108 protein-coding genes (1 of these 108 running past the window's edge) are annotated in these 115343 nt (G+C 40.0%); 56 read left to right on the top strand and 52 right to left on the bottom strand.

All coding sequences use genetic code 11. The features are described 5' to 3' along the window. From rlmN to B9T30_RS03470, 9 genes are all read left to right on the top strand, one after another. On the top strand, positions 1-45 hold the 3' portion of the coding sequence (gene rlmN / locus B9T30_RS03510) for a 23S rRNA (adenine(2503)-C(2))-methyltransferase RlmN (protein ID WP_086183795.1). 1191 nt of this gene lie to the left of the window's left edge; 45 of the gene's 1236 nt are visible here — the last part of the coding sequence; the start codon falls outside the window, past its left edge; it ends in the stop codon at positions 43-45. A 46-nt stretch (positions 46-91) separates the two neighbouring features. Next, positions 92-871 (top strand): type IV pilus biogenesis/stability protein PilW, encoded by a 780-nt coding sequence (pilW, locus tag B9T30_RS03505; RefSeq protein ID WP_086183794.1) that lies wholly within the window; start codon positions 92-94, stop codon positions 869-871. Then, on the top strand, positions 862-1650 hold the full coding sequence (locus tag B9T30_RS03500) for a helix-turn-helix domain-containing protein (protein WP_086183793.1): 789 nt from the start codon (positions 862-864) through the stop codon (positions 1648-1650). Before pilW ends, B9T30_RS03500 begins: the two co-directional genes overlap by 10 nt. 24 nt (positions 1651-1674) lie before the next feature. After that, positions 1675-2790, top strand: coding sequence for a flavodoxin-dependent (E)-4-hydroxy-3-methylbut-2-enyl-diphosphate synthase (ispG, locus tag B9T30_RS03495; RefSeq protein WP_086183792.1), 1116 nt, complete (start codon positions 1675-1677; stop codon positions 2788-2790). Between the two features lie 7 nt (positions 2791-2797). Further along, positions 2798-4093: a histidine--tRNA ligase gene (gene hisS, locus B9T30_RS03490; RefSeq protein WP_086183791.1), complete on the top strand. Its 1296-nt coding sequence runs from the start codon at positions 2798-2800 to the stop codon at positions 4091-4093. Positions 4094-4123: 30 nt separating this feature from the next. Then, positions 4124-4825, top strand: a complete 702-nt coding sequence (locus B9T30_RS03485) for a YfgM family protein (RefSeq protein WP_086183790.1) — start codon at positions 4124-4126, stop codon at positions 4823-4825. After that, on the top strand, positions 4825-5973 hold the full coding sequence (bamB, locus tag B9T30_RS03480) for an outer membrane protein assembly factor BamB (RefSeq protein WP_086183789.1): 1149 nt from the start codon (positions 4825-4827) through the stop codon (positions 5971-5973). The genes B9T30_RS03485 and bamB overlap by 1 nt, the downstream gene beginning before the upstream one ends. Before the next feature lie 169 nt (positions 5974-6142). Continuing rightward, positions 6143-7552 (top strand): ribosome biogenesis GTPase Der, encoded by a 1410-nt coding sequence (gene der / locus B9T30_RS03475; RefSeq protein WP_086165008.1) that lies wholly within the window; start codon positions 6143-6145, stop codon positions 7550-7552. An 89-nt stretch (positions 7553-7641) separates the two neighbouring features. Further along, complete coding sequence (locus B9T30_RS03470; protein WP_086183788.1) at positions 7642-8289, top strand: 4'-phosphopantetheinyl transferase family protein; 648 nt, start codon at positions 7642-7644, stop codon at positions 8287-8289. A 661-nt stretch (positions 8290-8950) separates the two neighbouring features. Here the strand turns inward: B9T30_RS03470 and B9T30_RS03465 are convergent. Continuing rightward, on the bottom strand, positions 8951-9724 hold the full coding sequence (locus tag B9T30_RS03465; RefSeq protein WP_086183787.1) for an SDR family oxidoreductase: 774 nt from the start codon (positions 9722-9724) through the stop codon (positions 8951-8953). 122 nt (positions 9725-9846) lie between these two features. Here B9T30_RS03465 and mazG point away from each other — a divergent pair, with 122 nt between their 5' ends. The 9 genes from mazG (at position 9847) to yjgA (ending at position 16497) form a co-directional block, all read left to right on the top strand. After that, positions 9847-10608, top strand: a complete 762-nt coding sequence (gene mazG, locus B9T30_RS03460; RefSeq protein WP_086183786.1) for a nucleoside triphosphate pyrophosphohydrolase — start codon at positions 9847-9849, stop codon at positions 10606-10608. 10 nt (positions 10609-10618) lie between these two features. After that, positions 10619-11026 carry a ComEA family DNA-binding protein gene (locus B9T30_RS03455; protein WP_086183785.1) on the top strand — a complete coding sequence of 136 codons (408 nt, stop codon included), beginning with the start codon at positions 10619-10621 and terminating at the stop codon, positions 11024-11026. A gap of 136 nt (positions 11027-11162) precedes the next feature. Further along, the gene (pcnB, locus tag B9T30_RS03450; RefSeq protein ID WP_086183784.1) at positions 11163-12620 is read left to right on the top strand and encodes a polynucleotide adenylyltransferase PcnB; all 1458 of its coding nucleotides are present in this window, start codon (positions 11163-11165) and stop codon (positions 12618-12620) included. After that, positions 12617-13105 (top strand): 2-amino-4-hydroxy-6-hydroxymethyldihydropteridine diphosphokinase, encoded by a 489-nt coding sequence (gene folK / locus B9T30_RS03445; RefSeq protein ID WP_086165004.1) that lies wholly within the window; start codon positions 12617-12619, stop codon positions 13103-13105. Before pcnB ends, folK begins: the two co-directional genes overlap by 4 nt. 39 nt (positions 13106-13144) lie before the next feature. Further along, positions 13145-13954, top strand: coding sequence for a 3-methyl-2-oxobutanoate hydroxymethyltransferase (gene panB / locus B9T30_RS03440; RefSeq protein WP_086165003.1), 810 nt, complete (start codon positions 13145-13147; stop codon positions 13952-13954). 2 nt (positions 13955-13956) lie between these two features. After that, a complete protein-coding gene (panC, locus tag B9T30_RS03435) occupies positions 13957-14802 on the top strand; it encodes a pantoate--beta-alanine ligase (protein ID WP_086183783.1) in 846 nt (281 codons plus the stop codon). Positions 14803-14840: 38 nt separating this feature from the next. Beyond that, positions 14841-15692: an RNase adapter RapZ gene (gene rapZ, locus B9T30_RS03430; RefSeq protein WP_004649821.1), complete on the top strand. Its 852-nt coding sequence runs from the start codon at positions 14841-14843 to the stop codon at positions 15690-15692. Beyond that, positions 15689-15958: an HPr family phosphocarrier protein gene (locus B9T30_RS03425; protein WP_034696949.1), complete on the top strand. Its 270-nt coding sequence runs from the start codon at positions 15689-15691 to the stop codon at positions 15956-15958. Before rapZ ends, B9T30_RS03425 begins: the two co-directional genes overlap by 4 nt. A gap of 2 nt (positions 15959-15960) precedes the next feature. Further along, positions 15961-16497 carry a ribosome biogenesis factor YjgA gene (yjgA, locus tag B9T30_RS03420; protein ID WP_086183782.1) on the top strand — a complete coding sequence of 179 codons (537 nt, stop codon included), beginning with the start codon at positions 15961-15963 and terminating at the stop codon, positions 16495-16497. A 91-nt stretch (positions 16498-16588) separates the two neighbouring features. On the opposite strand, the gene B9T30_RS03415 is transcribed toward yjgA, so the two are convergent. Then, a complete protein-coding gene (locus B9T30_RS03415) occupies positions 16589-18232 on the bottom strand; it encodes an acyl-CoA synthetase (RefSeq protein ID WP_086183781.1) in 1644 nt (547 codons plus the stop codon). A gap of 649 nt (positions 18233-18881) precedes the next feature. On the opposite strand from B9T30_RS03415, the gene thrS reads away from it, so the two are divergent. Continuing rightward, positions 18882-20804 carry a threonine--tRNA ligase gene (gene thrS / locus B9T30_RS03410; protein WP_086183780.1) on the top strand — a complete coding sequence of 641 codons (1923 nt, stop codon included), beginning with the start codon at positions 18882-18884 and terminating at the stop codon, positions 20802-20804. A gap of 5 nt (positions 20805-20809) precedes the next feature. Next, positions 20810-21361: a translation initiation factor IF-3 gene (gene infC / locus B9T30_RS03405; RefSeq protein ID WP_081399747.1), complete on the top strand. Its 552-nt coding sequence runs from the start codon at positions 20810-20812 to the stop codon at positions 21359-21361. A gap of 114 nt (positions 21362-21475) precedes the next feature. Here infC and B9T30_RS03400 read toward each other — a convergent pair whose 3' ends face one another. Continuing rightward, positions 21476-21934: an Hsp20 family protein gene (locus B9T30_RS03400; RefSeq protein WP_086183779.1), complete on the bottom strand. Its 459-nt coding sequence runs from the start codon at positions 21932-21934 to the stop codon at positions 21476-21478. A gap of 309 nt (positions 21935-22243) precedes the next feature. Here B9T30_RS03400 and B9T30_RS03395 point away from each other — a divergent pair, with 309 nt between their 5' ends. From B9T30_RS03395 to B9T30_RS03385, 3 genes are all read left to right on the top strand, one after another. Continuing rightward, positions 22244-22867 carry a glutathione S-transferase N-terminal domain-containing protein gene (locus B9T30_RS03395; RefSeq protein WP_086183778.1) on the top strand — a complete coding sequence of 208 codons (624 nt, stop codon included), beginning with the start codon at positions 22244-22246 and terminating at the stop codon, positions 22865-22867. 105 nt (positions 22868-22972) lie between these two features. Further along, a complete protein-coding gene (locus tag B9T30_RS03390; RefSeq protein WP_319830008.1) occupies positions 22973-23260 on the top strand; it encodes a hypothetical protein in 288 nt (95 codons plus the stop codon). A gap of 15 nt (positions 23261-23275) precedes the next feature. After that, positions 23276-23701, top strand: a complete 426-nt coding sequence (locus B9T30_RS03385) for a YqaA family protein (RefSeq protein WP_086183777.1) — start codon at positions 23276-23278, stop codon at positions 23699-23701. Between the two features lie 35 nt (positions 23702-23736). On the opposite strand, the gene B9T30_RS03380 is transcribed toward B9T30_RS03385, so the two are convergent. Then, a complete protein-coding gene (locus B9T30_RS03380; protein WP_086183994.1) occupies positions 23737-24483 on the bottom strand; it encodes an energy transducer TonB in 747 nt (248 codons plus the stop codon). Positions 24484-24586: 103 nt separating this feature from the next. Then, positions 24587-25846 (bottom strand): MFS transporter, encoded by a 1260-nt coding sequence (locus B9T30_RS03375; protein ID WP_086183776.1) that lies wholly within the window; start codon positions 25844-25846, stop codon positions 24587-24589. Positions 25847-26081: 235 nt separating this feature from the next. On the opposite strand from B9T30_RS03375, the gene rpmI reads away from it, so the two are divergent. The 3 genes from rpmI to B9T30_RS03360 all read left to right on the top strand — a co-directional run bounded on the left by rpmI (position 26082) and on the right by B9T30_RS03360 (position 27300). Beyond that, the gene (rpmI, locus tag B9T30_RS03370) at positions 26082-26276 is read left to right on the top strand and encodes a 50S ribosomal protein L35 (protein ID WP_067721945.1); all 195 of its coding nucleotides are present in this window, start codon (positions 26082-26084) and stop codon (positions 26274-26276) included. Between the two features lie 12 nt (positions 26277-26288). Continuing rightward, a complete protein-coding gene (gene rplT / locus B9T30_RS03365; RefSeq protein WP_004649808.1) occupies positions 26289-26648 on the top strand; it encodes a 50S ribosomal protein L20 in 360 nt (119 codons plus the stop codon). Between the two features lie 88 nt (positions 26649-26736). Then, positions 26737-27300 (top strand): NADAR family protein, encoded by a 564-nt coding sequence (locus tag B9T30_RS03360; RefSeq protein WP_086183775.1) that lies wholly within the window; start codon positions 26737-26739, stop codon positions 27298-27300. A gap of 95 nt (positions 27301-27395) precedes the next feature. Here the strand turns inward: B9T30_RS03360 and B9T30_RS03355 are convergent, their stop codons facing one another. The 3 genes from B9T30_RS03355 to lgt form a co-directional block, all read right to left on the bottom strand. Beyond that, positions 27396-27767 carry a hypothetical protein gene (locus B9T30_RS03355; RefSeq protein WP_086183774.1) on the bottom strand — a complete coding sequence of 124 codons (372 nt, stop codon included), beginning with the start codon at positions 27765-27767 and terminating at the stop codon, positions 27396-27398. Beyond that, entirely contained in the window at positions 27767-28153 is a 387-nt protein-coding gene (locus B9T30_RS03350; RefSeq protein ID WP_086183773.1) for a hypothetical protein, read from the bottom strand. Before B9T30_RS03350 ends, B9T30_RS03355 begins: the two co-directional genes overlap by 1 nt. A gap of 197 nt (positions 28154-28350) precedes the next feature. Beyond that, on the bottom strand, positions 28351-29163 hold the full coding sequence (gene lgt, locus B9T30_RS03345; protein WP_086183772.1) for a prolipoprotein diacylglyceryl transferase: 813 nt from the start codon (positions 29161-29163) through the stop codon (positions 28351-28353). Positions 29164-29256: 93 nt separating this feature from the next. Here lgt and B9T30_RS03340 point away from each other — a divergent pair, with 93 nt between their 5' ends. Next, the gene (locus B9T30_RS03340; RefSeq protein WP_086183771.1) at positions 29257-30039 is read left to right on the top strand and encodes an NRDE family protein; all 783 of its coding nucleotides are present in this window, start codon (positions 29257-29259) and stop codon (positions 30037-30039) included. 42 nt (positions 30040-30081) lie between these two features. On the opposite strand, the gene B9T30_RS03335 is transcribed toward B9T30_RS03340, so the two are convergent. The 4 genes from B9T30_RS03335 to B9T30_RS03320 all read right to left on the bottom strand — a co-directional run bounded on the left by B9T30_RS03335 (position 30082) and on the right by B9T30_RS03320 (position 33753). Then, positions 30082-32100, bottom strand: coding sequence for a PhoX family protein (locus tag B9T30_RS03335; protein ID WP_086183770.1), 2019 nt, complete (start codon positions 32098-32100; stop codon positions 30082-30084). Between the two features lie 214 nt (positions 32101-32314). Further along, complete coding sequence (gene tatC / locus B9T30_RS03330) at positions 32315-33085, bottom strand: twin-arginine translocase subunit TatC (protein ID WP_086183769.1); 771 nt, start codon at positions 33083-33085, stop codon at positions 32315-32317. Then, positions 33082-33522, bottom strand: a complete 441-nt coding sequence (gene tatB / locus B9T30_RS03325; protein ID WP_086183768.1) for a Sec-independent protein translocase protein TatB — start codon at positions 33520-33522, stop codon at positions 33082-33084. The genes tatC and tatB overlap by 4 nt, the downstream gene beginning before the upstream one ends. Before the next feature lie 12 nt (positions 33523-33534). After that, positions 33535-33753 (bottom strand): Sec-independent protein translocase subunit TatA, encoded by a 219-nt coding sequence (locus B9T30_RS03320; RefSeq protein WP_086183767.1) that lies wholly within the window; start codon positions 33751-33753, stop codon positions 33535-33537. A gap of 154 nt (positions 33754-33907) precedes the next feature. Here B9T30_RS03320 and B9T30_RS03315 point away from each other — a divergent pair, with 154 nt between their 5' ends. Further along, positions 33908-34783: an AEC family transporter gene (locus B9T30_RS03315; RefSeq protein ID WP_086183766.1), complete on the top strand. Its 876-nt coding sequence runs from the start codon at positions 33908-33910 to the stop codon at positions 34781-34783. Positions 34784-34973: 190 nt separating this feature from the next. On the opposite strand, the gene rdgB is transcribed toward B9T30_RS03315, so the two are convergent. Then, positions 34974-35603, bottom strand: coding sequence for an RdgB/HAM1 family non-canonical purine NTP pyrophosphatase (rdgB, locus tag B9T30_RS03310; protein ID WP_086183765.1), 630 nt, complete (start codon positions 35601-35603; stop codon positions 34974-34976). Between the two features lie 110 nt (positions 35604-35713). Between rdgB and B9T30_RS03305 the strand changes: the two genes are divergently transcribed. Further along, positions 35714-36307, top strand: a complete 594-nt coding sequence (locus B9T30_RS03305; protein WP_086183764.1) for a hypothetical protein — start codon at positions 35714-35716, stop codon at positions 36305-36307. A gap of 13 nt (positions 36308-36320) precedes the next feature. Here the strand turns inward: B9T30_RS03305 and B9T30_RS03300 are convergent, their stop codons facing one another. The 10 genes from B9T30_RS03300 to B9T30_RS03255 all read right to left on the bottom strand — a co-directional run bounded on the left by B9T30_RS03300 (position 36321) and on the right by B9T30_RS03255 (position 50837). Beyond that, on the bottom strand, positions 36321-36908 hold the full coding sequence (locus tag B9T30_RS03300; protein WP_086164985.1) for a tetratricopeptide repeat protein: 588 nt from the start codon (positions 36906-36908) through the stop codon (positions 36321-36323). Next, entirely contained in the window at positions 36905-37498 is a 594-nt protein-coding gene (gene metW / locus B9T30_RS03295; protein ID WP_004649793.1) for a methionine biosynthesis protein MetW, read from the bottom strand. The genes B9T30_RS03300 and metW overlap by 4 nt, the downstream gene beginning before the upstream one ends. Beyond that, positions 37498-38658, bottom strand: coding sequence for a homoserine O-succinyltransferase MetX (metX, locus tag B9T30_RS03290; protein ID WP_086183763.1), 1161 nt, complete (start codon positions 38656-38658; stop codon positions 37498-37500). The genes metW and metX overlap by 1 nt, the downstream gene beginning before the upstream one ends. 102 nt (positions 38659-38760) lie before the next feature. Then, the gene (gene leuA / locus B9T30_RS03285) at positions 38761-40458 is read right to left on the bottom strand and encodes a 2-isopropylmalate synthase (RefSeq protein ID WP_086183762.1); all 1698 of its coding nucleotides are present in this window, start codon (positions 40456-40458) and stop codon (positions 38761-38763) included. A gap of 285 nt (positions 40459-40743) precedes the next feature. After that, positions 40744-41847, bottom strand: a complete 1104-nt coding sequence (locus B9T30_RS03280; RefSeq protein WP_086183761.1) for an alpha-hydroxy acid oxidase — start codon at positions 41845-41847, stop codon at positions 40744-40746. Beyond that, positions 41844-42527, bottom strand: a complete 684-nt coding sequence (locus B9T30_RS03275) for a Fe2+-dependent dioxygenase (RefSeq protein WP_086183760.1) — start codon at positions 42525-42527, stop codon at positions 41844-41846. Before B9T30_RS03275 ends, B9T30_RS03280 begins: the two co-directional genes overlap by 4 nt. A 114-nt stretch (positions 42528-42641) precedes the next feature. Continuing rightward, complete coding sequence (locus tag B9T30_RS03270; protein WP_086183759.1) at positions 42642-44966, bottom strand: catecholate siderophore receptor Fiu; 2325 nt, start codon at positions 44964-44966, stop codon at positions 42642-42644. 379 nt (positions 44967-45345) lie between these two features. Beyond that, positions 45346-46029 carry a Fe2+-dependent dioxygenase gene (locus B9T30_RS03265; RefSeq protein WP_205666506.1) on the bottom strand — a complete coding sequence of 228 codons (684 nt, stop codon included), beginning with the start codon at positions 46027-46029 and terminating at the stop codon, positions 45346-45348. A gap of 103 nt (positions 46030-46132) precedes the next feature. After that, positions 46133-48433, bottom strand: coding sequence for a TonB-dependent receptor (locus B9T30_RS03260; RefSeq protein WP_086183757.1), 2301 nt, complete (start codon positions 48431-48433; stop codon positions 46133-46135). 214 nt (positions 48434-48647) lie between these two features. Beyond that, positions 48648-50837, bottom strand: coding sequence for a TonB-dependent receptor domain-containing protein (locus B9T30_RS03255; protein WP_086183756.1), 2190 nt, complete (start codon positions 50835-50837; stop codon positions 48648-48650). A 281-nt stretch (positions 50838-51118) separates the two neighbouring features. On the opposite strand from B9T30_RS03255, the gene tig reads away from it, so the two are divergent. The 4 genes from tig to B9T30_RS03235 all read left to right on the top strand — a co-directional run bounded on the left by tig (position 51119) and on the right by B9T30_RS03235 (position 55480). Then, on the top strand, positions 51119-52453 hold the full coding sequence (tig, locus tag B9T30_RS03250) for a trigger factor (protein ID WP_086183755.1): 1335 nt from the start codon (positions 51119-51121) through the stop codon (positions 52451-52453). Between the two features lie 192 nt (positions 52454-52645). Then, positions 52646-53251, top strand: a complete 606-nt coding sequence (clpP, locus tag B9T30_RS03245) for an ATP-dependent Clp endopeptidase proteolytic subunit ClpP (RefSeq protein WP_004649780.1) — start codon at positions 52646-52648, stop codon at positions 53249-53251. Between the two features lie 27 nt (positions 53252-53278). Beyond that, complete coding sequence (gene clpX, locus B9T30_RS03240) at positions 53279-54589, top strand: ATP-dependent protease ATP-binding subunit ClpX (protein WP_004649779.1); 1311 nt, start codon at positions 53279-53281, stop codon at positions 54587-54589. A 177-nt stretch (positions 54590-54766) separates the two neighbouring features. Further along, on the top strand, positions 54767-55480 hold the full coding sequence (locus B9T30_RS03235; RefSeq protein WP_086183754.1) for a DUF2846 domain-containing protein: 714 nt from the start codon (positions 54767-54769) through the stop codon (positions 55478-55480). Between the two features lie 23 nt (positions 55481-55503). Here the strand turns inward: B9T30_RS03235 and B9T30_RS03230 are convergent, their stop codons facing one another. Then, positions 55504-56034 carry a DUF2059 domain-containing protein gene (locus B9T30_RS03230; protein ID WP_086183753.1) on the bottom strand — a complete coding sequence of 177 codons (531 nt, stop codon included), beginning with the start codon at positions 56032-56034 and terminating at the stop codon, positions 55504-55506. Between the two features lie 107 nt (positions 56035-56141). Then, on the bottom strand, positions 56142-57668 hold the full coding sequence (locus B9T30_RS03225) for a fumarate hydratase (protein ID WP_086164972.1): 1527 nt from the start codon (positions 57666-57668) through the stop codon (positions 56142-56144). Between the two features lie 556 nt (positions 57669-58224). Here B9T30_RS03225 and B9T30_RS03220 point away from each other — a divergent pair. Next, positions 58225-58839, top strand: coding sequence for a class I SAM-dependent methyltransferase (locus tag B9T30_RS03220; protein WP_086183752.1), 615 nt, complete (start codon positions 58225-58227; stop codon positions 58837-58839). A gap of 154 nt (positions 58840-58993) precedes the next feature. Here B9T30_RS03220 and B9T30_RS03215 read toward each other — a convergent pair whose 3' ends face one another. The 8 genes from B9T30_RS03215 to B9T30_RS03180 form a co-directional block, all read right to left on the bottom strand. Next, complete coding sequence (locus tag B9T30_RS03215; RefSeq protein ID WP_086183751.1) at positions 58994-59296, bottom strand: hypothetical protein; 303 nt, start codon at positions 59294-59296, stop codon at positions 58994-58996. A gap of 27 nt (positions 59297-59323) precedes the next feature. Further along, a complete protein-coding gene (locus B9T30_RS16455; RefSeq protein WP_171264116.1) occupies positions 59324-59461 on the bottom strand; it encodes a hypothetical protein in 138 nt (45 codons plus the stop codon). A gap of 283 nt (positions 59462-59744) precedes the next feature. Then, the gene (locus tag B9T30_RS03205) at positions 59745-60179 is read right to left on the bottom strand and encodes a hypothetical protein (protein WP_227518938.1); all 435 of its coding nucleotides are present in this window, start codon (positions 60177-60179) and stop codon (positions 59745-59747) included. 12 nt (positions 60180-60191) lie between these two features. Next, the gene (locus B9T30_RS03200) at positions 60192-61121 is read right to left on the bottom strand and encodes a hypothetical protein (protein WP_086183749.1); all 930 of its coding nucleotides are present in this window, start codon (positions 61119-61121) and stop codon (positions 60192-60194) included. A 224-nt stretch (positions 61122-61345) separates the two neighbouring features. Beyond that, positions 61346-63505, bottom strand: a complete 2160-nt coding sequence (gene pta, locus B9T30_RS03195; RefSeq protein WP_086183748.1) for a phosphate acetyltransferase — start codon at positions 63503-63505, stop codon at positions 61346-61348. Positions 63506-63562: 57 nt separating this feature from the next. After that, positions 63563-64780 carry an acetate/propionate family kinase gene (locus B9T30_RS03190; protein ID WP_086183747.1) on the bottom strand — a complete coding sequence of 406 codons (1218 nt, stop codon included), beginning with the start codon at positions 64778-64780 and terminating at the stop codon, positions 63563-63565. A 279-nt stretch (positions 64781-65059) separates the two neighbouring features. Then, positions 65060-65473 carry a hypothetical protein gene (locus tag B9T30_RS03185; RefSeq protein ID WP_086183746.1) on the bottom strand — a complete coding sequence of 138 codons (414 nt, stop codon included), beginning with the start codon at positions 65471-65473 and terminating at the stop codon, positions 65060-65062. A 122-nt stretch (positions 65474-65595) separates the two neighbouring features. Next, complete coding sequence (locus B9T30_RS03180; protein ID WP_086183745.1) at positions 65596-66861, bottom strand: glutamate-5-semialdehyde dehydrogenase; 1266 nt, start codon at positions 66859-66861, stop codon at positions 65596-65598. A gap of 304 nt (positions 66862-67165) precedes the next feature. On the opposite strand from B9T30_RS03180, the gene B9T30_RS03175 reads away from it, so the two are divergent. Further along, positions 67166-68497, top strand: a complete 1332-nt coding sequence (locus tag B9T30_RS03175) for an alpha/beta fold hydrolase (protein WP_086183744.1) — start codon at positions 67166-67168, stop codon at positions 68495-68497. 29 nt (positions 68498-68526) lie between these two features. On the opposite strand, the gene B9T30_RS03170 is transcribed toward B9T30_RS03175, so the two are convergent. Both B9T30_RS03170 and nagZ read right to left on the bottom strand, forming a co-directional pair. Further along, on the bottom strand, positions 68527-69387 hold the full coding sequence (locus B9T30_RS03170) for a class I SAM-dependent methyltransferase (RefSeq protein ID WP_086183743.1): 861 nt from the start codon (positions 69385-69387) through the stop codon (positions 68527-68529). A gap of 185 nt (positions 69388-69572) precedes the next feature. Beyond that, positions 69573-70595 carry a beta-N-acetylhexosaminidase gene (gene nagZ, locus B9T30_RS03165; RefSeq protein WP_086183742.1) on the bottom strand — a complete coding sequence of 341 codons (1023 nt, stop codon included), beginning with the start codon at positions 70593-70595 and terminating at the stop codon, positions 69573-69575. Positions 70596-70795: 200 nt separating this feature from the next. Between nagZ and B9T30_RS03160 the strand changes: the two genes are divergently transcribed. The 8 genes from B9T30_RS03160 to B9T30_RS03125 all read left to right on the top strand — a co-directional run bounded on the left by B9T30_RS03160 (position 70796) and on the right by B9T30_RS03125 (position 82121). Continuing rightward, entirely contained in the window at positions 70796-72994 is a 2199-nt protein-coding gene (locus tag B9T30_RS03160) for a carboxy terminal-processing peptidase (protein ID WP_086183741.1), read from the top strand. A gap of 460 nt (positions 72995-73454) precedes the next feature. Beyond that, positions 73455-75524: a putative bifunctional diguanylate cyclase/phosphodiesterase gene (locus tag B9T30_RS03155; protein WP_086183740.1), complete on the top strand. Its 2070-nt coding sequence runs from the start codon at positions 73455-73457 to the stop codon at positions 75522-75524. 124 nt (positions 75525-75648) lie between these two features. Next, entirely contained in the window at positions 75649-77241 is a 1593-nt protein-coding gene (locus B9T30_RS03150; protein WP_086183739.1) for a peptide chain release factor 3, read from the top strand. A gap of 260 nt (positions 77242-77501) precedes the next feature. Continuing rightward, positions 77502-78329, top strand: a complete 828-nt coding sequence (locus tag B9T30_RS03145) for a hypothetical protein (protein WP_086183738.1) — start codon at positions 77502-77504, stop codon at positions 78327-78329. A gap of 67 nt (positions 78330-78396) precedes the next feature. Further along, positions 78397-79389: an RsiV family protein gene (locus B9T30_RS03140; protein ID WP_086183737.1), complete on the top strand. Its 993-nt coding sequence runs from the start codon at positions 78397-78399 to the stop codon at positions 79387-79389. After that, positions 79389-80210: a TatD family hydrolase gene (locus tag B9T30_RS03135; protein ID WP_086183736.1), complete on the top strand. Its 822-nt coding sequence runs from the start codon at positions 79389-79391 to the stop codon at positions 80208-80210. The genes B9T30_RS03140 and B9T30_RS03135 overlap by 1 nt, the downstream gene beginning before the upstream one ends. A gap of 205 nt (positions 80211-80415) precedes the next feature. Further along, entirely contained in the window at positions 80416-81150 is a 735-nt protein-coding gene (locus B9T30_RS03130; RefSeq protein WP_086183735.1) for a Bax inhibitor-1/YccA family membrane protein, read from the top strand. A gap of 164 nt (positions 81151-81314) precedes the next feature. Next, positions 81315-82121: an enoyl-ACP reductase gene (locus B9T30_RS03125; RefSeq protein ID WP_086183734.1), complete on the top strand. Its 807-nt coding sequence runs from the start codon at positions 81315-81317 to the stop codon at positions 82119-82121. 147 nt (positions 82122-82268) lie between these two features. On the opposite strand, the gene secB is transcribed toward B9T30_RS03125, so the two are convergent. The 4 genes from secB to rsgA form a co-directional block, all read right to left on the bottom strand. Continuing rightward, positions 82269-82724, bottom strand: a complete 456-nt coding sequence (gene secB, locus B9T30_RS03120; protein ID WP_004649756.1) for a protein-export chaperone SecB — start codon at positions 82722-82724, stop codon at positions 82269-82271. A gap of 42 nt (positions 82725-82766) precedes the next feature. Next, positions 82767-83021 carry a glutaredoxin 3 gene (gene grxC, locus B9T30_RS03115; RefSeq protein ID WP_086164953.1) on the bottom strand — a complete coding sequence of 85 codons (255 nt, stop codon included), beginning with the start codon at positions 83019-83021 and terminating at the stop codon, positions 82767-82769. 20 nt (positions 83022-83041) lie between these two features. Then, complete coding sequence (locus tag B9T30_RS03110) at positions 83042-83449, bottom strand: rhodanese-like domain-containing protein (protein ID WP_004649754.1); 408 nt, start codon at positions 83447-83449, stop codon at positions 83042-83044. A 93-nt stretch (positions 83450-83542) separates the two neighbouring features. Beyond that, the gene (gene rsgA / locus B9T30_RS03105) at positions 83543-84610 is read right to left on the bottom strand and encodes a small ribosomal subunit biogenesis GTPase RsgA (RefSeq protein WP_086183733.1); all 1068 of its coding nucleotides are present in this window, start codon (positions 84608-84610) and stop codon (positions 83543-83545) included. Positions 84611-84735: 125 nt separating this feature from the next. Between rsgA and orn the strand changes: the two genes are divergently transcribed. Further along, on the top strand, positions 84736-85287 hold the full coding sequence (gene orn, locus B9T30_RS03100) for an oligoribonuclease (RefSeq protein ID WP_004649751.1): 552 nt from the start codon (positions 84736-84738) through the stop codon (positions 85285-85287). Between the two features lie 161 nt (positions 85288-85448). Then, positions 85449-86234: a ThiF family adenylyltransferase gene (locus tag B9T30_RS03095; protein ID WP_086183732.1), complete on the top strand. Its 786-nt coding sequence runs from the start codon at positions 85449-85451 to the stop codon at positions 86232-86234. A 517-nt stretch (positions 86235-86751) separates the two neighbouring features. Here the strand turns inward: B9T30_RS03095 and B9T30_RS03090 are convergent. After that, entirely contained in the window at positions 86752-87795 is a 1044-nt protein-coding gene (locus tag B9T30_RS03090; RefSeq protein ID WP_086183731.1) for a hypothetical protein, read from the bottom strand. A 156-nt stretch (positions 87796-87951) separates the two neighbouring features. On the opposite strand from B9T30_RS03090, the gene pheS reads away from it, so the two are divergent. The 3 genes from pheS to B9T30_RS03075 all read left to right on the top strand — a co-directional run bounded on the left by pheS (position 87952) and on the right by B9T30_RS03075 (position 91739). Beyond that, positions 87952-88932 (top strand): phenylalanine--tRNA ligase subunit alpha, encoded by a 981-nt coding sequence (pheS, locus tag B9T30_RS03085; RefSeq protein WP_004649748.1) that lies wholly within the window; start codon positions 87952-87954, stop codon positions 88930-88932. 132 nt (positions 88933-89064) lie between these two features. Next, on the top strand, positions 89065-91446 hold the full coding sequence (gene pheT, locus B9T30_RS03080; RefSeq protein WP_086183730.1) for a phenylalanine--tRNA ligase subunit beta: 2382 nt from the start codon (positions 89065-89067) through the stop codon (positions 91444-91446). After that, the gene (locus tag B9T30_RS03075) at positions 91443-91739 is read left to right on the top strand and encodes an integration host factor subunit alpha (protein WP_004649746.1); all 297 of its coding nucleotides are present in this window, start codon (positions 91443-91445) and stop codon (positions 91737-91739) included. The genes pheT and B9T30_RS03075 overlap by 4 nt, the downstream gene beginning before the upstream one ends. Positions 91740-91984: 245 nt before the next feature. On the opposite strand, the gene B9T30_RS03070 is transcribed toward B9T30_RS03075, so the two are convergent. The 3 genes from B9T30_RS03070 to trxA all read right to left on the bottom strand — a co-directional run bounded on the left by B9T30_RS03070 (position 91985) and on the right by trxA (position 94592). Then, a complete protein-coding gene (locus tag B9T30_RS03070; protein WP_086183729.1) occupies positions 91985-92254 on the bottom strand; it encodes a hypothetical protein in 270 nt (89 codons plus the stop codon). Between the two features lie 413 nt (positions 92255-92667). Continuing rightward, positions 92668-93936 (bottom strand): transcription termination factor Rho, encoded by a 1269-nt coding sequence (gene rho, locus B9T30_RS03065; protein ID WP_086164946.1) that lies wholly within the window; start codon positions 93934-93936, stop codon positions 92668-92670. 329 nt (positions 93937-94265) lie between these two features. Beyond that, positions 94266-94592 (bottom strand): thioredoxin, encoded by a 327-nt coding sequence (gene trxA, locus B9T30_RS03060; RefSeq protein WP_004649742.1) that lies wholly within the window; start codon positions 94590-94592, stop codon positions 94266-94268. A 262-nt stretch (positions 94593-94854) separates the two neighbouring features. Between trxA and ppx the strand changes: the two genes are divergently transcribed. The 6 genes from ppx to B9T30_RS03030 all read left to right on the top strand — a co-directional run bounded on the left by ppx (position 94855) and on the right by B9T30_RS03030 (position 100518). Continuing rightward, a complete protein-coding gene (gene ppx, locus B9T30_RS03055; RefSeq protein WP_086164945.1) occupies positions 94855-96375 on the top strand; it encodes an exopolyphosphatase in 1521 nt (506 codons plus the stop codon). A gap of 50 nt (positions 96376-96425) precedes the next feature. Next, entirely contained in the window at positions 96426-97250 is an 825-nt protein-coding gene (locus B9T30_RS03050) for an acetyl-CoA carboxylase carboxyltransferase subunit alpha (protein WP_086183728.1), read from the top strand. Continuing rightward, positions 97187-98536 (top strand): tRNA lysidine(34) synthetase TilS, encoded by a 1350-nt coding sequence (tilS, locus tag B9T30_RS03045; protein WP_086183727.1) that lies wholly within the window; start codon positions 97187-97189, stop codon positions 98534-98536. The genes B9T30_RS03050 and tilS overlap by 64 nt, the downstream gene beginning before the upstream one ends. 28 nt (positions 98537-98564) lie before the next feature. Further along, positions 98565-99395 (top strand): pyrroline-5-carboxylate reductase, encoded by an 831-nt coding sequence (gene proC, locus B9T30_RS03040; protein WP_086164942.1) that lies wholly within the window; start codon positions 98565-98567, stop codon positions 99393-99395. Positions 99396-99422: 27 nt separating this feature from the next. Beyond that, entirely contained in the window at positions 99423-99992 is a 570-nt protein-coding gene (locus B9T30_RS03035; RefSeq protein ID WP_074943448.1) for a YggT family protein, read from the top strand. 79 nt (positions 99993-100071) lie between these two features. Next, on the top strand, positions 100072-100518 hold the full coding sequence (locus tag B9T30_RS03030) for a DUF2314 domain-containing protein (RefSeq protein ID WP_086183726.1): 447 nt from the start codon (positions 100072-100074) through the stop codon (positions 100516-100518). Positions 100519-100656: 138 nt separating this feature from the next. On the opposite strand, the gene polA is transcribed toward B9T30_RS03030, so the two are convergent. Then, complete coding sequence (polA, locus tag B9T30_RS03025) at positions 100657-103422, bottom strand: DNA polymerase I (RefSeq protein ID WP_086183725.1); 2766 nt, start codon at positions 103420-103422, stop codon at positions 100657-100659. A gap of 162 nt (positions 103423-103584) precedes the next feature. On the opposite strand from polA, the gene B9T30_RS03020 reads away from it, so the two are divergent. After that, positions 103585-106281: a DUF2339 domain-containing protein gene (locus B9T30_RS03020; RefSeq protein ID WP_086183724.1), complete on the top strand. Its 2697-nt coding sequence runs from the start codon at positions 103585-103587 to the stop codon at positions 106279-106281. A 250-nt stretch (positions 106282-106531) separates the two neighbouring features. On the opposite strand, the gene B9T30_RS03015 is transcribed toward B9T30_RS03020, so the two are convergent. Together B9T30_RS03015 and B9T30_RS03010 are read right to left on the bottom strand one after the other, a co-directional pair. Continuing rightward, on the bottom strand, positions 106532-107458 hold the full coding sequence (locus B9T30_RS03015; protein ID WP_086183723.1) for a mechanosensitive ion channel family protein: 927 nt from the start codon (positions 107456-107458) through the stop codon (positions 106532-106534). 8 nt (positions 107459-107466) lie between these two features. Beyond that, positions 107467-108288 (bottom strand): hypothetical protein, encoded by an 822-nt coding sequence (locus B9T30_RS03010; protein ID WP_413772551.1) that lies wholly within the window; start codon positions 108286-108288, stop codon positions 107467-107469. A 100-nt stretch (positions 108289-108388) separates the two neighbouring features. Between B9T30_RS03010 and gspE the strand changes: the two genes are divergently transcribed. Beyond that, the gene (gene gspE, locus B9T30_RS03005) at positions 108389-109876 is read left to right on the top strand and encodes a type II secretion system ATPase GspE (RefSeq protein ID WP_086183721.1); all 1488 of its coding nucleotides are present in this window, start codon (positions 108389-108391) and stop codon (positions 109874-109876) included. A 92-nt stretch (positions 109877-109968) separates the two neighbouring features. Here gspE and B9T30_RS03000 read toward each other — a convergent pair whose 3' ends face one another. The 6 genes from B9T30_RS03000 to B9T30_RS02975 all read right to left on the bottom strand — a co-directional run bounded on the left by B9T30_RS03000 (position 109969) and on the right by B9T30_RS02975 (position 114886). Continuing rightward, the gene (locus B9T30_RS03000; protein WP_086183720.1) at positions 109969-110721 is read right to left on the bottom strand and encodes a hypothetical protein; all 753 of its coding nucleotides are present in this window, start codon (positions 110719-110721) and stop codon (positions 109969-109971) included. 143 nt (positions 110722-110864) lie between these two features. Beyond that, a complete protein-coding gene (locus tag B9T30_RS02995) occupies positions 110865-111290 on the bottom strand; it encodes an organic hydroperoxide resistance protein (RefSeq protein ID WP_086183719.1) in 426 nt (141 codons plus the stop codon). 113 nt (positions 111291-111403) lie between these two features. Beyond that, positions 111404-112228, bottom strand: coding sequence for a carbon-nitrogen hydrolase family protein (locus B9T30_RS02990; RefSeq protein WP_086183718.1), 825 nt, complete (start codon positions 112226-112228; stop codon positions 111404-111406). A 24-nt stretch (positions 112229-112252) separates the two neighbouring features. Next, entirely contained in the window at positions 112253-112771 is a 519-nt protein-coding gene (gene gigB / locus B9T30_RS02985; protein ID WP_086183717.1) for an anti-anti-sigma factor GigB, read from the bottom strand. A 113-nt stretch (positions 112772-112884) separates the two neighbouring features. After that, a complete protein-coding gene (gene gigA, locus B9T30_RS02980) occupies positions 112885-113853 on the bottom strand; it encodes an RsbU family protein phosphatase GigA (protein ID WP_004649725.1) in 969 nt (322 codons plus the stop codon). A 112-nt stretch (positions 113854-113965) separates the two neighbouring features. Further along, positions 113966-114886 (bottom strand): VacJ family lipoprotein, encoded by a 921-nt coding sequence (locus tag B9T30_RS02975; protein ID WP_086183716.1) that lies wholly within the window; start codon positions 114884-114886, stop codon positions 113966-113968. Positions 114887-115343 lie beyond the last annotated feature (457 nt).

Here is a 115343-nt window from a genome sequence, read left to right as displayed (position 1 = left end):
AAGAAAGTAGCGCAGCAGAATGAGATTATGCGCTCGCAAGGATAATAAAGGGGGATGCCAATTGAGAAAGCCCACATATAAATTAGCATTTATGACAGCAATAGGTTTGTCTGCTATTTTTATGACTGCTTGTCAAACACCGACAACAACAATGGGTAAGAAAGACCCTGAAAAGGCTGTTAAAGTTCGGACTCAATTGGCAGCCGAATATATTAAATCTGGAGAGCTAGATTCGGCAAAACGTGCTTTAGATCAGGCACTGGATATCGACTCTCGTGATTCAGCAGCCAATATGATGATGGGGATTTTACTGCAACAAGAGGGCAGTAAAACCAGTATGGATAAAGCAGAAGCCTATTTTAAGCGTGCAATTTCTGCTGATCCTAAAAATGCACAAGCCCGTAACAACTATGGTACTTATTTGTATCAAGTTGAGCGTTATAATGATGCCATTGAACAGCTTAATGTGGCAGGAACGACACTGGGCTATGATCAACGTTATAAAGCTTTGGAAAATGTAGGACGAATTTATTTAAAACTAGGCGATGTTGCGAATGCTGAAAAATCATTCAAACAAGCCCTGCAAGTGAATCGTGATTCCTCTATTTCAATGTTAGAGTTGTCAGAAATTTTTTATTTGAAACAACAGACCGCTGCTGCGACACAATTGTATGAACAATTTGTGCGTGGGGTTGGTCAGAAAAATCAAGGTGCACGTGCGCTTTGGATTGGTATCCGGATTGCACGAGCAAATAGTGACACGATGGGAATGCAGGAGCTTGTGAATCAATTACGAGCTCTGTTCCCAGAAAGTCCAGAATACCAACGTTATCTGCAATTAAAGTACAGTACTGAGGCCGTATGGAAGTAAATCCTAATTCACAGCAATCGAATGGTTCAAGCGTAGTACCCAATGCATTAGGAAATATTCAGCGTCCAGGTGAGTACTTACGTCAAATTCGAATTGCACAAAAGCGTGAATTAAATGACGCTGCCAAAGATTTGAATATCCCTTTGAAAACTTTGACAGCTTTAGAGCAAGATGACTATAAGGCTTTACCTGAAGCAACCTTTATTAAAGGTTACTATCGTACCTATGCAAAATACTTAAAGGCAGATGCAAGCAGTATTATTCAGCGTTTTGATGAAATTTATCAAAATGATACAGGCTTGTTGCCCAACCATGCTTTAAACAATTCACCGATTAAAATTATGGGTAAACTCTCAGGTTCTAATAGTGATCGTAATAAAAAGTGGTTAAAGCGCATGGTTATTGCTGGCGTGATCCTAGTGATTTTGGCTATTGCAGCTATGGCGATACAAAATTGGTCAGCAAGCAAAAGTGATAGTCGTGATGTTGCTCCAGCGGAATCAGATGTAGAAGTATTGAATTTAGATAATTCAACAGCTGTATCTGGTGATCAATTGGAGCTAGAGTTTAGTCAGCCGACTTCTGTTCATATTGTCGATTCGACTGGGAAGGTGCTCGCAACAGGTCGTCAAGCCGCGACAGTGAAATTGAATGGTGAAACACCGTTCCAAATTCGCCTTGATGATGCATCTGTTGTAACCTTAACCTTGAATAATGAAAAAATTGCTTTGTCACCTTATACAGTGAATGGCAAAGCAGACTTCCGTTTGTCACGTTAATGGGTCAAGAGAAGAGCGATATTCATGATTGTAAATCCAATTAAGCGTCGTCCCACTCGTAAAATTCGTGTTGGTTCAGTCTACGTGGGTGGCGATGCACCAATTAGCATCCAGAGTATGACCAATACTGAAACCTGTGATGTCGCTGCAACGGTTGCGCAAATTCAACGTTGTGCCGAAGTGGGTGCGGACATCATGCGTGTTTCTGTGCCTTCAATGGAAGCCGCAGCCGCTTTTGGTGAAATTCGTAAGCAAGTCAGTGTGCCTTTGGTTGCTGATATTCATTTTGACTATAAAATTGCTTTAGCCGTAGCGGATGCAGGTGCAGATTGTTTACGTATCAATCCGGGTAATATTGGTTCTGAAGCAAAAATTCGTGAAGTGGTTGCTGCCGCAAAGTATCATGATATTTCGATGCGTATCGGGGTGAATGCTGGTTCGTTAGAAAAAGATATTCAGAAAAAATATGGTGAGCCAACGGGTCAGGCATTGCTTGAGTCAGCCATGCGCCACATTGATATTTTAGACCGTTTAAATTACCAAGAATTTAAAATTTCAGTTAAAGCATCCAATGTGTTTTTAACCATGGATGCCTACCGTCTGTTGTCTCAACAGATTGATAATCCGTTGCATTTGGGTGTGACCGAAGCAGGGATTTATCGTACTGGTTCAGTGAAATCTGCGATTGCGTTAGGTGGTCTATTGATGGAAGGTATCGGTGACACGATGCGTATTTCATTGGCGGCTGAACCTGAAGAAGAAGTGAAAATTGGTTTTGATATTTTAAAATCACTGAGCTTACGTTCCAATGGAATTAACTTTATTGCTTGTCCAAGTTGTTCACGTCAAGAATTTAACGTGATTGCTGTGATGCAAGCTTTAGAAGAACGTTTGGAAGATATTCGTACGCCAATGGATGTATCTGTCATTGGATGTAAGGTGAATGGCCCAGGCGAAGCCAAAGAAGCCGATATTGGTGTTGTGGGTGCTGCACCGCGTTCACTGGTATATCGTAATGGTGAAAAAAGCCATTTAATTGATACTAATCAGTTGGTTGATGAAATCGAAACAATGGTTCGTCAACGTGTAGTCGAGCTTGAAGAAGCTAAATCTAAAGAAATTATTCGCACAAGTTTTTGAGTAGGTCATGAGTTCAATTGTCGCAATCAAAGGTTTTAATGACGTTCTGCCAACGCAAACTGCTGCGTGGAGACGTCTTGAGCAACATTTAGCATCACTTATGGATGCGTATGGTTATCAGCAGATTCGTTTGCCTATCGTTGAACAAACCAATTTGTTCAAACGCTCAATTGGTGACGCGACGGATATTGTCGAAAAAGAAATGTATACGTTTCTGGACAAAGGTAATCCACCAGAGTCTTTGACTTTACGTCCAGAAGGAACAGCCGGTTGTGTTCGTGCCATGCTTGAGCATAATTTGCTTCGTGGTGCGACCCCTCGTGTGTGGTATATCGGTCCAATGTTCCGTTATGAAAAACCACAAAAAGGTCGCTACCGTCAGTTTCATCAATTTGGTGTGGAAACATTTGGTGTTGCTACACCTGACCAAGATGCTGAATTGATTCTAATGACCGCACGTTTGTGGAAACGCATGGGTGTTGCCGATAAAGTTCAGCTTGAACTGAATACTTTGGGTGAGTCGGACGAACGTGCAGAATACCGTGCGGCATTGGTTGAATTTTTGAACCAGCATAAAGCTGAATTAGATGAAGATTCGCAGCGCCGTTTAACCACCAATCCATTGCGTATTTTGGATTCTAAAGATGCGCGTACACAACAAATCCTTGAAAATGCACCAAAATTGCATGATTTCATGGGTGAAGACAGCATGAATCACTTTGCGACCTTGCAACAGTATTTAACTGATGCAGGCGTAGAATTTGTGATTAACCAAAAATTGGTACGTGGTCTCGACTACTACAACAAAACTGTCTTTGAATGGACAACGACACATTTGGGTTCACAAGGCACCATCTGTGCAGGTGGTCGTTACGACGGTCTGGTGGGTCAATTGAAAGGCAAGGCCGATCAATCTGTACCTGCTGTTGGTTTTGCCATGGGGATGGAGCGTTTACTGCTTCTACTTGAGCAAGTTGAAGACCAGACACCAGTACGTGATTGCGAAGTGTTCTTATTATCAGATGCTGCATTGCAAGGTAAAGCATTGCTTCTGGCAGAACAAATTCGTAACCAACTGGAAGCAGAAAATAGTAATATTCGTCTGAAAGTCGGTTCACAAGGTTCGATGAAGAGCCAAATGAAAAAAGCAGATCAGTCCGGTGCTATTTTTGCTGTGATTGTCGGTGAGCGTGAGTGGGAAGCGCAGCAATTAACGGTAAAAGAATTGGCGACTGCCGAGCAAACTGAAGTTGCTGTGGCAAATGTTGTACCATTCTTCATTCAAAAATTTTCTTCAAAATAAGCTTAAAAAACATAAGGAAAAGGTAATCACATGAACGCATTGAGTGATGATGAACAACTTGATAGCTTAAAATCTTTCACTAAAAAATATGGTTCTGCCATGATTAGTGGGATTCTAATTGCGTTGATTGCCTTTTTCGGTTGGGAATATTGGCAGAAGAAAAATTTGGCTGAATCACAAATGGAAACAGCCAAAGTTCAACAGTTGATGGATGATGCGAAGAATGCACAAGGCAATCCCAATGCATTTAATGCTTTATCTGCAATTGCGGACAAAATTGTCAAAGACGCGCCCGATTCTGCACAAGCCATTCAAACGCAATTGCTCATGGCAAAATTGGCTTATGACAAAGCAGATTATGCACATGCAGAACGTGCATTGAAAAAAGTTGAAAATTCTAAGCTAGATGATACTGGCTTGGTTCAAGTGGTTAAACTGCGTTTGGCTTATGCTCAGCTTGCTCAAAACAAATATGATGAAGCAATTAAAACCTTATCTTTGGTGACTGATCCTGCTTTTAAAGCGACAGCTGATGAAGCACGCGGTGATGTGTATGTTGCTAAAAATGATATCGAAAATGCGAAAAAATCCTATCAAAGTGCATGGGATGCACTGGTTGAACGCCAACAAGAACGTCAAATTTTACAAATTAAACTCGAAAGTGTCGGCGTTTTAGTTGATGATCCTGAAGTTGAACGCCCAATTTTAGAAACACAAGTGGATGAGTCATGATGGATAGAAAATACAAAATACCTTTTGCGCTAACAATTTTAACCTTTGCACTTGTTGGCTGTTCAACAAATAAAATTAAAGTGGAGAAGGTTAAACCCAATCCATTGCCGAAACTCGTCCAAGCAAAAAGTCTTGTTCCTGTATTTTCTCATAGTGTTTCTTCAACCAGTGAAGAAGATCCATTACGTCTGCGTTTAGATGTGGACAATGGGGTGGTTTTCGCCCTTGATCCTAAAGGTGAAGTAAGTGCTTACCAAGGAAAGCAACGTCTATGGGAAAAACAAGTTTCTAAACAGGGCTTAAGCTCTGGTGTAGAAGCCAGTGAAGGGACTGTTGTTGTTGGGAATAAAAAGGGTCAACTGTTTGCCCTTGATCAAGCCACAGGTGAACAAAAGTGGACAGCACAGTTATCAGGTGCGCTATTGTCGGCTTCATTGATTCAATCTGGTCGCGTGATTAGCGTCAGCAACGACGGTACTGTTTATGCCCATGATCTGGCGACAGGTCAGCAAGTTTGGACATACAATTTGCCGAATGTACAATTTAGCTTACGTGGCATGGCATCCCCTGTTGCACTTGATTCGCGTACAGTTTTAATTGCTTCATCCAATGCTTATGTCTATGCGCTTGATGTGTTAAGTGGTATACCGCGTATGCAGCGCCGTGTTGCAGTCAGTGAAGGTCGTTCAGATATTCAACGTCTAAATGATATTGATGGTGATCCTGTCGTTGCAGGACAATTTTTGGTGACGACCAGTTTTCAAGGACAGGTCACTGTGACTGATTTAGCTTCACAACAAGTGGTGTGGAGTGAAGATGCAAGCAGTATTTTACGTCCAGAAGTATTTAATAACACCGTTTATGTTGCTCAAGCCGATGGTAAAATCACGGCTTATGCACTGACAACAGGTGAACAACTGTGGCAAAACGACAGTTTGCTGAATCGTCAATTAAGCAATCCTGTTGTTCTTGGTCAAGACCTTGTAGTGGGTGATCTCGATGGTGTATTACACTTAATTGATCCAACTTCTGGGCAACTGATTGGTCGTTCAAAAACCAGTGGTGAAGTACGTTCATTACGTGTAATTGATAATCAGCTGTATGTTTCCACTCGAAAGGGTGCGTTAAGCGTTTGGCAGAATCGTTAATTTTGTTCTAGCTTATGTTAAACTAGGCGAAATCCGTATTTTTTGAACACGGGGTATTTGAAAATTTTCAATGCCCCGTGTTTTATTTAGTTATTTATATTTTATTTTCTTCCATTGTTTCTGATGTTCAGACCAGTCTCACTGGCTGATTTTGAATAAAGGTTAATCTATGAAACCCGTAATTGCGCTCATTGGTCGTCCGAACGTCGGAAAATCAACATTATTTAATCAGATTACCAAGAGCCGTGATGCACTCGTTGCTGACTTTGCTGGTCTTACGCGTGACCGTAAATATGGCGATGCTGTTTTCCAAAATAAATCATTTATTGTGGTCGATACTGGCGGTATTGGCGAAAGTGAAGGTGGTATTGATGCCTATATGGCAGAACAGTCTAAAACCGCCATCAATGAAGCAGATATTATTGTTTTTGTAGTCGATGCACGCGCAGGACTACTTGCATCTGATGAACAGATTGCCCGTGAAATTCGTACTTTGGGTAAAAAAGTTTACCTCGTGGCGAATAAAGTCGATGGCGTTCATGCTGAAGCTGCTGTGGTTGAGTTTTATCAACTGGGCTTTGGTGAGCCATTACACGTTGCGGCCAGTCATGGTCGTGGTGTGGCACAAATGCTTGAGGAAGTGCTTGAAGACGTTCCTGAAGATGAAGATGGTGCTGCACACGATAAAGCAACAGGTCTGCGTTTAGCGATTATTGGTCGTCCAAACGTCGGTAAGTCGACCTTGGTTAACCGTTTGTTGGGTGAAGAGCGTGTAGTCGCATTTGACGAACCAGGTACAACACGTGATTCGATTTATATTCCTTTTGAGCGTGATGGTCGTCAATACACCTTAATTGATACCGCAGGTGTGCGCCGTAAAGGTAAAGTAGATGAAATGATTGAGAAATTCTCAATTGTTAAAACTTTACAAGCGATCAAAGATGCCCATGTCATTGTGGTTGTTCTAGATGCCCGTGAGGGTGTAGTAGAGCAAGACCTCCATTTAATTGGCTATGCTTTAGAAGCAGGTCGTGCCATGGTGATTGCCATCAATAAATGGGACAACATGACGGACTATGACCGCAAGCAATGTAAGCTTGATGTTGACCGTCGTTTTGACTTTATTCCATGGGCAAAAGTGCATCTCATTTCTGCATTACATGGTACAGGGGTAGGTGAGTTATATCCTTCAATCCATCGTGCTTATGATTCTTCGCATTTAAAAGTTTCACCTGCGAAAATTACGCAAATTTTGAATGATGCGACTGAAGCGCATCAACCACCGATGATTAGCGGTCGTCGTATTAAAATGCGTTATGCGCATATGGGTGGACAAAATCCACCAACGATTGTGGTTCATGGTAATAAGGTGGATAAAACCCCAGCAGATTATCGCCGTTATCTTGAGAATGTATTCCGTAAAGTTTATAAGCTTGAAGGTACACCTGTTCGAATTGAGTTTAAAACGTCTGAAAATCCATTTGAAGGTCGTAAGTCTCAAGTGAATGAGCGTGTGTTAGCACGTAAACGTCGTTATGTGCAGAAATTTAAAAAGGCTGCTAAGAAATATAAAAGCTAATTGATTTGGTTTAGATAGCAGAAAGCCCGAAGTTTACTTTGGGCTTTTTTCTTTTAAGATGTGATTATATTTTTGATTAGGTGATTCATATGACCAGACTGATACGTGTAGATGTGGATACACTGGAGCATATTGTACCATTATCTCCAACATTGGATCGTAAGGCTAAAATTCAGCTGCAAAAGCAGGCGGTCTATGGTTATCGCAATCAATTGTTGTCCGAGCAATTACAGATTGAGTTACAACAACAGGATTTTGCTCAGACCGAGTACGGCAAACCCTATTTAATCAATTTTCCTAAATTCTATTTCAATCATAGCCATAGCCACAAACATTATGCCTTAGCAAGTAGTCGACAGATGCACGATTTGGGTGTGGATGTTGAAGACTTAGACCGCAAGGTACGCTTTGAGGCATTAGCAGCACATGCATTTCATGCCAATGAATTACAGCATTGGCATGCCTTAGCACAAGATCGGCATTATTGGTTTAAAGTTTGGACCACCAAAGAAGCAGTTTTGAAAGCCGCAGGATTGGGGGTGCGTTTGAACTTAAATGAATTAGAAACGCGGGTGCATCCAATTCATGATGGTGGATTATGTCATCACCCCTTAATTGGGACATTTGCCTATCAAAATTTTCATTTGGCGCAGGTGATGCTTACGGTTGCATGGCGTTCCGAAGCTTCTTGTAATGGTTTTGCTTTTCCCAAAATTCAAATTATTTCTGCGTTATAGTTTGTTAAGAAATTTTTAAATGGGATGGTGGTTAAAAATGTCTGATCGAAAAGAGATAGAAACGGTGCAGAAGGAAATGATCACAATATTAAATGTGATGTTGGTTGCGTGTGGCTAAATATGAAGTTTATTGTATAGGATATTTGGTTGAGTAAAGCTTTATGTAATATATAGCAAATTACTTAATTTGGTAGCACACCAAAAACCTTATAAAATGGTATTTTACGAAAATATTTCTGTGATACGTTCTTTAGAATTTAGCTATAAAAGCCTATTGAAAGACATAATGCCAGTCAGTTAAGAAATTGACTGGCATTTTATTTTTTAAATTCATAATGTTATTCGATACACAGAAACGTCATCCGCAACTGTTCGAGGCAAAACTATTTTAAAAAAGTAAGGTTTCTGCGATTTATTAATCAATAAAAGGTATTTGGCGAGTTTTGCGGTGAGGCGCACTGCGCCACAAGATGCCTTTCTTGCGAACTCAAAATATATTTTGAGGCTTCTCATTTGGGCTTATCCAAAGTAATAGATGAGCTCCAAGTATTTGATTTAAAAATATAAGACTCCGTCATGAATGACTGAAAATTAAGGACTTTATTTCTAAAACCCTTAACTGACTGGCATTAATCGAAAGACAGGCTTTTTTTGATGGAACTTATTTTCTTTTGGCCAGTATGCGATTGCCGATTCGATTGACAAACTGTGGACTCATGCCCGACAGGGTAAAGAGCAGTTTGCTTTTCAAGCCCACAGGCTGGTGTGTTGGTGTAAAGATCGTATCTTGGCGTTGCACCAATTGATAAATCTGTTCTGCGACATCGTCGGCAGTTAAATGTACCCCCATGTTTTGAATGCTGCCAGCATCCATATCTTTAACCATAGTGGTTTGTACAAACAGTGGCATCACATCTAAAACCCGTATGCCATATTTTTGCCATTCAATGTCTAATCCTTCGGTAATGCCGCGCACGGCAAACTTACTAGCAGAATAAGACACCAAATCAGCCTGTCCATAAATAGCTGAAGCCGAAGATAAGTTAATGATTCGAGCAAACGAGGCTTGTTTTAAAAAGGGCAAAGCTGCATGGCAACCATTTAAAACCCCTTTGACATTAATGTCGATGGTACGATGATGTGCGGCAATATCGGTCTGTTCAAAAGCACCTGAATATAAAATCCCTGCATTGTTGACCAACACATTAATTTCACCTGCCCAAGCCTGAAATTCGCTTAGCGCCTGTTGCCATTGACTATAGTTGGACACATCTAGTAAGCCTGCTTTGGCTTGTGGGCCCAATTGTTGCGCCAGTTTTTGCGCTTGAACAGCGTTAATATCATAAATGCCCACTTTGTAGCCATGTTGATAAAACAGTGTTGCAATTGCAGCGCCAATACCTTGTGCTGCCCCACTAATAAATATACTGTGCATGTCATTTTCCCTGTTTATTTTGTTTTTGTCGCGCTTCGGTTTTGCATTTATTTGGCTTGAGCATAACAAATATTAACAGTGAAAATCTAAGTTTATATAACGTGATTGGAGTGATAAAAAACGTGGATGAGTTATTGGCAGTGATGCGTGAGTTACGTGAAAAATGTCCATGGGATCAACAACAAACACCAGAAAGTTTAACCCAATATGCCATAGAAGAGGCTTATGAAGTGGAAGCCGCGATTCGAGACGGTAACACCGATGAGATTCGAGATGAACTGGGTGATCTGCTGCTGCAAGTGGTTTTTCAAGCGCAAATGTTTAGCGAGCAGGGAGCTTTTAATTTTGACGATGTCGTGCAGGCGATCACTGAAAAATTAATTCGTCGTCATCCACATGTATTTCAGGCAGAACAATTTTCACCATTAAGTTCTGCGGATGTTGCGGTGCTGTGGAAGCAAATTAAGCAGCAAGAAAAACAGGGCAAAGCTCAATCTCGTTTAGATGAGATTAAGCATGGACCTGCCCTTCAACAGGCAGATGCAATCCAAAAAAATGCAGCACAAATCGGTTTTGATTTTGCTGATGTTGCAGGTGCTTCTGGAAAATTAAATGAAGAATTAGCTGAATTGCAGCAAGCGATAGATAATCAAAATTCCGACGAAATATTCGACGAATTTGGGGATTGCTTATTTTCACTGATCAATGTTGGACGTAAACTTGGCGTGTCGAGTGAAATGGCACTTTTAAGCACCATTCATAAATTTAGAACACGCTTTGCTTTCATTGAAGATCAGGCTAGGCAACAACAGCAAAAAATTGAAGCGCTTTCTTTAGCAGAAATGGATCAATTGTGGGAGAAAGCGAAACAACAATTAAAATAATAGGTGTGCAATGAAAAAAATAACACAGTTACTTCAGCGTATTTTTTATTTAGGAGTATTTATCTCCTTGTTGAGCGGGTCGACTCTTTATGCGCAACAATTTGACCAACAATATTTAAAGTGGAAGGCGGAACAAGACGCCCAAGATGCACGTTTAAAAATTCCACGTGTCTCCACAACTCAAAATCATTATTTGGCAAAGCCGGCTTTACAAGCATCCAGTACTGCTAAAATAAGTTTGAATCAAGCCAATTTAGCGCAATTACAAGAATTGTCGGGTATTGGGTTAAAAAAAGCAGAAGCGATTATTGCCTATCGTCAAAAAAATGGAAAATTTAAAAACATTGAGGAATTGCAGCAGGTGAAGGGCATTGGGCCTGCTTTATTTGCCAAGAATAAAGACCGATTAGCACTGTAATTTATAGTTTAAGCGAGTAAGACGGGCTGAACAATATATCGAGCATTGAGATAATCAAATTGCCCTTTGATTGTGTTAGATATATGATTAGCGTCATCTTAGATATTTTACGTTCAGACGTAGGAGACAGCGTCTTTTGCAAACTTTGCACGCGTCAAAATGTGGTTTATCAACCGCTCAATTACCTTCTTACATCTTAGATGTTATCGATGCCTTAACCAAGGCAGGCTTTGAAGCGTATATCGTTGGTGGTGGTGTTCGTGACTTAATGTTGGGTCTAAATCCTAAAGATTTTGATGCCGTCACCAACGCTACACCTGCTCAAGTGAAAGAAGTTTTCGGACGACGTTGTCGTATTATTGGACGACGTTTTGAGCTTGCTCATGTTTATTCCGGTCGAGAACTGGTCGAAGTTGCGACTTTCCGTGCGCCACCGAAAAAAGCGGTCACTTCTGCTTCGGGCATGATTTTACGAGATAATAATTGGGGCACGATTGAGCAAGATTTTGCTCGCCGTGATTTTTCGATTAATGCGATGTATTATCAACCACGTAAAGGCATCGTACTCGATTTTTGTCATGCCATTGATGACATAAAAAATAAAACTTTACGCTTACTGGGCGATCCAACTTTACGTTTTGAAGAAGATCCTGTCCGTATGCTGCGTACTTTACGCTTTGCAGCAAAATTGAATTTTAGTATTGCACCTGACATTTTAGAGGTTTTTACCCCTGAAATGACCCAGTTGCTGCGTGATATTTCTCCACATCGTTTATATGATGAATCGCAGAAATTATTCACTATGGGGCATTTGAATCGTGTGCTCCCGATGCTGATCGATTTTGATATTTGGCGTCAGCTCTTTGCAGACATCGATCCAGAGATCTCAACCTTTATTGAACGTGCTGCCATCAATACTGATCAACGTATTCAAATAGGTAAAACTATCAATCCTGCATTTTTCTATGCGGTTTTGTTATGGAAACCTTTTTTAGAGCGTTGTGAGTTTTATGCAAATAAAGGCATGGTTGCTGCTGAAGCGCGAGCACAAGCGGGTTTAGATGTTTTAAAACGTCAAGCCACGCGAACCATTATTCCACGTTTTGCAGAAACCTTTATTCGTGAAGTTTGGGAAATGCAAACTCGTTTGCTTAGCCCTAAACCACAGCAAATTCAAGCCTTATCTACCCATGCACGCTTCCGTGCAGGATTTGACTTTTTGTTACTTCGAGAGAAGTCAGGTGATCAAAGCACACAAGGCATGGGAACGTGGTGGGATTCGTATCAGTTGATGAGCACCGATGAAAAAGAACGTGCCATTAGTCAATACAACCGCCAACGTGCAAAAAGCCGTCGTAAAGCTCAAACTGGGGATGTGGTTGAGCCTAAATCGGTATCTGTTGAGATTGAGCCTTTGGTTCAAGAGACTGCACCACGCAGTCGTCGTGAGCGTAGCAGGGATAGAAGCAAACCTGAAAGACCTGTTCAAATGGTGACTTCAGGGGGTTCGGAAATTCGAGCAGATCACCCGATTTTAAAACGTAAACGGGTCAAACGCGATTTAAACCAAGTGGTCTTTGGGCCGACACAATGACCACTGTAACTTATATTGGTTTAGGCAGTAACTTGGGTGACTCACGGCAAATTCTGATCGAAGCTGTGCAAAAGCTGGCAACGCTTGGAACAGTGAAAACATCGAAGTTATATCAAAGTCCGCCCATGGGACCACAAGACCAACCGAATTATTTAAATGCGGTGGTACAGTTGCAAACCGATTTAGCCCCTTTGGCTTTATTAGACCAATTACAATGTTTTGAGCAAGAGTCTGGTCGAGTACGTTTACGCCATTGGGGTGAACGGACTTTAGATTTAGACTTATTGGTCTATGGTCAGCAACACATACACAATGCCCGTTTAACGGTGCCACATGTTGGGCTGTTTGAGCGAGATTTTGTGGTGATCCCTTTGTTAGACTTAGATGCAAATATAGAAATCAAAGCACAACGATTAAAAGATTTACCCGTGGTACAACATCCGACAGTTGCTGTTTTGGATGATGACTCTTGGTCAAATATTTAATTTAGACATGTTCTTGGAACGTGTTAGAGGAACATCTTGATGATTAGTCTCAGTGACTTAAGACAATTTAAAACCAATGGCCGCAAATTTTCTTGTTTGACTTGTTACGACGCCAGTATGGCGAAAGCAATGGAACTTGCACAAGTCGACAGTATTTTAATTGGCGATTCTTTGGGGATGGCGATTCAGGGACGTGATTCAACGTTGCCCGTTACTGTAGAAGATATGGCTTACCATACAGCAGCAGTACGCCGTGGTAATCAGCATGCCTTTATTATGACCGATTTACCGTTTATGAGTTACGCCACTTTAAATGATGCTTTAAGCAGTTCAAAAACTGTGATGCAAGCGGGTGCGCAAATGGTCAAAATGGAAGGCGGTGCATGGTTAAATGAAACGGTCACTGTTTTGACCCGAAATGGTATTCCAGTCTGTGTACATTTAGGTTTAACCCCACAATCGGTGCATGTCTTTGGTGGCTATAAACTACAAGCACGTACACGTGAAGCTGCGGATCGCTTAATTGCTGATTGTAAAGCAGTGGTTGAAGCGGGTGCATCTTTATTATTATTAGAATGTGTGCCTGCACAATTAGGCAAAGAAATTAGTGAATTGTTTCCTGATGTGCCTGTGATTGGTATTGGGGCGGGTGTCGATACTGACGGTCAAGTACTGGTTGTTCAAGATATGCTGGGCTTGACCTTTGGTCGCGTGGCTAAATTTGTGCGTAACTTTATGAAAGAACAAGCGGGAGAAACTGCAATTTTGGATGCTTTTAAAGCCTACCATGCTGCGGTACTAGAGGGCTCTTTCCCTGCTAAAGAACACACTTTTCAAGTCGAGCTGTAAACATGAAAACAGAAACCACGATTCAAGGATTATCAGCGTCACTCAGTCCAGCTCGATCAGCGCGAAAAATTATTGGTTTTGTTCCGACCATGGGGAATTTACACGAAGGTCATTTAAACTTGGTGCGTGAAGCACGTAAATTATGTGATGTCGTGGTGGTCAGTATTTTTGTCAATCCCATTCAATTTGGTCCAAATGAAGATTTTGAAAATTATCCGCGTACTTTGGAGCAGGATAGTCGTTTGTTAGCCGATGTGGGTTGTGACATTGTTTTTGCGCCTACCGTTGAACAAATGTATGGTAACAAACCACGCTTCACCAATATTAGCGTGTCTGATATCACCAATGATTTATGTGGTTTACAGCGTCCAGGTCACTTTGATGGCGTGGCGGTGGTTGTCACAAAATTGTTTAACATTGTACAGCCGAATTTTGCTTTCTTTGGACAAAAAGATTATCAGCAACTGGCGGTGATTCGTCAGTTTGTACGTGATTTGAATATTCCGTTAGAAGTCATAGGTGTACCAATTACGCGTGCAGAAGATGGTTTGGCACTGAGTTCGCGTAATGGCTATTTAACTGAAGAACAGCGTAAAATAGCACCGACCATTTTCCAAAGTTTAAAAGCGGCTGAACAAGAGCTACACAATGGTGTTAGTCTTGTAGAAGTGTTAGAAAATATTAAGCATACGTTGACACAAGTTGGTTTTATTGTGGATTATGTGGAAGCACGTACACCTGAATTGCAAAAAATTGAAGAATTTAATCAGAATGTTATTCTATTTATTGCCGCTAAATTAGGAACTACTCGACTGATTGATAACTTACAAGTTAAACAAACGGTATAGTTTTAAGCAAACAGCATAAGCTAAAGGATAGCCTTGCCATGAAGCGTATTTTAATCGTTACAGGACAATCTGGATCAGGAAAATCATCTGCCTTGCAGGTGCTTGAGGATTTAGGTTACTACTGTATTGATAATTTACCTTTGGCCTTGCTGCCTGAAATCGTGGCGAAGCTGGATCGTGAAAATAATCTAGAGCAATTGGCTTTAGGGGTGGATGTCCGCAGTACTCGCGCAGATTTGCAAGAATTTGACCATGTTTTTGAACAATTACAGAAACATGGTTCGGTTGATATTATTTATTTGACCACGCAAGACCAAGAATTGATTTCTCGTTTTAGTGCATCACGTCGCCCACATCCTTTAGCCAGTCGTTTTAAAAGTTTGACTGAATGTATTCAGGAAGAAAAAACATTATTACTTCCGATACAATTACGCTCAACAGTACATATTGATACCACCGATAAAAGTGTGCATGATTTAAAGCACACTTTATTGTCCAAACTTGGGCAATCGGATAACTTAATTTTAATTTTACAATCTTTTGGTTATAAACACGGTATTCCACTTGATGCCGATTATGTGTTTGACGTACGTCATTTGCCTAATCCACATTGGGATTTGGAATTGCGAAAATATTCAGGTTTAGATTTGCCTGTGCAACAATTTTTGCTACAAAGTGAACAAACCAATGAGATGTTCCAAGATATTTACCATTTTTTAGATAAGTGGTTGCCTGCCTTTGCCGAAGGTCACCGTCACTATATGACAGTGTCGATTGGGTGTACGGGAGGGCAGCACCGTTCAGTATATATCGTGGATAGACTTAAAAAAGCCCTTGAGGAAAAATGGTCTATTCAGGTCTTACACAGGGAAATGAAGCACTGGTCATGATTGACACAACTGTTGACGTAATTAATAAACTAGGTTTACATGCGCGTGCGTCTGGAAAGCTAATCGAAGTCACCACCAAATTTCGTTCATCGATTCAAATTGGTAAAGGTGATAAATTGGTGGATGCAAAAAATATTATGTCCTTGCTCATGCTTGGTGCAGGCAAGGGCACAACTTTACGTTTAGTGCTTGATGGTGCAGATGAAGAACAAGCTTTATCTGAAATTCAGGCACTATTTGCAGCAAAATTTTACGAGGCAGATTAATCGTGGCACGTCGACCGCAACAGCGTTTTACTGAAGATGACTTTGACACTTTAGAAGGGCGTGCAAGTAAAACCGAACAAAAAAAAGCAGTGCAACGTATGGCTGCTTTAGGTGAACAATTGGCTGAATTGAGCCTGAAACAAATTCAGAAACTTCCAGTGGAAGAGCGTTTAATTGATGCTTTGTTAGATGTGCGTAGTATTACTTCACATGAAGCACGTCGTCGCCAATTTTTACGTATTGGTAAATTGTTGCGTAATGAAGATGAAACCGTAATTTTATCTTATTTAACGCCACAGCAAGGTGCGAAAAAAACAGCACAATTGAACCGTTGGGTAGATCGTATGATTGCTCAAGGTGATCCTGTGATTAAGGAATTTATGAAAGCGCATAATGCGGCAGAGCATCATCCAATTCGTCAGCATATTTTGCGTATTCATCGTGATATTGCAAAACAATTGACTGAAGATGAATTGGCCGCTTCAAAGCTCAAATTGTTTAATTACATCCAACAAGTGGCTTTAATTTCAGACAATTAATTTGTTTACCTTTAAAGTAAAAAAAGCGGCTCTTGTGAGTCGCTTTTTTTATTGCTCAAAACCTTCTTCATGTGCAGAAGGTTAAAGAGAACTAATTAAATTCACTGACAGCACGTTCTTTTGCCCAATCACGTAAGATGAATTTTTGTAGTTTCCCTGTCGATGTCTTGGGAATTTCGGTAATGATAATATCTTTTGGCACTTTAAAACGTGCTAAATGCTGCTTGCAAAACTCAATCAGTTCTTCAGCTGTTGCTGTTTTACCATTTTTAAGCTCCACAAAGGCACATGGAACTTCTTGCCAACGTGGATCAGGTTTGGCAACCACGGCTACAGTGAGTACGGCAGGATGTTTATATAATATTTCTTCGACTTCAAGTGACGAAATATTTTCACCTCCTGAAATAATCACGTCTTTTGAACGATCGGTAATTTTGGCATAACCATCGGGTTGGCAAACAGCAAGATCACCAGTATGGAACCATCCACCAGCAAAGGCTTCAGCGGTTGCTTCAGGGTTTTTTAAGTAGCCTTTCATGACAATGTTGCCACGGAACATAATCTCGCCCATGCTTTGTCCATCATGAGGCACTTCTTGCATGGTTTCAGGATCAAGTACTTTCATGCTGTCTTGTAGCGGATAAGGTACGCCTTGACGTGAATGGAGTTGTGCTTGTTCTTGAATGGACAAATCACTCCAGCCTGCCTGTGAGGCACAAAGTGCAGAAGGGCCATAGGTTTCCGTTAAGCCATACACGTGAGTCACATTAATCCCAATATTACGCATGCCTTCAATGGTTGTCGCAGGTGGCGCGGCTCCTGCAACCATGACCTCGACACGGTGGTCAAAGGCCGTTTTTTTATCTTCTGGGGTATTAATTAGCATCGATAAAACAATAGGCGCACCGCAGAAATAATCGACTTTATGTTCAGCAATTAATTTGAAAATCAGCTCCGCATCGACTTTACGTAAACAGACGTTAGTGCCACCGTTGGCGGCCATAGTCCATGCAAAGCACCAGCCATTACAGTGGAATAGAGGCAGTGTCCATAAATAGGTTGCACGAGGTGTCATACCACAAGCAATGATATTACTGGCTGCATTGATATAAGCACCACGGTGATGGTAAACCACGCCTTTAGGATTGCCTGTGGTTCCAGAGGTGTAACTTAAACTGATTGCATCCCATTCATCTTGAGGTAAATGCCATTCAAAATTTTCATCGCCGTCAAGCAGCCAGTCTTCATATTCAATTTGACCAATCGGGGTCGAAAATCCATACTCATATTCAGCATCATCGACATCAATCACATAGATGTCTTGCGAAACCAGTGCCAGTGCTTCTGTGGCAACTGCTGCAAATTCAGGATCGACCAATAATACTTTGGTTTCCGCATGTTCCAGCATGAAAGCTAAAGTTTTGGCATCTAGACGGGTATTTAAGGTATTGAGTACAGCACCCGCCATAGGAACAGCAAAGTGCGCTTCAATCATGGCAGGAATGTTGGGAAGCAGTGCAGAAACGGTATCATTTTTACCGATGCCGAGTTTTTGGAGTTGGCTAGCAAACTGACGGCAACGATTGTATGTTTCACGCCAAGTAATACGACGCTGACCATAAATAATCGCATGTTGATTTGGATAGATATATGCCGCACGATCAAGATAGCGTAGCGGTGACAACGCTACAAAATTTGCGGGAGTACGCGGTAATTCATCGTATACGCTAACCATTTTAAAACTCCATTCTATATTTATTTTAAAACCCTGCCGAAAAGATATGCACTTCTAAAGGGTCTTGCATTTAGGCTTTAGTCGAGTGTTTTTTTTAAACTTATAACATGTTGAATATTAATAAAATTATTTTATTGTGCTTGGTCTTTTTGAACGCATGGGTTCCCATCTTTGCTTTTTTAGTTATTTTACTCTAATCGGGAAATTAAAAGTAAGATTAGCCGAGGAATAATAATGAAAATACAATGGGTGAATAAAATATGGAGCCATTGATCGAGACGTTAAAAAAATTTCGCCTTAAATTTTCCAATCTAGACATGTATTTGAATGATAAAAAATAATGTAATCACCTATATAAATTCGTCCCGTGGGGCAGGTCATTTGTTTGGTGCAGTTGTAAGACCCAAATAAAAATCAGTTTTAAGCGTGATTGTCGTGGTTTTAGGCAGGGGGGACTAGGCAAAAAATGACAAATCTATCGCAGATCGAGTTTTTTCCCGCGAAAAGGTTTAATCGAAGGGTTAAGACGTGTAAAATTCTAATCGATTTTTATTTATCCACCGTTTTTATCTTTTGAGGTTCTCCTCGATCATAATCTCGCGGTGATATGCCCCATGGTACGGGGCATCACTCCTTAAGGATTTTTTATATGCCAATTATCACTTTGCCAAATGGTGATCAAAAACAATTTGATCAAGCCGTATCTGTGATGGACGTTGCGTTAAGCATTGGTCCTGGTCTTGCGAAAAATACAGTAGCAGGTCGTGTAAACGATCGTCTAGTTGATGCATCAGACTTGATTACTGACGATGCAACCGTACAAATCATTACACCGAAAGACGAAGAAGGTGTAGAGATTATTCGTCACTCTTGCGCGCACTTGGTTGGTCATGCTGTTAAACAATTGTTCCCAGAAGCAAAAATGGTCATTGGTCCAGTCATTGAAGAAGGTTTCTACTATGACATCTGGATGCCACGTCCATTCACTTTAGATGACATGGCAGCGATTGAAGAGCGCATGAAAAAGCTCATCGATCAAGATTATGATGTCGTGAAAAAAATGACACCGCGTGACGAAGTGATTGCAGAATTCACAGCACGTGGCGAAGAATATAAATTACGCTTGATCGCGGACATGCCTGAAGAAACGCAAATGGGCTTGTACTACCATCAAGATTATTTGGATATGTGCCGTGGTCCGCATGTACCAAACACTAAATTCTTAAAATCATTCAAGCTGACTAAAATCTCTGGTGCTTACTGGCGCGGCGATGCGAAGAATGAACAATTACAGCGTATTTACGGTACAGCTTGGTCAGACAAGAAACAACTTGCGGCATATATCAAACGTATTGAAGAAGCAGAAAAACGCGATCACCGTAAAATTGGTAAAGCTTTAGACTTATTCCATATGCAAGAAGAAGCACCGGGTATGGTGTTCTGGCATCCGAATGGTTGGACCATTTACCAAGTACTTGAACAATACATGCGTAAAGTTCAACAAGACAATGGTTATCAAGAAATTCGTACACCACAAGTGGTTGATTTCACCCTTTGGGAAAAATCAGGACATGCTGCAAACTATGCAGACAACATGTTTACCACGCATTCGGAAAACCGTAACTATGCGGTAAAACCGATGAACTGCCCATGTCACGTGCAAGTGTTTAACCAAGGTTTAAAATCTTACCGTGATTTGCCTATTCGTTTGGCTGAATTTGGTTCATGCCACCGTAACGAACCATCGGGTTCATTACACGGCATTATGCGTGTTCGTGGTTTTACCCAAGATGATGCACATATTTTCTGTACCACTGAACAGATTGGTAAAGAAGTTGCTGATTTCATTAAGCTCACTTTAGATGTGTATAAAGATTTTGGCTTTGAAGAAGTGCAAATGAAATTATCAACACGTCCAGAAAAACGTGTTGGCGATGACAAACTTTGGGATATGGCTGAAAAATCTTTGGCAGATGCTTTAGATGCAGCAGGTCTGGCTTGGGATTTACAACCGGGTGAAGGTGCATTCTACGGTCCAAAAATTGAATTCTCATTGAAAGACTGCTTAGGTCGTGTATGGCAATGTGGTACTATTCAGTGTGACTTCAATTTACCAGAGCGTTTAGACGCATCTTATGTGACTGAAGACAATGATCGTGATCAACCTGTTATGTTGCATCGTGCAATTCTTGGCAGTTTCGAACGATTTATTGGTATACTAATTGAACACTACGCTGGCTTCATGCCACCTTGGTTAGCGCCAGTACAAGCGTGTGTCATGAATATTACAGATTCACAAGCTGAGGCATGTGAGTCAGTCGTCGCAAAACTTAAAGAAAGCGGTATCCGTGCGATTTCAGACTTGAGAAATGAAAAAATCGGCTTTAAGATTCGTGAACGCACATTAGAGCGTATTCCTTATTTATTGGTTCTTGGAGACCGAGAAGTAGAGGAAGGTACAGTCAACGTACGTACCCGCTCAGGAACAAATTTAGGTACTATGTCAATCGATGCTTTCGTTGACTTAGTGAAAGCAGCCGTAGCCGAACGCGGCCGGTACATTGTGGAGTAACAGCGATTAAACAGCCTGACCGTAATCAACAGGGTGGTAATAAATCAAACCGTCCTGCTTTGAATGATGAAATTCGTGCAAAAGAAGTCCGTCTTGTAGACGAAAATGGCGAACAAAAAGGCATCGTAAGCTTGGCTGATGCCTTACGTGCTGCTGAAAGCGTTGATCTTGACTTGGTTGAGATTGTTGCAAATGCAGAGCCACCAGTTTGTAAAATTATGGACTTCAATAAGCATTTGTTTGACCTTAAGCAAAAGCAAAAAGAAGCGAAGAAAAAACAGCATCAAGTCCAGGTGAAAGAAATCAAGCTCCGCCCTGCGACTGATGTTGGTGATTACAACGTAAAATTACGTGCAATTATCAAGTTCCTTGAAGAAGGCAACAAGGTAAAAATCACCTTGCGCTTCCGTGGTCGTGAAATGGCTCACCAACAATTAGGTCTTGCTCAATTACAAAAAGTTGAAGCAGATGTAATTGAATACGGTACAGTCGAACAAGCACCAAAAATGGAAGGTCGTCAAATGGGTATGCTACTTGGACCGAAACGTAAAAAGTAAGCACTCATTGATCAAAAAAGCACTGCATATGCAGTGCTTTTTTACGTTTGTGTTTTGATAAAATTGATCTTACAAGTTAAAAAAGACCAGTCATCGACTGGTCTTTTTTGTGCTTTATTCAGTTTTAGGCGAATCTAAAAGTTCATTACCTTTTCGACCAATTGGAATGTGTCGTGGTAATTTTTCTTCAGGAATAATACGCTGTAAGTCTATTTTCAATAAACCATGTTCATAGTCAGCTCGTTGTACCTCAATATGTTCATCTAAGCGTAAAGACAGTTTAAATGAACGATCGGCAATGCCTTTATGCAGAAATTCAACGTTTGTATCCGACTTTTCTTCAACCGATTTCCCTGTGATGGTGAGGACTTGATTTTCCAGCTTAATTTCTAGTTGCTCTGGATTAAATCCAGCGGTTGCAACGACTATGCGGTAGTTATGCTCACCAGTTTTTTCAATATTATAGAGCGGATAATTGGGTGTATCGCTTTGCATTGCATAATCGAATAAGTCATTGAGTCGGTCAAAACCAATGCTACGACGGAATAATGGACTAAGACTGAAGTTGCTCATTGATAGAACCTCCTGAAATTAGCAAAGTTTTATAAACAAGATTTTGATTGCTGCATTCGCGGCATCTTCAGCAATATCCTTAAAGGCATATTGCTGTATTTTAAATATAGGATTGCTTTTGTAGATTTCAACAATAAAATTAAAAAAAAGTAAAAAATCTTCATTTGATAATTGCTTGCAAAATTTTGTGTTCAATCATGCTATTTGCTACATGAAGTTGTACTGTTTGTTGCCATAAAACATGCTATAACTAAGTGTAAATCTCAATAATGTGATGTAAAAAAATGAGAAAAGTGGAAGGTAGAGAGCATGATTGATCTATATTATTGGGGTACACCCAATGGTCATAAAATTACAATAGCATTAGAAGAAATGGCGTTGGATTATCAAATTTTCCCCATTAATATTTTGGAAAATGATCAGTTTCAACCTGACTTTTTACGTATTTCTCCCAACAATAAAATTCCAGCCATTGTGGATCAAGATGGGCCTCGTGGCGAAGCGATTTCCGTGTTTGAATCTGGTGCAATTTTACAATATTTGGGGCGTAAAACAGGCTTGTATTATCCCACGGATGAACAGCAGCGCGTTGAGGTAGAGCAGTGGCTGATGTGGCAAATGGGCGGTTTAGGTCCGATGCTGGGGCAAAATCATCATTTTAATAAATTTGCACCTGAAAAAATTCCGTATGCGATAGAGCGTTATGTCAATGAAACCAAACGGCTTTATAGTGTGTTGAATCAACAGTTAATCGGTCAAAAGTATGTGGCAGGTGAATATTCAATTGCTGATATGGCAATTCTGCCGTGGATATTACGTTATGAATGGCAGCAAATTCAGTTAGAAGATTATCCTTACGTAAAAGAATATATTGAACGCTTAACTGCACGCCCAGCCGTGCAACGTGCATTAGCGCTTAAAGTGGTGACTTGATTGCAAAAAATAGCGTATGTTTTTGTGCTAAGATCTCGTGATTACACCGCTTAAATTTCGCAGAAATAAACCACCCATTGCGGTGGTTTTTTATTGGATGACATGATGATGAAAGATTTTTTCTTAAATTTAACGCGTATTATTGAAAGCAATGCGAAAATTTATTGGGCGATTATCTTTGGTATTGCATGTTGTTTATTGCTTTATATTGCTGAAATAATTCATATGCAATCCTTGGCGGAAATGCTAAAAGCGAGTGCACCATCGGCATCGGGTGAAGTTTTTGGTGTGATTGCACGACGTTATAATTTAGCCCGTGGATTGGTGATGGTGTTATTTATTGCTTGGTCTGTCTATGAATACAAGACAACCAAGAAAAAGCTTGGGCTTTAACCGCATATTTAGCGCATGTGGTCTTATGTTTTATTGTTTATTTCGGCTTTTGGCGCAGCAACCTTATTGCCATTGCAGTCAGAAGCCGTTTTATTGGCATTATTCGCTGAAGGCAGTCATTCGGTCATTGCGCTACTGTTTGTTGCCAGCTTAGGAAATATTTTGGGTTCTTGTGTGAATTGGTGGCTCGGTTTTAAAATTGAACACTATAAAGATCAAAAGTGGTTCCCTGTTTCTGAAGCTAAAATGTTGAAAGCACAGACCCTATATCAAAAATATGGCTACTGGTCATTGCTGCTCAGTTGGGTGCCGATTATTGGCGATCCGATTACCCTCATTGCAGGTTTACTTAAAGAAAACTTTGTACGGTTCTTATTGATGGTGAGTCTTGCAAAAATAGGGCGTTATGTTTTTATCTATTGGGCTTTTTCCATGTTTTAAAAAAGAGATGCTGCTGCATCTCTTTTTATGCTTTTTTATTCTGGACATTGATTGAGATCAAATTTGATTTCATCTTTCAGGGTTGATTTTTTATATAGCCATAATGTGCTGGCCGTGCGCTTCACAGAAATTTGGCTCTGTGAAACTGCCTGAACAACAGCTTGGTCTACCGCATAAATACCTGAACCTTTTGCCACTTTAACTTTTTTCACATCACCGTGTTTATTCACTTTAAAGCTGAATTTTACCGCACGATTATGTTCATTTAACTGCTCCGAATCGAGCTCTAAAGTCGGTTGGTTACGATAGGAAAAAGCGGTTTTTTTCTTTTGTTGTTGAGCTTGCCAATTTTTAGAGTCAAATTGATACTGACAAACTTCTCTATCTTCATCGGAGCTTAATTTTAAGCTGAAGGTTTGGTAGCCAATCACTGGCGTTGCGGTATCCTTTTCAACATGCGGTTTGACATGTGCTTCACGAACCGCTTGCACTAAAAGATTATCTAAATGCGTTAAACCGGTACTTTCTTGTACGCGAGCTTCGGCAATATTGCCTGTTTCATCGGCATAGATCCGAATAATGGCACTTCTATTTTGGTCTTTTAAATCTTCATTTTTATACTGTGGGCGTGGAAATTTGTTCCACTGAATGCGTGTAGTCAAGTGCGCGGGAAGGGCTGCGCTTTTCTGAACGGAAAGTTGTTGTGTGGCTTTAGGTTCAGCACTATAAGCAGCGCTTAACGGTAAGCTGATGAGTAGAGAAAAACACAGGATTTGTTTCATAAATATTATTTCTTTAATCAAATCAGAGAAGGCAGCGGTAGCGGAGCATTGTAAGTGCGCAGTATTTCCTGAATTGAAAATACTCGCAAGTCTAAAAAATAAATTAATGCCTTTGATCATTGCCTTGACTAATATCTACACCAAATAAATCTTTGGTTTTGATCCAGCTTATGGTGACGACAGCCATCGTCATACAGCCGCCCAATACCGTTGCCATGATGGTTCCCATGTATTTTGCCGCTAAGCCAGATTCAAAAGCCCCCAGTTCATTGCTGCTTGAAACAAACATGCCATTTACTGCGGCTACGCGGCCACGCATATTTTCAGGCGGATAAATTTGTAGAATGGTTTGTCGCACGACCACTGAAATACTGTCACAAGCTCCTGTCATGGCTAAAGCAAACAGGGATAACCACATGTTATTTGAAAAGGCAAACAACAGTGTGAATAGGCCAAAACCTGCAACTGCAAGCAGCATATTACGCCAAGCATTTTGTGTAGGGGGGAACTTGGTTAAGGCAATCATGGTCATGAGTGCACCAATAGAAGGTGCTGCACGTAAATAACCTAAACCTTCAGGGCCAATTTTTAAAATATCTTCAGCAAAAATAGGCAGCAGTGCAATTACACCACCAAACAGTACCGAAACCAAATCAAGAGAAATCGCCCATAGGACAATTTTGGTTTTCCAGATAAAACGGAAACCATCACCCAAACTTTCAATTAAATTATTTGTTTCGATTTTAGGAAAGCTGCGTTTTTGCAGTAGATTAATTAATATAAAGCAAATGGCGAGTAATACCGCCACAGTAAGTAAACTGCTTTCACGACCTAAAAATGCCAGCATGAAGCCACCCAACATCGGGCCAATAATCACGCCACTTTGCCAACCAATGGTGGTCCAAGTTGCACCATTGGCATATAGCTCGCGTGGGATTAGGAATGGCTTAAGCGAGGTTGCAGATGGATTATAAAAACCACGAATGGTGCCTAAGCCAAAAATGACCGCATAAATTCCCCAAGACAGTGTGTTGACTGTGATTTGACCTAATCCATAGCGATGAAACAGCCACCATAAAACCATAGGTAAGGGGATTGCAAAGAATAAACAGATTTTCATGATGTTCTGTTTGTTAAAGCGGTCGGCAAAATAACCACCCCATAAAGACAAAGCGATAAATGGAATCGCTTCGGCTAAACCAATCAAGCCTAAGGTCAAAGGATCTTTGGTAATTTGATAAAGTGAATAGGCGACAATAATTTCTTGAATTAAAATAGCAATCGTCAAACAGAACTGATTCATCGTGACGATAGAAAAATCGCGATAACGTAGGGCTGCAAAAGCATCCAGTGCAGGGTTCATATGGGTCCAGCATTCTTATGTTGTGATAATTATAAGGCCGAATAGTGGGTTTTTAATAAAAATATAGCACTTTTATATTCAAAACAAGACTCAGTCCAGCAGATAATCAATCGGTATATTTAAGGATATTTGCTTTTGTTTTAAGCAAAGATGCTTTAGAATACTGGCTCCCTTACCTGCAGGTCGTTTTTGCAATGGTGCAGACGCTCCGAACAGGTGTTCAAAAGAGGTTGTTATGCCTAAGATGAAAACTCGCCGTGGTGCTGCTAAACGCTTTAAAGCGACAGCTAACGGTATCAAGCGTAAACAAGCGTTCAAACGCCACATTTTGACCAAAAAATCTGCTAAGCGTATTCGTCAATTGCGCGGCTGTGTAATGGTTCACGTAAGTGACGTTGCTTCAGTTCGCCGTATGTGCCCATACCTTTAAGGAGATTTATAAATGGCTCGTGTAAAACGTGGTGTCCAGGCTCATCGCCGTCATAAAAGAATTCTTGCTCGTGCTAAAGGTTACTACGGCGCTCGTTCACGCGTATATCGCGTAGCGTTCCAAGCAGTAATCAAAGCTGGTCAATATGCTTACCGTGACCGTCGTCAGAAGAAACGTCAATTCCGCGCTTTGTGGATTGCTCGTATCAATGCTGGTGCGCGTCTAAACGGTTTGTCGTACAGCCGTATGATTGCTGGCTTGAAAAAAGCTCAAGTAATCATCGACCGTCGCGTACTTGCTGACATCGCTATGCATGATGCAGTTGCATTTGCTGCTATCGCTGAAAAAGCGAAAAGCGCATTAGCTGCTTAATCATCATAGATGATTCAAAAAAAGACCGCTTTTAGCGGTCTTTTTTATTTTAGATTATTTTTAAGTAGATAATAATTAGAGATAAATTATGAATAATGAAAATTTTTTAAATGATTTAATACAACAAACACAGCAAGGTGGTCAGTTCAAATATTTATATTTTTGGGGGCATACTCCAAAGCAAGCTAATATTGTTGATAAAAGTTGTTTTAGTCAGTGGTTTTCAGCGCAATTTGAATTGGATGGGATTACATATCTCACCGCTGAGCATTATATGATGGCGCAAAAAGCACAGTTATTTCATGATGATGAGACATTTAATCAAATCTTAAAAGTCACACATCCGAATGAAGCAAAGCAGTTGGGTCGAAAAGTACAGAACTATGATGAACAGACATGGAAAGAAAAACGATTTAACATTGTGTTGCAAGCAAACCTTGCTAAATTTTCTCAACATCTTGAATTAAGAGATTTCTTAATTGCCACGCATGATCGCATTTTGGTTGAAGCATCGCCAGTTGATGCGATTTGGGGTGTTGGTCTGGCGCAAGATCATCTAGATATTCAAAATCCAGAGAAGTGGAAAGGATTGAATCTGCTCGGCTTTGCACTCATGCAAGTTCGCGCTCAGCTTTTGGCTCAGTCTAACTGAGCTTTTTAGGGTTAGACACGATTGAGTTCGAACATTTGATGAAAAATGAATTGATAGATTGGAGAGGAAAAGAAAAAAACTTGAGTGATCTGTGGTTAGCTTGGATCAAATCTTCGATTCGGAAAGGTTGATAAGATAAATAAACCAATGGCTGTAAATCCAATGCTTTGTAGGATCAGTATAACTTTATGTTCGGTAGGCAATGCTGCAATTAAAGTCATCAATGCCGTGAATGGCATCAGCCTAAATAGAAGAGTAAAGCCATTTTTATAAGGGTTATCTGCTGCGATTTTTAAGCTTAAAGCTCTGAGTAGATGTATACCCATACCAATCATCAGGCTGATTCCGGTAAACATAGCGGAGAGTTGTTGCACGGTGGAACAGAGATAAATCATGACACAGGTGGCAATACATACCAGCAGTTTAATTTGACGCGTACATCTGTCCGAATACCAAAACTGCAACATTATTTCTGCTCATCTGTAAGGTCATTTTGATTGAGTAGCGATAATGGCGAGAATAAACAAATGGCTAAAGCCATAAAGCCAATCCCTTGTGCGCCAGGAATTAAAATTTCTCCCTCTTGCATATGCATAAAAATGAGTGACATTAAGAGTGCAATGGGAATCCACGTGAGTAGTCGATATAACAAACCCGTTGGATGTTGAGCAGCAAAATGAATTTTACAATAACGACACATCAGAAAAATGATGCCTGTACCTAAGAACATGAGTATTGCATCAAGTTTGAGTGGTTCCATCCAATAAAGCACGCCTGTGGCAATCGCGATGACAATAAAAATCATGAGTTTACGGAAAATTGAAACTTGAGGATTAAACCAAAATTCGAGCATAGGCTTTGGGTAACGAGATGAGAACTGCGAGTACTTTAGCATATGAACTAAAGTGAAGCACGGCTTCAGCTTATGGGTAGCTCATCTTAAATGAAGCGGAGAGGACTAAGTGTGATCAAGAAAAAGGAGACGCTATGGTCTCCTTCATTCAGTGTGGAATATATGGCTTATCGCTTTAGATCAGAGCATTTTGTAAGTTAGCTATTTTTTAATGGACCCCAATCATAAGTTTTCTTTTGGTAGGCATACCACATCATCCATAGACCAATCAAAATCATGGGTACAGTAAGGAATTGACCTTTACTCATCCAGCCAATAAACAGTTGTCCATGGTCGGGTTCGCGGAAAAATTCCACCACAAAGCGTGCAATACCGTAGCCAATCAAGAACAGGGCTGAAACCGCCATACGTGGGCGTGGTTTGGAACTAAACCACCAGAGCACAATAAACAGAATGAGACCTTCTGCTAAGGCTTGATAAAGTTGTGATGGATGACGAACCAATTGTAGCGGATCGGTCGGGAAAATCATCCCAAGCGCAAAATTTGGATCGGAGACCTGACGACCATACAGTTCACCGCCAATAAAGTTACCAATACGACCAAACATTAAGCCTGTAGGTACGCAAGGTGCAATAAAATCGAGGGTTTGAAACCACGTCATCTGGTATTTTTTACACCAGAACAGCATGGCAATCATCACGCCCAAGAAGCCGCCATGGAAGCTCATACCACCTGTCCAGACTTGGAATAACCACAGTGGATTGGCAAGAAATTGTTCAAAACCATAAAAGAACACGTAGCCTATACGACCACCGACAACGACACCTAAAGCACCATAGAAAATCAGGTCAGAGACCATATCGGGTGTCCAACCATCACGCTGTTTGGTTCTATAGGTGGCAAGCCCCCAAGCAAATAAAAATGCCAATAAATACATTAGTCCATACCAATGTACTTGTAAGGGTCCCAGTGATACGGCAATTGGGTCAATATTTGGATAGGTCAGCATTCCTGTTCCTTGTCATTATGTTTTGCACAGATTTTAGCTGAATGTGATGAAAAATGTTGTACATTCAATGTGTAAAGATAATGAGCACGGATTATGTGTATTGTAGCTTTAGCTTGGCAGGTGTTGGATGATACACCGTTATGCTTAATTTCAAATCGTGATGAGTTTTATCAGCGTCCGACCAGTGGTTTAAAAACTTGGCAAAATAGTTCGATTATTGCTGGACAAGATTTGCAGTCAGGTGGAACGTGGATGGGGGTGACTGAATCGGGCCGATGGGCTGTAGTGACCAACTTTCGAGATGGCACCGATCAAAAAAAATATCAGACTTCACGCGGACAATTGATTCAACGTTTTTTACAATCAGATTTAACACCAATTCGCTTTGCTCAAGCCTTAGAAAAGCAACAACTTGATTATGCTGGTTTTAATTTATTTATCGGTGATCAGCATCAAGCGGTTTATATGAGTAATCGCGGTGAAGCGCCACAAGTCTTGGCTCAAGGGGTATATGTGGTTTCTAATGGTTTAATGACCGAACACTGGGAAAAGACCAAGCATCTCCGCAAGCGCTTTACCCAAGAGTTTTTACCTATGTTGCAACAGAGCACGACAGCAGAAGCAGATTTGGAATTTGCAGTGTGGGATATTTTAGAAGATGAACGTAAAATTATTGCTGAATTACTGCCACAAACTGGCATTAGTTTAGAAATGGAAGCACTATTATCTTCTACTTTTATTCAAAGTCCAATTTATGGCACACGCTGTTCAAATTTTTTAAGAATGAAAAACCAGACATGGTTATGGCAAGAAAAATCCCAACAAGGCGAGACTCAAGGGAAAATTATTAAGCTGAATTTTCCCTTAATTCAATAAAAAAATACCGACGTGAAGTCGGCATTTTTTAAAATTGTTTAGTTATTTCTTAGGATTTGCAATTTTTTTAACGATGGATGGCATTGGGTCCGCTGTGATGTAGCCAACTGATGCTGCATAACCATCATTATAATTTGCATTAATTAAGGGGGTGAGTGCAGTTTTGACAACATTATGAATACCACCCCAATCACCTGCGTGCTGGAAGTTGCTCATAATATACGTCCAACCATTAATGGAGTCGACCGCATGTAAGCCTGTTGCTTCTGCACCTGCGGGTGTGGAAAGAATACGATCAAGTGATTTCGTATCAACATTGTAGGCCCAAAGGAAGTTATTCACATGGTTACCGCTGTCTTCACCAATAAATAATGTGCGCAGGGTTTCAGAGAATTTTAAATTATCTGGGCTGGCAATATTATTTGGATTAGCAGTATTACCTAGGCTGTCAGCAGGAATATCTTCGCCCATGCGTAGCATATGGCTTTGATATGGAACCCAAGCACTGTCAATGAGGCTATTTCCAGTATCGACCAGACTGCCTTTTAAGTCATGCGCCATAATGCCGCCAGCTTTAACAACTTTGCTGAATTTGACGTTATGTGAAGCTACCCAGCCAGTTTGACCTTGCACCATAGAGCCTTGAATATTCGCCAAAGCAGAGTAAGCAACTTTATCTTTAATGTTGACCGTTGTGCCTTCCATTTTTGTAAACGCCATACTGCCGCCTTTTAACGCTGCATAACGGTGGGTTTCAAGGAATGCTGCTGCCAGTTCAATTTCAGCTTTGCTAAAGCCATTGTTGGCTTCTTTAAGTTTTACCCAAAGGGTTTTACCATCTAAAACAATTTCGCTATAGCCCGTTGTATCTGCTGGAGCGGTGGCTAAACTTTCCATGATATTTTCAGCTTTAATACCACGAACATTGACTAAATCTTCAATGGTTTTGCTGTCTGAATGACCTAGTTTGATCCATTCAATGCCAGCAGTTGACGTTTCATTTAGCTCATTTTTGTATTTAGCAACATAAAGTGAGCCAGCAGATAAGTCTTTTTCTTTGTCTGCAACGAACATGAAGAAACCGCCATTGGTATAGTCGTCACCCATAATGGCAGTACGATTATCTGGCATGACTTGAATCAATTCATGTGAAATACGGCCTAAGCAATAATGTTTCTTCGCCGTTGCACCGCCTTTACCATCTAAAACAATTTCAGGCATATGCCCGTAGTTGTAAGGATTGGCTTGAGTTTCATTACCGTACAAATATGAGCTATATGCTTTTAATGTGCTGAGTTTTGTACCAATTTGATTGAATGCATCAGGTTCATATTCTTCACTAGAAAGATGGGTATTCCATGGTGAAAGGCTTGCACCACAAGTAATCCACAAACCATGAACTTTTGACATATCGACATTAAAGTATTTTTTAAGTTCTAAATGACCTGTGGTCTGATCTTGATCTAAAGTGAGGACTGCGATTGGAGAGGGCAATTTGCCATACATATCCTGTTTCGCAAGATTTTTAGATGCATATTCAAATTGAACAACATGAAAAACAGGCTTATTGACGCCAGAAACATTGGCACCTTCAATGTGAATCAGGGAAGAGCCATCAGGGCAGTCGGAGAAAAATTGACGTGATGTTCCTGCAAGGGAAGTATCTAAAATTGGCTGATTATTAATATTATAATAACCACCTGCTAAAATTTTTCCACCTGCTAAGTTGTCGACCTCTACACCCGTGTTAAAGAAAGATTTATAACCAAGTGTATATTCAGTTTGGCTATTGTCATCCCATTCAATCGTTAACTTAGATGCAACCGTTGTTGTCGCCATCGCTGCGGCATTGCTTAGATCTGGTGCAGCCATTGGAGTGAATTTAGCATTTTTAAAATTGGCTACTTTTGTTGGTGGTGTAATCACAGCAGCAGTATCGTTACTGTCGTTACATCCGCTGAGTGCTGCGGCTGTACTCATTGCCCCCAAAGGTAAAAATGGAATTCCTGCAAACCATTTAAGCAGATCACGGCGACTTGGCTGATTAGAAGTGGCTGTCATAATAAATCCGTATAAAGTAATAAAAGTATTATTTAGTTCGTTATCGTGAATGATTGTATAAATAGTTAGTGACAGTTCTTTTACATTTTGAAGTCAGTTTAAAGACAGGTTTTATTTTAGTGAAAAGCAATGTTGTTTTTTATATTTATAAATAAAAACAATAACATGTGCTTTTAAAAGCACATGTTATTGTATGAAAAGTATATGTTGTTATTTAGGTGGCTTTTCGCTTTTCTAATAGTTTTCCTAGCAGTAACCCAACTTCAAATAACATCCACATTGGTACAGCCAACATAATCATTGAAATGGCATCAGGTGGTGTTACAAACATGGCAATGAAGAAGCAACCAACGACAATGAAACGGCGTTTTTCAACCAGACTTTGGGTACTGACAGCACCAATTAAAATTAAAATCAGAGTAATGATCGGGATTTCAAAAGTCAGACCGAACACTAAAAAGAGTTTTAAACAAAAACTTAAATAACTGTTGATATCCGTCATTGGAGCAACTGTTTCGGGCGAGACACTAATAAAGAAATGAAGAATACTGGGTAGCGTAATAAAATAGGCAAAGGCGATACCTAAATAAAATAATAAGATGCTACCGAACAATAATGGGACGGCAAGAAAGCGCTCTTTTTCATAAAGTGCAGGGCGTACAAAAGACCACAGTTGATAAATAATAAAAGGCATGGCCAACATCAGTGCGACAAATAAATTGAGCTTAAATGGCGCCATAAAGGTCGCTGTGACATCCGTTGCAATCATTGTAGATGTTGCTGGAAGTTGCTGTCTTAAAGGATCTGAGAGTAATTGATAGGTATAATTTCGAAAGGGTAATAAACAAAAAAACAAAAAAAGGATTACACCGACAATCTTAAAAAGATAGCGCCGTAATACCACTAAATGTTGCATAACGGGCATTTGTTCTAAATTTTCAGCTCCAGATTTCACGGAAGCTATAGGGAGTTGGCTTTGACTCATACGGCAATCTTCAATTGAGTAGGTGCTGTTTGGATTTCTAAAGGAATCAGTAATTTTGTCCAGTGACGCTGAATATAACCTTTAGAAAATGGAGTGAAGTCACTTCTTTCTAGCCATTGATAACTGTTAATCTGGTGTTTTTGGGTCTGTTGATCTTTAGCTGTATTGCTGTCATCGGTGTTTCGAATTGCATCGAGTTGTTGCTGCATCCGACGTTCAAGTTCGCTGATTTTATCAATTTCTTTTTGTATTTCTTCACGAAATTCAGAAAGGCGTAATTCTCGGTCAATTTCATTTTGAATATTGCCAATGAATTTTTTAATTTTGCCATACCACTTTGCAGCAAAACGCGCACCTTCAGGAAGTTTATCTGGCCCAAGAATTAACAATGCAATGATGGCAAAGCAAAGAAGTTCGGTTATTCCGATGTTCAGCATAAGGGAGTGCTCTTAGCTTTTTATAGAGTTTTCAGCATTTTTCACTTGAGCATCAATGGTGAGTGGCTCTTTAAGCCTAGCTTGTTCAGCTTCATCTTCCTTAATCGACTTTTTAAAATCTTTGACGGCGCCACCGACATCTTTACCTAAGTTTTTGAGTTTTGATGTACCAAATAATAAAATCACCACAATTGCGAAAATCACAACGTGCCAAATCGATAATCCTGCCATGTTCTTTACTCATTTTTTATTGAGTTCCATCTGAACATTTTGCCATGACAGCAATGTGACTGAAAAATTGCAGTTTAAAGACAAGCGAGATTAAACCTGCTGTTGTGCTTAATTCAGTGCTAGCATATTTAGGTGGAATATTTAGGATGATGTTGTGGCTTTGCTGTTACCACTTTTTGGCTTTTTATGTGGCTGGGGACTTGCTTCAAGCCAATTTTCAACAGGTTTAAAATCATTGTTTGCGAGCCTATTGGCACGGTTTTTTATTCCCGTCGTGATTATTTACAACATGGTGTTTTATCAAGCTGGCAGTTTGAGTTTGATGCTCTTTAGCTTTGTGGTCGCGGTGCTGCTGTTCTACTTTTTCCTTGCGCTGTCTAAAGATCAATTACGGGCTTTATGTTTTAGCTATGTGAATATGGCATGGCTGGGCTTTCCTTTTGCGATTGCTTTATTTGGCCCTGAAATTAGTGCACCAATGGTGGCTTTATATGTCGGAGGATCTATTTTTGGCAATATTTGGGCAGTCACCTCTGTTAGTTCAGACAAACAAGCCATCTCTGATATTGCAAAAAAAGTCATGCAATCATCTCCCATAATGGCATTAATTTTGGCATTGATCTGTCGAATATTGGGCGTACAGCATTTTGAACAACATCAATGGATAGATCTCATCTATAGCCTAGCTAAAATTGGCATGAGTTTTTCTGGCATGTGTGTGTTAGGGATGTGGTTGCAGCAAACCAAAGTGTATAAAAAAGATTTATTGCGCAGTAGCCGTGTGGCTATATTAAAACTGAGTTGTGGGGTGGTGCTGTGTGGACTGACGTATTGGTTAATTCCGATCCCGAATATTGAACACTATATTGGGGTCATGTTCTTATTGTTTTGTTTACCGCCAGCGGCCAATATTGTGGCGTTAGAAACCCACTATCAAGGAACGGGGACTTCAGCAAAGGATATTGCATCGGGTACGATGGTGAGCTGTGTCGTGGTGATGCTATACGCTGGGATATTGCATTTCTTTTAAAGCACAATCTTTCGTAATGCTGTTCACTTAAGGGTAATTCAAGGATTACTCATTTAAAAAATCTCCCCTCTTGCGAAGCAATGCTTCTCATCTTTGAAAAAGAGGGGGAGCTATCGAGAATTTAAAATAATTTCATATTCTTAAAACACCCTCCTTTGAAAAAGGAGGGTTGGGGAGGATTTAAAAATACTTAATGATTTCCTAAACTCGCTTTAAACAACTGCATCGCTTGCCCACGATGGCTGATTTTGTTTTTATCTTCTTTCGATATTTCTGCACTTGAAATTCCCAGTTCAGGCAACCAGAACAAAGGGTCATAACCAAAACCATTTTCACCACGTGCATGTTCTAAAACTTCACCGGCCCAAATGCCTTGGAAAATTTGTGGCAAGGGATCTTCAGCATGTTGCACCAAAGCCAATACACAGACGAACATGCCTTCAATCGCTTCGCCATCTTTACGCAGTGCTTTAAGGTCGGCTAACAGCTTTTCATTATTGGCCGCATCATCGCCATGTTCACCTGCATAGCGTGCAGAGTAGATGCCTGGTGCACCGCCAAGTACGGGAACACAAATACCAGAGTCATCGGCAATGGCTGGTTTACCTGAAATACGCGAGGCATGGCGGGCTTTAATAATGGCATTTTCAACAAAGCTTAATCCGTCTTCGATGGCATCATCAATGTTGAGTTTACCTTGAGCAATCACTTCAACAGGAAGATTAAGCCCAGCAAATAATTTTTCAAATTCAGCAATTTTCCCTTTGTTATTGCTGGCAAGGACTAAAGTCCCTTGAGATAACCATGCATTTGCAGACATTGTATTTGTGCTCATGAATTGAAAATGAAGGTCTATATTTTAACTGATTTTATAAAAGAGCATGTGAAGTTGGCTTATAATTGAAGTGAGAAATAAATATTAGTGTTGGCATGGTCACCATAACAATCGAACAGGATGAATTTTATCAATACATTATTGCTAAAAATGCCATGTATGATGTCGATGCTTTAAGTCAGGCCTTAGCCGATTATTTAGTTCATCACTTTTCGGCAGAATATAAATTTTATTTATTTTTATGTGACGCGACTTGGCAACCGAATAACAGAATTACTCATTATTATAAAATGTCTAAAAATAGAGAATATTCTCTATTATTTTCAGAGCAAAAAATCAAAGCAAATGAAATTCAGGTTTTGCAGCCAATCAATGAGCAACATGTAAAATATGTAACCTGTTTTAGTTTGGACACGAGCGAAATTTTTTCAGCTATTCACTTAAATGCCACACAGTTTTCAGGTGCTAGTTTTATTTTTATCGTGGAGCAAGATCAAAAAATCGTTTTAGATAAACAATTCACAAAAATGATATTTGATGCTGCACAGTTAGATCATCAGCACTTAAATTGGTGTGGATTAGAGTCATTTTGTTTAAAAAGTCTTTATCGACCGATGCAGAAGTGGCAAGGGGATGATGAAATTTCATTAAGATTAAATCATAAAAAAGCACCCGAAGGTGCTGTCTAGAATCAGTGCAATCTTATTGCGCTTGAATCCATTTGTCGGCACGGTCACGCGCCATACGAATTTGGTCTTGGCTTAAGTTTGCGGCCAAAGCAGTTTTCTTACCTTCAGACAGGGAAATCACTTTGTTGTCGAGCATGCCATCACGGGTTGAAAGCTCATACCATTGGTATGCACCCACGTAGTTTTTCTTTTGCTCTTCCATCATTGCGAGGTTAAAGCTGGCACGGTTGTCACCGTGGCTTGCTGCTTTTTCAAAATATTTACGGGCTAAAGTTTCGTCTCTTTTGGTGCCAACACCATCAGCCAGCATACGACCGACATTTAATTGCGCCGCAGAAAGACCCTGATCCGCAGCGGCTTTATACCAAGTAAAGGCTTGATTTTCATCTTGTTGAATGTCTTTGCCATGTTGGTATTTGGTCGCTAGATAGAATTGTGCACCCGCTTGACCAGATTTAGCGGCTTTAATCAGACTATTAATATCCATGACAGAATATTGTGCAGCCTGACTTGAAACAGAGGGTGTCGAGGCAACATAATCCGCATGGGCTTGAATGCTAAAAAATCCAACCAATAGTGTGCTGAGTAATATTTTTTTCATAGTGCGCTCACTCGATAAATAGCGACTTCACCAAACAGATTCGGAACATGTTTACTCAGTAAACTACCTTGTTGGTTCCCATTCACGGCGAGTCGATTAATAATCCGAATGTCATTTTCAGCACAAAGTGCTTCAAAATCACGGAAAGTACATAAGTGGATATTGGGTGTATTATACCACATGTAAGGTAAAGCATTTGAAACAGGCATCATTCCCTTTAAAGCCAAAAAAGAACGCGTCTTCCAGTGGGCAAAATTAGGAAAGGTGATAATGGCTTGTTTCCCTACACGCACCATATCACGCAATAATACGTCTGGTGCATCTACAGCTTGCAAAGCCTGTGCCATAACCACATAATCAAATGACTGGTCTGCAAAACGACTTAAACCAAGATTTAAGTCTTGTTGAATAATATTTAACCCTCGACTGACCGCAATTGCAATCTTTTCTTGATCAATTTCTAATCCATATGCACGAATATTGTGCTTTTTTCCCATATGTGCCAGCAGTTCGCCATCACCGCAACCGAGATCGAGCACGCTAGAGTCAGGTTTAATCCATGTTTCAGCAAGTTGATGGTCGATACGCATTACACAGTCTCCTTAGGTGTTGCTTTAAGGTGTTCTACGCCACCTAAAAATGCACGTAATGATTTCACGTAAAGCGGAATAGGGAATAAAAAGGAATCATGCCCTTGTTCTGCATCAATATCGACATAGCTGACCGGTTTATGATTGCTAATCAGTGCATCGACAATTTCTTGTGAACGCTGTGGGGTGAAACGCCAATCTGTGGTGAAGGAAACCACCAAGAAACGACATTTGGTGTTCGCCATCGCTTTGGTTAAAGACAGCTCATATTCACGTGCTGGATCAAAATAGTCCAAGGCTTTGGTCATAATGAGGTAAGTATTGGCATCAAAGTTACGGCTGAACTGTTCACCTTGATAGCGCAAATAACTTTCGACTTGGAATTCAACGTCAAAACCATACATAAATTTACCCGACTTTAAGTCGCGGCCAAATTTTTGTTTCATGGCTTCTTCAGATAAGTAGGTAATATGACCGACCATACGCGCCAAAATTAGGCCGCGTTTAGGATAGCTGTCATTTTCTAGATAGCGCCCGTTATAGAAGTCTGGATCAGATAAAATGGACTGCCGCGCAACTTCATTAAAGGCAATATTTTGTGCAGAGAGTTTCGGTGCACTGGCAATAATGACACAGTTTTTTAACCGATCAGGATAATCTACCGACCATTGCAAAGCCTGCATACCGCCCAGTGAGCCACCAATAATGGAATACCAAACCTCAATCCCTAAACGATCGGACAATAAGACTTGCGTTTTAACCCAGTCACGTACCGTCACCAATGGAAAATCTGGACCATAAGGACGATTGTCATTTTCAGGGTTGGGCGATATTGGCCCCGTTGAGCCACTGCAACCGCCAATATTATTCAGTGCCACCACAAAGAATTTAGACGTATCAATCGCTTTGCCCGGACCAATACAGGCATCCCACCAGCCTGCTTTTTTATCATCATCATGATGATAGCCTGCCGCATGATGATGCCCAGACAACGCATGGCAAATCAGAATGGCATTGGATTTGTCTGCATTGAGCGTACCGTAGGTTTCAACCATGATTTCGAAACGTGGCAAAACACGACCACATTCAAGCTCTAAAGGCTCTTCGAATTGGAACTTTTGTGGGAGAACGATGCCCACTGAGTCAGCTGGAAAAGACACAGGAATAATTCGCCTTAAATCTTTAGAATGTATAAATAAAAGGATACCACTTGAGTGGTATCCTTCTAAAGTCATTTTAGTGCTAAATATTATTGCTAATATTTATACCGCGGCTGCAATCACTTGGTCTGTGTTAAGTACACCTTGTTCAATCAAGCGGTTGGTACAGGCAATAATCGCTTCGATTGAAGAGGTCACGATGTTGTCATGCACCCCAGCACCAAATGCAGATTTACCTGTCCCTTTGATTTGAAGTTCGATCAAGGCCAAAGCTTTGGCATGTGCGCCAGAACTGATGCTACGTTCTTCATAACTTAAAACATCAATTGGCAATTGAAGTGCATTCAAAATTGCAGAAATTGGACCATTGCCTTCACCGCGCAATTGTTGTGTTTCACCATTCACATCAACATCAAGTTCAATCACTTGACAGCCATTTTCATCCGACAAGCGATAGTTTTTCACCGAATAATATGCATCTTTGGCAGCAACATAATTTTCTTTGAACAATGCCCAAATGTCTTGTGCAGTGACTTCTTTGGCTTGTTCATCGGTGACTTGTTGCACCGCTTGCGAGAATTCAATTTGTAAACGACGTGGCAACACCACGTTGTAACTAGATTCTAACAAGTAAGCGATTCCACCTTTACCTGACTGTGAATTGACACGAATCACCGCGTCATAGTCACGACCTAAATCTTTCGGGTCGATTGGCAAGTAAGGCATATCCCACATGTCTTGGTTCTTTTGGAATTCAAAGCCTTTTTTGATGGCATCTTGATGCGAACCAGAGAATGCAGTGAACACCAAGTCGCCAGCATATGGATGACGTGGATGTACAGGTAAGCCAGTACATTCTTCAATGGTGGCAATGATTTCATTAATGTTGGAGAAATCTAAGTTAGGTGCAACACCTTGGGTATACATATTTAAAGCAATTGCGGCAACGTCGACATTACCTGTACGTTCACCATTACCAAATACACAACCTTCAACGCGGTCTGCACCTGCCATAATGGCCAATTCAGAAGCGGCAATCCCACAACCACGGTCGTTATGACAATGTACAGAAATGATCACACCATCACGACGTTGAATGTTGCGGTGCATCCATTCAATTTGGTCGGCATAGACGTGCGGGCCTGAAACTTCAACCGTTGCAGGCAAGTTTAAGATGACTTTATTCTCTGGAGATGCTTCCCAAATTTCAGTGACCGCATCACAGACATCTTTCGCGACGTCTAATTCAGTTGCAGTAAAACATTCAGGGCTGTATTGGAAAATCCAGTCCGTATTTGGATATTGCGCTGCATATTCTTTGACTTTTGTCGCCGCATTCATGGCTAATTTTTTAGCGCCAGCAACATCAACATTCAAGACTTTTTCACGGAACGTCGGTGAGTTTGAATTGTAAATATGTACGATGGCACGTTTTGCACCAACTAAAGATTCAAAAGTACGCTCAATTAAATGATCACGTGCCTGAACCAAAACTTCAATATAAACGTCATCTGGAATATGATCTTCTTCAATCAATTTACGGGTGAAGTCAAAGTCAATTTGTGATGCAGAAGGGAAACCAATTTCAATATGTTTAAAGCCAATTTTTACCAACATTTGGAACATTTTGAATTTTTGTTCCATATCCATCGGTTCAAAAATTGCTTGGTTACCGTCACGAAGGTCTGTGCTCATCCAAATAGGCGCTTGATTAATTTCTTTATTCGGCCATTGACGATCTGGCAAGTCTACACGTTGATACATGCGACGATATTTTTTACTTGGATCAGCTAACATCATGAGGTAACTCCTTGTGCAGCATAAGTTGCTCGTATCTTGGGTAAAGGCAACTGCTTACTACTTATATAGATGGTGTCTATTGTATCGATTTACAAGTAATTTTCGGAGAATTTTCACCTAAAGTAGCATAAGTCTTATACGGTGGATTAAACACCTCATAAGCTTAAACACGCTTATCTTGTAAATGGATTAACTTGACCCTAATTCTAAAATAGAGTGCTTGGAAATAATTTCCTTATTTTGCAGTGTATGGTTGGATTAAGAAAAAAAATTCCTTTAAAAGTTTTATTTATGCAAAATATGTTCTTGATTAATGTCGTTGACGGTGGCTGTTCCCATTAAAGCCATGGTAATCTCAAATTCTTCCTTTAAAATTTTAAGCACATGCGCCACGCCTAAAGCGCCTGCGGTTGCCAGTCCATAAATATAAGGACGACCAATACATACGGCTGTCGCACCTAAAGCTATGGCTTTGAACACGTCTGAACCACGACGAATACCACCATCTAAAATTAAAGGGAAATCTGTAGGGACGACTTTCTTGATCAGTTGCAAAGCAGTGAGCGGGGAAATACACGTGTCTAAGACTCGACCGCCATGATTAGAAATAATCAGTCCTTGCACACCGTATTGCAGCGCAAGTTTGGCATCTTGAGGATGGATAATGCCTTTTAAAATCACGGGTAAGGAGGTGTGTGCAATGATCCATTCAATATCCTTCCATTTTGGTGCAATCTGCATTAAGCCATTAAATACAGGGTGTTGATTTTCACCTATTTCAGGCAATGGAATATGCGTGGGTGTATGTGGATGCTGCATGCCTTCAGGCAGTTGAAAAAATACCCGTCGTTCACGATCCCGAATGCCTGTATGCGGTGAATCAACGGTAATGACGAGGGCTTTAAAGTTTTGTTGTTCTGCCAGCTTGACCAATGCCAGTGATTTTTCACGATCACCTTGCCAATATAACTGAAACCATTTGTATGGGTTGTCTATCTTTAGACTACGCATATCGGTATTGCTAAAATTACTTAAAATAAGATTGCTTTCAAGTACTTCAGCAGCCAAAGCCGTAGCAAGTTCTGCTTCAGGATGAAATTGTTGCTGATGTCCAATCGGGGCTAAAAAAATAGGATGAGGGAACTTTTGCCCCAAAATTTCACAGGCTGTATGACCTTGGGTTAGGTCATTTAAATGCCTTGGAATGAGTTGTATTGTTTTAAATTGATCAAGATTGTCTTGCACACTCAATTCATCCATCGATCCGCCCTGTAAGTAGTGCCAGACCATAGTTGGAAGGTGTTGCTGTGCTTGTTTTTCGTAGTCTGCAATGGTTTGTAAATAAGCCGGAATTTGTTTTAAAGGGGCGAGGGGCGTAAAAGCGTTCATAGGTCACCCCATTGGCGTAATAAATTATGATAATGACTGGTCAAATGGATGATCTCTTCTGAATCACCGACCTGTTGGCGTAGCTTCATAATGGTCATATCAAGGTCAAACAACATGCTACGCTGCCAGTCATCTTTCACCATGCTTTGTAACCATGTAAATGCAGCAACCCGTTTGCCCGCAGTAACCGCTTCAACCCGATGTAAACTGGTCGCAGGGTAGAGAATGGCATCACCTGCATCCAATTTAACTTCATGGCTGCCATAATGATCTTCAACCACCAGTTCACCGCCTTCATATTCATCGGGTTCAGATAAAAATAGGGTGATGGAGACATCAGTTCGAATCGGCTGTCCAGTTGCTGTTGAATATTGCACTGCACTATCAACATGGTTGCCATAACTGCCGTCATGTTGATAACAATTAAATAAGGGTGCAAGAATATGTTTCGGTAATCCAGCGGATTTGACCAGCGAATTTTGTTGTATAGCGTGCAATATTTTTGGGGAAAGAGATTGATAAATGATGCTATTCACATCAATTTGTAGATTCTGTTTAATTTTTTGCGCTTGAATGCCAGCACTGTGTTGTCCATGAATCCATGCCTGACTGGTATCTAATTGCTGACGTAATTCAGTCACTTGTTGTTTGGTCAAAACTTCAGGAATATGTAACATCATTAGGCTTATCAACCTTCCTTAAATGGGTTGAATTCAAAAATAAAAATGTAGTGCATTACGCATAACACACTACATTTATACTCAATTTTGTCAGCTTAATTAAGCTTAAGTGTCTTAAAACTTATAATTAAACGTCAGTGCTGCTGAACGTGGTTGGCCCATCACTAAACGTGCGCCACTATTATTTAGCGTACTAATGTATTCTTTATCTGCAAGGTTATAGATGTTGAGGTTTAATGATGCTTTATCATTTAAGGTATAGCCTAACAATGCATCAAATACCATATAGCTTGGAATGACTGGCATGTTCGTCGTTGCCGTTGAACCAGGAGTAATTGAGCGTTTTTGTTCATCAACATAACGTGCACCTAGGCCCGCTCTAAATCCAGCAACACTATAAGTCGTCCATAGCGTTGCGGTCCAGTCTGGAGACCAGCGTACTGCATTGTTTTCGGTCCAAACTTTAGTGGTTGCATTATAAGTCTGCTGATTTTCTTGTTCGCTATCCATAAGAGCAACACCTGCTGATACATTCCATGCACGGGTAATTTGTCCTACTGCACCAAGTTCTAAACCTTTAACTGTGGTTTTCCCTTCTGGAATATATTGTAAGGTAATCGGATCTTGCGTAATTTGATTTTCATTTTCAGTATGATAGGCCGCCGCAGTTAAGATGAGCTTATCTTCATTGAAGGTCCATTTCGTGCCAACTTCGTAATGATGGGTTTCTTGCGGTTTGGTTGATGGATTATTGGTTACGTTGGTTGTAGAGTTTGAAGCACTGTTTAATACGAACCCAGTTCCTGGCGGTGTTAGTGATTTTGCATAAGATGTATAAACACTACTTGCTGTTGTTGGTTTAAATACACCACCGAGTTTCCAGCTGACTAACGTGCCATGCGTGCTCAAATTGCTTGGCGTTTTAGTCACGGCTAAAGTTGTAGCATCGGTTACAACGGTTAATGCATCTGCTTCAGTATCATAATAGTCAACGCGCACGCCGCCATTCAGTTGAAAACGCTCGCCAAACTTAAGTGTGTCAAATAAATAGGCTGCTACAGTATCTGTTTTTCCATTCGCATAAGCTCCAGTATAAACGAGGTCTGGCAAGATTTGATAAGGATCGGGAGAGTACAAATTTGCTGATGGAATTGTTGGCGCTGCCTGTCCTGGAGTTTGTACATTTAAGGTATTATTAAACTGTTCCTCTCGTAACAGCTCTAAACCAGCGACAAGATCGTGTTCAACAAAACCAGTTTTAGCCTTGATGTTGAGCGTAGTTTGGTTGGTGAGGATTTTATTTTCTTGATCAACCCCTTGACGCGTGCGCACTACAGACCATGAATTTGGATCTTTAGGGGTCGCAAGATTGCTAATCACCAAACCATTAACACCTGTTAATACGCGATCCATTTCAGTTTTGCCAAATCTAGAAATGTTGGTGAGTTTGATATTTTCGTTCAGATCACTTTCAATTTTTGCTGTGAACATGTCAGCATCAACATCTTCATGATCATTAATATTACCGTAAAAAGTTTCGCGATCTACAGGTTCCGCAGCATTGACTGCGGCATTAATGATGTCACGCTGTGCCTGCGTTAGTTTTGCATCGGTATTATTGTAATAAAAGCCTTTCATGCCGATGGTTGGAATACCACCATCAGGAATATTACGTTGGCGAACATGCTGCGAATATAAGTAAAAACGTGTATCGCTGTCTAAACCGAATGCAATCGAAGGGGCAATGGCGTAGCTGTTATTTTCGACATAATCACGGCCATCTATACCACCTTCCTGACCCATTACGTTTAAACGAATCGCTGTTCCTGTAGAAAGTGCTTGGTTAATATCTGCAGTGAGGCGTGAATGTTTAGCAGTATTATACGTTGCAGAGACTTCCTGACTATTTTCTAAATGAGGAAGCTTACTGACTAAATTGATATATCCACCCGCACCACCACGACCAGCTTCTGCACCAGAAGGGCCTTTAACCACTTCAATTTGTTCTAGATTATAGATATCACGACTGATCGCACCAATATCACGGATACCATCTAGATAAATCGAGTTTTTAGTATCGAAACCACGCATCTGGAAAGAATCTCCCGCGCTGGTATTGCCGTTTTCACCCAGTTGCAAAGTAATCCCCGGTGTATTACGCAATGCTTCTGTTAAAGAGGTTGCCCCTTGTTCTTTTAATAATTCTTTTTTGATGACTGAGATTGTTTGCGGTGTATCGACCAGTGGTTGAGTATATTTCGGTGAACTGACGGCATTTGCTTTATATTTATTTTCGACTTCAGATTGAACTGTAATTTTTGGTAGAACCGTTGTCTCATCTTTAATAGGTGTTGCCGCATGGGTCATAAGGGGGAGAGATGCAGCTAAAGCAACCAATGGAGCTGTTCTATTGTGTTTACGGCTTTTAATCTGTGTCATTGTGGGTAATCCCTAATATCGTATATGACAGAATTTCCTTACTGCCTGCAACTTTTGAGCTGCTGCAAAATAGCAGTAAATATGGAGGTATTGTTATAGCGAGTAACAATTGATGCGAATTCTAGTGATAATAGTTATCATTAACAATGTTATTTCTTTGAAATAGAACGATTTGATGATGGAAATAATGTTTAAATGAGACTTAGTGATTTAAGAAAACAATCGTGATAGGTGAAAGGTAAACTAAATTTTATATAGAAATAAATCGAATGGTAAAATATATAAAAACCAATATCTTAGTAAGTTAATGAAAAGAAATTAAATATTCTGGAGTTAATGAAAATAATCTCCAGAATTGGATTTATTAAATAAATTTTTCTTAAAGTTCTGCCCATTTTCGCATCAAGTTGTGATACAGATTGGTGAGTTTAACCACTTCCTCGTGTTGATCACCCAGTTGCATCCGTAGGTTTTGAATAGATTGGTCTAAATTAAATAACATATGGCGCTCAGCATCATCACGAATCATGCTTTGTACCCAAAAAAATGAAGCAAATCGTGTCCCACGAATAATACTGCTCACTTCGTGTAAGCTGGTTGCAGGGTAGAGAACGACATCGCCAGCAGGTAGTTTGACTTCATGATATCCATAGGTATCTTCGATGACTAAATCACCGCCTTCATATTCTTCAGGCTCACTCAAGAAAAGTGTACAAGATAGATCTGTTCGCATTTGTTGGGCGGTGCCACGAATTAGTCGAATAGAGTTGTCGACGTGAAAGCCAAAACTTTCATGCTCATCATAGCGGTTAAATAGAGGTGGAATAATCTGGCATGGAAGTGCAGCAGCTTGGAAAACTGGATTTTTCCAAATGGCCTGAATCACCAGTTCACTTAAATGATGCGTCAAAGGATCTTGTTCTGATAGTTGCTGATTTTGCTTCACTGAAGCGGAAAGGGTTCCTGCTGTAACTTTTCCTCCAACCCAGTTTGCTGTTTCCATCATTTGACGAAATTCAGCCACTTGCTCTTTCGATAATACATTTGGAATGTGATGAATCACAGGGAACATCCTTTTGAATAGATTTTTATAAAAAAATAGCCTCTTAAAGAGGCTATTTTATAGGAGTTTTATAAATCCCATAATTTAATTATGGGATTTTATTTTAATATTTGAAGTTAATTGCAAGAACCGCATTACGGCCATTGCCTTCAAATGCATAGTGAGCCGCATGTGCACTGGTAAAGTATTGTTTATCAGAAATGTTATTTACATTTAACTGAACATTTACATTACGGTTTACATCATATTTCGCCATGGCATTGTAAATGGTGTAAGTCGGTAAGTATTTTGGCGCAGTTGTATTTACAAATACTTGGTCACGGTATTCGGCACCAGCACCTAGCGTTAACTTTGGTAGAACTTTATATGTTGACCATAAAGTAGCACTGTTTTTAGCAACAAATGGAAGCGGTTTGCCTTCTTGAGCAATTGCATTATAGGCTGCTTCAGTGATTTCACTGTCGAGATAGCTATAACCTGTAGAGACTTCCCACTTGTTGGTGATTTTACCATTTAAGCTCACTTCGAAGCCATCAACTTTACTTTCCCCAGCATTTGCAGAGGTGGTTGAGTCAATTTGAATGCGTGTATTTTGCTTTTCGGTACGGAAAATGGCGGCGGTTAAGTTGGCACGATTATTAAATAAGTCCCATTTGGTTCCAATTTCAAATGTACGTGCTTCCTCTGGCTTAAGCGCATTAACAATATCGGTTGTACCAAGCGCATTATCACTACTATCACCTTCAGCCAGTACACCTACAGGGTTTGCAGAAGTTGCAAAACTTGCGTAAATGCTACCATTTTCAGTCGGCTTGTAGACTAGACCAGCTTGATAAGTGAAAAAGTCTGAGTCACTTTCATAAATAGTGCCCTTAGGAATGCTGATCGTTGAGTTGTAGGCCCCAGCAGTTGTTCCATAGACATCTTGATTGTATTTTTTCTCAGTTTCGAATTTATCCCAACGAACGCCTAAGTTTAAGAGCCATTGTGGGTTAAATTCAATGCTGTCTAAAGCATAGATAGATGCTGTTTGGCTGCGAGTAGTGGACTGCCCTTTAATACTTCCGACAGTATCAGTAAATGCGCCATTGCCTGGATTGTTTAAACTGGTACACCAGCCATTGAGGGCAGCGGCAGTTGAGTCACAAGAGTTGATATTAGACGTTAAAATTGTAGAGGTTGTTTGTCCTGCCGCATTGGTAAAGGTATACATCCCTTGATCTGTGTCTTGTAAGCTCCATTCAGTCCCGACATTAAAAGAATGTTTCAATGTACCAGTATTGAATTTACCTCTTAAAGAAAGCTGATCACTATAAGCATCAGTATCTAAGATTCGGCTTAAAGCACGACGAGCAACAGTCCCTCTATAAATATTTCCTTTAGAGTCATCCGCATTGGTATACACATAATCAGACTTAGATTTGTTATAAGTTGCGATGTTGGACAGCGTTAGATTTTCATTGAAGTCATGCTCTAACTTGAATGTACCAATTTGATTTTCACGTTTGTCAAAATCACGCGCTTTCCAACCGTAGTAAGTGCCTGCTTTAACACTTACAGGTTTACCATCACCCGGTGTTACAGTTACCCCAGGAGGAGGAGTGGTTGGGGTTGCGTTGTTAAACGGAATGCCTGCATCAGGCTCATCATTGCTACGTAAGTAGTAATAACCGACAGAACCACGAGTGTCAGAACCAAGACCAAATGCTAGGCTGGTAGCAATCCCTGCACGGGCATATTCTGCACCAGTACTTTGTCCTGCTTTTTCATTTTCATGTCCCATCACGACAACACGACCGGCCATACCGTTGCCGAAATCTTTATTCGCATCCAGTTGAATATGACGATAGCTATCAGTGCCGCCTTGTACGCTACCTTGGTAAGTATCGCCTTCATGTGCAACTTTTGGAATCAGGTTGATACTTCCACCAACGCTACCGCCACCACCAAGGGTAGAAGATGAACCTTTAATGACTTCAACTTGTTCAATCGCGAACATGTCTCGACTTTGTGATGTGGTATTTCGAACACCATCGACATAAATAGATGATTGGCCACTATAACCACGAATATAAGGCATATCTGTAAATGGTGTACCACCTTCACCAGCACCTAAAGTAATGCCAGGTTCATAACGTAATGCTTCTAATAGTGTATTTGAATTGGTTTCTTTAAGTAATTTTTGCGAAAGAATAGAAACGGATTTTGGGGTATCCAGAAGGGGAGCGACAAATTTTGAATTTGCAGATTGATCTACTTTTAGACTTTGTTCTGTTGTAGCTTGAGTGTGAATAGTATCAAGTTGAGCAACTTGATCTTGTGCAATTGCATTACCAGCGATAACTGAAAGTGATGACACAATCGCAGAAGATACGAATTTTTTGCGTGTTTTAATGAAGGCCATTTCTAACTCAAAATGTGTACTGTGAAAATGTATGAGAATAATAATGATTCTTATTTTTTATCACTATTGATAAAGATTGGAATTGACGATTCTCAACATAAAATAAAACGGAATATTAGATGGAATAATGTAACAAATTGTAATTAAGTACTTGATTGTGTTGTTATATAGGAAAACCCTGCATAAGCAGGGTTTTTTATGGGGATTTTAAATATTAAAATTTAAAGGTGGTGCTGAACTGAACGCGACGGCCTTCTTGGGTGTTGCTATAACGATTGTAGTAGCCAGTTCCTACTTTTTCATAGTCATTAAAGTCTTTGTCAAAGACATTATATAAAGCTACACCTACATCCCAATTGTCATTTACATTAAAATTAGATCCAATATGAAATAAACCATAGGATTTAAAGTCACCTAAAGTATTGTAAACGCTCTTTTCTGTAGCTGTCATATTTTCATATGATTTTAAATAACGTGTTCTTTCACTACGATATTCACCACGTGCCCAGAGTTGAATATTGTCATCGGCTTGCCATTTGAGTGAGGCATTCAATATGTGTTCAGGCGTATCAGTTAGGGATGGATTTCCTAGAGCCGCATCTTTGATTTCAGTTTCTGTCCAAGTGTAATTCATCCCTAGTTTCCAACTAGGAGCGAATTCCCAATTGAACCCCGTTTCAATACCATAGACGTCAGCTTTTTCAGCATTTACTGGTCGAGTAATATTCCACGCTCGTGTTCCTGTATCACCCGCTTGCATTTGCCAAGGCGTACCAACGCTCGCCATAAGCTTTTCACACTCAGTTTTACTTGCTGGTATTGCTGCATCACAGGTTGTCTCACCCGCACCTGTCAAGATTTTATCTTCAACCTGACTATAGAACGCAGTAATATTGGCATCAAAGTTAGAAGTATTATTAAAATAAGTCCCAAACTCTAAATTCTTACTGGTTTCTGGCTTTAAATTAGAACTGCCAAAAAGAGGAATTCGACCTTGACCACCCACATTATAAATACCATCGGTTAAGCGTTCTAAGCGTGGTGCTTTATAGCCTTCGCTATAACCGCCTTTCAATGTCCAATTATCATTGGCATTCCAAACTAAATAAGCTCGTGGTGTCCAGAAATCACCAAAAGTATCATGGTTGTCATAACGTAAACCCAGTGTCAAAGCCAATTGATCTGTCAATGCCCATGTATCTTCAGCAAATAAACCAATTTGTTCAAAAGAGACTTCTTTGTTTGCACGTAAACCATCTTTAATACTTGCTTCCCACCATTGTCCACCAAAAGTCATATTGTGACCTTGGATGGCTTGGGTCGTAAATTTACTATCAATGGTTGTATCTTCACTTTCCAACAGGCGAGGTGATACAACCATTGAACCGCCTTGTGCACGAGAAGGAATTAAACGTCCAATCGTTTCTGTCTGAGTGTTGCTGATACTCGATTCAAGTGTTCCAACTTTGTTGCGCCATGTATGCGCTAAAATAACTTTATCTCGGTTAAATTCTTTTGCTTCATCATATCCACCATTCGCACCTAAGGTTCCTAATTGTCCCTTACTGTTATCGTACCATTGCTCTGTTTGTTCATATTCAACAGATAAATCATGATCATCTGTAGGTGTTAGGGTTAAGCGCACACCAATGGTTTCTAAATCCGATTTAGTTGGATTTTGCCCCATATTTAATTCGACATCTTGATCACTTTCATCCAAATATCCAACATTTGATTGGTCACGCTCAGCTTTTCGTGCACGAAGTTGAATACCGAGTAAATCTTTAACAAGAGGGCCAGATACGAAAGCATCTACAGCGCGTTGATTGCCGAAATCAGAACTATTCGGAAGTACTGTGCCTTCTAAGGTGACAGCACCCGTCCATACTGGTGAAACTTTTTTAGTAATAATATTGACTACGCCACCCATTGCATCTGAACCATAAAGCGTAGATGCAGGGCCACGAATCACTTCAATTCGTTCAATTGCTGATATGGGTGGAATAAAACTATTATTGGATTCTCCAAATCCATTGGGTGAAATATCGCCAGTACTATTCTGTCTACGTCCATCGACTAAAACTAAGGTATATTCTGAATCCATTCCCCGAATACGAATGTTTAAACCACCTGTTTTTCCAGCCGTAGGGCTAATATCAACGCCTTCTACATCCACTAAAGCATCGGCAATCGAATTAATTCGTTTATTTTTTAAATCTTCTGCTGTAATCACCGTGATAGAAGCAGGAGCATCTTTAATTTTTTGTTCATAACCTGCCGCGGACACCACAATGGTCGAAAGCTGATGTTTAGAAGAAGGCTCTATTTCAGTATTGGCAAAAACAGAAGCGGAGGTCATTCCTAGAATAGCGATGCTAAGCGGACGAAGGTTGAACTTACTCATAAAATAGAATTCCAAAGATGGACGAGATAAATAATTGAAAACAAATAAGATAAAAAACAAACAACTTAATAGTAATGATAAAGTTTATCATTTGCAATAAAAAATATACAAAAGTGCCACTTATGGATAAAGAAGGGAGTTTTGTTTACATAAAACGTAGATTTTATTGAGGGAAAGCGTAAAAATAGTGGTTAAATTATCCTGCTTTGTATATCTTGCAATGTTGTCATATAATGTGGCACTTTCAAAATTGCAATTACTATTTCTATATCGAGGAAGCCATGCAAGTAACTTCTGAAGCGGTTTCGGGCGTTGCCCGTCGTTTAAATGTATCTGTACCGACGAGCCGTGTGAACGAGCAATTTGAAGCTCGTTTAAAACGCACTGCCAAAACTGCGAAGATCAACGGCTTCCGTCCAGGTAAAGTGCCTTTAAATGTTGTACGTCGTGAATATGGCGCAGGTATTTATCAAGAAGTTGTGAACGATGTAATTCGTGACACAGTTTTCGAAGCAATTCAGCAAGAAAAAATCAATGCTGTTGGTATGCCAAACATTGATAAAGTTGAAAACAAAGACGACGCTCTTGTTTATCAAGCAACTGTAGAAGTTTATCCAGAAGTTGAAGTAAACGCATTTGACGCTTTGGAAATTGAACGTAAAAAATCTGAAGTTAACGACAAAGACGTTGACCAAATGATTGAAAACCTTCAAAAGCAACGTGCAGCTTGGGCTGAAACAAAAGGCATGGCTAAAAAAGACATGCAAGTGACTTTTGATTTCGAAGGCACTGTTGACGGTGAAAAGTTTGAAGGCGGTACTGCTGAAGACTTTAAACTTGTTTTAGGTTCAGGTCGTATGATTCCGGGCTTCGAAGACGGTATCGTTGGTATGAAGAAAGGCGAAGAGAAAGTAATTGACGTTACTTTCCCTGAAGACTACCAAGCTGAAAACCTTGCAGGTAAAGCTGCACAGTTTAAAATTACTGTTAAACTTGTTGAAAAACAAAAACTTCCAGAAATTGATGCTGAATTCTTAAAAATCTTTGGTTTAACTGAAGAAGAAGGCGTTGAAAAATTAAAAGCTGACGTTCGCAAAAACATGGAACGTGAAGTAATGAACGGTCTTCGTAATCAAGTTAAAGCTGCAACATTTGATGCACTTGTAGCTGCGAACGAAGTTGAAGTTCCTGCTGCTATGTTGTCTCAAGAAATTGACCGTCAACGTCAACAAATGATCCAACAATTCACGCAACAGTTTGGTGCTCAAGGTGCGCAAGCATTTGACAGCAGCATGCTTCCAGATGACTTGTTCAAAGAACAAGCTGAGAAAGCTGTTAAACTTGGCGTATTGGTCAGCAAAGTTTTAGCTGATGCTAAAATTGAAGTTGATCCAGCGCGTGTTGAAGCGTATATCAATGACATGGCTTCTTCTTATGAAGATCCAACTGAAGTGATTGAATACTTCAAAAATGACAAACAACAACGTGCTCAAATCGAAGCTGTAGTATTAGAAGATCAAATCGTTGATCACATTTTAGCTGCTGCTAAAGTGACTAATACAGATGTTAGCTACGAAGAATTGTTGAAAGAACAACAAGCTCGCCAACAAGGCTAAGCTGAGTTAATCTAAAAAAAGGCGCATCATGCGCCTTTTTTTATGTATCGGTTTATATTAAACATGGCCTGAATTCACAATGTTTATATAAAAAATATCTGTTATTTAATTGGGAATATTTTGCAATTTCGGCAATTATCCCTCATATTGTGATTATGAGTTGAGTAACAAAAATTTAGGAATAAATAACGTATGTATGTTCCAACAATTGATAACGCTTTAGTACCAATGGTCGTAGAACAATCTTCTCGTGGTGAGCGTTCTTTTGATATTTTCTCACGTCTTTTACGTGAACGTGTCATCTTTTTGACTGGTGAAGTCGAAGACAACATGGCAAATTTAATTGTTGCTCAGATGTTGTTTTTAGAAGCAGAGAACCCAGATAAAGATATACACCTTTACATTAATTCACCAGGTGGGTCTGTAACTGCGGGTATGGCAATTTATGACACCATGCAGTTTATTAAACCTGATGTGGTGACGTACTGTATGGGACAAGCAGCATCAATGGGTGCCTTCTTGCTCAATGCAGGCGCCAAAGGTAAACGTTATTGCTTAGAAAATGCACGTGTGATGATTCACCAACCACTCGGTGGCTTCCGTGGTCAAGCATCAGATATTGAAATTCATGCACGTGAAATTCTATTCATTAAAGAACGTTTAAATCGTTTAATGGCTGAACATAGTGGTCAAGACTATGAACGTTTAGCGCAAGATACCGATCGTGATAACTTTATGACAGCTCAGGCTGCGAAAGAATACGGTCTCGTGGATGAAGTTTTAAGCAAACGTCCATAATTTTCAGATTTTAATATTGGAGTGAATATGTCCGAACATCCTCAAGGACAAAAGCATTGTTCATTTTGCGGTAAAACGCAGTCTGAAGTCGGGAAACTGATTGCAGGTGAGGACGCGTACATCTGTAATGAGTGTGTGGACGTATGCTTAGATTTAGTCCAAACCAGTCAACAAGTTGAATCGAGTGATTGGGCAACTAAGCCTTTGCCTAAACCACATGAAATTCGTGCTGCGCTCGATCAATATGTGATTGGGCAAGATGTTGCGAAAAAAACATTGTCAGTTGCGGTGTATAACCATTATAAGCGTTTAAAAGTCACTAATTCAGGTCATAAACCTGACGATGCTGTAGAACTTGCGAAAAGTAATATTTTACTTGTAGGCCCAACAGGTTCAGGTAAGACTTTATTGGCACAAACTTTAGCGCGTCTTTTAGATGTTCCTTTTGCGATGGCTGATGCGACAACATTAACCGAAGCAGGTTATGTCGGTGAAGACGTTGAAAACATTGTACAAAAGCTTCTACAAAAAGCCGATTATGATGTAGAAAAAGCGCAAAAGGGCATTATCTATATCGATGAAATCGACAAGATTACCCGTAAGTCTGAGAACCCATCTATTACTCGTGATGTATCGGGTGAAGGTGTTCAACAAGCATTATTGAAAATGATCGAAGGTACGGTGGCTTCAATTCCTCCTCAAGGTGGTCGTAAGCATCCGCAACAAGAGTTCATTCAAATTGATACTTCAAATATCCTGTTTATTTGTGGTGGTGCATTTTCGGGTCTTGAGAAAATTGTGCAGCAACGTCAGGAAAAAGGCGGTATTGGTTTCACAGCAGATGTGAAGAAAAAAGACGAAACTAAAAAATTGTCTGATTTATTCCGTCAAGTGGAAGCCAATGACTTGGTGAAATTTGGTTTAATTCCAGAATTCATTGGTCGTTTACCTGTGATTGCAACATTGGAAGAGTTAGATGAAGAAGCACTAATGCAGATTCTAACTGAGCCTAAAAATGCCTTAACACGCCAATACCAATATTTATTCGGTATGGAAAATGTTGATTTGGTATTTGAAGATTCGGCATTACGTGCTGTTGCGAAAAAAGCATTAGAGCGTAATACAGGTGCACGCGGTCTGCGTTCAATTCTGGAAAATTCTTTACTTGAAACCATGTATGATTTACCAAGCCGTACCGATGTAGGTACTGTGGTGGTGAATGATGCGGTGATTAATGCTGGAGAGAAACCAGAATTAAAACCAGAACGTCAGCCAAAAACAGAAACCGAAGCTGCGCCTAAAGTAGATTTAAAGGTGATTAACTCTAAATCTGCTTAATTCGCTATTCGTCTGAAACGTGCGGAAAACTTGAGTTTTCGCACGTTTTTTATTTCCAAAAATAATATCGAGTGTTAATCTCAACTGCTAGGCGTGGATGCCTAAAGACAATCAATTTATCGAAAAATTAATTGCTTAATTCGTACAAAAATAAAAAATACGCGGTGAGGGAAAATCATGCGTGAAGTCTGTATTGCCATTTGTGCAAGTTTTGTTTTACTGGGATGTCATGGTAAATCTGCTATTGAACATACTCAAGTAACATCAACCTTAAAACCTGTGAATACTGAACATGAACCGGGTATGTTAGAGCAATACCGTTTTGGTATGTTTACCATCGGTGGTTGGGTTAATCAAACACCCGGACAGCGCTTCCATCCTGTACATGCACAAAATGATCAGGCTGCAATCGTGTATATGTACCGTCCTGATAGCAAATGGAACCGTCAAGAAATAGTCGCCTCCAGTCTTTTTATGAATAGTGAACGCATTCCCAGTTTGTTAAATAATCATTATTACTGGGTTGAGTTACCTGCGGGGACTTATCGTCTATCGACCAGCCGTCCGCTGGGAGTGCAACATTTTCAAAAGCCGAAATATTTAGATTTTACTGTAGATGCGGGACAAACTTATTTTATTAAATACGATGAGGAAAACCTCAGTACGCGTCGTGAAGTTTCAGGCCCTTTAATGATTGTGCCTGAAAAAACAGGCTTAAATGAAATTGCATTTACCCAGTGGAAATCTGAAAGTTTTAATTTTGTCGCAAATGATCAAAATACTGGAAAAGTACGCAAAAAAGCGCAAAAACTTAAACCAGTAAAATATGATCCAGCGGATGATGTGCAGTTGACACAACCGTTTAAACTCTGGAACCCCACAACATGGTGATGGGGTTATTTTGATTTTTTATTTTATTTAAACAAAGGTTTTAGAATTTTTTCAACGTGTTGATTGATTTCTTTTTGCGTTGCAGGATCTTGCATCATTGCAGTAGACATTTCGATGCTATTACGCATGATTTCAGCCATCATTTTGCCACATTTTTTGTTAATCGATTGCCCAATCGGTGTTTCTAAAAATTGGATATTGGCTAAAACCTCTTCTTCTGTGAAGGTTTGCATATATACATTTTTAAGCATTTGTAAAAATTTGGGATCGGAAATGAGTTTCTGACTAAAGGAAGCCGTAACATCTGCAATTTGTTTGGCTGCTTTTTGTTGTTCAGCATTTAACTGCTGTATTTTAAAAAGATTTCTAATGATTTCTTCGGCTTGCTGGTCATAGATTGGACGCGTGTCTTGTTGTGATTGTGCCAATGTTCCGCTAATGTCACTCAGTTTAAGGGCTTTTTCTACTGATGCTTCTGTGGCAGGTTGAGCAAAGGTGCTGAAACTTAGACTGCATAATGCGATGCTATAAAGCAGTTGGTTTAGTTTTTTCATCGTATTTTTAGTATCTATTGATTGGAAAGTGTAAAAATTAGGCAAAAAAACACCCTTAACATAACTTTAGCATGTTAAGGGTGTTGAAAAAAAGTAAAACTTATTGCTTAGCCTGCAGCAGCATCTACCACAGGGATTTTACCAATTTTTGCTTGCCAGATTTTTGGTGCAGTGGCATGGATAGACGTACCATTCACGTCAACCGCAACCGATACAGGCATATCTTCAACCACAAATTTGTAGATTGCTTCCATACCCAAGTCAGCAAAAGCAACAACTTCAGCTTGACGTACTGCTTTAGAAACTAAGTACGCAGCACCACCAACAGCCATTAGGTAAGTTGCTTTGTTGTCTTTAATCGCTTCAATAGCCGTTGGACCACGGTCTGCTTTACCAATCATGCCGTACAAGCCCGTTGCTTCTAAAACTTGACGGGTGAATTTGTCCATACGTGTTGCAGTTGTTGGACCAGCAGGACCAACCACTTCATCGCCAATCGGATCGACTGGACCTACGTAGTAAATGAATTTACCTTTAAGATCAACTGGAAGCTCTTCACCGTTATCTAGCATTTCACACATACGTTTATGTGCAGCGTCACGACCAGTATAGATTGTACCGTTAAGCAATAAAGTATCGCCCGGCTGCCAAGAATTCATTTCTTCTTGAGTGATGTTGTCTAGATCAACACGTTTAGAGGTTGAAGAATCCCAAGTTACAGCAGGATAGTCAGACAATTTAGGTGCTTGAATATGCGCAATACCTGAACCATCTAACTGGAAATGTGCATGACGTGTTGCAGCACAGTTCGGAATCATACCAACGGGTTTGCCCGCAGCATGACATGGATAATCTTTGATTTTAATATCCAGAACAGTGGTTAAACCGCCAAGACCTTGTGCACCAATACCCAAAGCATTTACTTTTTCGAAGATCTCAATACGGAGTTCTTCCATTTTGCTTTGTGGACCACGACGAAGCAATTCGTCCATGTTGATTTCTTCCATCAATGCTTCTTTAGCAAGCATCATGGCTTTTTCAGCAGTACCACCAATACCAATACCCAACATACCCGGTGGACACCAGCCTGCACCCATGGTTGGAACAGTTTTAAGTACCCAATCCACAATAGAGTCAGATGGATTCAACATCGCCAATTTAGATTTATTTTCTGAACCGCCACCTTTGGCAGCCACAGTAATATCGACTTTGTTACCCGGTACGAGTTTGTAGTGAATCACGGCAGGGGTGTTGTCTTTGGTATTTTTACGACCAAAAGCAGGATCGGCTAAAACAGATGCACGAAGAATGTTCGAGTTTTCTAGGTAACCCTGACGTACACCTTCGTTAATTGCGTCATCTAGGCTCATGGTTAAATCAAATTTAACGTCTAAACCCACTTCAAGAAATACGTTAACAATCCCTGTATCTTGGCAGATCGGGCGATGACCTTCTGCACACATACGAGAGTTAATTAAGATTTGTGCAATAGCATCTTTTGCGGCTTTGTTCTCTTCACGATCATAAGCACGGCTCATCGCTTGGATAAAGTCTTGTGGATGATAGTAAGAAATGAACTGAAGCGCATCTTTTACTGATGTGATCAAGTCATCTTGCTTGATAATAGTTGTCATATCAAATATCTCTTGAGCGGGCTGTTAGCTAGCGGGCTAAATTATAAGATAAAAAGCAAGTTTTGTGGGTATTTTGACTGCTTTTTGGGCGAAAGTTTAATAGGCAATTTCAACTGAAGATTGATGCCATTTTTATGGTATTTTTTGTCATTGATAGAATGAAAAGTGGTCATATTTCAATATGAGGATGGTATTTAAAGCTCAAATTAAGATGTGTTAAATGTATTTTTTATCTATATCTTTTTGAAAGTTAAAATATTATTTCTGATTATGTGGAATATGACAGTGTTGTCATAATATTGTCATAAAACTTTTACATAATTATTTAATTAAATTTAGAGTAAAAAACACATGCTTACAGCAGTTGTTTCAGTGGTTGGTTTTTCATTGTTTATCGCAGCAACGTGGTTCTACGGTCAACAAGAAGATCAGGCTTAAGCTTTATCTTCTTTTTTTTGTTTAAAATAATTCAAATCTTCAAATCTTCAAATCTTCAAATCTTCAAATCATGATCTAAATTTACGTATACTGTTTAAAACATAAGAAATTTTGAATCATGAAAAATCAGTTCGAGTCTGCGCAAAATATTATTGAAATTTATAAAAAACATGCGCGTGCATGGACTGAATTACGCGGCAATTTTCTGTATGAAAAAACATGGTTAGATCATTTTTTATCATTAATTCCCCAACATTCTGAAATATTAGATTTAGGTTGTGGTTCGGGAAAACCCATAGCAGATTATCTGATTCAGCATGATCATAAAATAATAGGCGTCGATAGTTCAGATGTGATGATTGAAATGGCTAGGCAAAACTTTCCTGAACAGCGTTGGCTTCAAGCAGACATGCGAACCGTTGAATTCGATCAAAAATTTAATGCTATTTTGGCATGGGATAGTTTTTTTCATTTAACACCGAATGATCAACGGCAGATGTTTAGTCAATTTACACGATTTGCACAGCAAGGAACGGCGCTGATGTTTAGCAGTGGGCCAAGTCATGGTGAAGCGATAGGCGATTTGTTTGGCGATGCTTTGTATCATGCAAGTCTTGCCCCTGAAGAATATACAGCGTTATTGAATGATCATGGTTTTCAGGTCATAAAAATGGTCGCTGAAGATGTTGAATGTACAGGACATACGGTGTGGTTGGCGCAAAAGTTGTATTAAATTCTGCTAAATAAAAATGTGGAACAATGATTGAATAATGAGCGTGGAACGCGACTAGTTATGTAAAAAGCCTAATTAGCATAAGTTGAGCTTTTTGATAAAGTGTAAATATTTGATTTTTAAATTGGTTCTAACAATAGTTGTTATTCAGCAATTAAAAATCTATTTCAGCAAAAGGCTTCATTTTTTCTACTTGAGCCTCTTCCTTATTTTTTTCAACTTCTGCTTGGTATTGTTGAGAGATTTCTTCTGAATACTTTAATAAACGTTCTACCCATTTCCCTTTCCGAAATTGTGTTGTGTATCTACAATCATAGCCTCTTATAGCAGAAGAGACGCTTGCTTCAGCTGAGGTGTTATCCTCCTTACTATAAGATTCATATAAAACATCGCCATCTAATATCTTAATTAGACCTAACATTTCACTGCTGCCACTCCCAAAAAAAGCTTTTTTCATGGGTGCATAAAAAATTTCGCATGATTCCTATTCTACTCTTCCAGCCTTATTACTTTCAGGATTTCCATTATTTACAATATTTTTAATAGCTTCATGAAGATTTAGCTCTTCGACTATTTCTTGATTCTTTTTGATTTCTAAATCTTCAGAAAAAACAACTTTCATAATTACAATCTTCCTACTAACTATCAATTTCATTTTGTAGAAAAGCACATGCTTCTACATTAATTTCAATAAATTTATTCCAAGTCATTTTTGATGAGAAAAACAACTTGTACTGAAGATCAACCCGACAAATGTCAGGTCGATCTTCATAAATTGAGCATGTATTATCACTAGATAAATACTTACAGCTCCCATCACCTTTATCTAAATAAGCGGTTAATTCAGACCGAAATACCTGTTTGCAACAACAGCCACATTGAGTACAAGGAAATGGTTTCTGCATTTAAAACTCAATTTTTTCTATATTTGGATCATTTAGTGCCTGAATTATTTTTTCAGCTTCTTTGAGAGGGGATGATTTAACAATGGTTGTGATACTTTCCATTGCTAAATTAACTAAATCCATATTCCCAGCTTCAATACCTTTATCTAAACGTTCAAACATCTCATCAATTGAATGACGTCTTTCCTTGAAGGTTTCGGCTAAATAAGCTTTTAAAAACTCAGTTTGCTGTTCAATTTTTCCAACATTAACATCTCGCCAAGCATGTATTGCTTCTCGTTTTGTTGTTTCAGCCTGCACAGTCATCCTATATTCATGATGCGCATCAGCAAGCATCTTAAATGCCTGAAAAGCCATATCTGGTGATGGCTTTGGAATCACATTGACATTTTTCAGATTTTTAGTAGCTTTAATAAGCTCTTGTTTAGCCATCATTTATACTCTTTCTTAGATTTTTAAAAGACCTTGGCAAGTATGCTTAATATTTTTAATAGGAGATCCCTCTTCATCTATAATTTTGCAATCCAATAAATCTTTTAAAACTTTAGTATTCACAATCATTTGTTTAAATGCTTGTGGATCTGAATCATCATTAACTTTCATAGATTCAAATCTATGAACCAATTGATTTAAAGTGTAAATAACTTCATCAGCATTTTTCTGAATACCATCTAAAACAGTTTCAATCATTTTTATTTCTGAAACTGCCTTATCAACTTGAGCTGAATATTTCACAGCTTTTGTTAATGCTTCTTCAGCTTTACTAGCAAGCATAAAGCCACCGATTGCCAAAGCTGGACCAGCTACAATCCCTCCAAGAGCGATCATTCCTCCAGCCATACCAAATCCACCACTTGCAATAGAACCACCACCAAGCCAAGCTAACGTTGCATTAGTCGCTGCTACGCCAGAAAGACCTGAAATAGCAGTTCCTGTTGAAGCTGAAGCCAATAGCCCAACACTACTATATGCCCCAAATCCTGCTAGCGCCCCACCTGTCGTTCCTGCTAATAATCCTGCTTCTAATTTTAAAGAATTGAGAACCATAGCTTCCATTGCTTGAATCTCTTCAATAGAGATTGAAGATTCAAAATTTTCTAACTTACCACTTGCATTTTTAGACTTTTTTATTACATCAATAGTATGTTTAATTTGATGAGTGAAAATACTTAATTTAAGGCGACCAAGTTCTTCTAATTGAGTATTCGTTTCTTCTTTTTTCTGTTCTAAATGATTAAGTGCTTCGTCATAAGTAACCTCAGCATTTTCACCTATTTGTTTAGCTTCTTTCATATTGCCCACAGCTTTGGCACCTTTAAAAACGCCTGTTGCTCCAAGAGCTGCTGCTGCTCCCCACAAAACTATTGGTAATGGCATATTTTTTCTCTTATAAAGTTTATAGTTAGATTAAATAATATATTAAATATAGAGTCTTATCATTATATTAACGACATAAAATGTCGTTCCAAAATAGGAAAATATAATTTCTATGTTTTTAATTTGAAGATTCAAAACCGTCTATTGAACATAATAATGTTTAGATAAATTATCCATAAAAAACCACTCTCGAAAGAGTGGTCTTTGAAAACAATTAAATGAAATTAAGAGGCTTTGCTGGCCTTGGCTTCAATTTGTTGTTCCGCCTGAATTGCCGTCAAAGCAATGGTGAACACAATATCATCGACCAATGCACCACGAGACAAGTCATTTACAGGTTTATTTAAACCTTGCAACATTGGCCCTACACTCACCACATTTGCCGAGCGTTGAACGGCTTTATATGTGGTGTTGCCTGTGTTCAAATCAGGGAAAATAAACACATTGGCACGACCAGCAACTTGTGAATCAGGGGCTTTTGAACGTCCAACACTTTCAACCGAAGCCGCATCGTATTGTAGTGGGCCATCAATAAGTAGATCAGGACGACGTTGTTTGGCAATTTCAGTCGCTTTCGCCACTTTTTCGACTTCTGCACCAGCACCCGATGTTCCTGTTGAATAGGAAATCATGGCAATACGTGGGTCAATACCAAAGGCTTTAGCAGAGTCGGCAGACTGAATGGCAATTTCAGCCAATTGTTCAGCATCAGGATCTGGATTAATCGCACAGTCACCATAAACGTAGACTTCATCAGGTAACAACATGAAGAACACAGAGGATACCAATGAATATTCAGGTGCGGTTTTAATCAGTTGGAATGCAGGGCGAACAGTATTTGCCGTGGTATGTACAGCACCAGAGACCAAGCCATCCACTTGATCTAGAGCAAGCATCATCGTCCCTAAAACAACTGTATCTTGAAGTTGTTCACGCGCTTGTAGTTCGTTGATTTTACCTTTGCGTAGTTCAACCATTTTCGGTACGTAGTTTTCACGAATCAGATCAGGATCAATAATTTCAAGATCATGCGGCAATTCAATATTACGTGCTTTAGCGACTTCAACTACAATTTCAGGTTTTGCCAATAAGATACAATGTGCGATACCACGTGATTGGCAGATTGCTGCTGCTTGAATGGTACGCGGCTCGTCACCTTCTGGTAATACAATACGTTTTTTCGCTGCAATTGATTTTTGCACCAATTCATGACGGAAAGCTGAAGGGGATAAGCGCGGTTTGTATGAGCCATTTAAAAGTAGTGCAATCCAATCGGCATTGATGTGGCTAGAAACGAAACGTGTCACTTGTTCTGCACGTTCAGTGTCATCAATTGGAATTTCATTGCTTAAGTTTGCAAGATTTTGTGCTGTTTCAAATGTGCTTAAAGATGTATGCAGAATTGGTAAACCATTTTTAATTGCGGCTTGACAGAACGCTAAAACGGAAGCATTCGGTTCGTGATGTTCAGTCAATACTAAGCCTGCCAATGGAACACCATTGCTGGTGGCTAAGCTACTGGCCAATAAAACATCAATGCGGTCAGAGGCACTAATAATCAGTTCACCCGCGACAAATTTATTGAGTTCATGTTCAATATTTGAAGCAATTAAACTGCTGTGTAATACCCGACGTTGCTTAGCTTCACCTTGGTTAATCCATTCTGCTGAAATATGGGCTGCCAAATCAGAGATTCGCGGCACACTGAGCGTATTACTAAATGGCACTAAACCAATCACTGGAAGTTTTTCAGAACCAATATGTGCATGGGTTTTTTGAATCTGGGCGGTAAATTTATTGGTATCGCTAATCAAGCGTAAATTTGGATCAATCGTTACGGGAATTTTAGCAGAGTCTTCTGGTAAGCCTTTAGTACGCATGAACAATACGCCAGCCATACGGGTAGACGATGCTCCACCCAAATAGCGTAATTGATTTTCGACTTTTTCAGCTGTCACTTCAGGTTTGTTAATATCGGCATTACTGACGATAATCACTTTTGCATCCAGCGCCTGAGCCAAAGCGGCATTGAGTGTAGATGCAAATGCGTCACGACTGTTTGGAACCAGACCTTCGACAATAATCAAATCATGATTTTTAGCAATTTGGCGATGTAATCGTACTGCATCTTCAAGTAACTCATCATTCTCACCTAAGTTGAGTTGTTGGATGAGCTTGAGATAAGGAATCGGTTCAACCGTTTCGCTGTTTGATAAATGGCGATACAGTGCCGTTGAACGGTCTGATTCTTGATGCGCTTCTTGTGAAAAAGGTTTAAGAAAACCTGCTTTTACACCTTGGCATTCCAAAGCGTAAATAAGTCCTAAGCAGGCTGAAGATAAACCTACACCTTCTCCAGTGGGTACCAGCAAAATTGTTTTCATAAATTTATTCTAAATAATAAAAGATTGGTTTAATCCGAGCATAAGGTTTGCGAGCACTTAAGCAATCGCAATATCTTTAGACTTTTTTGCAGCTGCTTGATTCACCTCTTGGCTTACCACATACTCAGTCTCTTTAGCGATACGACCTTCTTCATCGGTCGGAACAACCCAAATTTGAGGGCCTGTTCCCGCATCGATACGACCTTCAGTGCCACGCTTTAAGTTATCGTTTTGCTCTTTACTTAAGTTGAAGCCAAAGTGAGGGAGGTATGCCAGTGTTTTTTCACGAATATAGGCAGAGTTTTCACCAATACCACCCGTAAAGAATAAACCATCAAGGCGCGGTAAGCCGCAGCTTAAAGCGGCCAGTGATTTAGCGAGGCGATAGCAGAACACTTCAATTGCAATGCTTGCATCTTCATTGCCTTGTTCTGATGCTTCAATCAGCGTACGCATGTCATTGGATAAATCAGACAAGCCTAATAAACCACTTTGGCTATTGAGCATTTTGTCGATTTTATAAATATCCCAACCTAAGTTGCTTGCCAAGAAGCTATGGAGACTTGGGTCGACATCACCACTACGGGTTCCCATCACCACACCTTCTAATGGGGTTAAGCCCATAGAAGTATCGACACTTTCACCATTCCAGATGGCGCATGTCGAGCTACCGTTACCCAAGTGCGCGGTAAGCCAACCGCCTTGTTTATAACTGCCTGCAAGTAAAGAACCACGTTCTGAAACATAGGCATGACTAGTACCGTGGAAACCGTAGCGACGAACATTATGTTCTGTATACAAGAATTTAGGTAATGCATAACGGTATGCATGTGCAGGCATGGTTTGATGGAATGCAGTATCGAATACAGCGACTTGCGGTAATTCAGGGAATAAGCGCATGGTTGCGTCAATACCCACCAAATGTGCAGGGTTATGAAGCGGTGCAAGCGGTGTTGCTGCACGAATACGGTCAACAATTTCAGGTGTCAGTAATTCTGCTTTGGTCAGTGTGCCGCCATGTACTACACGATGACCAATGGCTTGCGGATTATAATGCGATAAGCGTTCTAAAATGGTTTCCAAAGCCTTTTCATGGTCGGCATGTGGAATTGAAAGTTCAAGTGCAGCACCACCTGCGGTAATGCCTTTGATGCGTGCTTCAGCAGAACCTAAATTTTCTGCCAAACCAAAAATACGATCTTCACGACGTTCAGAAACAAGTGCATATTTAATTGATGAAGATCCGCAGTTAATTACTAATACTGATGTAGACACGTTTTTATACCCGAATTCTAATTGAAATTAAGTTGTCCGTAGCGATCTTCATGCAGTACGATTTAATGCAATCTGGATCTTTAAAGATGTTTTAACATGTGTTTTTTTTCTGTCCAAGATAGACTTTAGGTGATTAGACTTAAGCACTATCGACCTGAAAACGATTAATACTTAAAATTTATCAGGTGATTGTTTTTATTTATAGTCATGTTTTGTTCGCCAAATACATTGTTGCTTGTATAACAGTAGCATAATGTATCTGGAATCATTGGATTGGTTTCAGTCTGAAGGCTTGGATTGGTATTTGATTTCTGACCAACGCACAATTACATAAGCAATTAATGCCACCATAAAAAATACCAGCATCATCCAAGCCAAGCCCTGTAAGGTTTCAATAATCGTGCGGTAAATTTCCAGTACCCAGCGTTCTTGGGTTAATTCAATCACAATTTTTTTGTCACTATCGGTATAGGTCAGTGGTGTGATGTATTTTTCCATATCATAAATACGAATTCCTGATGACGTGCCGACCACCATGCCCGCAAATTTGGTGTATTTAGCCCAAGCACTGTGAATGGGGTCATTGATAATACGCGCTAAAATTTGGTTAATCGAATGTGAAAAAATTTTCATGACACCAAAAGAAACCAATAATGCCAATGAAAATGTACAGATCATTAAATAATAGAACATCATGTTTTTCCTTTTATCGTTGTTTTTATGATGTTACGAAATTTAGCGCAGGGATATTGTAGTGACTGTGTTCAGCTTCATGCTTGAAACTGAACACGGATACTTTAATGAATTAAAGGGGCTTATTGGCGAATTTGACCATCACCGAAAACCACCCATTTTTGTGAAGTGAGACCTTCGAGTCCAACAGGGCCACGGGCATGAATTTTATCGGTTGAAATACCAATTTCGGCACCTAAACCATATTCAAAACCATCGGCAAAACGGGTAGAGGCATTGATCATCACCGAACTTGAGTCGACACGTGCTAAGAACTGGCGGGCAAGGCTATAGTTTTCAGTAATAATGGCATCGGTGTGATGTGATCCATATTTATTAATATGCTCAATGGCTTCATCAATACCACTCACCACTTTAACGGCTAAAATTGGACCTAAATATTCGGTGTACCAATCTTCCTCGCTGGCAGGTTTTACCGTTGAACCGAGAATGCGCTGTGTTTCGCGGCAGCCACGAAGTTCAACCTGTTTTTCTGCATATAATTCAGCAATGCGTGGCAAAAATTCTTCAGCCACTTTCTCATCGACCAGCAAGCTTTCCATAGCATTACACACACCGTAACGATGCGTTTTGGCATTCAGTGCAATTGGTAAGGCCTTTTGCAAATCGGCTTGTGCTTCAACAAAAACATGACAATTGCCATCCAGATGCTTAATCACAGGAATACGCGCTTCATTGCTAATTCGTTCAATCAGGCTTTTACCACCGCGTGGCACAATGACATCGACATATTCAGACATGGTAATCAAATGTCCGACTGCTGCACGATCCGCAGTATTCACCACTTGTACCGAGGTTTCAGGTAGTCCAGATGCTTTTAAACCATGTTGAATGGCTTGGGCAATGGCTTTATTGGATTCTAATGCTTCAGAACCACCACGCAAAATAATGGCATTGCCTGACTTTAATGCCAGTGATGCAGCTTCTAAAGTGACATTGGGACGTGATTCGTAAATCATCCCCACAACACCTAAAGGTACGCGCATTTTGCCCAACTGAATACCTGAAGGGCGATAGGCTAAATCGGTGATTTCACCAATTGGGTCGAGCAAATTTATGACATCTTTTAAGCCATGCAACATGTCTTTAAAGCGTGTGGGAGTAAGCTCTAAGCGATCAAGTAATGCACTGTCCAAATGGCTGTTACGACCTTTGGTCATATCCATTTGGTTCGCAGCTAAAATTGCAGCTTCACTGTCTTGTAAAGCAGTGTAAATTGCAGATAAAGCATGGTTTTTAGTTTGGGTAGAAGCGCTTGCTAACACGCGAGAAGCTTGGCGTGCTTGTTGTCCTACCGTTTGCATATATTGTTCAATTGAATCTTGCATAGCGGTTTGATCACTTAGAAATTACACCTTTGATAGTAACAGTCTGGAACACGACAATGAAGCATCTCGCTTGAAAAAAATCTTTGAAACTTTTCAGGTGTTAATATTTTGAAATTCTTTTTGTTTGTAAATTTAGATGAGTGGTGATGGAATAAGTTGCACGTGAAATCATCCTCTGTATAGAATGAAAATATAGGGACATAGACGTCTGATAATTAAAGCCAAGAATGGATGCAGTACAGCGCAGAAATTCTATATATATTTTCTTGCAAAATAACAATAAGGCAAGGATGGAGGAAGGGATATGAATTCCATGATCCAAATGGACGCGGAAGTACAACAATCAAATATGAACGTTAGTTTTTTTGATCTTTATCATCGAAACAGTTTTAAAGCGCCTGCACGTACTACATGGATTGATGGCTGGAAAATTGAATATATGGCGATTGCTCAGCCTGAAACGATGCACAATACGCCAATTGTGATCGTGGGCGGAGCATTTCAAAATTTTAATTCTTATAAATACTGTGTTGAGCAATTGCTGAGTGCGGGTCCAATCATTTTAATTGATCTGCCTTCGATGGGGGCAAACCAACAAATCAGCAACCGCGATACGGGTATTTCGGCTGGAACTTTAGAGCTACCCGATTTAGCCAGTATGTTAGGGCAATGGTTGGATATCGAGAACCTTTCCAAAGTTTCGGTGATGGGAATGTCGCTGGGGTCGGTGGTGGCTTCGAGTTTTGCTGTGCAACGTCCAGAATTGGTAGATCGCATGATTCTGATGGGAGTGATGCAAAAAACCCGTAAAAGTTGGCGGATGTTGCTTGAAGAGTCTTTGCATTTGATGAAAGAACAACGCATGGACGAGTTTGGTCAGGCGGTGATTTTATATTTGGTCAATCATGCCAAAATGGATAAAACGCGGATGTCCCCTACGGCAAAGCGTTTGTTTTTTAGGCAAATGGCGGAGTTTACGGCAACCGAGCAAGAGCGCTATGAAATTAACTGTAATCGGTTGCTGCGTTTAACCGATGTGCCTATTCCACAGTGTAAAGTGCTGGTGGCATGTGGACAATATGATAGTTTTACTTTGCCGCATGAAAATGCCAATTTTGCCCTGCAATGCCCAGAGATGGAATTTGCTATGATTGCCAATGCCGATCATGTGCCACAATTACAACGTCGTAAAGAAACCATGAGTTTATTTGCGACCTTCTTACAAGGTCTGTCCATTCACAATGTGGAAGGCATTATTCCCATGACACGGGCGCAATTGCTCACCTTGGAGCGTCGTGGGGAAGAACGCATTACGGTACAACAGCCAATGACGTTATTGACCCATCGTCATTCAGATTTGCAACTACCTACCCAGATTGTAGATTTAAACTACTTTGGCATTTTACTTGAATTTACTGAAGGTTTAACGGCACAAGCGGAACAATATCCACGTGATTTGGCTTTGCATTTGGAAGATGAAGAAGGTCAATTTAAAATTGAATGTTTAATTTTTGATGTAGGTTCAACGCAAATTCGGGCTTTATTTAAGCATGGCAGTTTTGAGGTGGCAGAGCGATTAATGCGCTATATACAACGACAAAAAGAAGCCGTTGCCGTATTGGAAGCGGTGAGTTAATTTTCTTTAATACGGCATAAAAAACAGCGTTAATCAACGCTGTTTTTTATGTGGGCATGAATCATCCAAACCAAGTCTCCTAGATGTTCCTCGTTAGAGGATAAAGAGGATGCTTGATGGTCAAAATATAGTTGCGGTTGAGTAATATTGACCTGTTCAAAGCCTGCTTGCTGGAAAAAACTTTGTGCCTGTTGGGGATGAACGAAGTGAAAACTAAAAGCGCTACGCGACATCAATTTCAGTAATTTACTGCAACCCCAAATAAAATTGGCTAATTTATTTTTGACTGGCTCAGGGTAGATATCTGTGAGGTAATGCAATTCTTTGAAATTTTTGCCGTAATTTGAAATGGCATGAAGTAATTGTAATAACATGTTTTTATTGAAGTAGTTAATTAAACCTTCGCTAATTATCACCAATGGGCGAGTAGGATCAAAGACTTGAAATGCTTGTTCGAAGTCCGCAGTGAATAAATCGACTGATAAAACTTCGGGGCTAGTGCAATCAATTTTTTGGAGAGCTCGGGTTTTAACTTTCGCCATATCGGGTAAATCAAGTTCACGATAATCAATATTGGGAAATTTTTGGCGAAAATTCCATCCTCGCGGTGAAAGACCACTGGCGATTTCCAGCACTTGTAAGTCGGGGTGCTGCTCAATCAGTTGAATAAGATGTTGGTCAATCATGCTGTGGCGTTGTTTGAGTGTGGTACGCATGCTGCCACCGACAAATTTTTCCGCCCAACTTTCTAAAGGATGAACCAATTTTGCCAGCATTTTACCCTTAGATGTCGCAAAAACAGGGTGGGAAATCCCCATGCTGTACCAAATATAGCCCGTATAATGTGCAGTAAATGAAATATGTCGATGTTCTGAAAGCTGTTGTGTCATGTCATCCTGACCTTATCTGTTTTTGTAGTTTTAAATGTAAGTCGATTCGATTTTTTACCTTCATCACGGCTTTTTTTAAATTTCTTGTGCAAGATAAAATGAGCCAAGTAATGTAAAAAGTCTGTGACTTTGTTTTTTATTATCATAAAGAAAAAGGAACACCTTGTCGTGTTCCTTTTGTCGCATTAATTAAATGATTTTTTAAAGTTTTCGATATTGTCTTTCACTTTTTTCCATTCAGCACCTAATTCAAGGGTTTGACCCACAGTGATTGGTGGGATTTGTCCACGCATACGTTCTAAACGTTGTTGATTGGGTAGAGGGAGTTGCTGCATACCTGCTAAAGCAGTACACGCTGCTGAACGGTCATTACAGACTAAGCCCATATCACAACCCGCTTTAAGTGCCGCTTGGATACGCGCATCTGCACCACCGGCCACACAGGCAGCTTGCATGGTTAAGTCATCAGAGAAAAGCACACCCTCAAAGTTCAATTCTTGACGTAAGACTTTTTGAATCCAATAAGGCGAGAAACCTGCTGGATTTGGGTCGACTTGATCGTAAATCACATGCGCTGGCATGAGTGCATCAAGTTGCGGCATGAGTTGAATAAAAGTCTGCATATCTTTATGGTAGATTTCATCATAACAACGTGAATCTACAGGTGCTGCAACGTGAGAATCGGCCTTGACTGAACCATGACCAGGGAAATGTTTTCCTGTATTTGACATACCTGCACGTTTCATACCTGCTAAAAATGCACGGGCAAGTGGCACAATATCTTGAATATTTTGGGCAAATGCACGGTCACCAATCACATCACTGACATCATTTAAGTCCAATACAGGTGCAAAGCTAAAGTCGATCCCCACAGCAAGGACTTCGGTTGCCATCAGCCAGCCACATTGTTCAGCTAAAGCAAGAGCTTGTTCAGGGTCACTGAGGTAGCGTTCACCTAAACGACCCATTGCAGGCAGCAAGGTAAAACCCTGTTTTAAGCGTTGCACGCGACCACCTTCTTGATCAACGGCAATTAAAATATCGGGTCTTACACGACGCATATGATCTGTTAAAGCACGAACTTGTTCTGGTGATTCTATATTTCGAGAAAATAAAATCATGCCGCCTACTTGCGGTGCTTGTAATAGTTCAATATCTTCTTGAGTAAGTTCTGTGCCAGCGATGTCTAGCATCAATGCGCCAATCATATCGGTGTCCGTGTGGGTATTTTATAAAGCAAAAACAATACCTGAATTCTGCAATGATTTGCTACATTTTGACAGTACAGAATATGATAAAACTACACGACATACACATATTAAGTTGTTTAAGAATTTGAATATACTCAATTCATGCTGAAAAACAACGTTGTAATATTGGTCAAAGACCAAGGAAGTACGAATTATTTATGAAACTTCAAACATTAGCTTGTGCCGTTGCAATTGCGACAGGTGGATTTTTCTTTTCCCATGTAATGAACGAGGCAATTGCAGCCAATAATACCGTTGCAGCGCCTCAAACCATTCAATCGACACAAGAACAAGCACTGGTATCACGCCAATTGGCAACATTGGTTGACCGTCAACATTACTTAAATATGCGCTTAGATGCTAATACCTCTAATCGAATTCTTGATTTCTATTTAGATAGTTTGGATGCAGATCATTCATTATTTTTAGCTTCTGAAGTTGAACAGTATAAGAAAAATTATGGTTCAACTTTTGGCGCTGCATTAAAAGCAGGGGATTTATCGGGTCCTTATTTAATTCATGCCCAATATCGTGAGCGTTTAAAACAGTTCTATCAATTCATGTTGGCTGAATTGAAAAAACCACAAAACTTAAAGCAAAGTAATGTTTATATTGAAACCGATCGTGAAAAAGCACCTTATTTTAATTCTGTAGAAGAGCAACATAAACATTGGCAAAAAATGTTGGTGTCGCAGCTGATTAACTTAAACATTAGCAAAGAAGAAGAGGCTGCCAAACAAAAAGCATTAAAAGATGATCCTACTTTAGCCAATGGGCAAGATTTAACCAGTCCAGAGGATTTAACGCCTGTCCAAACATTAACCAAGCGTTATACGCGCCAACTTGAGCGTGTCAGTCGTGTGAAAAGTGATGATGTCTTGGACAAAACCTTAAATGCGATGATGTTGACCTATGATCCGCATAGCAACTATTTTCCACCTGTAGATGCGATGGAGCTGAACCGCCAAACTACTTTGCAATTAGAAGGGATTGGGGTTTCAATTCGTCCTGAACGTGGCAACGAAGACTACACCAAGATTGAAACGATTGTTGAAGGTGGCCCTGCCAGTAAGTCAGGTCAAATTAAATCGGGTGATCGTATTATTGGTGTTGCGCAAGATGGCGACAAAATGGTCGATGTCGTGGGCTGGTCAAGTGGTGAGGTGGTTGGTTTAATCCGTGGTAAGCGTGGCACAAAAGTCAGCTTACGTTTATTGGGTGCTGGTGCATCAATGGGTCAAGCGCGTACCGTGAGTTTGGTGCGTGATGTGATTCAAGAAGAAGATGCGGGCGTACGTTCACGTACAGTTGACATTAAGCGTGATGGCAAAAATTATACTTTTGGTGTGATTGAAATTCCATCTTTCTATTTGAACTATCGTGCGCGTCGTGCAGGCACAGAATATCGTTCAGTGTCTGAAGACACCAACAACGCACTAAAATCTTTGGCTGCAAAGAATGTTGAAGGGATTATTATTGATTTACGTAATAACCCAGGTGGCTCACTTGAAGAAGTTGCACGTATGTTGGGTCAAGTGATTAAGACCGGTCCAGTAGTACAAATACGTGATGGCAGTGGTAATGTCAGCGTATTTGAAGATAATGATGGCGGCACACAAACCTATGCAGGCCCTCTTGCGGTAATGGTCAATTTGGCTTCAGCATCTGCGAGTGAAATTTATTCAGCTGCAATTCAGGATTATGAGCGCGGTATTGTGATTGGCAGCACAACTACGGGCAAGGGTACAGCACAAGTGCAATTGGACACCTTGGCTTATGGTCAAGCGACTTTGACGCAGCGCAAGTTCTATCGCGTTACTGGCGGCAGTACTCAAAATAAAGGCGTTGTACCAGACATTAAACTCGTTGATATTTACAATGAAGAGTTTGGTGAGCGTAAGGCAAAAAATGCCTTGAAGTGGGACACTATTCCAACTGCACCCTTTAAGCGCGAAGGTTCTGTACAACCTTATGTACAAAACTTAGCCCAGTTATCACAACAACGAGTGGTGAATGATCCGCAATTTAAATATTTAGAACAGCGTAAAGCCATTGCTAAAAAAACCGATGAGCAAAAACGTGTGGTACTAGATATTGATCAGCGTAAAACAGAGTTGAATGCGTTAGAGCAGCAAACCTTAGAGTCCGAGAATCAACGTCGAATTGTGACAGGACAAAAACCGTATGCCAACTGGGAAAGTTATCAAGCTTCAATAGATGCTTTGATTGAGTCGCGTGCCAAAATGAAAGCGGCAAAACGACCTGCTTTAGCTGAAGAAGAAGTATTTGTGACTGAGTCAGCTCAAGTTTTATTGGATTATGCTAAATTACAATCGACCCAAGCTTCTGCTCAATAGAAGGGTTGATTCAGCATTGTTTATTTAAATGTTAAAAAACCAGTCAGTTCAGCTGACTGGTTTTATTTGGCGGCATATCTGTAATTATGGATTACATAACAGCGGTTTGATGTTATAAAGGCAGATAAAAAGAGACAGCAATTTTAGCGATTTTTTTAAATAAATTGGAGTTGTTGTTTAATTTTTGAGCTTAACAGGTGGTGACTTTAAGTATTAAAAACATGAACGGAGTAGGGTTAATTGAAAAAAGTTTGATCTATGTTTGCTTAATGAAATGTCTAAATTAGAAATAAAAGTGGATAGCCTAATTACCACTTGACCAAAATGAAATAGTATAAGATTCTTATTTTGATCGATTTTTTATATAAGTACTTTTTAGAGGCGAAAAACTTTCGTGAAAGGGTAATTGATATTAATAATGCGGATTAAAACAAAAATATAACCAATACGGAAGCTGAATATGATTCATATACATTATGATTTTAGCCTCATTGTAGGTTCTATTATTGTTGCTATTTTAGTTTGCTATTTAGCAATATCGATTGAACAATTATTATTTCGTGAGCTGTTTCAAAAGTATAAAAAAATTCTTCTTGTGATCAGTGGCTTTGTTTTAGGTGCTGCAATATGGTGTACGCATTTGGTTGGTATACTGGCCAGCCATTTACCAGCAGCTTACTCTTCTGATTACAGGTTTGTTTTTGTTTCTTATCTTATTGCATTTATTGCATCTACCTTTGCTGTGTGGTTAATCACCAAAGAAACATTACCGTTTATGCGCCTTATTTTGGGTGCACTCTTGATGGGGCTCGGTATTTCTGGAATGCACTATGTCGGAATGATGGGCTTAGTGTTGGGGCAGCATAAAATACACTACGATCCATTATTAACGCTTTTTTCTGTTGTGATTGCCATTAGTGGATCTGGCTTAACTTTATGGCTGACTTTTAAATATAAAAATGCGGTCTATAAACTGATTCATATTAAACTCTACCTTGTATTGATGATGGCTTTTACCATTATTGCTATGCACTATACCGGTATGGCTGCAATGTCTTTTGATTCTATCCATACCGATCAACTGCTTTCGAACTATCAAACGGAACAAGGATTAATTTTATTTACAATCGTATTTATTAGTAGCTTAATTTTAATTGCTACATTTTGTGTGGCTGTATTAGAACAACGCTTAGAAGCACGTAATAAACAGTTGTCTAAAGTCAATCGTGAGTTAGCCAATCGAGCAGTGGAAGATAATTTAACCAAGTTGCCTAACCGTTTATTCTTAGCCGAATATTCACATTTTTTATTTACTGAGCATCGTTATCGCGATGATAAAATTGCCTTTCTTTATATTGATTTAGATCGCTTTAAGGCAGTGAATGATGTTTTTGGTCATCATGTGGGTGATCAACTGTTGGTACTGCTTGCTACGCGGATTCACAGTAAACTCAAGGCAAATGAAAAGTTGCTGCGTATCGGTGGTGATGAGTTTCTGATGGTGCTAGAAAGAGCAACCATTGACACGGCTAGCGAAACCGCAGAAGAGGTATTGGGATGGATACAGGACAGTTTCTTAATTGCGGGTAAAGAAATTAATATTTCGAGTAGTATCGGCATCGCGATGTATCCAGATCACGCCAATAATTTACAAGATTTATTGATTAATGCTGATGCTGCAATGTTGACATCAAAAAATCAGGGCAGAAATACCTATTCATTCTTTAATTTCACGGCCGATCAACAAGAAGCGAAAAGCCAAACTAAACTTATTAATGATTTATATAAAGCAGTAGAAGAACAACAATTTGTTCTGTTTTATCAGCCTAAATTTACCACCCAAAATCGTGAAATTTGTGGCGTAGAAGCACTTATTCGTTGGAATCATCCAAATTTAGGGCTTTTACCACCCAATATGTTTATTCCTGGTGCTGAAAAAACCGGACTGATTATTCCAATGGGGTATTGGGCACTTGAGCAAGCTTGTAAACAAATCCAAATTTGGGAGCGCAATGGTTCAAATTATTTCCCTGTGGCTGTAAATTTGTCTGCGGTACAATTTGAACACAAACATCTGTTTTCAACGCTTGAAGGCTTATTTCAAAAGTATCAAATTAAACCGCATCATTTGGCAATTGAAATCACTGAATCTACCGCGATGCATCATATTGATGCCAGTATTCGTTGTTTTAACCGTTTGCGTCAGATGGGGATTAAACTTGCCATTGATGACTTTGGTACAGGACATTCTAGTTTTTTGTATTTAAAAAATTTACCTGTTGATGAGTTGAAAATAGATCGAGAATTTATTAAAGATCTTGCTATAGGTTCAAAAGATGAAATGATTTTAGCCAGTATTATTCAATTGGCAATTAAATTAGGCTTGGTGGTCACAGCAGAAGGGGTGGAAACGCCATTGCAGGCGGAGATCTTAACCCGTTTAGGATGCCAGCAATTGCAAGGGTATTTGTTGGGAATGCCCGTGAAGGTTGATCACTTAGAAGAGATTAAATATACATTTTCAAGTTAAGATAGATGTTCTTTGAACAAGTTTAGCTCATTTCAAAAGTTTGATGATCTGCTACAATATCGGCAAATTTTTATATTGATCAGTTCTGATCTTTTACACTGCCATTCTGCAGTAGGTATCTTTCATGAGTTTTAAAGATGAATTAGCGGCACAGGTCGCTCAGCGACGGACGTTCGCGATTATTTCCCACCCCGATGCTGGTAAAACCACCATGACAGAAAAACTGTTGTTATGGGGTAAGGCAATTCAGGTTGCAGGAATGGTCAAAAGCCGCAAGTCAGACCGTGCTGCAACGTCTGACTGGATGGAAATGGAAAAAGAGCGTGGGATTTCCATCACCACCTCTGTAATGCAGTTTCCTTATAAAAAACATGTCATTAATTTATTAGATACCCCAGGGCATGAAGACTTTTCTGAAGATACTTATCGTACATTAACTGCGGTTGACTCTGCATTAATGGTGATTGACGGTGCAAAAGGTGTCGAAGATCGAACCATTAAATTAATGGAAGTGTGTCGTATGCGCGATACACCGATTATTTCTTTCGTCAATAAAATGGACCGTGAAATCCGTGAGCCTTTAGAGCTTTTGGATGAAATTGAAAATGTTCTTAAAATTCAGTGTGTGCCAATTACATGGCCACTGGGTACAGGACGTGACTTCGCTGGGGTATACAACCTACTCGAAGAAAAATTTTATGTGTATAAGGCTGGTTTTGGTTCAACCATTACCGATATTGAAGTTCGTGATAGCTATGACCATCCTGACTTGCGTGAAAAAGTGGGTGAACTTGCTTTTGCCGCATTTGAAGAGTCGTTAGAGCTTGTACAAATGGCCAATGAGCCATTAGATCGTGACTTGTTCCTAGAAGGTAAACAAACACCTGTATTATTTGGTACGGCTTTGGGTAACTTTGCGGTGGATCACGTGCTGAATACATTTATTCAGTGGGCACCTGAACCTAAAGCTCATCCAACACATGAACGTGTCGTTGAAGCAACGGAAGAAGGCTTCTCTGGTTTTGTGTTTAAAATTCAAGCCAATATGGACCCGAAACATCGTGACCGTATTGCTTTCATGCGTATCTGCTCAGGTAAGTATGAAAAAGGTCTGAAAATGAATCATGTACGTTTAGGTAAAGATGTACGAATTAGTGATGCCTTAACGTTCCTCGCAGGTGAGCGCGAACAGCTTGAAGAAGCTTGGCCGGGTGACATTATTGGTTTACATAACCACGGAACCATTCAAATTGGTGATACATTCACCTCGGGTGAAAATCTACACTTTACTGGTATTCCGCACTTTGCACCGGAAATGTTCCGCCGTGTTCGTTTAAAAGATCCGTTAAAATCGAAACAGTTACAAAAAGGTTTGAAAGAGCTTTCAGAAGAAGGTGCAACACAGGTATTTATGCCGCAAATCAGCAATGATTTGATTGTGGGTGCAGTCGGTGTTCTTCAGTTTGATGTGGTTGCCTATCGATTGAAAGAAGAATACAAAGTAGATTGTGTGTATGAGCCAGTCAACATCAATACCGTACGTTGGGTTTCATGTGATGATGAAAAGAAATTCAATGAGTTTAAGAAAAAAGCCCACGATCAATTGTCCCTTGATGGTGGCGGTCATTTGACCTACCTTGCGCCAAGCCGTGTGAATTTACAGTTGATGCAAGAGCGTTACCCTGATATCCAATTCCGGGCGACACGCGAACACTAAATAGAATAAAAAATAAAACAGCTTCTTTATGAGGCTGTTTTATTAGGGGGCTGATGACATTTCATAAATAGTTTGCGCTGTAGGCTAAAATTGAGCAGATAAGGTATGAAATGCAAAGAATAGCGAGACTATTTTTAAATTTCCTACTTCATGTCTTATGTCAGCTAAAAAATATGTGTCGTTGCAAACATAGATGAAGTGTCAACAGCCTCCTTAGCATCATTGATATAGATTATTATTTTAGAAAAAGAGTTGTGAGCATGAACGGGAAAATAGTGGCTGCATCCATGATTGCTATTGGTCTGATACTCAGTGCCTGTGATGCTTCAAAAAAAGAATCCACAGAAGAATCGGCACAGGAAAAGTCACCCGCTGCTATATTTAAAACCGAGCAAGCAGAGGTGCTACCGTATTTAAATATCCAAGAACAAGAGGCAAAAATTGCTTTACCTTTTTGTGAAACCAAGAATTGTATTGATCTCAGTATTCAAACGGTGCATACCGCTGATGCTTGGCTTAATGATTGGATTGCCAAAAGCCAAGCCGTGGTGATTCAAGATCAAATCGGTATGAAACAAAAAATGACTTTGCAGCAAGCCATCAATGCTTATGTGAAAAAATCGGATGCATGGCAAGCAGAATTTTCTAAGAATAAAGCCTACGAATTGTCGATGTATACCCGAATTGCTTATCAACGGAATCAGTATGTACTGATGCAGTTAGGGGTAGATACCAAGCAAGAGGGGGTTAATGTTAAAGAGCGCTATTACTTCTTTGTGGCAGATCGTAAAAAGCAGCAAACTGTAGCTTTATTGGATTTAATTCAGCCCAAACAACAAGCTTACATGAATAATATTGTGCAGCAAGCGTATCAAAAATGGTTAAAAGCACAAAGCACCGAAGTGAAACAACACGCGCCTCAAAAACTCTACTGGGGGCAAGCAGATTGGTTCTTTGATCAAGAAGGTATTGGTTTACATTATCGGACGCATGAAATTGCTAAAGATGGTGCACAACTGGATATTTATTTCAATAAACAACAAACGCAACAGATATTGAAAGTTGATGCTTATCAGAATATGTTCTAGTCATCCGTAGTCAATACTGACATCTCATGACAGTCAATTTATCAGATAAAAATTATAGGTCAAAATCATGTTAAAAAATAAAACACTATTTACGATCAGTATTCTTGCATCCATGATGGCATTGAGTGCCTGCCAACCGAAACAAACTGAGCCAAAAGATGATCCAGTACAGAAACCCGCGATTGTAGAACCTGAAATTTTAAAATTGGCAGGGGATTCTGAAAAGTTAGCTTTGGTTTTGCCAGAATGTGATGGTAACAATTGCCCAGAAATTTCGATTGAACGTCTGTCCAGTAACCAAGCTTTTATTGATGAATTTATAGATCAACAAATCTTAAAACAATTAAATCAAATGATAGATATTTCACCGAAGTTACTTAAAGCCGGTCAACTGGCGACAAGTACTGCTGATCCCGAGCATAACAAAGTCAGTGATCAAGCGACTGCGCAAAAAACATTGGCAACCGTTGAAACACCTAAGCAAAAGCTGGAAAAACAAGTTACACCTTATTTAGTGACATTTTTGGCTTTAGATAAGGAATTAAAGGCTTTAAGTGCCAATCATCAAATTAGTTTGATGATTAAACCGAAAATTTTAAATACCAACTTACCTTTGGCGACTGTAGTTTTAAATTCCAGTAGTTATTTGGGTGGGGCACATGGTTCTTCGGCACAGCGCTATTATAATTTTGATTTAAAAAATAAAAAACACGTTGAGCTTAATGCTATTTTAGCGCCCAATCAAAAAGCCCAGTTAGAAAAAAAAGCCCATGAGGTTTTTAAAACGTGGGTGCTGGAATCTAAATTAGCCAATAGCGTTGAAGAATATGAACAGGCGTGGAAATTTACCCTATCAGATAATTTTTATTTATCTAAACAAGGCTTAATTTTGCAATATGGTGAATATGAAATTGGTCCCTATGTTGTAGGGTTACCACGGTTGATGATTCCCTATGACCAGTTGCAAACGATTCTAAAAAAAGAATATTTGCCGCAGGTTGAAGTCAAAGATCAGGCTGTGGCTGCAAGTGTTGCCACTGTAAATAAAGCCAAACCTTAATGCTCTATTCATTGTTTGATACCCATACCCATTTTGATGTTGCTGATTTTGATCTTGATCGGGAGCAATTGGCACGCGCAGCAAAAGCGGTTGGGGTCGAACGCTTAATTTTGATTGGTTTTGTCCAATCACGGTTTCAAGCATTGCTACAAAGCCAACATGATTTAAATCGATTAGATCATGCACCGAAAAGTTATTTAGCTCCGGGTTTACATCCTTTTTATATTGAACAGCATCAACTGTCCCATCTTGCCGATTTGGAAGCTATTTTAAAAACAGAACAATGTGTGGCGATTGGGGAAATCGGTTTAGACACCTTTTTAAAACAGCACAAACAGCCGACTATTTTTCAAAAACAAAAAGATTTTTTTTCGGCACAAATTGAATTGGCTGAGCAGTTTCAGAAGCCCGTGCTTTTGCATATTCGTAAATCACATGCTGAAACATTGGCGATTTTAAAACAGCATCAATTTAAATTAGGTGGAATAGCACATGCTTTTAGTGGTGGAATAGAAGAAGCCAAAGCTTTTATTAAATTGGGTTTTAAAATTGGTGTGACGGGACAAATTACCAATCCGAATGCGAAAAAATTACATGCCGTGGTGCGGGCGATTGGTGCTGAACATTTGGTGCTCGAAACGGACTGTCCCGACATGACGCCGTTATGCTGTCAAAGCTCCACTGAACATCGTACCCGAAATACGCCAGTCAATTTACCGCATGTTTTAACTGGATTGGCTGAAACATTGCATCTTGATCTGCATGTTTTAGCACCGCAGTTATGGCGGAACTCACTTCAGGCTTTACGGCTTGAGTTTTAAAACATATTGTTTAATAGCCTTTTATCCATAAAGATTCGTATTTAATATTAGAGTCTGCTATGAATATATGGTATTTGACTTGGTCATATTTTGTCTTGATTTAGTGTTCTGATTTGGCTTTTACACGATAGAGCAGTAGTATAAAAAAGAACAAACCCTACTTATATATTTAAAATTTTATTTAAATGAAAAGAATGAGTCCATTATGCAAAGTAATAACCCCATTTTAACGCGGGTAGAAACCCACAGTGATTTTAACGACACCATGACCGTGCAAGGCGCGGTGCAAAAATCGATTTTATTAACCGTGATTGCCGCTGTCGTCGGATTATCCCTATTTTTTTATAGCTTCATGACTTTAAATTTATCACTGGCCTATGCTGCTGCAATGGTTGGTGCAATTGGTGGCTTGATCTTGGCCTTGATCACGACATTTAAGCCGAATACTGCCCCTGTGTTGGCCATCCCTTATGCCTTGTTTGAAGGGGCATTTTTAGGGGGGATTTCAGTGGTCTTCCAAGTCAAATTTCCTGGTGTACCATTGCAAGCTTTACTCGCCACTTTTATTACCACTTTGGTGATGTTTACCTTGTATCGCTTTCAAATTATTCGTGCTACAGAAAAATTTAAGGCGGTCGTGCTATCAGCATCTATTGCGATTGCCATTGTTTTTGTGGTGCAAATGGTGATGCGCCTAGCTTTTAGTTCAAGCATTCCTTACATTTTTGAAAGTAATTGGCTCGGAATTGGTTTTGCTGCATTTGTTGCCGTGATTGCTTCTTTAAGTTTAATTCTAGATTTTGACCTGATTGAATCATCCGCTGCACAGTATGCACCGAAAGCGATGGAATGGTTGTGTGGTATTGCATTATTAGCGACCTTGGTTTGGATGTATTATTCCTTCCTTCGTTTGCTTGGTTTATTGCAAGGTGATGATTAATCAGGCTAAAAATTAAATTGATTGTCAGCTTAATGCCCCTCGATTTAATCGAGGGGCATTTTTTATGATTTTTACAGAACATATTAAAAAAAGGCGCATTATGCAATTTCGCAAATGCTTCAGACTTGGCATTATGCTTGTAAATTATTTTAAGCGAGATTCACATGGCACAAGGACTATTGGCGGGTAAGCGTTTTTTAATCGCGGGTATTGCAAGTAAATTATCCATTGCATTTGGTATTGCTCAAGCTTTACACCGTGAAGGTGCAGAACTCGCATTTACGTATCCAAATGACAAATTAAAAAAACGTGTGGATGATTTTGCTGCACAATTTGGTTCAACTTTAGTTTTCCCTTGTGATGTTGCTGTTGATGCAGAGATTGAGCAAGCTTTTGTTGAATTGGCAAAACATTGGGATGGTTTGGATGGCGTGGTTCACTCTATTGGTTTTGCTCCAGCAAACACTTTAGATGGTGACTTTACTGATGTTACAGATCGTGAAGGCTTTAAAGTTGCGCATGATATTAGCGCATATAGTTTCATTGCGATGGCACGTGCTGCAAAACCATTATTAACCGTTCGCCAAGGTTGCTTACTGACGTTGACTTACCAAGGCTCTGAACGTGTGATGCCAAATTACAACGTGATGGGTATGGCAAAAGCATCATTGGAAGCGGGTGTGCGCTATTTAGCCTCTAGCTTGGGTAGTGAAGGCATTCGTGTAAATGCGATTTCAGCGGGTCCAATTCGTACTTTAGCAGCATCAGGGATTAAATCTTTCCGCAAAATGTTAGATCTTAATGAAAAAGTTGCACCACTTAAGCGTAATGTGACCATTGAAGATGTCGGTAATGCTGCATTATTCCTTTGCTCACCTTGGGCAAGCGGTATTACTGGTGAAATCATGTATGTAGATGCTGGCTTCAATACGGTAGGTATGAGCGCAGATTTGATGATGGATGGTGAATAAATTCATCTAAAAGCTCCTCCCTTTTTTAAAGGGAGGTTGGGAGGGATTCTGTAATCTCCCCCAACCCCTCTTTGATAAAGAGGGGGGCTTAAAAACCAATAAAAAAGACCGCAAATGCGGTCTTTTTTATGCAAAAGCAAAGCTAAATTACGCTTGACCTTCAGCAGCAACTTGAGCACGTTGCATATTTGCTTCGAATTCAGCATCGAAGTTGATCGGGGTAAGCAACAATTGTGGGAAGCTTCCTTTAGTGACCATATCATTTACAGCTTCGCGTAAGAATGGGAACAAAATATTTGGGCAATATGCGCCAAGAATATAAGGAAGACGTTCTTCTTCAACGCTATCGACCAAGAAGATACCCGATTGAGTGACATCAACGATGAATGCGGTTTCACCCGCGTTGTTCGCTTGAACAACCACTTGTAAAGCCACTTCATAATGCGTTGCATCAATTTTTTCTGCTGAAGAAGACAAATTGATATTCAATTCAGGCTGCCATTCTTTGGTAAATACTTGCGCCCCAGGGACTTCAAAAGAAATATCTTTCGTGTAAATACGTTCTAATGCCAATTGTGGTTGAGCTTGTTGTTCTTCACTCATTCTTTAATCCTTAATTATGAAGAGGTGATTTAATTTAAAGTCTTAAGCCAATAGTTCGTTGAGTTTGCCTTCACGCTCTAAAGCATAAAGTTGGTCAAATCCGCCAACAAATTGGTCATTAATAAAAATTTGTGGAACAGTACGGTGATTGGTGCGTTGCATCAATTCCATACGGACTTCAGGCGCTTCATTAGACAGATTAATTTCTTTATAAGCCACGCCTTTACGCTCAAGAAGTTGTTTTGCACGCACACAATACGGGCAAACTGTGGTGGAGTAAATTATTACTTCAGCCATTTAAATTCTCCTTAAGTGAATTATTTGCTTTTAATAAGCGGTAAGCCTTGGGCTTTCCAATTGTTTATACCGCCATCTAAACGATAGCTATCGGCATGACCGACTTGTTGTAATGCTGTACCCGCGATTTGACCTAAGTTGCAAATAAACACGAGTGGGCGATCCGCAGATTTTAACTCTTCAATATGGCTTGTAATTTGGCTATACGGAATGTTACGGCTACCACTGATATGACCTTCACGGAAGTCTTTTGCATCGCGTAAATCAATCAGCATGGCATTTTTAGCTTTAACTAAAATACCCAAAGATTGTGCTGAAATTTTACGGCCATTGCGTTGTCCTTCTAAAACGAAGAACAAAACAATCAAGACCCCAAGTGTTCCAAACAAGAAGGGGTGATTCCCCATAAATGCCAACCAACGTTCCACAAGTCACCTAATTACAATTTAAAATTGCGTAGAGTATAGCTCATAAATATGGCGATCAAAATCACCGCTTCAAGGGCTAAGGGTTAAGAAAAATTAATTTTTTTGCTGTGCTTCAGCAATTTCATCGGTTAAACGTAAATAACTGTCTAAACGACGTTGCAAAATTTCACCTGATTGTGCTGCTTGACGCAAGGCACATTGCTTTTCATGCTTATGGGTGCAATTGCGGAATTGGCAATATCCCAGCAGATTTTCAATTTCAGGAAAACCATGTTGAACTTTATCTGGGTTTAAATGCCATAAACCAAATTCACGAATTCCGGGTGAATCAATCAGTGCTGAACCTTCGCCAAAAGCAATCAAACGCGTCGAGGTTGTGGTGTGTTGACCCAGTGCTGAGTTTTCCGAAATGATATTGGTTTTTTGTGCAGCATCGGGAACGATGGCATTAATCAGTGAGCTTTTTCCAACACCAGACTGTCCGACAAAGGCTACAGTTTCACCAGCTAAGCGATTTGCTAATGCAGAGACTGCGGAGGCATCACCCGTCGACTGACATTGCATGACTTCATAACCTAAGGCTTGATACTCTTGCATCAGCTTTAAAATTGGATCATTTTCTTGAATTAAATCAGCTTTATTTAACACTAAAAGCGCAGGGATTTGGGCATCGGCACAGGCCACGATATAGCGGTCAATGAGACTGGGTGCAACTTCTGGAAAGGAGGCAAACACAACCACAATTAAGCTGACATTGGCTGCCACAGGTTTGACTTTGTGGTAGCGGTCTGGGCGTGTCAGGAGTGATTGACGTGGGTGAATGGCAGTAATAATACCCAAACCAGTATTGGGGTCTGCTTGCCATTTAACACGGTCACCTGTCACCAAGGCTTCTAAATTGGTACGTGTATGACAGCGCCAGACACTACCGATTTCAATCGGCTTCCAGAAAGGCTCTGGTTCACCTGATTTGACTTCAGGTTTAATCGGATGCTCATCAGGCATTGATAGGGCTTGAACTTCAAGTTGACGGCCATAGTGCTGTACCACTAAGCCTTCGAGGTCATTTGAAGTATCGAGTTCTTCTTGACGTGTTTTATGTTGTTTCTGAATGCGACGTTGTTGCTGTTCAGTTAAACGACGTTTACGAATTAAAGCCATTCATATCCTAAAAAAACCATGCACTAAGGAAGGCAAAAATAGCATGAAGCGGGGTATGAGTTACAGCCAAGTTGCAATAAATTTGCTACTATAGCCGTTTTTAAGCCTAATAAGATTGCACATTTATGAGCAGCACTCCTGATACCCGCCTCATTTGGATTGACCTTGAAATGACAGGTCTAGATACCGATAACGATAAAATTATTGAGATTGCGACCATTGTGACTGATGACAAGCTCAATATTTTGGCGGAAGGCCCTGTGCTGGCGATTCATCAGTCACCCTTGATCCTCAATGCGATGGATGAATGGAATACGCGTCAACATGGTCAGTCTGGATTAATTGAACGTGTGCGTCGTAGTAAATTGACTGCACAAGATGCAGAACAGCAGACCATCGAATTCTTAAAAAAATGGATCAATCCTAAAGTATCACCAATGTGTGGCAACTCAATTTGCCAAGACCGCCGCTTTATGCACCGTTTGATGCCTGAATTGGAACAGTTTTTTCATTACCGTAATCTTGACGTATCATCAGTAAAAGAGTTGGCAAAACGCTGGCGTCCTGAAATCATGAGCGGTTTGAAAAAGAATGCTTCACATTTAGCCATGGATGACATTCGTGATTCGATTGCAGAATTAAAGTATTACCGTGAATATTTTTTTATTATGAATTAATAGATATAGAAAGAGGCTTAAGCCTCTTTTTTTATGGGCGAAAGATCAGCCCATTTTTATTTGAATCACATCCTATTTATTCTCTTGAACAGATACATTATCGGAACAACATAGAATTTGATAAAATGCGCTGGTATTTTTAGCTGTTAGATAGATGACGAATGACTGATCTTCCCCAAGATGATGAATATGAGCGCCGCTTTGCGGGTGTGGAAAAAATTTATGGAGATGATGCTTTTCGTCAGTATGAACAGAGCCATGTGATGGTGATTGGAATTGGCGGTGTGGGTTCTTGGGCGGTTGAAGCCTTAGCGCGAACAGGCATTGCTGAGCTGACCCTGATTGATATGGATGTGATTGCAGCATCCAATATTAACCGCCAATTGCCCGCCATGAGTTCAACATTAGGGCGTGAAAAAGTTGAGGTGATGGCTGAGCGTTGCTATTCGATTAATCCACGTATTAAAATTAATGTGGTTGATGATTATTTAACGCCTGAAAATATTAAAGAACTTTTAGCCAATATGCCAGATGTGGTTCTCGATTGCATTGATGATGTTAAAGCCAAACTCTCGCTAATGTTGCATTGTCGCTTTAATAAAATTCCTTTGATTGTTTCAGGTGGCGCGGGTGGCAAGCTTGATCCACTGAAAATTCGGGTGGCAGATTTGTCTAAAACCGAACAAGATCCCATGTTGGCAAAACTACGCAGTCAGTTGCGCGCCAAAGGCATTTGTAAAAAAACTAAAGAAAAATTTGGCATTACCTGCGTGTATTCGATTGATAATCCATTTTCAAGCGCAGAGGTTTGTCCAAGTGCTGGCTTGCGTTGTGGCGGCTACGGCTCAGCAGTGGTGGTAACTTCAAGTTTTGCCATGGTGGCAGTCTCTGAAGTGTTAAAAAAACTGGCCGCGAAAAAAGCTAAAATCGAATCGGCAAAGTCATGAGAAAATCTAAGGGTTGTTGATGTTTGCATGTAGAAACCACAACACCACAGTCCTCACCATAAAAAGCACTGCAAATAAGCAGTAATGCCATTCAGTTAAGGATTTGAGAAATAAAGTTCTTAGTTATTCATGACGGAGTCTTATATTTTTTAAATCAAATACTTGGAGCTCACCTATTACTTTGGATAAGCCCAAAGTAATCAAAGGCATTTGTCATGCCGCAAAACTCGCCAAATACCTTTTATTGATTAATAAATCGCAGAAACCTTACTTTTTTAATCTTGCGGTGTATACACCTCATGCCTCGAACAGTTGCGGATGACGTTTCCGCGTATTAAATAACATCATGAATTTAAAAAATAAAATGCCAGTCAATTTCTTAACTGACTGGCATTACTGCAAAAAAGCACTGCTTTTTTGTGGATGTCTAGCGATTGATTTAAAGCATTATACAGCGCGTAGGCTGAGTTTGCGTTTTCCAAACACTTAGCATCAATTTTAGAATCTTGATCAAAAATCAAAGTCCAAAATAATAAGCACAGATACAAATGACAACAGTTAATAAAATCAGTTTAATCACCCCCGATGCACCGACTTTTTGCGAAGCATGCACTGGATGTGTTTTTAAATTTTGTGCTGTGTGGGGTGTTGCATGAGCGCCATCTAAAGGGTTGGCAACTTCGACTGGGGTTAGTTTTGCAGACTGATAATGATTGGCCACTTTAACAATAAACTTTGTCGTTAAATCATCTAATTTTTGGGAAAAATGGCGCAGATTGAGCTGTTCTTCAGGGCTAAGCTCACTACCATCGGCATGATTGGGGTGTTGTAGTTTGTGCTGAATATAGCTTGATAATGCCTCTAAACGATGCAGCGTTGTATGAGCATAATCCGCTTGATACTCGGTAGGCAATAACGGGAGATATTTACTTTCTGCGACAGGTGAGCTATCGACAGGCTCTAGGTCAGATGGACTGATGCCATAATAAGGAAAATCTCGATTTGCTGGTTCGTTAAAGCCTTGAGCAAATTTATTCTCAAATAATTCATTGTCGGTATAAAGCTGAATATCATCCCAATTCGGCTGCTGTAAATCAGCATCCACACGCTTTGCCAGCTTTGGATTCAGCTCAAAACGCCAAAATATTTCCTGACGGCATTGTTCTTGTTGTGGTTTAGGCACTTCATAGTCATGGTCAGCGTTATACCATTCTGCTAATTCTTTGCCAAAAATCCATGCGGTTTTTTTATGCTGTTCATGACTGATAATAATATGCGGTATCTGTAATAGTTCTACATTGGCATTTGGGTTTTTTTCATCATTTAAAAGACTTGAGCTGTGTAAGCTAATACGCTGTGTGCCTTGTTTTTTAAGTGCTTCTAGCCAAACTTGAAAATGTTGCGCAAGTAGGTGTTGTGACAAAAGATCACGGAAACGCAAGTTATGCTGGTTAAAAATGGCATGCTGTACCCAATGATTAAAGCTTAAATTTTGCTTCAGATACTCATTACCATAGGTCACTAAAGTCAGTTGTTGTTTCCAAATTTGATCGAGAGCCATTGTTATTGATCTCATGAATATTGGCTTTATCTTATCCTTTTTATAAATCCGGATGCTAATCTAATTTTCCTCTACTGGGAACTTCATCAATACGTTCAAAAACTGTTAGAATATGGGGTTTTATTATATTTTTAAATTGTTGCTTTGAGAGTTACTATGTCACTGGAAGCCCTGACCACTGAAGCGCTCGCTGCGATTGCAGCAGCTCAAGACCTTGCTACACTCGATCAAGCCCGAGTGCAATTTACAGGGAAGAAAAGCCAGCTCGCGGAACAATCGAAGGCACTGGGTAAAATGGATCCTGAAGAACGTAAAGTTTTTGGGGCGAAAATTCACGCGGTACGTGAAGCCATTACGGGTGCATTAACGACACGCCAAGCGGAACTACAAAAAGCTGCACTAGAACAAAAACTTGCTAGCGAAGTAATTGACATTACCTTGCCGGGTCGTGGTCAAAGTGTGGGAAGTATCCATCCTGTGACGCAAGTGCAGGAACGTATTTGTCAATTCTTTACTAAAGCGGGTTTTACTGTTGCGACTGGTCCAGAAGTTGAAGATGATTATCACAACTTTGAAGCATTGAATATTCCGGGGCATCACCCTGCGCGTGCGATGCATGACACCTTCTATTTTGATGTGAATCATTTATTGCGTACCCATACTTCGGGTGTGCAGATTCGTACCATGGAAACGCAACAACCGCCTATTCGTATTGTCTGTCCGGGCCGTGTATACCGCTGTGACTCAGACCAAACTCATTCTCCAATGTTTCATCAAATTGAAGGTTTATACATCGCTGAAAACACCAGCTTTGCAGAACTTAAAGGCTTGTTGATTAATCTGTTAAATGAATTTTTTGAAAAAGATTTAACGGTACGTTTCCGTCCCTCTTATTTCCCATTTACTGAGCCAAGCGCTGAAGTGGATATTATGGATGAACGTGGTCGTTGGTTAGAAGTTTTAGGTTGCGGGATGGTGCATCCGAATGTACTTCAAGCAGCAGGCATCGATCCTGAAAAATACAAAGGTTTTGCTTTTGGTCTAGGGGTGGAACGTTTTGCGATGCTTCGCTACGGTGTGAATGATTTGCGTATGTTCTTCCAAAATGATGTGCGTTTCTTACGCCAATTTGCTTAAACAGATTTAGACCTCTCCCTGACCTCTCCTAAAAGGAGAGGGGCTGTCCAAGTAGGACACAGGGTTCTCCCCCTTTTTCAAAGGGGGAGTTAGAGGGGGATTTAAAAAATTGATTTATAGGTTTTTAACGAAATGAAAATTAGCGAAAATTGGTTGCGCACGTGGGTCAACCCTACCGTTGATAGCGAAACGCTATCTGACCAGCTCACGATGCTTGGTTTAGAAGTTGATGAGATGATTCCAGCCGCGAAACCTTTTACAGGTGTGGTGGTGGGTGAAGTTTTAACGGTAGAACAGCATCCAGATGCAGACCGTTTACGTGTTACGACTGTGAACATTGGTACAGCTGAAACCTTACAAATTGTCTGTGGTGCGCCAAACGTGCGTGTTGGCATGAAAGCCCCTGTTGCAACCATCGGTGCAGTTTTACCGGGTGATTTCAAAATCAAAAAAGGCAAACTTCGTGGTATTGAATCACAAGGCATGCTGTGCGGTGCATCTGAAATTGACCTTGAAGATAAAATTGATGGTCTGTTAGAACTACCAAACGATGCACCTGTGGGTATCAACATCCGTGAATATCTCAATCTTGATGATCACGTGATTGACATTAGCATCACACCAAACCGTGGCGACTGTTTCAGTATTCGTGGTATTGCGCGTGAAATTGCGGTGATTAACCAGTTGGCTGTAACCGAACCTGCAATTACAGCGGTTGCTGCAACAATTAGCGATGAGAAAAAAGTTGTCGTTGATACTGATGGTTGCCCACGCTATTTAGGGCGTGTGATTAAAAATGTAAATACCAAAGCAGCAACGCCAGCTTGGATGGAACAAGCCTTAGCTCGCTCAGGTATGCGTCAGCACAGTATTTTAGTCGATATTACCAATTACGTGCTGATTGAGTTAGGTCAACCCTTACATGCATTTGATGCTGCTAAAGTTCAGGGTGCTGTCCATGTTCGTCAGGCAACTGCTGCTGAAAAACTTGTTTTGCTCAATGAACAAGAAGTTGAATTGACTGAAAATGTGATGGTCATTGCCGATGATGAAAAAGCATTGGCTATGGCGGGAATTATGGGGGGCTTGTCTTCATCTGTAACGGATGAAACCACCGAAATTTTCCTAGAATCAGCATTCTTTGCACCGCTTGCAATTGCAGGTCGCGCTCGTCGCTATGGTCTGCATACCGATGCATCACAGCGTTATGAACGTGGTGTCGACTTTGAATTGCCAATCATTGCGATGAATCGTGCATCACAATTGATTGCCGCATTAGCGGGTGGTGAATTCGGTCCGATTACGCTTGCAGAAAAACCAGAACTTTTACCTACCCGTGAAGCGATTGAACTTAAACAAGTACAAGTCGATCAATTGTTGGGTTATGCCGTTGAGAGCGATTTTATTACGGATGCACTACAACGTTTAGGTTGTATTGTGACGATCAAAGCACAAGGTGAGTGGAATGTTCTTCCGCCATCACACCGCTATGATATGGCAATTTATCAAGACCTGATTGAAGAAGTTGCCCGTATTCACGGTTATGACAACATTCAAATCAGTCTACCTGTGATTGATGTGAAATTAGCCAAACATCAAGATCAGTTTGAACTGCCTCAGCTTCGTCAAACATTGGTGACTTTGGGTTATCAAGAAGCAATCAGTTTTAGCTTTGCAGATGCCAAGCTTGAAAAGCAGCTCAATCCGAATGTAAATCCATTGATGTTGGCAAACCCAATTTCAAGTGAATTGGCTGCGATGCGTTCGACTTTGTTGTCTAGCCTCATTCCATGCGTACAGTACAATATCAATCGTCAGCAAAGCCGCGTGCGTTTCTTTGAGCTGGGTTTACGTTTCGATTATCAAGATGCAACCAGCATCCATGACTTAAAACAAATCCCAACTTTAGCACTGATTGCTGTTGGTGCTAAAACGGCTGAATCTTGGCATGGTAAAGCACAGCCGATGGATTTCTTTGACCTCAAAGGTGAGATTGAAGAAATTTTAGCAGCGGGTCGCGTCGAAGTTGAATATGTGCGTTCAGAGCGTGAATGGTTACATCCTGGTCAATCTGCGGAAATTTTAGTCAATGGGCAATCTGTTGGTTACCTTGGTCGTTTACACCCATCTTTAGAAGATGAGCTAGATTTGGGTGTCACTTGGGTGGCAGAAATCGATCAACAGGCTGTTTTGCAAACTTATGTATCTAATTTTACAGAATTATCACGATTTCCATCGGTTAGACGTGATATTGCGCTTTTAATTAGTGATAAGATTAATGTTAGTGAAATTCAGCAACTTATCGAAAAAACGGGTGGAGAGCTTTTAGACTCAACTTGGTTGTTTGATGTGTACACTGGACAAGGTGTTGAAGAAGGTAAACGCTCATTAGCATTTGCAATTCTTTGGCAGCATCCAACCCGTACACTTGAAGATGCTGAAATCAAATCCGGTATGGACAATATCCTACAAGTGTTGGAAAACACTTACCAAGCGACATTGAGGGCTTCATGACAGCATTAACAAAAGCAGAAATGGCTGATCATTTAAGTGAGCTCACGAGTTTAAACCGTCGTGAAGCAAAACAAATGGTCGAGCTATTCTTTGATGAGATTAGCCAAGCGCTAATCTCGGGTGAGCAAGTTAAACTTTCAGGTTTCGGTAACTTTGAGTTGCGTGATAAACGTCAACGCCCAGGACGAAACCCGAAGACGGGTGAAGAAATTCCGATTTCTGCACGCCGTGTGGTAACCTTCCGTGCTGGTCAGAAATTTAGACAGCGTGTTGGAAATGAGCAGATCGATTGATCTGCTTTTTTATACTTAAATTTTAATTGATCAGTTATTTTTCTAGAAAATATAGCGGTAGCGACATGAGTAATATGAAAAAATTATTTTGAATAATGATCATTATGAAGTGCGATGTTGAATCGTTGTAAAAGTGTTTTGAACGCAGCATAAATGCTAATGATGTTTTTATTCAGATTATATTTTTAGCGTGATAAAAAAAGAGAGCCAATGGCTCTCTTTTTTTTACTGTCTAATCTTAAAGATTAGTGAGCAGCAGAAGCAGCAGTAGAAGCAGCATCAGCAGCAGCGTCAACAGCTACAGAAGCAGCATCAGCAGCAACAGAAGCAGCAGCTTCAGCAGCAGGAGCAGCAACAGAAGCAGCAGAAGCAGCAGCTTCAGCTTCAGAAGCAGCAGCTACAGCTTCAGAAGCAGCAGCTTCAGCAGCAGGAGCTTCTTCAGTTTTTTTAGCACAACCAACGAAAGCTAAAGTAGTAGCAACTGCAGCAGCAATAGCGATTTTTTTGAATAACATGGCATCACTCTCTAAATATGAGATTAAAAATAACCTTTGTTAGCCTGTTAAGTGCTTTTATTCTTCCTAATATTTTTTAGGTAGTAACAATGCAGAGGCAGTCTAACTGGTCTGCAAATATGCTATCACTGCGCATTTTTAATTACTACTAGGCGATAGCTAAAAAATGCAAAAAAAGCTGAAAATTGAGCAATTTTTTAACAGAAAATAACAATCAATTGCAAGGTTTGTATTGGATAAACACTCAATAACCTGCTAAAAAATATCATTTTTTTTATCTGATTATTTTAATAATCAAAAACTTGCATAAAAATTTACAAAGAAAAAAGTCAATTGTATCTTTATGTAAGTAAAGTCAACCAAATAAAAAGGCTATCGTTAGAGATAGCCTTTTTTATCAAAATAACTGCATATTAACTGGTTGCTTTACGTTTCATTTGATCAAAGAAATCATCATTGGTTTTGGTTTCTTTCATACGATCCAATAAGAATTCCATTGCTGCCAATTCATCCATTGGATGTAAAAGCTTACGAAGAATCCATACTTTACGTAGATTGTCTTCACTCATGAGGCGTTCTTCACGACGAGTACCTGACTTTTTGATATTCATCGCTGGGAAGACGCGTTTTTCAGAAATACGGCGATCCAGTGTGATTTCTTGGTTACCTGTACCTTTGAATTCTTCGTAAATCACATCATCCATCTTACTGCCAGTTTCAATTAAAGCAGTTGAGATAATGGTTAGTGAACCACCTTCTTCAATATTACGTGCCGCACCAAAGAAGCGTTTTGGACGTTCAAGTGCATGTGCATCTAAACCACCAGTCAGAACCTTACCAGAAGAAGGAATAACGGTGTTATAAGCACGTGCTAGACGGGTAATAGAGTCCAGTAAAATCACGACATCTTTACGATGTTCAACCAAGCGTTTTGCTTTTTCAATCACCATTTCAGCCACTTGGACGTGACGTGCAGGTGCTTCATCAAATGTTGATGCAACCACTTCACCACGAACAGTACGTTCCATTTCGGTTACTTCTTCAGGACGTTCGTCAATTAGAAGTACAATCAGGAATACTTCAGGGTTGTTACGAACAATCGATTGAGCGATGTTTTGTAACAACATGGTTTTACCCGCTTTTGGCGGAGCAACAATAATTGAACGTTGGCCTTTACCAATCGGTGCAACCAAGTCAACTACACGTGCGGTTAAATCTTCAGTTGTACCGTTACCCAATTCCATAATCAATTGTTCAGTTGGGAACAATGGCGTTAAGTTTTCGAATAAAATTTTGTTACGTGAATTTTCTGGTGTGTCGTAGTTAATTTGATTCACTTTTAATAAAGCAAAATAACGTTCGCCTTCTTTTGGTGGGCGAATTGTTCCTGTAATAGTATCGCCAGTACGTAAGTTAAAGCGACGAATTTGAGATGGGCTGACATAAATATCGTCAGGACCAGCAAGATAAGAGCCTGCTGCAGAGCGTAGGAAACCAAAACCATCAGATAGAATTTCGAGAACACCATCACCAAAGATCTCTTCGCCATTCATTGCATGGCGCTTTAAAATGGCAAAAATGATGTCTTGTTTACGGTTACGCGCCATTCCTTCTAGGCCCATAAACTCAGCAATCTTGATGAGTTCGCCAATCGGTTTTTTCTTGAGTTCAGTTAAATTCATAGGTGGTCAGATAGAATCAAAATTCTGGAATACAGATGGGAAAAGGGAGCAACATTCAGCCGCTTGCACGCAATAAAAATAACGTAATTGTATTTGCACAATAACAATTCAGAGGTCTGATTCATTGTTTCGAAGAAAAAAGTGTAAAAACAATATATGTTGCCGAGCGGCGATCTTATGTGTTGTGTCTTGTAAGAAAACGCTGGATTGGAAAATCCTTTATTCCTTGAACATGTAATATAAGAGTAAATAAGCTTTTTGTCAATTTATAGACGAAAAAAATACGCTACCCTAAGATAGCGTATTGCATTAAATGACATTGTTTTGAATTAGATATTTTCTTCAATAAATGCAGTTAATTTAGATTTTGGTGCAGCACCGACTTGTTGTGCTACAACTTCACCATTTTTAAACATCAAGAGTGCAGGAATGTTACGGATATTGTAGTTTACTGCCGTCGCTTCACAAGCTGTTACGTCAACTTTAACAATTTTTACTTTACCTTCGAATTCTGTAGAAAGTACTTCTAATACAGGAGCAATCGCTTTACATGGTGCACACCAGCCTGCCCAAAAATCAACAAGTACAGGAACGTCAGATTGTAAAACGTCAGCTTCGAAGTTCGCATCAGTTGTGTTTACGATATTGCCAGACATGGATATGCTCCAAATAAAATTTTAAGAGAGTTTTATAACGATAAGTATTACATAGCCTTGTTTAACTATGTAGTGCGATATGTAAATTTTCAAACATTATAGTGAGTTTGTCTAATTGATGCTCACGATATTGATCATCGTGTCCTACAATTATACTTTTGATTAAAAATTTAAAAACTCCTCTATTTGTCTTGATAAATGGCTTTTAAATTGCATGTATGTGAATTACTCTAAGCGTAATTCTTATAGGTTCGTTTGAATAATGTCTGATTTTTTGATTGATGAAGAGTTACTTGCTGCCATCGATATGGGGTCGAACAGTTTTCACCTTGCGATTGCACGTGTAGATCATGGCGAAGTTAAAAAAGTGGCTTCAATGTCAGAAAAAGTACAATTGGCAGCTGGTCTGGATGAAAATAAAAACCTAACTGAAGCCGCTCAGCAGCGTGGCTTAGCCTGTCTTGCGCGTTTTGTCGGGCGTTTAAGTTCAGTACAAGCCAATCGTATGCGAATTGTGGCGACCAATGCTTTACGTCAGGCCAAAAATGGGCATGAATTTATTCAAAAAGCGGCAGAAATTTTACCTAAACCGATTGAAATTATTGCGGGTCGTGAAGAGGCGCGTCTGATTTATTTGGGTGTATCGCACACCATGGCGAATAGCGGTCGTCGTTTGGTGATCGACATTGGTGGGGGATCTACCGAGCTGATTATTGGCGAAGAGTTTGAGCCGATTCATACTGAATCTTTACAAATGGGCTGTGTTGCTTTTACTAAAGCCTATTTTAGTGATGGCGAAATTAATCAGAAAAATTTTGATAAAGCGGTTGTTGCTGCGCGTAAAGAGCTTTCAGGTATTGCCAATACCTATAAAACAGCCGGTTGGGATACGGTTGTCGGCTCAAGCGGCACGATTAAAGCGTGTCGTCAAATTACCATTAATATGGGCTGGAGCGATGAGCAAGAAAATTTAACCCGCGAAGGCTTAGAAAAGCTCAAAGAAAAGTTACTTAAATTTAAAGATATTTCTGAAGTTGATTTTGATGGCTTAAAAGAAGACCGTCGAGCAGTTTTGCCAGCTGGGGTTGCCATTTTATATGCTGTGTTTGATGTGCTTGAACTTGATAAATTAGTCTATTCCGATGGTGCATTGCGTGAAGGTGTAATGTATGACCTGTTGGGTCGTTTCCAACATGAAGATATCCGAGATCGAAGTGTTCAAGCTTTAATGGGTCGTTATAATGCCGACCCTAAACAAGCTGAACGTGTGGTAAAAACTGCCCAAGATTTATTTGATGGTGTTGCTAAGATATTGAATTTAAACACTGAAGATAGTGATTTGCTGCGCCGCGCTGCATATTTGCATGAAATTGGTTTGGCCATTAGTCATGGCGGTTATCATCGTCATGGTGCTTATTTATTGCAACATTCGGATATTGCTGGTTTCTCGCAAATTGATCAAAACCATCTTTCACATTTAGTCGCACATCATCGTCGTAAGTTACGCAGTGACAGTCGGGTGGATGTAATTAAGGTGGGGGGTAGCAAATTAGTTTATCTTTGTCTATTGCTTCGTCTTGCAGTTTTACTCAATCATAGTCGTAGCGATGAGATGCTTCCTGCCATTGAATTAAGTGTTGGCAATGAGCAACAATGGCAACTCAGCGTTTCTGGCGATGCCAAACAATGGCCTTTGCTTGTGGCCGACTTGCATGATGAGCAAGTGCAGTTCAAGCATTGGGATATTGAATTGAATATTCAGTCGGAACAATTTATCTATTAACAAGTGATTGGTTAACAAGTGATTGTTAATTTAGGGATAATGGTCGACCTATGAAAAATAAAGCTGCTCAATCTAAAGCATGGACAACGGTTCAAATTGCACGTCATCCAGAACGTCCGCAATTTTTGGATTATGTTGGTGAAATCTTCACTGAATTCGATGCTTTACATGGAGATCGGGTGTTCGGTGATGATGGTGCAATGATCGGTGGCTTGGCACGTTTTAATGGTCAGCCAGTCATGATTGTTGGACAACATCGTGGTCGTAGTACTCGTGAAAAATTGCAACATAACTTTGGGATGAGTAATCCAGAAGGCTACCGTAAATCGCAACGTTTACTGGATATGGCAGAACGATTTAATCTTCCTGTGTTTACCTTTATTGACACTATGGGTGCATATCCAGGTGTGGGCGCGGAAGAACGTGGTCAAGCAGAAGCGATTGCGACCAGCCTTGCACAGCTTTCAAGTTTAAAAGTACCTGTGATTGCAACTGTACTGGGTGAAGGCGGTTCAGGTGGTGCACTCGGTATTGGTGTGGCGGATCGCGTTATTATGTTGTCTCATAGTATTTATTCTGTGATTTCACCTGAAGGCTGTGCAACCATTTTATGGAAAACAGCGGAGAAAGCTGAACAAGCCAGCGAAGCATTAGCATTGACCGCTGAAAAACTCAAAAAAATGGGTATTGTGGAATATGTTGTTGATGAAGGTGAAGGTGCACATTTGCAACCTGAGCAAGTCATGCAAGCGCTTAAAGATGTGTTACAACAAGCTTTAGAAGAATTGCAACCAATGGAAGCGAATGAACGATGCGAAGCACGTTACCAGCGTTTAATGAAGTTTGGCAGCGACAATTTAGGTCTAATGTCTTAAAACAGGAACAACAGTTTCCTGAAAATACCTGCTTTTTAATTGGATGTAGTGGCGGCATGGATTCCATGTTGCTGCTGCATCTGATGTCTTATTTATACCCTGAAAAAATTCGTGCTATCTATATTGACCATCAATTGCAATCGCTCAGCGCCAGTTGGGGAACATTTGTCTCTGATCAATGTGCTGCACTGAATATTCCTTGTATTGTTGAAGCCGTCAAGGTACAAGCAGGTAATGTGGAACAGCAAGCCCGCGAAGCACGTTATCAAGCCTATTTAAAGCATTTAAAACCCAATGAAATTTTAGTTTTGGCCCATCATCAGCAAGATCAAGCGGAAACGTTAATCTTGCGTCTGCTTTCAGGTGCTGGCGTGCAGGGGCTATCTGCCATGAAACAGGTCGATGTTCGTGAGCAATTTACCCTTTGGCGACCACTACTCGATATCTCACGTGAGCAGATTTGCCAATGGGCAGCACAACTGGATGTGCACAATATTGAAGATCCAAGTAATTTGAATACTGATTATGATCGGGCATGGTGTCGTCATGAACTGTGGCCAATGTTACAAAATCGTTATCCGAAAATGCAACAAGCCTTAAGTCGCACCAGTTTTTTGATGCACGATGCGGATGAAATTCTGCACGATGTTTTGCAGCAAGATTTGGTGTTTTGTGGCACAGCAGTTGAACTTGATTTAAAAAAATTAGCGCAATTATCCACTGCGCGTCAAAGACAGCTTTTATCGGCATGGATGAAAGGACAGGATCGCTATCGACCCAGTTTTGAGATGGTTGAACGCTTGCGCTATGAAGTCATCGAGTCTAAGTCCGATGCGCAAGCGGCCTTGCATTGGAAGCAATATTATTATGTGCGTTATCAGCAAAAACTTTTTCGTTTAAGCTTGGATGAATATCTTGCTGAGAAAAATCAACTGGATAATTTAATTGCAACGATTCAAGTACAATTCAATCAAAGTATTAATGTTCTTTCAGGGCAATATTACGCTGAGCCTGCACAAATCGGATTATCAGCATCCTTATTGGGTAAAGCATTAAATTTAGTGCTGCGCCAAGGCGGAGAAAAAATTCATTTACATGGGCGAGTCGGGAGTTGGCCGTTAAAAAAAGCCATTCAAGACGCGCAAATTTTTCCTTGGCAGCGTCATACAATTCAAATATTAAGCATAGATAATGTTATGCTTGGTGTTTTTACACCAAAAGGGTTTTGGTTAGCTCAATCTGAATATTGTGAAGTCGGTGGTTGGCAACCAAATTTGATCTCTTAGTTAAAAAATTCTACGTCGAGTATGATTCATGAGTGCAGCTTTAAATTGTAATATTTGTTTTATTGGTGGCGGTAATATGGCTCAAGCCTTAATTGGCGGGTTAATTTCACGCGGTTTGCCTCCAACACGTATTACAGTTTCTGATCCGGTTGAAAAAGTACGTCTTTTATTAGCTGAAAAAGATGTTTGCGTGACCGATGATAATATTGCTGCCATTCGTGATGCCGATATCGTCCTTTTTGCGGTAAAACCACAGGTATTGGCCAGTGTATTAAAGCCTCTTAAAGGTTTGTTTGAAGGCAAATTGGTCATGTCTATTGTTGCTGGTGCTGAAATTGCAACCATTGCAACGCTTTTAGCCACAGACCGAATTGTTCGTGTGATGCCGAATACTCCAGCTTTGGTGCAAACAGGTGCACATGGCCTGTATGCGACTGAAGCAGTTGATACCAAAGATCGTGAGCTTGCAAGCCAAGTTTTAGCTGCAACAGGTTTAACCTTGTGGGTAAATTCAGAAGCGCAGATTGATGCGGTCACGGCAGTATCTGGTTCTGGTCCTGCATATTTCTTCTATATGATGGAAAGCATGATTCGTGCAGGTAAAAACTTGGGCCTAGATGAGAAAGTGGCGACAGCGCTGACTTTGCAAACGGCGTTAGGTGCTGCACAAATGGCAATCACCAGTGCAAATACACCTGCGGAATTACGTAAAAATGTAACCTCACCAAATGGTACGACTCAAGCTGCACTTGAAGTTTTTGATCGTGCACAAATTTCTCAAAATATTCAGGCTGCTTTGGCTGCTGCACAAAAGCGCAGCCAAGAACTTGCTCAAGAGCTAAGTGAAAGTAGCAAATAACTCGTTTTTATTTAGGAAAGTTCCAGTATGGGTGCAAACTCTGCGCTGATTTTTGGCATTATCATTAACGTAGCGATTTTGCTCGTATTTTTTCGTTTTCTCATGCAGTTGGCAGGGGTAAATGCTTATAATCCGGTGGTGATGTCTACGGTTAAAGCAACGAAAATAGTGGATGTTTTTGGTCGTATTTTTCCAACTGTGGCAAAAGGTCGCGTTAATTTAGCGGCTTTGGCTTTACTGTTGGTTTTATATTTACTCAAAATTTTTGGTGTCATGTATTTGTCAGGTGCTATGCCGAATAGTCCGGTGCATTTGCTGATTTTAACTTTTGTCACCATGATTCAAGACTTGATTCGTTTCTGCCGTTATTTGATTTTTGCGACCATTATTTTAAGTTGGGTGGTGATGTTTACGCAATCTCGCTCGCCTTATATTGAAGTAATTCAGGAGCTTGCAGAACCATTGTTGGCACCATTCCGTCGTATTTTGCCGAATATGGGCATGATTGATTTATCTCCAATTGTGGCATTTTTAGCTTTGTATATTGCTGAAATTATTATGAATGAAGTGGCGATTGCACTTCTGACAGGGCTTTAAACTTTAAGCAATAAAAAAGGACTCCATTGAGTCCTTTTTTATTGCTAAATAAAATATTTTAAAATCAGGATATTGGTGAATGAATAGCGAACTTGAACCTCAATTTATGCTTGTTGATCATGAAGCTGACGCATATTTGGCAACGATAAAAATCGCAAGAGAATCATTGGACATTTTTAAAGAAAACTTAGCAAAAATATCTGAGGGGGATTTTGCATGTGTTAAATTTTATATTCCAGAAAGCCAAGATTCCGAAGAGGGTGCGAATATTTGGCTAATGACTCCATTTTTTGAAGATAACTTTTGTTTCGCACAACTGTTTGAAGTGCCTGAAATGTTTAAATGGATTCAAGTTGGGCAGTGGTTAAAGTTGAGTGAATCTGAAATTTTAGATTGGTATATCCTAAAATCTACGGGTGAGATGTTTGGTGGTTATTCATTACGTTATCAGCGATCTAAACTCTCTCCCGTACAGCAAGTAGCGTTTGATCAACGTGTTGGGGTTACTCGGTTTGTTGATCTGTAAAGGAGCTCTTTAAGTGGAGTATTGTGTGGAGTCAGACAAAAATTATCGCTTTTAAGTATTGAAGGAATGAAGAAACTCTAAAATTACTTAAAGAGTTTCTTTCAAACCGTCATTTAAAGGAGAGAATGCTTTAATATTTTAATGTGCCTCATCCCAATTCATGCCTTTACCGACTTCAACAATTAGCGGAACTGAAAGTTTCACCACCGATTGCATCACTTCAGCCAATTTAGGCGCCAGTTCATCAGCAATATCGGCATCGACCTCAAACACCAATTCATCGTGTACTTGTAACAGCATTTTGGCTTGATCTTTCGGTAATATTTTATCGACTTCAATCATCGCCATTTTAATAATATCAGCAGCACTTCCTTGTAGCGGAGCATTGATTGCTGCACGTTCAGCGCCTTTACGCACCATCATATTGCGTGCATCAATATCAGGGGTATATAAACGACGACCTAAAATTGTTTCGACAAAGCCTTGTTCCAAAGCCACTTGACGAGTGCGTTGCATATACTCATAAATGCCTGGATAACGGTGGAAATACTGTTTGATATAGTCTTGAGATTCTTGACGGGTAAAGCCTAACTGACGAATCAAACCAAATTCAGACATGCCATACAATAGACCAAAATTGACGGCTTTGGCTTGACGGCGTTGGTCATGCGTTACATCTTCTAGGGCAATGCCTAAAACTTCAGCAGCGGTACGACGATGCACATCTTGTCCATGATTAAAGGCATGTACTAAGGCATCATCTTGAGAAAAATGTGCCATTAAACGAAGTTCGATTTGCGAGTAATCGGCTGCAAGCAGCACGCGACCTTTAGGTGCAACAAACGCTTTACGAATTTGACGACCAATTTCTTCACGGACAGGAATATTTTGCAAGTTTGGATCGGTCGATGATAAACGACCAGTTGTCGTGAGTGCCTGATGATAACTGGTATGGACACGACCACTGTCATTGTTGGCCTGTTTTTGTAGACCATCTGTATAAGTGCTTTTGAGTTTTGAAAGACCGCGGTATTCCAAAATTAACGCGCTAATCGGGTGATCAATTTTTTCTAAAATACTTTCACTGGTACTGTATTGTCCAGTGGCGGTTTTCTTGCCACCTTTTAATCCCAACTTATCAAACAGGATCTCACCGACTTGTTTTGGCGAGCTGACATTAAAGCTTTGTCCTGCTAATTCGGTAATTTGATTTTCTAAATTTTGAATGGCATTTGAAAAATCTACCCCTAATTGATCAAGGAATTTGAGATCAAGCTCAATGCCGTTTTCTTCCATTATGGTCAGAACGCGGGCCACAGGCATTTCAATATTATGCAAAATATGGTCGAGTTCAGGTACGGCTTTTAATTTTTTCGACAACACTTCATATAAGCGATAAGTCACATGCGCATCTTCAGCAGCATAATGTGCAGCGATTTCAATCTCAATTTGATTAAAGGTTTTTTGTTTCACTCCTTTGCCCGCTACTTGTTCAAAGGTGGTGCTCAAATGGCTTAAATATAAACGTGCAACATCATCCATACCGTGACGCGTTGCCACAGAATTAAGCACGTAAGAAGCCAGCATGGTATCGAAATACCAGCCTTGTAATTCAATTCCGTGATTCTGCAAAATATGTGCATCATATTTTAAATGATGACCAATTTTTTTAACCGAAGCATCTTCTAAAATTGGTTTAATTTGTGCGAGAACCGTTTCACGGTTGAGCTGTTCAGGTGCACCTTCATAGTCATGCGCCAGCGGAATGTAATAGGCATCATCGGCATCAAATGCCACTGAAAAACCGACCATTTCTGCAATACGGTAATCTAGACTGGTGGTTTCAGTGTCAAAAGCAAAACGTTTTTCAGTGCTAAAGCGTTGGAAGAATTTATCCCAGTCTGCTTGGCTTAAAACGGTATGGTAGGTGGCTTGTCCCAATTGATCATCGACACTGCTCATGTCGGCTTGATCTTCAGTTTTAATCACTTCTTCTGTGTGTGCAGATTTCTCAATCACTTTTGAGGTTTGTTTATAGACCGAACTATTGGGATTATTTGGATGGTCTAAAGACTGTAATTGGTTACGAAATTCAAGTTCAGTATAAAGCTGACGTAAGGCTTCGACATTCGGATCAGCCAGCTTTAAATCGTCATAAGTGAGGTTTAAATCTAGGTCAATCACAATGCTGGCAAGTTGATGGTCGAGGGCAATCCCTTCAACATTATCTTTAATGTTTTGACCGACTTTACCTTTGATTTGATCGACATTTTCTAAAATGCCACCGATTGAACCATATTCAGTTAAAAGTTTAGCTGCTGTTTTCGCACCAACCCCTGGCACGCCACGAATCCCATCAGAAGCATCACCCATTAGGGTTAAATAGTCGATAATTTGATTCGGCCAAACCCCGAATTTTTCAAAGACCCCATTCACATCCATTGGCTTATCTTTAAAGCTGTCTTCTAAAGTCACTTTGTCGGTGACCAGTTGTGCCATGTCTTTGTCGCCTGTAGAAATGAGCACTTGATGACCTGCTTTCTCTGCACGTTTAGCCAGTGTTCCAATCACGTCATCGGCTTCTGCACCCGGTAGGGTATACAAAGGAATGCCTAAAGCGCGAATAAGATTGTGCAGATAAGGAATCTGTTGAGAAAGTTCCTCTGGCATACTTGGGCGATCACCTTTGTAAATCGGTGAAAGGAGATGACGGAAAGTTGGCTCTGGTGTATCAAAAATCACGGCCATATGCGTCGGTTGAATACGACGCATCAATTTTTGAATCGCAGAAATCGCACCACGAATTGCGTTGGTCTGTAAACCCGTAGAAGTGGTTAGTGGTGGCAGTGCATGGTACGCACGAAATAAAAAATATGAGCCATCGACCAAAACAAATGGTGGCATTGAAAGATTCCTAATTCAAATAACCCGCTTATTGTACGTGATTTTACTGCTGATCACAGGCACATCATGAAAGATGCATGTTACCGAATATCTGATGAATGCTTAAAAATCAAAGTCAGAGCTGTTGTATGATCAATTCATAAGGATGCAGAGAAAGATAAGATGCACAAAGGGCAGAGCGAAATCCGCATGATTTGGCTGATGATATTGATTATTGTCGGTGTGGGTGCGTGGTTTTTAAAAGCACACATTTTTACTTATTTGTGTGGCTTAGCCTTGGTCATGAGTGTGATGCAATATGTCGATGCTTTGCAAACACCCGCAGCTCAAATTGCGACTGAGACGCATATTTCATTTCAAGAAACCTCAAAAGTTCCACTCTATCTTGCATCCATTGTTGCGCTTGTCGGTGGAGCAATGGATTGGAGTTTTGTTGTTGGTGCAGGGGTCACAGCTTGGATTTTTTTCTTTCTGCGTTGGTTAAGGCGTTTGGAAGCTTTGTTAAATCGAGTGCAAAGGCGATTACAGCAAGTTCCACCCACGGCTTATGTTGCTGTTGAACCGACATCCCATACAGAGCCGCCTGAATTAGCCTTTACATCAAATTCGATCAGTTTGGTTGATCAGTTCAGGCAGTGGATATTTCAGGGGAATCCTGTTTTAAAAGTTGCCATCTTGGTGCTGATTATTGGCATTGTGCTATTGCTACGTTTTGCCACCGAACATTGGCAGTTGAGTCTGGCGTTGAAACTGAGCATTGTTGCGAGTGTGAGTGGAGCAGTCACGGCATTGGGCTATGGGTTACAGGCTAAAAACCGCAGTTTTGCTTTGGCTTTAGAAGGTTTAGGTTTAGCGGCATTATTCTTAACCCTATTTTTTGCCTATTACAATGGTGTGATTGCGATGTTATGGGTGGCCGCATTTTGTTTTGCTGTCATTATGTTGCTCACCCTGCATTTAAGCTTAAAGCAGCAATCAATTGAACTGGCACTGATGGCGATGATCATTGCCTATATCGCACCATTCACTTTGCCTGTTCGCAATGCGACAGCGGTCGAATTGATTGCCTATTATGTGGTGATTAATCTGGCGGTTGCTGTGTTAAGTACATTACGCCCATGGAAAATTCTAAATCAAATTGCATTCCTCATTACGGTGATCGTGGGTGGCAGTTATGCCTTTTATCAGGGTGAAGCAGAAGAGCGTAGGATTTTAACGGTACTGGTTGTTGCACATACCGCCATCTTTGTTTGGCTGAGTTTTCGCTTTAGCCAGCTGCTTGCCAAAGCGGATTTTGCTCAATTTAAACTCAAACCTGCTTTAGATGTCGCACTGATTTTTAGTGCGCCTATTGTGGGCTATATTTTTATTTATTTAATGTATTTTGATGAAATGTATTGGCAAGCCGGTGCAAGTTTAGACTTTGCAGTGGTGTATGCAGGACTGTATCTGCTTTCTAAACGGCATCAAGCAGTACAACTGATTTCGCAAAGTTATTTAAGCCTCATGCTTATTTTCTTGGCTTTGATTCCACCGATTCTTTTGCCTGAACAATGGAGCGTGGTGGGTTGCGCGGTCGAAGGTTTAATGATTTTTATTTATGCCTTATATCGGGAGTCGAATATTAGTCGTTATCTGGGCATGGGGTTGTTGGTCGTCGCAGGATTATCCAGTTTTTATTATCTGGCAGAGTTGAGCCAATTTCCACATGAAATGTATTGGGGGCTGTGTCTGAGTTATTTTGCGGTGGTGTTGCTTGCCAATAGTCGTGCATCTTTTCGCAAGCAATTGAGCCATGCCACGATTGCTTTTCATGGTTTACAAATGCTGTTTGCAACCACGATGTTGATTGTTTTATTGCTTGATCAAATTGATCGTGCGAATCAGTTTGTCATTTGCCTATTGATCGTCAGTGGCTGCTATTTGCTGATGAATGAAGTCATGCTGTATTGCAAAGCCACATGGTCATGGTTATTGCCGAAATGGCTCGGGTTAATTCCAGTCTTTGTTTTTGCCTGCATTATTGTGCTTGATCAAAGTAAACAAGGCATTATTGTTTGGTCTTCTACATTTGACCGCGTTGCTTTTGCATTGTCTGGTTTGATCTTGACTGCCTTGTGGCTGCGTCCCATGTTGGGCGTTCGAGCGGAAAAAGAGTGGGTGAGTTTCGGGGTTTTGCTTAGCCTCGCCATGAGTAGCTTAAGCTTGGTTCCGAGCATGCCGTATATGAGTGTGGTGATCTTACCTTTACTGTTTTGTGCTTGGTGTTATTGGCAAGTGGATAATCCAGATTGGAAGATATTTTGGCAAGCGCGCAGTACTTTGCTTTTAATGGCGACTTGGATGCTGAGCTCGCAGCTCTTGACCCAACAAGCATTCCAAGTATATGTATTGCCGATTTTAAATCCATTTGATTTGGTCAGTATCGCCATGTTGATCGGGTTTATGTGGATGCTGTCCTTACAGGTTAAATCAGGTTTGGATAAAGGCATTGTTGCCGTGCTGATGGTGTTAAGTTTACTTTGGTTAAGCAGTTATATTGTGCTGCGTGCATTACATGTGTATTTGGATACACCCTTGAATGAACTGGCTTTGTGGCAAGATGGCACGGTTCAACTTAGTTTGACTTTACTTTGGGTGGGGTTGGCCTTTATGACCATGAGTTTAGCCAGTCATAAACAGCTGCGTTCAGTCTGGATTTTGGGCGGCAGTATCTTGGTGGTGGTAACTTTAAAATTGGTCTTGTTCGATTTGTCCCATATTGGCACGTTAACTCGGGTTGTTTCATTTTTAGGTGCAGGCTTGGTGATGTTGGTGATTGCGTATATTGCACCGATGCCTGAAGGTGAAAAGATTTGATATTTTTCCTCTCCCTTACAGACTCAAAATATATATATTGAGGATTCTCATCTCCTATTAGGAGAAAGGAAATTCTTTTCTATAGGTGTGCATAAATAAAATCTCCCTCTTATACCATATACGATTCATTTTTGAAAAAGAGGGACTTTCCTGCTTTGGATAAAAAGAGACTAAATCTGAATTATTGCTTAATTGACGTCTCCCTCCTTTTCTAAAGGAGGGTTCGGGAAGGGTTAAATGATTAAAAAAATTATTTTAAATCAGGCGCTCTTTTGACTTCTTTGGCATTGGCATATTGATCAATATCGGCATCATTTAAAGGTTGCATATTCGCTGGTCGATCGACAAAACCCATTTTAGGGACAGGGATTTCAATTTGATTGTCTAGGAAGCCATTGCGGATGCGTTCTTGCATTTCATCCCGCACTTTAAAAAAGTTTTCGCGGTCACACCAAATGGCAAATAACAGTTCAATGGAAGATTCACGGAATGCCGTGACCGTGACAGCAGGTTTCGGGTCGGCCAAAACCAATGGATATTTATTGGCAACATCAAGCAGCACTTCACGAACTTTAATAATATCTTCATGAAAGTTAATGGCTAAAGTAATGGGAATACGCCGTATCGGAAATTTTGACAAGTTATGCACAGGGGCGCGAATGAGCTGCTCATTCGGGAGTCGAACATAGACATTATCTTGGGTTAACAGTTTGACAGAAAGTAAGTCAATCGAAATGACCTCACCTTCAATGGTGTTCCCTCGAATTAAGGTCAATTGAATGGTATCACCGATTTCAAAAGAACCTTCACCAATCAAAAACAAACCACTGATTAAGTTGGAAGCCGAGGTTTGTGAGGCAAAACCCAAAGCAACGGTTAAAATACCTGCCGCACCTAAAAAGACACTCAGCTTAAAGCCTGCTTCTTTTAAGCTTGCCATGACAAAAATTAAGAAGATGAAATAAAAAATACCGCGTCGCCACACCAGACGTTGGTGTGCATTAAAACGTGAGCCAATCGTACGAATAAAGGCATTTGATACAAATCGGGCAATCAGAAAACCAATGACAGCCAAGGAGAGTGCAACCAAAATTTCAGTGAGTCGATCGGTATTAATATTGGTGAAAACACCTTTGAGGCTACTGGTAATTTCTTTTGGAATATTTGAATCGGCCATTTTGCCCCCTAGAAAAATGAATCAAACATATTAAACAAAGCACTGGCTGGCGCACGTGGTGGATGGACATACATGACTTCACCTGCATGTGGCGGTGTGCGATTTTCAATACGAATTCGAGGCGGACGATCCAAACCTTCATGTAGCACTTTAATTTGTGATGTCCATAATCGCCCCGTACTTTCACTATAAAATAGCGGGAGCGCAGAAACAGGTACATTCATTCGATCAAAGCGTAATTGTTGGTGACTGGTATTATGAAATTCAATTGGTGTGACTGCACGAAAGGCGCGTGGTTTTAACTGATGTAGTTCAGTACGACCATCAACAGCAGTCGCATAACAAATCTCGCCCATACGATGATTCGGACCAAACCAAGTGTCTTTGGGAAGAATGACTGGAATATCAAACAGTGGATCTTTTTGCCCTTCGACAAAACCAGCAATCCATAAGGGGGTGCTGATATACAGTGTGCCACGTTGTCCAGCAGGAATATAAATTGGGTCGACTGGTTTGATTACCACAGAACGGTCCGCTAAACGCGGCATCAATTGCAATTTACTTTGCGTTGATTTGAACATATAGCGTTCTATTTTCGCGGGCTGAGGGAAACCAAAATGGGGATCTTCAATGGCATGCCACTTTTGTTCATAGTCATACTGAACTTGTGGGCGATGAAATTCCATCCGCCATTCTTGTAGCCCGCGGGTAAGACGAAATAATAAGGAACCAAATTGCCATGCTTTGGGCTGATTTAATTCAAAGGTGTATTCGCCCCACCATTTTAAATTGGGATGCTCAGGTTCGATCAATTCATTATTTTTAGACAACAGCATATTTCCTATATTGCTTAATCAGTAAAAAACAGACTTCACGCTGCCATATGCTTAGAGTACACTCAAATCAATTTATTCATCATTATAAACTTTGATGCAAATACTTAAACAATTACAAATACCCTATAGTTTTGCTAAGCGTCATGGCGTATTGCTTCGATACGAGGGTGATCAAGCCTTTATTGTACGCCGTGAAAATACGCCATTGCTTGCGATACAAGAAGCACGTCGCTATTTAGCTTATCCTGCACAGCACCAATTATGTAGCGAGCAAGAGTTTCATCAATTGCTGAGTTCAAGTTTTGCGGGGGATACGGGCGAATCACAACAAGTGGCTGCGGGTTTAGAAGATCATCCAGATTTACTCAGTTTGGCTGACTCGGTGCCTGAAGCTGAAGATTTAATGGATCAGGAAGATGATGCTCCAATTGTTCGTCTAATTAATGCCTTACTCTCTGAAGCCATTCGTGTTGGTGCTTCTGATATTCATATCGAATCTTTTGAAAAAAAATTATCCGTCCGTTTACGTGTTGATGGACAACTGCGCGAAATTGTCCAACCTCGTCGTGAACTTGCACCATTGTTGGTATCACGTATTAAAGTTATGGCAAAACTTGATATTGCTGAAAAGCGCGTGCCGCAAGATGGTCGTATGTCTTTAAGGTTGGCAGGACGTGAAGTCGATGTGCGTGTCTCGACCTTACCTTCGTCACATGGCGAACGTGTAGTGATGCGTTTACTTGACAAGCAAGCAGGGCGGTTAAATATGACGCATTTGGGCTTGATGCAGCCTGATTATGAGCGTTTGACGCATTTAGTGCATCGTCCACATGGCATTATTTTGGTCACTGGACCAACAGGTTCGGGTAAAACCACCACTTTATACGCAGCCTTATCGGACTTAAATGATGGCTCAAAAAATATTTTGACTGCGGAAGATCCAATCGAATACCAATTGGAAGGCATTGGGCAAACACAGGTCAACACCAAAGTAGATATGACCTTTGCTCGGGCGTTAAAAGCCATGTTGCGTCAAGACCCAGATGTGGTCATGGTGGGTGAGATTCGTGATTTAGAAACCGCAGAAATTGCTGTTCAAGCCTCACTCACAGGTCATTTAGTCTTGTCTACGCTGCACACGAATACGGCTATTGGGGCAGTCACGCGGTTAAAAGATATGGGGATTGAACCCTTCTTGCTGGCCAGTTCTTTGATTGGAGTGATCGCACAGCGTTTAGTGCGAACCTTATGTTCACGTTGTGCAACATGGCACGATGCGGATGCATTTGAAACTGAGGTTTTTCGACATTTAAATACCGAAGCGACATTCAAGTTGCCACAACCGAAAGGCTGTGATCATTGTTCACATACTGGTTTTATGGGGCGAACGGCAATTTATGAAATTGTCCCTGTTGATGATCAAATGCGCCGTTTCATTCATGGTAATGCTGCGGAATATGAATTGGAGGCTTATGCACGTCAGCAATCAGGCTCTATTCGTGATGATGGTTTACGTAAAGTGTTACAAGGCAAAACTACCTTGGAAGAAGTGCTACGCGTGACCAATGAAGCGGCTGAATAAGCCGCTTCATTGGTGTGTTGGTCTAAAATTTGCCGTTTAAAAGTAAACTGTTAATGATAGGGAAGTGGTAGACAAATAAATAAGTTTTTGATTTATACGGTTGTTGATAGTATTTGTTTAACAATGTCTTCGAATTTTGTCACAATATTATTTTCTGCTATGTTGAAAATCTCAGTTTCATTAAACTCTTTGTAACTTACTTGTCTATTAAAACCTTTTTCGTATTTCCAATAATATGGATCATTCCCATTAAATAATGGACGAATTATTGAAAAAGGGAAGTCAGTTGGTAATTTTTTAGGTCTATTATTTTTTTTGTCCCAAAACTTTTCTGAAAACTCTTTGCTAACATTGCTGTGGTCTTCAAATATATAGATGATGTTTGATTTTGGAACATTAAAGTTCTGTGAGAGAGCATCAACTCTTTCTCTAAATTCCTTATAAGGATCTTCTTGAGACTTATCTGGTCTAGCCCAACCAATATTGGTTTTAATTTCAATAATAAAGTGATATGTACCATTCTTTTTAATGGCGATATCAGGTTGTGTTTTGCTAATTTTAGCTTCCAATACTATTTCATATTCGTCAGGTAAAATTGCTTTTAGGTAGAACGCAACAATATCTTGAAAAAATTCCGAGATTGTATGTTTTCTTTTTCTACTAAAATTTATCTTATGTTTCCACCCAGCATACTTCATTTGTACAAGGTCAAGATATATCGTTTTACTTATAATATTGGTATCTAGCAAGGATTGATCAATTTTTTCAGTAATTGTAAAACTGTCAAGAAGTTGGCTGTATAAGTTTGAACCTTTAAATAATTTTTGAATGTTATGTACTTCCATTTATACCTTCAATTCCTTTATTGCATATTTGTAATTTGAAAATAATATTTTATTAAAATAAAACATTACCAAACCTAATTTAAATTATTCTATAAATTGGATCCACCTAGAAAAAATACTCTAGATGGATTCTTTATTAAAAATCAAACAATCACATTTAAAGTGACATTAATATTGCCACGCGTTGCATTTGAGTAAGGGCAAACAATATGTGCTGCATCAACTAATTTTTGTGCTTCAGCTTGATCCATGCCTTCTAGGTGAATATTTAATTTCACTTCAATGCCGAAACCTGTTGGTATAGGCCCAATACCCACTTCGCCTTCAATATAGGCATCTTTGGAAATGTTGAGTTTATCTCTGCCTGCAACGAATTTCATTGCACCTAAAAAACACGCTGAATAACCTGCTGCAAAAAGTTGTTCTGGATTGGTGCCTCCACCAGCACCGCCCATTTCTTTAGGTACGGCTAACTTTACATCTAAAATTTCATCTGATGATGTCGCTCGACCATCACGTCCACCTGTTGCTTTGGCTTTTGCTGTATAGACCGCTTTTTCTAAAGACATGTTGTGATCCCTCATAAATTTTATCAAGATTTTATCTTGGATGATTTGGAGGAAAAAACAAGCGGTGATTTTGTAATTTTTATATCAATTTTTTTGCTTTAATGGAAAAAGCTTTATAAAGTCATCAATTTACGATGCTGTATCAAAGGCATCGATGTGCGTATAGCCTGTTGTTCTTGTAAATCGAAAGGAATGGTCAGCAGCTGAGCACCCTCAGCTTCTGTAATTGCTAAAATTTGACCACGGCTATGGGTTGCTCCAGCATGTCCCCATGTTTGGCGCTTTTCACCGTGCCAGCCTTGTTGTGCCGCACCTAAAATATGACATTGACTGTCGATTGCTCGTGCTTGCAGCAATAACTGCCAATGCATTTGACCTGTGGTGTAAGTAAATGCTGCAGGTGCAGTCAATATATTTGCACCTTGAGCACGTAAAGTGAGTGCCAATTCGGGAAAACGTAGGTCATAACAGACCATCAGTCCAATCTGACCAAAAGGCGTTTTTGCAACGACAACATCTGTTCCAGGTTCAAAAAATTTAGATTCTTGATAGCCACCAACAGCATCACTGACTTGCACATCAAACAAATGAATTTTGTCATAACGTGCTTCAGTACGTTCAGGGCTAATACACAGGCTTACAGTCCGCACACGACCATCAGGAATGATGGAACCATCAGGGCGGAAGGGACAGGGAAGTGTCCCCGCCACAATCCAAATTTGATATTGCTGGGCAAGATGTTCTAAACGCTGTTGAATCATTTCAAACTGCGCTGCTGTCTCGCGTTGTTTTCCACCTGCAAAACAAACAAAGTTTTCAGGGAAAACAATCAGCTCTGCACCATCTGCTTTACTTTGTTGTATTAACGACTCGATCACGATGAAATTGGCTTCAATATCATCTTGGGAATTCATTTGTACAACAGAGAGTAAAGTCATGTGGTGGGCTCTAATAAATAATTTTTATACGTTTTGTTGAGACACTTGCTCAATATTCTCTTGTTCTTTTTGCAGCTGTTTAACCAAAGGCTCAAACATGTTGAGGTTGTTTTCATTCAACTCCATCAGTGTTTTATGCGCATCTAAAACAGTGGTTAACATGGTGTTATGACTAATGTGTTCTTCCATTAATTCAAGTGTGCATACTTTGGGGTCACCACAATAATTTAAGATCACAAAAACTTGACCCAAACCCATACTGTTGGCCAAAGTTGTAATATCAGGATTGGTAGATAACATGACGGCCTGAATGTGGTGGATTTGCTTGAGCTTGAGACCAAGCTTGGCGAGTACACCTAAAACAGTACTGTCAATAAATGTGGTTTGGGTTAAATCTACGATTGCCCCAACCACATTTGATTGCTGTTCAATTTTACTAAGGAGTTTGTCTAGACTGATACAAGATTGGGCACGCACTTCGCCAATAAGCTTAAAAATATGCGTTCCATTCAAGCTTGCATATTCAACATGACCTGTTGACATATAAATGCCATTTGCAGAGAAGGATTGTAAAATTATCACATAGGGCCACTAGAGACTCAAGTAGCCAAAGGGCGTAGTTTGCTTAGTTGAAAGTTAACATATTGATTATATGGTTAATTCATTCGACGTAAACTTAAGATAGCAATGTCATCTGCCACATGTTCCGGCGCTTGGAACGATTGATTCTGCAAATGGAAGACTAATTTTTCAAATTGTTCATTCAGACCACCATCAAAAGGTTCGAGTGCACCATCCGAACAAATAATAAACCGTGCATGACGATTCAGCACACATACGAATTCTTCGACTTCAAGATCTTCAGTCAATCCTAAAGGGAAACTACTGGTGTTTAAAATTTTAGGTGGTTGGTTGGGTTCAAAGATAATTGCAGGCGGATAATGTCCAGCGCTTGACCAACGTAATTGATGGGTTTCTAAATTTAAAACGCCTGCAATCATCGTAATATGCTTTTCAATATTTTCTTGAACCAGCATGCCATTGAGTTTTTTAATCAATTCACGCGGTGTTTTGGATCGACCATGAAAGGCAGCCATCCACGACGTAAGTAAACTGCTGGTGACCCCATGTCCAGAAACATCAGCCAGATAAAACATAATTTCTTTATCGCTAATTTTCCAATAATCGTACCAATCACCAGACAAATAGGCAGAAGGTTGAAACAAGGTTTCAACCTTATAGTTCATCAATTCAATTGGATTAGGCAGTAAGCATTTTTGTAGATGTGCAGCTGAGGGTAGATCACGACTATCTTGATTGCGCTTATATTGTGCATCAATTTTAAGTAATGCTCCTTCAGGATCACGCGGCAGTTTATTCCATATCCAACCAGCTAAAGCACCCAGTTCCCAAGCTTGAGCTAAGGCCGTACCTTCATTTTCAAAGGCCAACACAATAGTAGGGAGCGACCATTGATGGGTTAGATAGTCTTGCACATCAGCAATGGCTAAAATGGTGGGATCATACAAATCAATATCATCTATGCAAATCATTTGCACACTGGGTAGTGTACTGAGTACCTGATCTAAATAAGGAATATTACGAGTTGGTTGAATGAAATACATAAAGAAATTGTATGACCCTTAAAGTGATGATGCCTATAGTTGTACTATAACAATCTAATGATCAGCAAAGAAAGATGCTTAACTGATCATATTTTTAATAAATGGAAAAGACTTATTTACTTGTTGTATCTACATCATCTTCTGGCACGTCATTCTCAGTGCTATCTTGATCATCATCAATAAACAGTGACTCAGATTCTAGTCCTTTTTTTTCTGCAATTGCGAAATTTTTACGTTGTAAGTAAATATCACGAATGGCGGCATATTTATCACCTTGTAAAACATCTTCTATATCTAGAAGTTGGGAACGAGCATCAATGCCGCGTAAAACTTGGTCTGTCCAATAAACACCTTCACGATCTTCAAAGATATATTTTTGTGGTCGGGCTTGGCTATCCATGACTAGACCCACAGTATCTCGAAATGTACTTGGACCAAAAACAGGTAAAACCAAATAAGGTCCCGAAGGAATGCCGTAATAACCTAAGGTGGTGCCAAAGTTTTCTTCTTCAGCATATAAGCCTAAACGTCGAGCAGGATCGGCAAAACCTAAAGTCGTAATAGTATTAATGGAAAAACGGCCTAATGATTCTGCAGCTCGAAGTGGTCGGCCCTGAATCAATTGATTGGCTGCATTCCAGGGTTCACCTAAATTTTTGCGAAACTGACGATATGATCCGCGCATATCAGAAGGTACTTTTTCTTTATATTGAACAGCGAGTGGTCGAGCTACATGACGATCTAGAGCATCATTGAAAGCATATACCTGTCGATTTAAGGGTTGTAACGGATCTTTTTGGCTTTCAGGTTGGGTTGCATTCGCATTTACATTTAAATCTTTAGCTTTCACATTTTTTAATTCTTTTAATGCTTCAAGACGAGGGTGTTGAGCACTTTGGATTTGTTTCGTTGAAGGTGTTTCTAAGCCTTCTGTTGTTGGTGATTCAGAATTATGAATCGAATCATTTGCAATTACAGGAGAAATTAACCCAAAAGATAAAAGGCTAGCCCAAACATAATGGAAGTGACGCATAAGAAATCCTAGAGCTCTATAGTAAGCTGGTGCTTAAAGCTGAAACTACGTAATAAACTATATTAACAGGTCTTTGAATACGCGTATTAAAACAAATTTGATCAAAATATGTAGAAAAATAAGACAAAAAGACTAATTTTGAGTGATAAACAACCTGTCGATAAAGAAAGTTAAAAAAAGGGGTTGCATGGGAATTTTTTTCCCCTATAATGCGTATCCATCGGCGGTGATGTTAAATAAAACCTCTGGTAAATCAATGAGTTGGTTGGATTGTTAAGATTTCGAATGAGATTTTAAGATTGGATTTAAACTTGGGTTTGTCGGAAAAGAATTTAACAAAACCTGTTGACTTTCTCTGGAAAGAGAGTAGTATAGCCGACCTAGCTTGTTGATGACGAATCAGCAAGAAGATCATTAAGAGATTATGAAGAACAACTTGTGTGGATTTTTACTGGTT

The sequence above is a fragment of the Acinetobacter sp. ANC 4973 genome, assembly GCF_002135275.1.
Lineage (GTDB): Bacteria > Pseudomonadota > Gammaproteobacteria > Pseudomonadales > Moraxellaceae > Acinetobacter > Acinetobacter kyonggiensis.
This window is presented reverse-complemented; position numbering and strand designations above follow the sequence as displayed.

Excerpts from the sequence above, each read along its gene's own strand:
- B9T30_RS03375 (WP_086183776.1), bottom strand. The coding sequence starts at position 25,846 with ATGAACCCTGCACTGGATGCTTTTGCAGCCCTACGTTATCGCGATTTT.
- B9T30_RS03425 (WP_034696949.1), top strand. The coding sequence starts at position 15,689 with ATGATTGACACAACTGTTGACGTAATTAATAAACTAGGTTTACATGCG.
- rplT (WP_004649808.1), top strand. The coding sequence starts at position 26,289 with ATGGCTCGTGTAAAACGTGGTGTCCAGGCTCATCGCCGTCATAAAAGA.
- B9T30_RS03395 (WP_086183778.1), top strand. The coding sequence starts at position 22,244 with ATGATTGATCTATATTATTGGGGTACACCCAATGGTCATAAAATTACA.
- panC (WP_086183783.1), top strand. The coding sequence starts at position 13,957 with ATGAAAACAGAAACCACGATTCAAGGATTATCAGCGTCACTCAGTCCA.
- B9T30_RS03185 (WP_086183746.1), bottom strand. The coding sequence starts at position 65,473 with ATGTTCTATTATTTAATGATCTGTACATTTTCATTGGCATTATTGGTT.
- metW (WP_004649793.1), bottom strand. The coding sequence starts at position 37,498 with ATGCGTATCGACCATCAACTTGCTGAAACATGGATTAAACCTGACTCT.
- B9T30_RS03125 (WP_086183734.1), top strand. The coding sequence starts at position 81,315 with ATGGCACAAGGACTATTGGCGGGTAAGCGTTTTTTAATCGCGGGTATT.
- rsgA (WP_086183733.1), bottom strand. The coding sequence starts at position 84,610 with ATGGCTTTAATTCGTAAACGTCGTTTAACTGAACAGCAACAACGTCGC.
- B9T30_RS03175 (WP_086183744.1), top strand. The coding sequence starts at position 67,166 with ATGAATTCCATGATCCAAATGGACGCGGAAGTACAACAATCAAATATG.
- B9T30_RS03270 (WP_086183759.1), bottom strand. The coding sequence starts at position 44,966 with ATGACACAGATTAAAAGCCGTAAACACAATAGAACAGCTCCATTGGTT.
- pheT (WP_086183730.1), top strand. The coding sequence starts at position 89,065 with ATGAAAATTAGCGAAAATTGGTTGCGCACGTGGGTCAACCCTACCGTT.
- B9T30_RS03130 (WP_086183735.1), top strand. The coding sequence starts at position 80,416 with ATGCAAAGTAATAACCCCATTTTAACGCGGGTAGAAACCCACAGTGAT.
- der (WP_086165008.1), top strand. The coding sequence starts at position 6,143 with ATGAAACCCGTAATTGCGCTCATTGGTCGTCCGAACGTCGGAAAATCA.
- gigB (WP_086183717.1), bottom strand. The coding sequence starts at position 112,771 with ATGTCAACAGGTCATGTTGAATATGCAAGCTTGAATGGAACGCATATT.
- polA (WP_086183725.1), bottom strand. The coding sequence starts at position 103,422 with ATGCCACCATTTGTTTTGGTCGATGGCTCATATTTTTTATTTCGTGCG.
- B9T30_RS03485 (WP_086183790.1), top strand. The coding sequence starts at position 4,124 with ATGAACGCATTGAGTGATGATGAACAACTTGATAGCTTAAAATCTTTC.
- B9T30_RS03280 (WP_086183761.1), bottom strand. The coding sequence starts at position 41,847 with ATGAACGCTTTTACGCCCCTCGCCCCTTTAAAACAAATTCCGGCTTAT.
- rpmI (WP_067721945.1), top strand. The coding sequence starts at position 26,082 with ATGCCTAAGATGAAAACTCGCCGTGGTGCTGCTAAACGCTTTAAAGCG.
- thrS (WP_086183780.1), top strand. The coding sequence starts at position 18,882 with ATGCCAATTATCACTTTGCCAAATGGTGATCAAAAACAATTTGATCAA.
- proC (WP_086164942.1), top strand. The coding sequence starts at position 98,565 with ATGAGTGCAGCTTTAAATTGTAATATTTGTTTTATTGGTGGCGGTAAT.
- rdgB (WP_086183765.1), bottom strand. The coding sequence starts at position 35,603 with ATGTCTGCAAATGCATGGTTATCTCAAGGGACTTTAGTCCTTGCCAGC.
- B9T30_RS03230 (WP_086183753.1), bottom strand. The coding sequence starts at position 56,034 with ATGAAAAAACTAAACCAACTGCTTTATAGCATCGCATTATGCAGTCTA.
- B9T30_RS03015 (WP_086183723.1), bottom strand. The coding sequence starts at position 107,458 with ATGGCCGATTCAAATATTCCAAAAGAAATTACCAGTAGCCTCAAAGGT.
- B9T30_RS03220 (WP_086183752.1), top strand. The coding sequence starts at position 58,225 with ATGAAAAATCAGTTCGAGTCTGCGCAAAATATTATTGAAATTTATAAA.
- ispG (WP_086183792.1), top strand. The coding sequence starts at position 1,675 with ATGATTGTAAATCCAATTAAGCGTCGTCCCACTCGTAAAATTCGTGTT.
- B9T30_RS03400 (WP_086183779.1), bottom strand. The coding sequence starts at position 21,934 with ATGAGCAACTTCAGTCTTAGTCCATTATTCCGTCGTAGCATTGGTTTT.
- pta (WP_086183748.1), bottom strand. The coding sequence starts at position 63,505 with ATGAAAACAATTTTGCTGGTACCCACTGGAGAAGGTGTAGGTTTATCT.
- gspE (WP_086183721.1), top strand. The coding sequence starts at position 108,389 with ATGCAAATACTTAAACAATTACAAATACCCTATAGTTTTGCTAAGCGT.
- hisS (WP_086183791.1), top strand. The coding sequence starts at position 2,798 with ATGAGTTCAATTGTCGCAATCAAAGGTTTTAATGACGTTCTGCCAACG.
- grxC (WP_086164953.1), bottom strand. The coding sequence starts at position 83,021 with ATGGCTGAAGTAATAATTTACTCCACCACAGTTTGCCCGTATTGTGTG.
- B9T30_RS03030 (WP_086183726.1), top strand. The coding sequence starts at position 100,072 with ATGAATAGCGAACTTGAACCTCAATTTATGCTTGTTGATCATGAAGCT.
- B9T30_RS03075 (WP_004649746.1), top strand. The coding sequence starts at position 91,443 with ATGACAGCATTAACAAAAGCAGAAATGGCTGATCATTTAAGTGAGCTC.
- B9T30_RS03305 (WP_086183764.1), top strand. The coding sequence starts at position 35,714 with ATGGTCACCATAACAATCGAACAGGATGAATTTTATCAATACATTATT.
- B9T30_RS03390 (WP_319830008.1), top strand. The coding sequence starts at position 22,973 with ATGATGAAAGATTTTTTCTTAAATTTAACGCGTATTATTGAAAGCAAT.
- B9T30_RS03035 (WP_074943448.1), top strand. The coding sequence starts at position 99,423 with ATGGGTGCAAACTCTGCGCTGATTTTTGGCATTATCATTAACGTAGCG.
- B9T30_RS03350 (WP_086183773.1), bottom strand. The coding sequence starts at position 28,153 with ATGCTCGAATTTTGGTTTAATCCTCAAGTTTCAATTTTCCGTAAACTC.
- B9T30_RS03360 (WP_086183775.1), top strand. The coding sequence starts at position 26,737 with ATGAATAATGAAAATTTTTTAAATGATTTAATACAACAAACACAGCAA.
- B9T30_RS16455 (WP_171264116.1), bottom strand. The coding sequence starts at position 59,461 with ATGAAAGTTGTTTTTTCTGAAGATTTAGAAATCAAAAAGAATCAAGAA.
- clpX (WP_004649779.1), top strand. The coding sequence starts at position 53,279 with ATGTCCGAACATCCTCAAGGACAAAAGCATTGTTCATTTTGCGGTAAA.
- B9T30_RS03260 (WP_086183757.1), bottom strand. The coding sequence starts at position 48,433 with ATGGCCTTCATTAAAACACGCAAAAAATTCGTATCTTCTGCGATTGTG.
- B9T30_RS03385 (WP_086183777.1), top strand. The coding sequence starts at position 23,276 with ATGTGGTCTTATGTTTTATTGTTTATTTCGGCTTTTGGCGCAGCAACC.
- tig (WP_086183755.1), top strand. The coding sequence starts at position 51,119 with ATGCAAGTAACTTCTGAAGCGGTTTCGGGCGTTGCCCGTCGTTTAAAT.
- B9T30_RS03255 (WP_086183756.1), bottom strand. The coding sequence starts at position 50,837 with ATGAGTAAGTTCAACCTTCGTCCGCTTAGCATCGCTATTCTAGGAATG.
- bamB (WP_086183789.1), top strand. The coding sequence starts at position 4,825 with ATGGATAGAAAATACAAAATACCTTTTGCGCTAACAATTTTAACCTTT.
- B9T30_RS03020 (WP_086183724.1), top strand. The coding sequence starts at position 103,585 with ATGCACAAAGGGCAGAGCGAAATCCGCATGATTTGGCTGATGATATTG.
- tatC (WP_086183769.1), bottom strand. The coding sequence starts at position 33,085 with ATGAGTCAAAGCCAACTCCCTATAGCTTCCGTGAAATCTGGAGCTGAA.
- trxA (WP_004649742.1), bottom strand. The coding sequence starts at position 94,592 with ATGTCTGGCAATATCGTAAACACAACTGATGCGAACTTCGAAGCTGAC.
- B9T30_RS03135 (WP_086183736.1), top strand. The coding sequence starts at position 79,389 with ATGCTCTATTCATTGTTTGATACCCATACCCATTTTGATGTTGCTGAT.
- B9T30_RS03000 (WP_086183720.1), bottom strand. The coding sequence starts at position 110,721 with ATGGAAGTACATAACATTCAAAAATTATTTAAAGGTTCAAACTTATAC.
- B9T30_RS03215 (WP_086183751.1), bottom strand. The coding sequence starts at position 59,296 with ATGAAAAAAGCTTTTTTTGGGAGTGGCAGCAGTGAAATGTTAGGTCTA.
- B9T30_RS03090 (WP_086183731.1), bottom strand. The coding sequence starts at position 87,795 with ATGGCTCTCGATCAAATTTGGAAACAACAACTGACTTTAGTGACCTAT.
- B9T30_RS03225 (WP_086164972.1), bottom strand. The coding sequence starts at position 57,668 with ATGACAACTATTATCAAGCAAGATGACTTGATCACATCAGTAAAAGAT.
- clpP (WP_004649780.1), top strand. The coding sequence starts at position 52,646 with ATGTATGTTCCAACAATTGATAACGCTTTAGTACCAATGGTCGTAGAA.
- B9T30_RS03300 (WP_086164985.1), bottom strand. The coding sequence starts at position 36,908 with ATGAAAAAAATATTACTCAGCACACTATTGGTTGGATTTTTTAGCATT.
- B9T30_RS03205 (WP_227518938.1), bottom strand. The coding sequence starts at position 60,179 with ATGATGGCTAAACAAGAGCTTATTAAAGCTACTAAAAATCTGAAAAAT.
- B9T30_RS03170 (WP_086183743.1), bottom strand. The coding sequence starts at position 69,387 with ATGACACAACAGCTTTCAGAACATCGACATATTTCATTTACTGCACAT.
- B9T30_RS03275 (WP_086183760.1), bottom strand. The coding sequence starts at position 42,527 with ATGATGTTACATATTCCTGAAGTTTTGACCAAACAACAAGTGACTGAA.
- nagZ (WP_086183742.1), bottom strand. The coding sequence starts at position 70,595 with ATGATTGGCGCATTGATGCTAGACATCGCTGGCACAGAACTTACTCAA.
- B9T30_RS03465 (WP_086183787.1), bottom strand. The coding sequence starts at position 9,724 with ATGCACAGTATATTTATTAGTGGGGCAGCACAAGGTATTGGCGCTGCA.
- secB (WP_004649756.1), bottom strand. The coding sequence starts at position 82,724 with ATGAGTGAAGAACAACAAGCTCAACCACAATTGGCATTAGAACGTATT.
- tatB (WP_086183768.1), bottom strand. The coding sequence starts at position 33,522 with ATGCTGAACATCGGAATAACCGAACTTCTTTGCTTTGCCATCATTGCA.
- rho (WP_086164946.1), bottom strand. The coding sequence starts at position 93,936 with ATGAATTTAACTGAACTCAAGAAAAAACCGATTGGCGAACTCATCAAG.
- B9T30_RS03335 (WP_086183770.1), bottom strand. The coding sequence starts at position 32,100 with ATGACAGCCACTTCTAATCAGCCAAGTCGCCGTGATCTGCTTAAATGG.
- pilW (WP_086183794.1), top strand. The coding sequence starts at position 92 with ATGACAGCAATAGGTTTGTCTGCTATTTTTATGACTGCTTGTCAAACA.
- B9T30_RS03050 (WP_086183728.1), top strand. The coding sequence starts at position 96,426 with ATGAAAAATAAAGCTGCTCAATCTAAAGCATGGACAACGGTTCAAATT.
- lgt (WP_086183772.1), bottom strand. The coding sequence starts at position 29,163 with ATGCTGACCTATCCAAATATTGACCCAATTGCCGTATCACTGGGACCC.
- B9T30_RS03340 (WP_086183771.1), top strand. The coding sequence starts at position 29,257 with ATGTGTATTGTAGCTTTAGCTTGGCAGGTGTTGGATGATACACCGTTA.
- B9T30_RS03355 (WP_086183774.1), bottom strand. The coding sequence starts at position 27,767 with ATGTTGCAGTTTTGGTATTCGGACAGATGTACGCGTCAAATTAAACTG.
- B9T30_RS03150 (WP_086183739.1), top strand. The coding sequence starts at position 75,649 with ATGAGTTTTAAAGATGAATTAGCGGCACAGGTCGCTCAGCGACGGACG.
- B9T30_RS03415 (WP_086183781.1), bottom strand. The coding sequence starts at position 18,232 with ATGGTTAGCGTATACGATGAATTACCGCGTACTCCCGCAAATTTTGTA.
- B9T30_RS03470 (WP_086183788.1), top strand. The coding sequence starts at position 7,642 with ATGACCAGACTGATACGTGTAGATGTGGATACACTGGAGCATATTGTA.
- B9T30_RS02990 (WP_086183718.1), bottom strand. The coding sequence starts at position 112,228 with ATGACTTTACTCTCTGTTGTACAAATGAATTCCCAAGATGATATTGAA.
- B9T30_RS02995 (WP_086183719.1), bottom strand. The coding sequence starts at position 111,290 with ATGTCTTTAGAAAAAGCGGTCTATACAGCAAAAGCCAAAGCAACAGGT.
- B9T30_RS03155 (WP_086183740.1), top strand. The coding sequence starts at position 73,455 with ATGATTCATATACATTATGATTTTAGCCTCATTGTAGGTTCTATTATT.
- B9T30_RS03070 (WP_086183729.1), bottom strand. The coding sequence starts at position 92,254 with ATGTTATTCAAAAAAATCGCTATTGCTGCTGCAGTTGCTACTACTTTA.
- gigA (WP_004649725.1), bottom strand. The coding sequence starts at position 113,853 with ATGTATTTCATTCAACCAACTCGTAATATTCCTTATTTAGATCAGGTA.
- panB (WP_086165003.1), top strand. The coding sequence starts at position 13,145 with ATGATTAGTCTCAGTGACTTAAGACAATTTAAAACCAATGGCCGCAAA.
- tilS (WP_086183727.1), top strand. The coding sequence starts at position 97,187 with ATGCGAAGCACGTTACCAGCGTTTAATGAAGTTTGGCAGCGACAATTT.
- B9T30_RS03320 (WP_086183767.1), bottom strand. The coding sequence starts at position 33,753 with ATGGCAGGATTATCGATTTGGCACGTTGTGATTTTCGCAATTGTGGTG.
- B9T30_RS02975 (WP_086183716.1), bottom strand. The coding sequence starts at position 114,886 with ATGCGTCACTTCCATTATGTTTGGGCTAGCCTTTTATCTTTTGGGTTA.
- B9T30_RS03140 (WP_086183737.1), top strand. The coding sequence starts at position 78,397 with ATGTTAAAAAATAAAACACTATTTACGATCAGTATTCTTGCATCCATG.
- B9T30_RS03200 (WP_086183749.1), bottom strand. The coding sequence starts at position 61,121 with ATGCCATTACCAATAGTTTTGTGGGGAGCAGCAGCAGCTCTTGGAGCA.
- pheS (WP_004649748.1), top strand. The coding sequence starts at position 87,952 with ATGTCACTGGAAGCCCTGACCACTGAAGCGCTCGCTGCGATTGCAGCA.
- folK (WP_086165004.1), top strand. The coding sequence starts at position 12,617 with ATGACCACTGTAACTTATATTGGTTTAGGCAGTAACTTGGGTGACTCA.
- rapZ (WP_004649821.1), top strand. The coding sequence starts at position 14,841 with ATGAAGCGTATTTTAATCGTTACAGGACAATCTGGATCAGGAAAATCA.
- leuA (WP_086183762.1), bottom strand. The coding sequence starts at position 40,458 with ATGATGTTAGCTGATCCAAGTAAAAAATATCGTCGCATGTATCAACGT.
- B9T30_RS03145 (WP_086183738.1), top strand. The coding sequence starts at position 77,502 with ATGAACGGGAAAATAGTGGCTGCATCCATGATTGCTATTGGTCTGATA.
- B9T30_RS03160 (WP_086183741.1), top strand. The coding sequence starts at position 70,796 with ATGAAACTTCAAACATTAGCTTGTGCCGTTGCAATTGCGACAGGTGGA.
- B9T30_RS03380 (WP_086183994.1), bottom strand. The coding sequence starts at position 24,483 with ATGAAACAAATCCTGTGTTTTTCTCTACTCATCAGCTTACCGTTAAGC.
- B9T30_RS03180 (WP_086183745.1), bottom strand. The coding sequence starts at position 66,861 with ATGCAAGATTCAATTGAACAATATATGCAAACGGTAGGACAACAAGCA.
- orn (WP_004649751.1), top strand. The coding sequence starts at position 84,736 with ATGAGCAGCACTCCTGATACCCGCCTCATTTGGATTGACCTTGAAATG.
- B9T30_RS03235 (WP_086183754.1), top strand. The coding sequence starts at position 54,767 with ATGCGTGAAGTCTGTATTGCCATTTGTGCAAGTTTTGTTTTACTGGGA.
- ppx (WP_086164945.1), top strand. The coding sequence starts at position 94,855 with ATGTCTGATTTTTTGATTGATGAAGAGTTACTTGCTGCCATCGATATG.
- B9T30_RS03095 (WP_086183732.1), top strand. The coding sequence starts at position 85,449 with ATGACTGATCTTCCCCAAGATGATGAATATGAGCGCCGCTTTGCGGGT.
- B9T30_RS03500 (WP_086183793.1), top strand. The coding sequence starts at position 862 with ATGGAAGTAAATCCTAATTCACAGCAATCGAATGGTTCAAGCGTAGTA.
- B9T30_RS03455 (WP_086183785.1), top strand. The coding sequence starts at position 10,619 with ATGAAAAAAATAACACAGTTACTTCAGCGTATTTTTTATTTAGGAGTA.